This window comes from Streptomyces sp. CB02923 (assembly GCF_001905005.1).
Classification (GTDB): domain Bacteria; phylum Actinomycetota; class Actinomycetes; order Streptomycetales; family Streptomycetaceae; genus Streptomyces.
This window is the reverse complement of the sequence record NZ_LWKZ01000012.1, coordinates 111,974-226,442: the sequence shown is the minus strand read 5'-3', so window position 1 is coordinate 226,442 and position 114,469 is coordinate 111,974. Positions and strand designations below refer to the sequence as shown.

Annotated in this window: 97 protein-coding genes, 4 tRNA genes and 1 pseudogene (2 of these 102 cut by a window edge); 57 read left to right on the top strand and 45 right to left on the bottom strand. The window is 72.2% G+C overall.

The annotated features are described in order from the left end of the window. Positions 1-142, top strand: the 3' end of a protein-coding gene (locus A6A06_RS12710) for an oxaloacetate-decarboxylating malate dehydrogenase (RefSeq protein ID WP_199930850.1). It extends 1,595 nt beyond the left edge of the window; only the last 142 of its 1,737 coding nucleotides appear in the window; its start codon lies beyond the left edge, outside the window; the stop codon is at positions 140-142. Between the two features lie 538 nt (positions 143-680). Next, positions 681-1,679, top strand: coding sequence for a nitroreductase/quinone reductase family protein (locus tag A6A06_RS12705; protein WP_073761320.1), 999 nt, complete (start codon positions 681-683; stop codon positions 1,677-1,679). On the opposite strand, the gene A6A06_RS12700 is transcribed toward A6A06_RS12705, so the two are convergent. Beyond that, a complete protein-coding gene (locus A6A06_RS12700) occupies positions 1,672-2,577 on the bottom strand; it encodes a DMT family transporter (protein WP_073761319.1) in 906 nt (301 codons plus the stop codon). The two genes, A6A06_RS12705 and A6A06_RS12700, sit on opposite strands and share 8 nt — an antisense overlap. A gap of 323 nt (positions 2,578-2,900) precedes the next feature. Here A6A06_RS12700 and A6A06_RS12695 point away from each other — a divergent pair, with 323 nt between their 5' ends. The 6 genes from A6A06_RS12695 to A6A06_RS12665 all read left to right on the top strand — a co-directional run bounded on the left by A6A06_RS12695 (position 2,901) and on the right by A6A06_RS12665 (position 14,474). Beyond that, the gene (locus A6A06_RS12695; protein ID WP_073761318.1) at positions 2,901-3,851 is read left to right on the top strand and encodes a LysR family transcriptional regulator; all 951 of its coding nucleotides are present in this window, start codon (positions 2,901-2,903) and stop codon (positions 3,849-3,851) included. A gap of 210 nt (positions 3,852-4,061) precedes the next feature. Then, entirely contained in the window at positions 4,062-4,346 is a 285-nt protein-coding gene (locus tag A6A06_RS41625) for a hypothetical protein (protein WP_242440708.1), read from the top strand. 212 nt (positions 4,347-4,558) lie between these two features. Beyond that, the gene (locus tag A6A06_RS12685) at positions 4,559-5,035 is read left to right on the top strand and encodes a hypothetical protein (RefSeq protein ID WP_073761317.1); all 477 of its coding nucleotides are present in this window, start codon (positions 4,559-4,561) and stop codon (positions 5,033-5,035) included. 469 nt (positions 5,036-5,504) lie between these two features. Continuing rightward, entirely contained in the window at positions 5,505-11,624 is a 6,120-nt protein-coding gene (locus A6A06_RS43510; RefSeq protein WP_073761316.1) for a toxin glutamine deamidase domain-containing protein, read from the top strand. Between the two features lie 72 nt (positions 11,625-11,696). Further along, positions 11,697-14,039, top strand: coding sequence for an SUKH-4 family immunity protein (locus A6A06_RS12670; protein WP_199930848.1), 2,343 nt, complete (start codon positions 11,697-11,699; stop codon positions 14,037-14,039). A gap of 99 nt (positions 14,040-14,138) precedes the next feature. Then, entirely contained in the window at positions 14,139-14,474 is a 336-nt protein-coding gene (locus tag A6A06_RS12665; RefSeq protein ID WP_073761313.1) for a hypothetical protein, read from the top strand. Positions 14,475-14,581: 107 nt separating this feature from the next. Here A6A06_RS12665 and speB read toward each other — a convergent pair whose 3' ends face one another. Further along, the gene (speB, locus tag A6A06_RS12660) at positions 14,582-15,568 is read right to left on the bottom strand and encodes an agmatinase (RefSeq protein ID WP_073762105.1); all 987 of its coding nucleotides are present in this window, start codon (positions 15,566-15,568) and stop codon (positions 14,582-14,584) included. A gap of 111 nt (positions 15,569-15,679) precedes the next feature. On the opposite strand from speB, the gene A6A06_RS12655 reads away from it, so the two are divergent. After that, positions 15,680-16,492, top strand: coding sequence for a phosphatase (locus tag A6A06_RS12655; protein WP_073761312.1), 813 nt, complete (start codon positions 15,680-15,682; stop codon positions 16,490-16,492). A gap of 103 nt (positions 16,493-16,595) precedes the next feature. Here the strand turns inward: A6A06_RS12655 and A6A06_RS12650 are convergent, their stop codons facing one another. From A6A06_RS12650 to A6A06_RS12635, 4 genes are all read right to left on the bottom strand, one after another. Beyond that, complete coding sequence (locus tag A6A06_RS12650) at positions 16,596-17,684, bottom strand: cation diffusion facilitator family transporter (RefSeq protein ID WP_079193977.1); 1,089 nt, start codon at positions 17,682-17,684, stop codon at positions 16,596-16,598. 48 nt (positions 17,685-17,732) lie between these two features. Beyond that, on the bottom strand, positions 17,733-18,617 hold the full coding sequence (locus A6A06_RS12645) for an acyl-CoA thioesterase (RefSeq protein ID WP_073761311.1): 885 nt from the start codon (positions 18,615-18,617) through the stop codon (positions 17,733-17,735). Positions 18,618-18,666: 49 nt separating this feature from the next. After that, on the bottom strand, positions 18,667-19,824 hold the full coding sequence (locus A6A06_RS12640; protein WP_073761310.1) for an acyl-CoA dehydrogenase family protein: 1,158 nt from the start codon (positions 19,822-19,824) through the stop codon (positions 18,667-18,669). A 122-nt stretch (positions 19,825-19,946) separates the two neighbouring features. Beyond that, positions 19,947-20,576 carry an SACE_7040 family transcriptional regulator gene (locus A6A06_RS12635; RefSeq protein ID WP_073761309.1) on the bottom strand — a complete coding sequence of 210 codons (630 nt, stop codon included), beginning with the start codon at positions 20,574-20,576 and terminating at the stop codon, positions 19,947-19,949. A gap of 145 nt (positions 20,577-20,721) precedes the next feature. Between A6A06_RS12635 and A6A06_RS12630 the strand changes: the two genes are divergently transcribed. Genes A6A06_RS12630 through A6A06_RS12615 form a run of 4 tightly spaced genes read left to right on the top strand, consistent with a single transcriptional unit; the run spans position 20,722 to position 26,466 of the window. Continuing rightward, complete coding sequence (locus A6A06_RS12630) at positions 20,722-22,353, top strand: carboxyl transferase domain-containing protein (protein WP_199930910.1); 1,632 nt, start codon at positions 20,722-20,724, stop codon at positions 22,351-22,353. A 31-nt stretch (positions 22,354-22,384) separates the two neighbouring features. Beyond that, complete coding sequence (locus A6A06_RS12625) at positions 22,385-24,373, top strand: ATP-binding protein (RefSeq protein WP_199930847.1); 1,989 nt, start codon at positions 22,385-22,387, stop codon at positions 24,371-24,373. After that, a complete protein-coding gene (locus tag A6A06_RS12620; protein ID WP_073761308.1) occupies positions 24,370-25,308 on the top strand; it encodes a hydroxymethylglutaryl-CoA lyase in 939 nt (312 codons plus the stop codon). The genes A6A06_RS12625 and A6A06_RS12620 overlap by 4 nt, the downstream gene beginning before the upstream one ends. A 3-nt stretch (positions 25,309-25,311) precedes the next feature. Continuing rightward, positions 25,312-26,466, top strand: a complete 1,155-nt coding sequence (locus tag A6A06_RS12615) for an acyl-CoA dehydrogenase family protein (RefSeq protein ID WP_073761307.1) — start codon at positions 25,312-25,314, stop codon at positions 26,464-26,466. Between the two features lie 135 nt (positions 26,467-26,601). On the opposite strand, the gene A6A06_RS12610 is transcribed toward A6A06_RS12615, so the two are convergent. Next, on the bottom strand, positions 26,602-28,215 hold the full coding sequence (locus tag A6A06_RS12610) for a beta-N-acetylhexosaminidase (protein WP_073761306.1): 1,614 nt from the start codon (positions 28,213-28,215) through the stop codon (positions 26,602-26,604). Between the two features lie 203 nt (positions 28,216-28,418). Here A6A06_RS12610 and A6A06_RS12605 point away from each other — a divergent pair, with 203 nt between their 5' ends. Both A6A06_RS12605 and glmS read left to right on the top strand, forming a co-directional pair. Next, the gene (locus A6A06_RS12605; protein ID WP_073761305.1) at positions 28,419-28,694 is read left to right on the top strand and encodes a hypothetical protein; all 276 of its coding nucleotides are present in this window, start codon (positions 28,419-28,421) and stop codon (positions 28,692-28,694) included. A gap of 72 nt (positions 28,695-28,766) precedes the next feature. Continuing rightward, entirely contained in the window at positions 28,767-30,596 is a 1,830-nt protein-coding gene (glmS, locus tag A6A06_RS12600) for a glutamine--fructose-6-phosphate transaminase (isomerizing) (RefSeq protein ID WP_073761304.1), read from the top strand. Positions 30,597-31,146: 550 nt separating this feature from the next. Here the strand turns inward: glmS and A6A06_RS12595 are convergent. Then, the gene (locus A6A06_RS12595; RefSeq protein WP_073761303.1) at positions 31,147-31,668 is read right to left on the bottom strand and encodes a universal stress protein; all 522 of its coding nucleotides are present in this window, start codon (positions 31,666-31,668) and stop codon (positions 31,147-31,149) included. Positions 31,669-32,089: 421 nt separating this feature from the next. Here A6A06_RS12595 and A6A06_RS12590 point away from each other — a divergent pair, with 421 nt between their 5' ends. The 4 genes from A6A06_RS12590 (at position 32,090) to A6A06_RS12575 (ending at position 35,011) form a co-directional block, all read left to right on the top strand. After that, positions 32,090-32,362, top strand: a complete 273-nt coding sequence (locus A6A06_RS12590) for a hypothetical protein (RefSeq protein WP_242440707.1) — start codon at positions 32,090-32,092, stop codon at positions 32,360-32,362. Between the two features lie 348 nt (positions 32,363-32,710). After that, a complete protein-coding gene (locus A6A06_RS12585; RefSeq protein ID WP_073761301.1) occupies positions 32,711-34,213 on the top strand; it encodes a GlxA family transcriptional regulator in 1,503 nt (500 codons plus the stop codon). Between the two features lie 5 nt (positions 34,214-34,218). Further along, on the top strand, positions 34,219-34,827 hold the full coding sequence (gene orn / locus A6A06_RS12580; protein ID WP_030018887.1) for an oligoribonuclease: 609 nt from the start codon (positions 34,219-34,221) through the stop codon (positions 34,825-34,827). A 108-nt stretch (positions 34,828-34,935) separates the two neighbouring features. Then, positions 34,936-35,011, top strand: a tRNA-His gene (locus A6A06_RS12575). Between the two features lie 331 nt (positions 35,012-35,342). Here A6A06_RS12575 and A6A06_RS12570 read toward each other — a convergent pair. Continuing rightward, positions 35,343-35,993 carry an NAD(P)-dependent oxidoreductase gene (locus tag A6A06_RS12570; protein WP_073761300.1) on the bottom strand — a complete coding sequence of 217 codons (651 nt, stop codon included), beginning with the start codon at positions 35,991-35,993 and terminating at the stop codon, positions 35,343-35,345. A gap of 133 nt (positions 35,994-36,126) precedes the next feature. Between A6A06_RS12570 and A6A06_RS12565 the strand changes: the two genes are divergently transcribed. From A6A06_RS12565 to A6A06_RS12555, 3 genes are all read left to right on the top strand, one after another. After that, positions 36,127-37,128 carry an AraC family transcriptional regulator gene (locus A6A06_RS12565; protein ID WP_073761299.1) on the top strand — a complete coding sequence of 334 codons (1,002 nt, stop codon included), beginning with the start codon at positions 36,127-36,129 and terminating at the stop codon, positions 37,126-37,128. A gap of 271 nt (positions 37,129-37,399) precedes the next feature. Further along, a complete protein-coding gene (locus tag A6A06_RS12560; protein WP_242440706.1) occupies positions 37,400-38,656 on the top strand; it encodes a glycoside hydrolase family 5 protein in 1,257 nt (418 codons plus the stop codon). A gap of 7 nt (positions 38,657-38,663) precedes the next feature. Next, positions 38,664-40,100: a glycoside hydrolase family 6 protein gene (locus A6A06_RS12555; RefSeq protein ID WP_073761298.1), complete on the top strand. Its 1,437-nt coding sequence runs from the start codon at positions 38,664-38,666 to the stop codon at positions 40,098-40,100. A 222-nt stretch (positions 40,101-40,322) separates the two neighbouring features. Here A6A06_RS12555 and A6A06_RS12550 read toward each other — a convergent pair whose 3' ends face one another. Beyond that, positions 40,323-41,426 carry a LacI family DNA-binding transcriptional regulator gene (locus tag A6A06_RS12550; protein ID WP_073761297.1) on the bottom strand — a complete coding sequence of 368 codons (1,104 nt, stop codon included), beginning with the start codon at positions 41,424-41,426 and terminating at the stop codon, positions 40,323-40,325. 190 nt (positions 41,427-41,616) lie between these two features. Between A6A06_RS12550 and A6A06_RS12545 the strand changes: the two genes are divergently transcribed. The 4 genes from A6A06_RS12545 (at position 41,617) to A6A06_RS12530 (ending at position 46,426) form a co-directional block, all read left to right on the top strand. Continuing rightward, positions 41,617-42,948 carry an ABC transporter substrate-binding protein gene (locus tag A6A06_RS12545; RefSeq protein ID WP_073761296.1) on the top strand — a complete coding sequence of 444 codons (1,332 nt, stop codon included), beginning with the start codon at positions 41,617-41,619 and terminating at the stop codon, positions 42,946-42,948. Between the two features lie 3 nt (positions 42,949-42,951). Beyond that, the gene (locus A6A06_RS12540; RefSeq protein ID WP_073761295.1) at positions 42,952-43,914 is read left to right on the top strand and encodes a carbohydrate ABC transporter permease; all 963 of its coding nucleotides are present in this window, start codon (positions 42,952-42,954) and stop codon (positions 43,912-43,914) included. Positions 43,915-43,923: 9 nt separating this feature from the next. Then, positions 43,924-44,766 carry a carbohydrate ABC transporter permease gene (locus A6A06_RS12535; RefSeq protein ID WP_073761294.1) on the top strand — a complete coding sequence of 281 codons (843 nt, stop codon included), beginning with the start codon at positions 43,924-43,926 and terminating at the stop codon, positions 44,764-44,766. 208 nt (positions 44,767-44,974) lie between these two features. After that, positions 44,975-46,426 carry a GH1 family beta-glucosidase gene (locus A6A06_RS12530; protein WP_073761293.1) on the top strand — a complete coding sequence of 484 codons (1,452 nt, stop codon included), beginning with the start codon at positions 44,975-44,977 and terminating at the stop codon, positions 46,424-46,426. A gap of 85 nt (positions 46,427-46,511) precedes the next feature. On the opposite strand, the pseudogene A6A06_RS12525 reads toward A6A06_RS12530, so the two are convergent. From A6A06_RS12525 to A6A06_RS12515, 3 genes and pseudogenes are all read right to left on the bottom strand, one after another. Beyond that, positions 46,512-47,423, bottom strand: a pseudogene (locus A6A06_RS12525) (chitinase); the annotation flags it as partial. A gap of 407 nt (positions 47,424-47,830) precedes the next feature. Next, positions 47,831-49,276: a sensor histidine kinase gene (locus A6A06_RS12520; RefSeq protein ID WP_073762101.1), complete on the bottom strand. Its 1,446-nt coding sequence runs from the start codon at positions 49,274-49,276 to the stop codon at positions 47,831-47,833. Between the two features lie 133 nt (positions 49,277-49,409). After that, positions 49,410-50,102 (bottom strand): response regulator transcription factor, encoded by a 693-nt coding sequence (locus A6A06_RS12515; RefSeq protein ID WP_073761291.1) that lies wholly within the window; start codon positions 50,100-50,102, stop codon positions 49,410-49,412. A gap of 200 nt (positions 50,103-50,302) precedes the next feature. On the opposite strand from A6A06_RS12515, the gene A6A06_RS12510 reads away from it, so the two are divergent. Then, a complete protein-coding gene (locus A6A06_RS12510) occupies positions 50,303-50,905 on the top strand; it encodes a hypothetical protein (protein ID WP_073761290.1) in 603 nt (200 codons plus the stop codon). A 67-nt stretch (positions 50,906-50,972) separates the two neighbouring features. Here the strand turns inward: A6A06_RS12510 and A6A06_RS12505 are convergent, their stop codons facing one another. Continuing rightward, on the bottom strand, positions 50,973-51,839 hold the full coding sequence (locus tag A6A06_RS12505) for a spermidine synthase (protein ID WP_073761289.1): 867 nt from the start codon (positions 51,837-51,839) through the stop codon (positions 50,973-50,975). A gap of 188 nt (positions 51,840-52,027) precedes the next feature. Beyond that, the gene (locus A6A06_RS12500; protein ID WP_443333738.1) at positions 52,028-52,588 is read right to left on the bottom strand and encodes a hypothetical protein; all 561 of its coding nucleotides are present in this window, start codon (positions 52,586-52,588) and stop codon (positions 52,028-52,030) included. A 231-nt stretch (positions 52,589-52,819) separates the two neighbouring features. On the opposite strand from A6A06_RS12500, the gene A6A06_RS12495 reads away from it, so the two are divergent. After that, positions 52,820-54,532 (top strand): tetratricopeptide repeat protein, encoded by a 1,713-nt coding sequence (locus A6A06_RS12495; RefSeq protein WP_242440705.1) that lies wholly within the window; start codon positions 52,820-52,822, stop codon positions 54,530-54,532. A gap of 50 nt (positions 54,533-54,582) precedes the next feature. Here A6A06_RS12495 and A6A06_RS12490 read toward each other — a convergent pair whose 3' ends face one another. Then, positions 54,583-55,176 (bottom strand): histidine phosphatase family protein, encoded by a 594-nt coding sequence (locus A6A06_RS12490; RefSeq protein WP_073761288.1) that lies wholly within the window; start codon positions 55,174-55,176, stop codon positions 54,583-54,585. Between the two features lie 309 nt (positions 55,177-55,485). On the opposite strand from A6A06_RS12490, the gene A6A06_RS12485 reads away from it, so the two are divergent. The 12 genes from A6A06_RS12485 (at position 55,486) to A6A06_RS12430 (ending at position 65,620) form a co-directional block, all read left to right on the top strand. Next, positions 55,486-56,526, top strand: a complete 1,041-nt coding sequence (locus A6A06_RS12485) for a phosphatase PAP2 family protein (protein ID WP_073761287.1) — start codon at positions 55,486-55,488, stop codon at positions 56,524-56,526. Beyond that, complete coding sequence (locus A6A06_RS12480; protein ID WP_443333737.1) at positions 56,423-57,919, top strand: hypothetical protein; 1,497 nt, start codon at positions 56,423-56,425, stop codon at positions 57,917-57,919. Before A6A06_RS12485 ends, A6A06_RS12480 begins: the two co-directional genes overlap by 104 nt. After that, a complete protein-coding gene (locus A6A06_RS12475) occupies positions 57,910-59,463 on the top strand; it encodes a hypothetical protein (protein WP_073761286.1) in 1,554 nt (517 codons plus the stop codon). Before A6A06_RS12480 ends, A6A06_RS12475 begins: the two co-directional genes overlap by 10 nt. Then, entirely contained in the window at positions 59,460-60,848 is a 1,389-nt protein-coding gene (locus A6A06_RS12470) for an AAA domain-containing protein (protein WP_443333736.1), read from the top strand. The genes A6A06_RS12475 and A6A06_RS12470 overlap by 4 nt, the downstream gene beginning before the upstream one ends. 132 nt (positions 60,849-60,980) lie before the next feature. After that, the gene (locus A6A06_RS12465) at positions 60,981-61,190 is read left to right on the top strand and encodes a hypothetical protein (protein ID WP_073761285.1); all 210 of its coding nucleotides are present in this window, start codon (positions 60,981-60,983) and stop codon (positions 61,188-61,190) included. Next, entirely contained in the window at positions 61,174-61,698 is a 525-nt protein-coding gene (locus A6A06_RS12460; protein ID WP_073761284.1) for a DUF6879 family protein, read from the top strand. Before A6A06_RS12465 ends, A6A06_RS12460 begins: the two co-directional genes overlap by 17 nt. Then, the gene (locus tag A6A06_RS12455; protein WP_073761283.1) at positions 61,688-62,521 is read left to right on the top strand and encodes a helix-turn-helix domain-containing protein; all 834 of its coding nucleotides are present in this window, start codon (positions 61,688-61,690) and stop codon (positions 62,519-62,521) included. The genes A6A06_RS12460 and A6A06_RS12455 overlap by 11 nt, the downstream gene beginning before the upstream one ends. A gap of 181 nt (positions 62,522-62,702) precedes the next feature. Then, entirely contained in the window at positions 62,703-62,939 is a 237-nt protein-coding gene (locus tag A6A06_RS12450) for a DUF397 domain-containing protein (RefSeq protein WP_073761282.1), read from the top strand. Between the two features lie 86 nt (positions 62,940-63,025). Further along, entirely contained in the window at positions 63,026-63,511 is a 486-nt protein-coding gene (locus A6A06_RS12445; RefSeq protein WP_073761281.1) for a hypothetical protein, read from the top strand. A 348-nt stretch (positions 63,512-63,859) separates the two neighbouring features. Continuing rightward, positions 63,860-64,246 carry a hypothetical protein gene (locus A6A06_RS12440; RefSeq protein WP_073761280.1) on the top strand — a complete coding sequence of 129 codons (387 nt, stop codon included), beginning with the start codon at positions 63,860-63,862 and terminating at the stop codon, positions 64,244-64,246. Between the two features lie 389 nt (positions 64,247-64,635). Then, a complete protein-coding gene (locus tag A6A06_RS41620; RefSeq protein WP_242440704.1) occupies positions 64,636-65,478 on the top strand; it encodes a hypothetical protein in 843 nt (280 codons plus the stop codon). A gap of 68 nt (positions 65,479-65,546) precedes the next feature. Next, positions 65,547-65,620 (top strand) — tRNA-Lys (locus A6A06_RS12430). A gap of 119 nt (positions 65,621-65,739) precedes the next feature. On the opposite strand, the gene A6A06_RS12425 is transcribed toward A6A06_RS12430, so the two are convergent. Beyond that, positions 65,740-66,993 (bottom strand): M6 family metalloprotease domain-containing protein, encoded by a 1,254-nt coding sequence (locus A6A06_RS12425; RefSeq protein WP_073761279.1) that lies wholly within the window; start codon positions 66,991-66,993, stop codon positions 65,740-65,742. Between the two features lie 292 nt (positions 66,994-67,285). Between A6A06_RS12425 and A6A06_RS12420 the strand changes: the two genes are divergently transcribed. After that, the gene (locus tag A6A06_RS12420; protein ID WP_443333735.1) at positions 67,286-69,256 is read left to right on the top strand and encodes a putative bifunctional diguanylate cyclase/phosphodiesterase; all 1,971 of its coding nucleotides are present in this window, start codon (positions 67,286-67,288) and stop codon (positions 69,254-69,256) included. Between the two features lie 201 nt (positions 69,257-69,457). On the opposite strand, the gene A6A06_RS12415 is transcribed toward A6A06_RS12420, so the two are convergent. From A6A06_RS12415 to A6A06_RS12405, 3 genes are all read right to left on the bottom strand, one after another. After that, complete coding sequence (locus A6A06_RS12415) at positions 69,458-70,618, bottom strand: LLM class flavin-dependent oxidoreductase (RefSeq protein WP_443333734.1); 1,161 nt, start codon at positions 70,616-70,618, stop codon at positions 69,458-69,460. Between the two features lie 110 nt (positions 70,619-70,728). Beyond that, positions 70,729-71,469, bottom strand: a complete 741-nt coding sequence (locus tag A6A06_RS12410; RefSeq protein ID WP_073761277.1) for a maleate cis-trans isomerase family protein — start codon at positions 71,467-71,469, stop codon at positions 70,729-70,731. 164 nt (positions 71,470-71,633) lie between these two features. Next, positions 71,634-72,563, bottom strand: coding sequence for a maleate cis-trans isomerase family protein (locus tag A6A06_RS12405; protein WP_073761276.1), 930 nt, complete (start codon positions 72,561-72,563; stop codon positions 71,634-71,636). A gap of 209 nt (positions 72,564-72,772) precedes the next feature. Between A6A06_RS12405 and A6A06_RS12400 the strand changes: the two genes are divergently transcribed. Beyond that, a complete protein-coding gene (locus A6A06_RS12400; RefSeq protein WP_073761275.1) occupies positions 72,773-73,738 on the top strand; it encodes a D-2-hydroxyacid dehydrogenase in 966 nt (321 codons plus the stop codon). Positions 73,739-73,783: 45 nt separating this feature from the next. Further along, positions 73,784-75,208 carry an amidase gene (locus tag A6A06_RS12395; protein WP_073761274.1) on the top strand — a complete coding sequence of 475 codons (1,425 nt, stop codon included), beginning with the start codon at positions 73,784-73,786 and terminating at the stop codon, positions 75,206-75,208. Here A6A06_RS12395 and A6A06_RS12390 read toward each other — a convergent pair. Then, positions 75,189-75,689, bottom strand: coding sequence for a DUF3830 family protein (locus A6A06_RS12390; RefSeq protein WP_073761273.1), 501 nt, complete (start codon positions 75,687-75,689; stop codon positions 75,189-75,191). The genes A6A06_RS12395 and A6A06_RS12390 overlap by 20 nt on opposite strands. A 269-nt stretch (positions 75,690-75,958) precedes the next feature. Between A6A06_RS12390 and ehuB the strand changes: the two genes are divergently transcribed. From ehuB to A6A06_RS12360, 6 genes are all read left to right on the top strand, one after another. Beyond that, a complete protein-coding gene (gene ehuB / locus A6A06_RS12385; protein WP_073761272.1) occupies positions 75,959-76,888 on the top strand; it encodes an ectoine/hydroxyectoine ABC transporter substrate-binding protein EhuB in 930 nt (309 codons plus the stop codon). Next, positions 76,885-77,616, top strand: coding sequence for an ectoine/hydroxyectoine ABC transporter permease subunit EhuC (gene ehuC, locus A6A06_RS12380; RefSeq protein ID WP_073761271.1), 732 nt, complete (start codon positions 76,885-76,887; stop codon positions 77,614-77,616). The genes ehuB and ehuC overlap by 4 nt, the downstream gene beginning before the upstream one ends. After that, positions 77,613-78,266, top strand: coding sequence for an ectoine/hydroxyectoine ABC transporter permease subunit EhuD (gene ehuD / locus A6A06_RS12375; RefSeq protein WP_073761270.1), 654 nt, complete (start codon positions 77,613-77,615; stop codon positions 78,264-78,266). Before ehuC ends, ehuD begins: the two co-directional genes overlap by 4 nt. Then, positions 78,256-79,089 carry an ectoine/hydroxyectoine ABC transporter ATP-binding protein EhuA gene (gene ehuA / locus A6A06_RS12370; protein WP_073761269.1) on the top strand — a complete coding sequence of 278 codons (834 nt, stop codon included), beginning with the start codon at positions 78,256-78,258 and terminating at the stop codon, positions 79,087-79,089. Before ehuD ends, ehuA begins: the two co-directional genes overlap by 11 nt. A 300-nt stretch (positions 79,090-79,389) precedes the next feature. After that, the gene (locus A6A06_RS12365) at positions 79,390-80,148 is read left to right on the top strand and encodes an IclR family transcriptional regulator (protein WP_073761268.1); all 759 of its coding nucleotides are present in this window, start codon (positions 79,390-79,392) and stop codon (positions 80,146-80,148) included. 133 nt (positions 80,149-80,281) lie between these two features. Beyond that, a tRNA-Lys gene (locus tag A6A06_RS12360) sits at positions 80,282-80,355 on the top strand. Between the two features lie 84 nt (positions 80,356-80,439). On the opposite strand, the gene A6A06_RS12355 is transcribed toward A6A06_RS12360, so the two are convergent. The 6 genes from A6A06_RS12355 to A6A06_RS12330 form a co-directional block, all read right to left on the bottom strand. Next, positions 80,440-81,027, bottom strand: a complete 588-nt coding sequence (locus A6A06_RS12355) for a lytic polysaccharide monooxygenase auxiliary activity family 9 protein (protein ID WP_073761267.1) — start codon at positions 81,025-81,027, stop codon at positions 80,440-80,442. Between the two features lie 377 nt (positions 81,028-81,404). Then, complete coding sequence (locus tag A6A06_RS12350) at positions 81,405-81,998, bottom strand: lytic polysaccharide monooxygenase auxiliary activity family 9 protein (RefSeq protein ID WP_073761266.1); 594 nt, start codon at positions 81,996-81,998, stop codon at positions 81,405-81,407. A 169-nt stretch (positions 81,999-82,167) separates the two neighbouring features. Next, complete coding sequence (locus A6A06_RS12345) at positions 82,168-83,319, bottom strand: hypothetical protein (RefSeq protein ID WP_073761265.1); 1,152 nt, start codon at positions 83,317-83,319, stop codon at positions 82,168-82,170. A gap of 80 nt (positions 83,320-83,399) precedes the next feature. Further along, positions 83,400-84,362, bottom strand: coding sequence for a C40 family peptidase (locus tag A6A06_RS12340; protein ID WP_073761264.1), 963 nt, complete (start codon positions 84,360-84,362; stop codon positions 83,400-83,402). Between the two features lie 24 nt (positions 84,363-84,386). Next, positions 84,387-85,796, bottom strand: coding sequence for an SPFH domain-containing protein (locus A6A06_RS12335; protein WP_079193975.1), 1,410 nt, complete (start codon positions 85,794-85,796; stop codon positions 84,387-84,389). Positions 85,797-86,113: 317 nt separating this feature from the next. Further along, on the bottom strand, positions 86,114-87,394 hold the full coding sequence (locus A6A06_RS12330) for a peptidoglycan-binding protein (protein WP_073761263.1): 1,281 nt from the start codon (positions 87,392-87,394) through the stop codon (positions 86,114-86,116). Between the two features lie 330 nt (positions 87,395-87,724). Between A6A06_RS12330 and A6A06_RS12325 the strand changes: the two genes are divergently transcribed. From A6A06_RS12325 to A6A06_RS12310, 4 genes are all read left to right on the top strand, one after another. Continuing rightward, a tRNA-Lys gene (locus tag A6A06_RS12325) sits at positions 87,725-87,798 on the top strand. A gap of 147 nt (positions 87,799-87,945) precedes the next feature. Then, a complete protein-coding gene (locus A6A06_RS12320; protein WP_073761262.1) occupies positions 87,946-88,626 on the top strand; it encodes a FadR/GntR family transcriptional regulator in 681 nt (226 codons plus the stop codon). Between the two features lie 350 nt (positions 88,627-88,976). Then, positions 88,977-91,031, top strand: a complete 2,055-nt coding sequence (locus A6A06_RS12315; protein WP_073761261.1) for a glycosyltransferase family 2 protein — start codon at positions 88,977-88,979, stop codon at positions 91,029-91,031. Next, the gene (locus A6A06_RS12310; RefSeq protein WP_073761260.1) at positions 91,028-93,010 is read left to right on the top strand and encodes a kelch motif-containing protein; all 1,983 of its coding nucleotides are present in this window, start codon (positions 91,028-91,030) and stop codon (positions 93,008-93,010) included. Before A6A06_RS12315 ends, A6A06_RS12310 begins: the two co-directional genes overlap by 4 nt. A gap of 203 nt (positions 93,011-93,213) precedes the next feature. Here A6A06_RS12310 and A6A06_RS12305 read toward each other — a convergent pair whose 3' ends face one another. The 13 genes from A6A06_RS12305 to A6A06_RS12245 form a co-directional block, all read right to left on the bottom strand. Next, positions 93,214-94,281 carry a glycoside hydrolase family 6 protein gene (locus A6A06_RS12305; protein WP_073761259.1) on the bottom strand — a complete coding sequence of 356 codons (1,068 nt, stop codon included), beginning with the start codon at positions 94,279-94,281 and terminating at the stop codon, positions 93,214-93,216. A 398-nt stretch (positions 94,282-94,679) separates the two neighbouring features. Then, positions 94,680-95,399, bottom strand: coding sequence for a class F sortase (locus tag A6A06_RS12300; RefSeq protein ID WP_079193974.1), 720 nt, complete (start codon positions 95,397-95,399; stop codon positions 94,680-94,682). Further along, entirely contained in the window at positions 95,383-96,168 is a 786-nt protein-coding gene (locus A6A06_RS12295; protein WP_073761258.1) for a hypothetical protein, read from the bottom strand. The genes A6A06_RS12300 and A6A06_RS12295 overlap by 17 nt, the downstream gene beginning before the upstream one ends. A gap of 123 nt (positions 96,169-96,291) precedes the next feature. After that, positions 96,292-97,071: an HAD-IIA family hydrolase gene (locus A6A06_RS12290; protein WP_073761257.1), complete on the bottom strand. Its 780-nt coding sequence runs from the start codon at positions 97,069-97,071 to the stop codon at positions 96,292-96,294. A 224-nt stretch (positions 97,072-97,295) separates the two neighbouring features. Continuing rightward, complete coding sequence (locus A6A06_RS12285; RefSeq protein WP_073761256.1) at positions 97,296-98,354, bottom strand: 2-aminoethylphosphonate ABC transporter substrate-binding protein; 1,059 nt, start codon at positions 98,352-98,354, stop codon at positions 97,296-97,298. A gap of 47 nt (positions 98,355-98,401) precedes the next feature. After that, entirely contained in the window at positions 98,402-99,199 is a 798-nt protein-coding gene (locus tag A6A06_RS12280) for an ABC transporter permease (RefSeq protein ID WP_073762094.1), read from the bottom strand. Then, positions 99,186-100,139: a 2-aminoethylphosphonate ABC transporter permease subunit gene (locus tag A6A06_RS12275; RefSeq protein WP_073761255.1), complete on the bottom strand. Its 954-nt coding sequence runs from the start codon at positions 100,137-100,139 to the stop codon at positions 99,186-99,188. Before A6A06_RS12275 ends, A6A06_RS12280 begins: the two co-directional genes overlap by 14 nt. Further along, the gene (locus tag A6A06_RS12270) at positions 100,132-101,277 is read right to left on the bottom strand and encodes an ABC transporter ATP-binding protein (RefSeq protein ID WP_242440702.1); all 1,146 of its coding nucleotides are present in this window, start codon (positions 101,275-101,277) and stop codon (positions 100,132-100,134) included. The genes A6A06_RS12275 and A6A06_RS12270 overlap by 8 nt, the downstream gene beginning before the upstream one ends. Next, positions 101,274-102,014, bottom strand: coding sequence for a phosphonatase-like hydrolase (locus tag A6A06_RS12265; RefSeq protein WP_073761254.1), 741 nt, complete (start codon positions 102,012-102,014; stop codon positions 101,274-101,276). The genes A6A06_RS12270 and A6A06_RS12265 overlap by 4 nt, the downstream gene beginning before the upstream one ends. A 5-nt stretch (positions 102,015-102,019) precedes the next feature. After that, positions 102,020-103,141 (bottom strand): TIGR03364 family FAD-dependent oxidoreductase, encoded by a 1,122-nt coding sequence (locus A6A06_RS12260; RefSeq protein ID WP_073761253.1) that lies wholly within the window; start codon positions 103,139-103,141, stop codon positions 102,020-102,022. Between the two features lie 147 nt (positions 103,142-103,288). After that, positions 103,289-104,047, bottom strand: a complete 759-nt coding sequence (locus A6A06_RS12255) for a GntR family transcriptional regulator (RefSeq protein ID WP_073761252.1) — start codon at positions 104,045-104,047, stop codon at positions 103,289-103,291. A gap of 33 nt (positions 104,048-104,080) precedes the next feature. Beyond that, positions 104,081-104,482, bottom strand: a complete 402-nt coding sequence (locus A6A06_RS12250; RefSeq protein WP_073761251.1) for a hypothetical protein — start codon at positions 104,480-104,482, stop codon at positions 104,081-104,083. Positions 104,483-104,596: 114 nt separating this feature from the next. Then, a complete protein-coding gene (locus A6A06_RS12245; RefSeq protein WP_079193973.1) occupies positions 104,597-105,808 on the bottom strand; it encodes an ROK family transcriptional regulator in 1,212 nt (403 codons plus the stop codon). A gap of 56 nt (positions 105,809-105,864) precedes the next feature. Here A6A06_RS12245 and A6A06_RS12240 point away from each other — a divergent pair, with 56 nt between their 5' ends. Together A6A06_RS12240 and A6A06_RS12235 are read left to right on the top strand one after the other, a co-directional pair. Then, positions 105,865-106,962: a Gfo/Idh/MocA family oxidoreductase gene (locus tag A6A06_RS12240; protein WP_073761250.1), complete on the top strand. Its 1,098-nt coding sequence runs from the start codon at positions 105,865-105,867 to the stop codon at positions 106,960-106,962. Beyond that, on the top strand, positions 106,959-107,531 hold the full coding sequence (locus A6A06_RS12235; protein ID WP_242440701.1) for a heme-degrading domain-containing protein: 573 nt from the start codon (positions 106,959-106,961) through the stop codon (positions 107,529-107,531). The genes A6A06_RS12240 and A6A06_RS12235 overlap by 4 nt, the downstream gene beginning before the upstream one ends. Before the next feature lie 8 nt (positions 107,532-107,539). Here A6A06_RS12235 and A6A06_RS12230 read toward each other — a convergent pair whose 3' ends face one another. The 5 genes from A6A06_RS12230 to A6A06_RS12210 form a co-directional block, all read right to left on the bottom strand. Then, the gene (locus tag A6A06_RS12230; protein WP_079193972.1) at positions 107,540-109,426 is read right to left on the bottom strand and encodes a choice-of-anchor A family protein; all 1,887 of its coding nucleotides are present in this window, start codon (positions 109,424-109,426) and stop codon (positions 107,540-107,542) included. 138 nt (positions 109,427-109,564) lie between these two features. Beyond that, positions 109,565-110,422 (bottom strand): fumarylacetoacetate hydrolase family protein, encoded by an 858-nt coding sequence (locus A6A06_RS12225; RefSeq protein WP_073761248.1) that lies wholly within the window; start codon positions 110,420-110,422, stop codon positions 109,565-109,567. Between the two features lie 138 nt (positions 110,423-110,560). Further along, entirely contained in the window at positions 110,561-111,400 is an 840-nt protein-coding gene (locus A6A06_RS12220) for a YidC/Oxa1 family membrane protein insertase (RefSeq protein WP_079193971.1), read from the bottom strand. 96 nt (positions 111,401-111,496) lie between these two features. Further along, positions 111,497-111,802 carry a DUF6412 domain-containing protein gene (locus A6A06_RS12215; protein ID WP_073761247.1) on the bottom strand — a complete coding sequence of 102 codons (306 nt, stop codon included), beginning with the start codon at positions 111,800-111,802 and terminating at the stop codon, positions 111,497-111,499. Between the two features lie 246 nt (positions 111,803-112,048). Continuing rightward, positions 112,049-113,050, bottom strand: coding sequence for a PucR family transcriptional regulator (locus A6A06_RS12210; RefSeq protein ID WP_338015890.1), 1,002 nt, complete (start codon positions 113,048-113,050; stop codon positions 112,049-112,051). Between the two features lie 505 nt (positions 113,051-113,555). On the opposite strand from A6A06_RS12210, the gene A6A06_RS12205 reads away from it, so the two are divergent. Further along, positions 113,556-114,266, top strand: coding sequence for a hypothetical protein (locus tag A6A06_RS12205; protein WP_242440700.1), 711 nt, complete (start codon positions 113,556-113,558; stop codon positions 114,264-114,266). Positions 114,267-114,431: 165 nt separating this feature from the next. Then, positions 114,432-114,469, top strand: partial view of an NADH-quinone oxidoreductase subunit NuoF family protein gene (locus tag A6A06_RS12200; protein ID WP_242440699.1) — the beginning only. The gene runs 1,825 nt beyond the window's last position; only the first 38 of its 1,863 coding nucleotides appear in the window; the start codon lies at positions 114,432-114,434; its stop codon lies beyond the right edge, outside the window.

Below are 114,469 nucleotides of genomic sequence, written 5' to 3'. Positions count from 1 at the left end.
TTCGGCGGCCGTCGCGGTCGCGGTGGTACGGGCGGCCGTTGACGAAGGTGTCGCGCGGGTGGCTCCGGACGATGTCGTACAGGCGGTGCAGGACGCGATGTGGCAGCCGGAGTACGGGGTGACGTCGCGGTCGCCGTGTTGACGGGCCGCCGTCCGATGGATCTAATGGAATCGCGTGTGCGCGTGACGTCGGCCAAAGAGAAATGGGCCGGCCGGCAGTCGGGCGACACACCTTTCATCCAGGGACGACGCCATGAGTTCATACTCCACGGGCTGAGCCTGACGAGGGCCTGACAACGGCCTGACAGCAGCGCGCCGAGCGCGCGGCGGCTTATCGCACGCACTGTTCCTTCGGGGGCTGTGTTTCGACCTCCGGGCTTCGGGGCTCTGGGCTTCGGGGCTCTGGGCTTCGGTTTCTCCGGTTTCTGGTTTCGGTTCTCCGGTCCCGGTTTCCGGTCCCGGTTTCCGGTCCCGGTCTTGGCTTTCTGCGCTCTGCTTCCGCGTTCTGCTTGTGTGTTCTGCGCCTGTGCGCCTCGGTGACGGCTGCTGCGCGCTGCGGGCGCGCGCTTCCCCGCGCCTTCACCTCTTTCTTCTTTCCTCCACCGCGGTCACGGCGGCTTCTCAGGCGATGCCTTGAAGCCGCCGGCCCGTGGATCACCCTTTCGGAGAGCGACACCAGCATGTCCCAGACTTTCCATCAGTCCATCGTCGAAGAGTTCCGGGCCAACGGTGGAAAAGTCGGTGGCCCGTTCGAGGGCAGCGACCTTCTTCTGTTGACCACCAGCGGCGCCACATCCGGAAAGCCGCACACCGTGCCCCTCGGCTGTGTCCGCGACGGCGACCTGCTGCTGGTCGTCGGGTCCAATCTCGGCGCCCCGCGCCACCCCGATTGGTACCTCAATCTGCTCGCGCACCCGCAAGTTCAGGTGGAGTTCGGTACCGAGGCGTACGAGGCCATCGCGGTGCCCGCCGAGGGTGAGCGCCGCGAGCGGCTGTTCGCGCAGGTGGTGAGCGTGGCTCCCGGATACGCCGACTACCAGGCCGGGACCGCCCGCGCGCTGCCGGTCGTGGTGCTGGAACCCGCCGAGCCCGAGTACGAGGAAGCGGACGGGGCGAACCCGCGCGCGGTCCACACGCTCGCCGACAAACTCGTACAGGTCCACACGTGGCTGCGCGCGCAGTTGCGGCACGTACGCACCGAGGCGGAAGCGCACCTCGCGGCGCTGGCGGCCCACCAGGGCCCGGGTGCGGCACCGGCGCCGGGGCTCGGGCTGCAGATCCGGCAGCACTGTCTGGCGTTCTGCCAGAGCCTGGAGTTCCACCACACCGGTGAGGACGCGCACATATTTCCCACCGTCGCCCGGTACCACCCCGAACTACGGCCGGCTCTCGACCGGCTCCAGGAGGAACACCGGACGATCGCCCGCATCCAGAACGACCTGCTGGGCCTGCTCGCGGACATCGGCAACGCCGACCCGAAACGTTTCCTCACCGACCTGGAGCGCATGTCCGGGGAATTGCGCGCCCACCTCGCCTACGAAGAGGAGCAGTTGATTCCGGCCTTGGCCGATGTGCCGTGGCCGCCGCCTGCGCCGTCAGCGTCTCCCGACACGCCGGCCTCACCTGCGCCGTCGGGGTCCGGAGCGGCTGGTAGCGCTGCGGAGAGTGCCGTCAGCTGAGGCGCCGGGAGGGGCGACGCCGGGCCTGTGGACGTACGGGCGCACGGTCCGGACCGGGCGCCCCTCCCCCGCGACCCACGCCCCACACCACCAGGACGACCAGCGCACACCCTCCGAACTGGAACACCGTGGGCCGTTCCCCGACCGCCACCCCGAGGACGATCGCCATCACCGGCTGCAGAAGCAGCAGAGCGGCACCGATGTTCGGCGCCAGCCGTGGCAGCGCGGGGGTCAGCACCAGCCAGGCGAGGACCTGCCCGATGAGGGCCAGTGCGGTCAGCCAGGCCCAGGCGCGGGCATCGAGGGACAGGTCGATTCCCGTCCACGCTCCGCCGAGCAGCGCGGCGGCGCCTGCTGCGGACGCGGTGGACGTGAACACCGGGCCGACCGTATGGCCCTGTCCGCCGCCGAGCCGCATCAGGAAGAGGTACCCCGTGTAGCCGAAGCCGGCGACCAGCCCGTATGCCGCACCCGTCACGGGGTCGCTGCCTTGTGCCGGGGCACCGATGACCCCGCCGGCCAGCGCGACACCCAGCAGCATGACGGGCGCCGCGACAACGAACCGCCGTGACATGGGGGTACCGGTGAACACCCGCGCCAGCAGCGGAAAGATCACGACCTGGATATTGACGACCACGGTGGCGATGGAAGCGCCGACGCTGTGGATCGCCGCCGCCCAGAAGACGTAGTCGATGCCGAGCAGCAGACCCGCTGCCAGGTCGAGACGCCGTAGCCGCCAAGGTCGTCGCCCGGCAGCCCGCCGCTCCGCGAACGCGAGCGGCGCCAGCACGATCAGCGCGATGGCGCACCGGAAGAACGCCGCCGTCCCCGCACTCGTACCGGACAGCTTGACGAAGACGGCGGAAGCGGAGATGCAGAGACTACCCCCGAGCACCATCCATACGGGTTTGCCACTCACGCCCCTGCCACGCAGCCCGCCCCTGCCACGCGGCTCGCCTCTGCCCAGCACTCCGCCGCGCGGCTCACCTCTGCCACTCAGCACGCCGCCTCGGCTCAGCGCATCCCCGCCGTCCGGCAGGCCACCGCCATCTGGCAGGCCACCGCCGTCCGGCACGCCGCCGCCCAGCGCTTCGCCGCTCCTGTCTCCGCCACCCCGTGGACCCGTCATCTCTCCATCTTGAACCCCACCACTCATCAACAAAAGCGACGTTCTGTCACCACAACCCGGTACCTCTGCTTACCTGTTGCTAGCCTGAGACAGTGATCAACTTGGAGCGACTGCGCGCCCTGGCCGCGGTGGACACCCACGGTTCCATCGCACGTGCCGCACAGGCCCTGCACATCACGCCGTCCGGCATGAGCCAGCAGCTGAGCAAGCTGGAACGGGAGTGCGGGCACCGCCTCTTGGAGCCGGAAGGCCGCAGCGTACGGCTGACGCACGCCGGACGTGTGCTCGCGGACCACGCGGCCGCGCTCATGGCCCAACTCTCGGAAGCCGAGCACGACCTGGCCGCCCTGGGCGAAGAAGTCCTGGGCCCGCTGCGGATCGGTTCCGTGGGCAGCGCCATCCGGACCCTGCTGCCCGCCACTCTGGCCATCCTGGCCGCGCGCCATCCGCGGCTCACCCCGTCGGTGCGCGACGGCGAGGTGGGCGACCTGCTCCCCGCCCTGCTGCGCGGCGAGCTCGACCTGCTCCTCATCGAGAACTGGTCGAACCGGCCGCGGCACATCCCGGAAGGCGTCGCCGTCCACACGCTCGTCACCGAGGAGGCGCGGGTGGCGCTCCACGCGGACCACCCGCTCGGGGCCCGGCCCGTTCTGCGTCTCGCCGACCTCGGCGGCATCCCGTGGGCGGCCTGTCCCCCGGGGGCCGAACCGCGCGAAGCGCTCGTACAGGCGCTGCGTACGCACGGTGTCGAGCCGGAGATCCGCTACAGCATCAGTGACCACGCCACCCAGCTCACGCTGGTGGCGGCCGGTCTGTCCGCGGCCCTCATACCGGGCGCGGCACGGCAGCAGGTGCCGCCGGGCGTCCGGTGCGTACCGACGGATCCGCCGCTGCGCCGCCATGTGCAGGCCGCCTGGCAACCTCGTACGGAATCCCCGCCCGTACACGCCTGTCTCGATGCCCTCGCGTGCCTGCCTTCCGGGGGAGGGTTCCGCTGCCGTGACGAAAGTTGTCCCGGAGGAGAACCGAACGGGCGGGGGTGACGTGGGTTAGGTTGACCATCGCTGACGCAAACACTGGCATGATCACCGGCAGAACACGCGCTCAAGGAGGGGTAATTCATGGCAGAGTCCGACATCTCGGGCCATGTTTCCGGCCAGCCGTCCACGCCTCCCCCTCCCCCCGCACTCCCCCCTCCGCCGCCTCCCCCGTTCCCGCCGCATGCCGGGACGGCAAACGAAGGACCGCGGCCGGTGCCGTCGACCCCTCAGGAGGCGCTGGACATCGGCCGGGGATATTTCCCCGCGGTCGGTTCACCCGGCGGCCCGTCCGGCCTGTTCGTCCACGAATTCGATGTCGGCTACCTGGTACGGGCGAGCTGGCCGGCCCCGGAGGACCCGCAGGCGCCACCGGCCGAACCCGGCGGCAGCAACGTGGCCATCTCCAAGGTCAACGGCGATGTGACCCACCTGCCGAACCATCCCCCGGAGGAAGCGGTGAAGATCTATCACCGCTGGTATCGGCCCAGTACGTCCTGAGACGGCGCCGTTCGTGGCGTACGGGCGATTGCTGCGGCTGCGCCGGTTGTGCCAACGGCACTTCAGCGTCGCACCGTTGTCCACCCTCGTCCCAGGGGTTGGCAACATCTAGACTTTGGCATGAACATCTCTTTGCGTATCGCGTATCGCGTAACGAGTGAAGGCACGGACAACACGGGGGCGTTGTGGGAGCTGGCGGATTTCAGACCGAAGTGGAGTCCCTGAAGACGGAGGGCACCAACTTCGTCAAGCTGGGCGAGGACTTCCAGGGCTCGGTGAAACGGCTGATGGACGGGCTCAGTGCGCTGGGCGCGGGCCCGCCGGGGACGCCGCCTGCGGGCGGCGGCCAGAAGGAGCCCGAGAAGTCGTTCGGTGAGCAGTTCGTCAGCGGGCTGACGACGTTCGACAGCAAGGCCGGGGCGCCGCCGTGGGGTGACGACGAGATCGGCGAGAAATTCGGCGTCGTCTACGAGGGCGTACGCGACGGAATGTACGAGTCGATGGGCCACCTGTCGTCGAAGCTGCAGGAAATCGGCAAGGCGTTGGGGTCCATGTCCAAGAACTACGCGGAGGGCGAGGACTTCAGTGACTCGCTGATCAAACAACACGTACCGAACGAACAAGGGTGGTCGGACCCGCTCGCCGCCCCCAAGGTCAGTGCACGGCTGGACGGGCCTGCGCACCACTGAGGGTGGGGGCGGTCGCGGCCGCCGGGTCGATGGCCGGTGGAGCGGTGGGCCGGTGAGCGACTCGCCCGGTGGGCTCGCGGGGCGGTGAGCATGGTGGCTCAGCGCTCGTGGGGTGCTGAGTTCGTGCAGCTTCTGCCCGCTCGTCGCGTCGTGGGAGGCCGTGGGTCTGCCGGATCCGCCATGGCCACCAGGCCCGCCAGGTCCGCCATGCCCGCCAGGGCCACCAGGTGCGCCAGGTCCGTAGAGCCGTGGCCCCGTCGGCATTCCGGGGTGACGGCTTACCGCTCGGGGACGGCCCCGGAGTTACGAGTCTCCGCCCTCCGCACGGGATCAAGTCGCCGCCCCATCGCACCGACGCCAACGCCGACACCAACCTCGCCGTCACAGCCAACACCGCCGCATCGCGGCTGCCGCCGATCGCCGGCGGGCCGTACACGCACTTTCACGGGGGAGCTCCGCCTTGTCTCTCATGCTGCCGGACCCGCTGGAATGGGTCCTGGACATGCTCGGCTTCAACTGGCCGACCGCCGACGAGGACAAGCTGATCGAATGCGCCCAGGTGTGGCGACAGTTCGCGGCCGAGGTCACCACCCACCAGACGCGCGGCCACACCGCCGCGAGCAATGTGCTCGCGGCGAACGCCGGAGACGCCGTCGAGGGCTTCGGCAAGGCGTGGGAGAAGTTCGGGGCAGGATCGGGCTACTTCGACGACGCCCGCCAGGCCGCCGAGGTCATCGCCTTCACCCTGGAGGCCGCTGCCGCGCTGGTCATCGGCATGAAGGTGGCGGTCATCGCCCAGCTGGTGATCCTTGCGGCGGAGATCATCGCGGCTCAGGCGGCGGCGCCCTTCACCCTGGGCCTGTCCGAGATCGGCGCCGCGGCCGGCACGCTGGCCACCCGTGAGATCGTCCGCCGCATCCTCAAAGAAGTCGCCAAGCAACTCCTCGACGCCATCGCGGAGGCGGCCAAGGAACCGGTCATCTCCGCGCTGGAGGCCATGGCCTCCGACCTGATCGCCCAGACCGTCAACCAGAACTTCGGCGCCCAGAACGGTTACGACCTCAAGCGGACCGCCAAGGAAGGCGTTGCGGCCGGCAAGGACGCCCTGAAGAACACCGGCGAGACGCTCGGCGAGAGCCTGCGCGACGGCGCCGGACACCGTGCCGGTCACCGCGCCCGCCACGGCCTGGACTCCGCGGCCGGCCACGGCGACGGCTCCGGTGCGGGGGACGGCGGCTCGGGCGACGGCAGCGGAACGAACCGCAGCGGGGCGAACCGCAGCGGGGCGAGCGGCGGGCCCGGTGACGGGGGCAGCCGGTCCGGCACCGGGGACAGTCGCGGCGGCAACGGTTCGGGGCCAGGTGACAGCACAGGATCAGGCGCCGGTACGGGGCCGGGCGGCGAATCCGGTACGGGCGCGGGGGCCGGTTCCGACGCCGTTTCCGGCGCAGGCGGCTCCGGCAACTCCGGGGGCGAGGGCGGAGGCCGGGGCGGATCCAGCTCGTACGCAGGCGCGGGCGGGTCCGACTCCACTCACGGCGGAAGCGCTTCTCACGCCCCCCGTCCGGGCGACACGAGCAGCAGTACGGACGCGGGCACCGGCAGCGCGCCTTCCTTCGCGTCCGACAACTCCGCCCCGGGCCCGGACGGCCAGCGCGACGCCCCGCGGGCGCAGCCGCTGCCGCCTCCGGACCAGCGGTCGCCCTTCGACGCCGGCTTCCAAGGCGGCAACGATCACAATCCGTACGGCGATGCCCGCGCCGACGGTCCCGACGCGAGCACCACTCCCGCCGCCGACCACAACACGCCTCCGGCCTCCGTCAGCACCCAACCGGCACCGGACAGCACTCCGGACCACGCGCGCCCCGCTCCTGAATCCATCAGCACCCAGCCCGCTCCGGACACCACCCCGGACCACGCGCGCCCCAACCCGGAACACAACCCCAGCAACCCCAGTAACCCCAACAGTCCCGACAACCCCAACATCTCCAGCAATCCCACCAACCCCAACAACGTCACCACTCAGCCGTCCCCCGGCCCGTCCCCGGACGCGTACGCCGCCCCCCAGCAGCACGCGCCCTCTCCCGACCCGGTGGCGGGCAATCCGCCCAGCAACACCACCAGTGACGGCAGCAACAACAGCAACAGCACGTCGGACAGTTCCAGCAACGGGGGCAGTGGCCGACCGTCCGCTCCGCACGTGAGCACGCCCTCGCAGGGCGCTCCCGTTCAGCACTCGCCGTCTACGGGGCAGCCGATCCAGCACCGCGACCCGGCCCCCGGCGACCCCATGCCGACGCTGGACGGGAACGACACCTCTGTCTCCACCCAGTCGGCCGCCACCATGACCGCGCCCCCGCCGACCCAGCACAGCGCGGACCCCAACGCCGGAACCAGCACACCCACCACTCCGCAGCAACCACAGCAGAACACCGCTCAGTCCGCAGGCCCGGTCATGGGCGCGCCCACCGTTCCCCCTCAAGGCGCCACCACCACGCCGCGGACCGCCACCCCCTCCAACTCCCCCACCACTCCCACCCCCACTTCCTCCTCCGCCCCGCACTCCAACCGTCGCCCCGACGGCTCGCAGGCCATCCGCGACATCACTCAGCAGCGCGACCCCGAGCGCCCCGCCTACAACCGTCGCCTGGACGGCCCCGACCAGACCGCATCACGGCCGAACTCCCAGCCGCCCAGCGCCCCGCCCTCCAACACACCGCACGCCCAGCAGCCGACTCCCCCACAGGAACCTCAACAGCACCCCGCGCCTCACCAACCTCCTCACCAAGGACCCGCTCCTCAAAGCCCCGTTCCCCAGGACCCCAGCCGCCCGAGCATCCAGCACGTCCGCGCGGGCCTGAACCACGCGCCGAGCGGCCTGTACTCGCCGTACCCGCACGACCAGCAGGCGCTGGAGGCGAATTTCCCGCGGAACCCCGACGGCACCCCACGCCCGTTCAACGACCCGTTCCAGCCCTGGGCCCGGTACCAGAACGATGGCGGCCCCACCGTCCTCGGCCGCTCCAACAACTGCGCTGACTGCACCCGCTCCTTCATGGAGTCCTGGTACGGCAATCCGCAGGTGTCCGCGGTCCGTACGTACGACCCTGACGGCAACGGCGGCATCAACCGCGCCTCCGGTGAACGCGACGGCACCCGCAACATCGAGCAGTGGGCGGGCACCCGGTTCCGCCACTCCGGTCCGAACTCGCAGGGCGCGTACGCCAATATCGCCGACGAACTGCGCCAGGCGGGCCCCGGCGCGGCGGCAGCGGTCCTCGTCACCTGGCCCAGGAATCCCGACGGTACGGGTGGCGGCGCCCACGTCTTCAACGCGGTCAACCACGACGGTCAGGTCGTCTGGGTCGACAGCCAGACCGGTGAGATCAGCCGACAGCCCGTCAACACCGCGGCCGAAGGAGTCTGGCACCTCACCCTCGACGCCGACCGCGCACCGTACGACCCCGCCAAGGCCCAGTCCCAGACTCCCCAGCAGACACAACAGACACAACAGGCTCAGCAGGCGCAGCAGACCCAGCCCCAGACCCAGTCCCAGAATCCGGCGGAGGCGCCCGATTCCGCCGACCAGGTTCCGGGGACGCCGACACCCAGTGAACCCGGGTCCCGCGACGATCACCCCGAGAACGTCCCGGAACCCGACTCCGCCGATGGCGCTCACGCGCCCGACGACCCTTATGCCGCTGACGACGCTTACTACGCGCCGACTCTCGACGACCTCCGCGATGAACTCCGGGACGGTGAAGGCGGGCTCATCCCCCCGGATCCTCGCGATCAGCAGGCTCTGGAGGAAGCGGTTCCCCGGGAGGACGACGGCAGCTTCCAGCGGTTCCCCGACCCGTACGGTATGTGGGCCGACCTCCAGAACGACGGCGGTATCACCGAGCCGGGCCGGGACGACAACTGCGCCGATTGCAGCCGGTCCCTCCTGGAGACCTGGTACGGCAATCCGCAGGTGTCCGCGCCCCGGATGGACGACGGGGGCTTCGGGGAGAGGGACGGTGAGAGCAACGTAGAGCGCTGGCTCGGTGCGGAGTTCCAGCACGCGGGTGACGACGCCCAGGCGTACCAGCGTGTCGCCGAGGACCTCCGCAACGCCGGGCACGGCGCCGCGGCCATCGTCTGGGTCGGCTACCTCGACGAGGACGGGGAGCCCGGCTCCTCCCACCTCTTCAACGCGGTCAACTACAACGGGAACGTCGTCTGGGTGGACACCCAGTCCCGTGAGGTGATGAGCCGCCCCATCAACACCACGGACGTGGGCGAGGTCTGGCACATCCCGCTGGACGCCGACGCCCGGCCGCTGTATCCCCCGGCCGAGGCCGAGACTCCGGGCCCGGACGATCACTCCCCGTACGCAGGCCCGGCCGGGCCCCAGGATCCTTCCCCGTCCCAGGCCCCCTCCCCTTCCCCCTCCCAGGACACCTCCCCCTCCCAGGACACCTCCCCCTCCCAGGACACCTCCCCCTCCCAGGACACCTCCCCGCCCCAAGATCCCTCCCCAATCCCAGACCCGGATTCGTCCCCAACCCCAACCCCAACCCCGGAAGCAAACCCCCCTCAATCAGCAGCCGAAACCCGCCCCCGCACCGACCCCGGGGGCATCCTCGACCCCGATCCCGAGCACCAGCGCGTCCTCGAAGCGGCCGTCCCCCGTACTGCGGACGGTGTCCCGCAACCGCACCCGGATCCGAACGAGGGCAACTGGACCGACTACATCAACCAGCCCGGAGCCGATGCCCCGGGCCGTAGCAACAACTGTGTCGACGTGGCCCTGTCCACGGCCGACACCTACGCCGGCACGGCCACCGTCGCCGGTGCCCGCACTCCCGATCTCACTCCCGACGGCCTGCCCTCCGACCGGGGCGAATCGGGTGGCCGGGACCGGCTGGAGGGGGCACTCGGTGCTCGCTTCACGGACTACGGCAGCGGGCGCCGGGCTTTCGACGGCCTGGAGGACACGCTCCGGCAGTCGGGTCATGGCTCCCAGGCCGTCATCATCACGCAGAGCGCGGACGGCCGCGCGCACGCCTGGAACGTCGTCAACCACCACGGCAAGATCACGTACATCGACGCCCAGACGGGCCGCCGCAGCGATCAGTCGCTGCACAGCGGCGACAACGGCGTGTTCGCGGTCCCCCTCGACGCGAACCGCACGCCGGTCCGCGTCACACCGCAGGCCGGACACAGCGACCCCGGGGGCCGTCGCGACATTCCGGCCGGCCCCGCGGGACGGCGCCCTCCCGGAAACCCGGCAGGCACGAGCCAGACGCACTCCCCAGACGCCACAAAAGCAGGGCACACCGGAGACGCCGGAGACGCCGGACACTCCGCACCCGACGGCAGCGACCAGCCCAAGAGCAAATACCGCGAACCCGGTATGCCGGACGGGCAGTCGCCCGACCATCTCCCGGAAAATGTCCGGGTGCTGCCCGACAAGGGCCAGCAAGAGCTGCGAGAGAATCTCGATGTCTACGAGACGGACATGGACGCCGTCTACGACAGTGTCCGCGCCTGGGTGGCCGACGGCAGCGTCGAGGACCTCATCCGGCACCTGACGCCCGAACAGGGCGAGCCGACCGCCGGGCCCGACGGAACACCGGACAACGGAACATCGGATGACGGAACACCGGACGGCGGAAAGGACCCGGCGAACGAACCGCCGCGTTTCACGCTGAGTTCGGAAGAGCTCGGGAACCGGCTCGACGGCTTCGCGGACCTGGACGCCGGTCAACGAGGTGCGGCCGTCTCGATTCTCGCCCGCCTGAGTCTTTCCTTCCACGAGAGCCACGCTGTCGGCGTTTCTCCCTTCCCCGTGGACCGTCCGTACAAGTGGGAGGACGACCCGGACCGCGAAACACCGCTGCGCCGCGACAAGAAGCGGCAGAGCAACGACGCGAAATCCACGGAAGAGTCACTTTCCCGCGGCGTGAAACAGCACCGCAAGGCCACTTTCCTGGACGGCAAGGACTTCTCCCGGGACGTACGGGATCACCTGTTCGGTGTGCTCATGAATGATGGGCGGGACCGTTCCGAACTGAAGGAGGCGGCCGGCGGGGAGGGAGCCGCCAGTACCCGGCCGGACTTCACCGGACGCAACTACGCCGTCATCGAGGTGTACGACCCGGTTTCCGGGAAGACGAACTACATCGTCGACAGTTCGATTCCACCGGGCGAGAAGGGCGTGAGCACCGCACATTCCGAACCGCATCTCGTGGGCTATGTGAAACGGCTGAACGAAGCGCGGGGCGGCGATCCGGGCCAGCACATCCAGATCCACGCCATGTTCACGGAGCGCGAGCCGTGCGGAACCGTGAAGGGTGCCGGGCACGCGGAATGCTCCCCTTACTTGGTGCACCATTCCGACGGAACCACGGTGCACTACGCGACCACCTACCGAAGCGGCGCCTGGGTTCCCGATCCGGATTCCGACGAGCCGCAGAACATGAGCAAGGCGGACATCAAGAGAATGGTCGACGGGGAAATTCAGGACCATCTCAACATCGTCGGCGAAATCTGGCTCTCCCTGCGTGATGCCCAGCGGGAGAACGCGACAGATGCGGAAAGCTGATGCCCCTCCGTCAGACCATCGACATTACCGTCCCGATGCCATGACGAATTCGCAATCCAGTAGGGTGTGGCCATGACCGAAGGACATGATGAAGAAGCCCATGTCGCCGCGGCCGGCCGGGTTCTGGAAGCGCTGTCGGCATTCGGTCGCGGGAGTGGCGTGGTCCGGGTGGCCGGTCCGCCCGGTTCCGGGAAGGGCCGGGTCCTGGAGCTCGTCCGCCGGGAGGTGGCCGATGCCGTCACGATCGACTGTGCGGGGTTGCGCGCCGACGATGTGGTGCTTCGTGTGCTGGCGGCGTGCGGGGTGCAGCGTCAACACGTGGTCGGCAAGGAGGGTTTCGACGCCCTGGTGAAGCGCGTCCGTGGCCGCCACACCGTGCTGCTCGCGCATACGCAGTGGGCGGGAACGCTCCGTACCACCGACGAACCGGGGCGTATCTCGCGTGCCGTTTCCCGGCTGGGCAGGGCGCGGCGGGCCGGGGTCCGCATCGTCATGGAGACGGCCGAGCCGCGCAACGCGGCGGACGGCGGAGCATCGTCCCAGCTCGTCCGCCTGGAATCCGGTGGCGCTTCCCTTGCACCCTCGCCCCAGGAAGTACCGCCAGAAATCGCCGCCTTGGCCCTGGCCGAATACCCGGTGGTTCCCCTCGACGCGTGGAGCCTGCTCTGCGAAAGCGCAGGCATGGGTGAGGGCACCGGCACACCCGAAGCACTCGAAGCGCTGCTCCGACAGCACACCGGCACTCTGCGATGGGTGCCGGACGACCCGGTCACCGGTGCGGGTGTGGCGTTCGTCCACGAGGGCGTGGCCCGCGCGCTGCGGCCTTCCGGGCCGGAGGCTGCCGCGGCGCACGTCCGGGTGCGGGAACTGCTCGCCGCACGGCTCGCGTCGCAGCCGTATCCGGACGGCTGGTCCGGCGGCAGCCCTCTGGCCCGGTACGCCGCCCAGGCCGTGCCCGGCCATGCCGCGGCTTCCGCGAACCTGCGCGAAGTGACGGAGGACCGCGCGCTCCTCGCGTCCCTGTCCCCCGCCGCGGTGATGGAGGCCGTACGCGCCGCCTTCGGCAAGGACGTCCCGCCGGACACCGTCGCCGCGGACCTGTGCTTCGTCGAACGGTTCGCCATGGAGCCGATGAGTCAGAGCGAATGGGCCTCCTGGCTGCATCACTTCGCGACGGCCCGCGGGGACGAGGCGGGCGCGGCCGCCGTTCTGGCGTCCGGCGTCGAGATGCGGTGGCGGACCCTGTGGTGCGACCTGCGTCCGGCGGGTGTCTTCTTCGAAGAGGGGTCTTTCGGAGAGGGGTCTTTCGGAGAGGGGTCTTTCGGAGAGGGGTCTTTCGGAGAGGGCTTCTCCGAAGCGGACTTCTCCGGAAAGGGCTTCTCCGGAAAGGGCACCTCCTTGCCCCGCCCGTCCGGCATCAGCGAACTCACGGCTACGGAGCAGACGGCCCGGGCATCCAGTGACGACCTGGGAAGAGCGTGGATGTGGTCCCTGCGCGCGGGCCGGCGGCTCGATGAGCCGGCCGGCGAAGGTACGCCGGACTCGACGGCCCGGCCCATGGTCAACACCGCCCGCGGCTGGCGCCCCGCCCCGGGTGCCTCCGAGGCCGTCTTCATGCCGCGCTGCCCGCGGGACATCACGGACGGCGTACGGGTCGGGAACCTCGCGGTTCTCGGAGGACGCCGTGGGGTCTTCACCGTGGAATTTCTCGCGGCGGAGCCGGACGGCGACGGTGACATGGCCACGGAGAATCCGGGCGGCGGGGTGACGCCCTGGCACGCCGTGCCCCTCCTTGACGCCTACGCCCGTTCGGTCGCACCGCGTCCGCTGCCCGGCGTCTTCCGGGCCCCTTCCACGGCGCACCTCGCCGCGGTGTTCGGCGCGGAACACGTCCTCCGTCCGTCCGAGGCTGAGCTGCCCGCGAGCTTGCGGGATACGGACGCGGCCCGGTGGCTCACCGGACGCGGAATGCCGTTGACGGAGATGCTCACGCTGAACACGCGGCAGCTGCGCACCGAAGGGTTCCAGGAGCTCCCGGCAGATTCGGCGGACGGCTCGACAGCAAGTTCACCGGACGAGCACACGGGAACGGGACCGGAAACGGGAACGGAAGAGGGACCGTACTACCTGCTGGGCGAACTCCTCGGTGGTGACCTGCTGCTGGATGGTGCGACCGGTCAGGTTCTGTGCGCGTCCGTCAACGTGGAGGAGCAGCTGACTGCGAGTTCCCTGCCGCAGTTCGTCGCCCTGGTGTGCCTGATGCGGTGGCACCGCTTCCTGCTGTCCGCGTCGCTCACCGAGGACGGGCGCGAGGCGCGGGCGGAGCTGGAGGCGTGGCTCGCCGAGATCGATCCGGCGGCCGCCGCCGGTGAGGTCTGGGAGACGCTGCTCAACGAGCCGGGCCTCGAACCGTAGCCGGGCCTCGAACCGTAGACATCACCGGCCCCCGTCCAGCCCCCTCCTCCCCTCCCGTCCCCCCCCGGCCCCTCCCGTACAACGGAATGCGAGGAATCCATGTCCGATACCGGATCTCCCGGTGCCGCCCGACCGGTGCCGACGAACGCCGAGGAAGCTCTGGCCATCGCCCGTACGGAGTACGCCCCCGTATGGCCTGACGGCACGCCCGCCCCTCTGCGGGTGCACGAGTTCGACATCGGGTATCTCGTGTACGCGAAGCTGCCGCCCCGCCCGCGGACCACGGCGGACGGGCAGCGCCGCCCCCCGCGGAACCCCGGGGGGACGTGCGTCGTCGTGGCCAAGGACACCGGGGAGATCAGCAGCGTGCCGCTCCGGCCGCCGTCGGACGCCATCGCGCTCTACCGGAAGTTCTACCGGCCGGACACGCTGTAGCCCGCCGGTTCCAGCTCAGGTTCCGGATCCGTAACCGGATCCGGAACCTTCCGCTGCCGCACCCGGGACGCCGCAGCCTCAGCCGCGCGCCCCTCAGCCGCGCGCCCTCAGCCGCGCGACGCCGCGATCTGCCGGGACATGATCGTCGTCAGTTCGTACGCCGTGTGGGAGGCCGCCACCGACGTCATCTCGGCGTGGTCGTACGCGGGGGCCACCTCCACGAGGTCGGCAGAGACGAGGTTGCAGCCGGCCAGGCCGCGGAGGATTTCGAGGAGTTCGCGGGAGGTGAGGCCGCCGGCCTCCGGGGTGCCGGTGCCGGGGGCGTGCGCCGGGTCCAGGACGTCGATGTCGATGGAGATGTACAGGGGGCGGTCGCCGATGCGCTGGCGGAGCTGGTCGGCGACCTCGTCGACGCCGCGGCGCATGACGTCGGCGGACGTGACGATGCCGAAGCCCATCTTCTCGTCGTCGTCGAGGTCCTTCTTGCCGTAGAGGGGACCGCGGGTGCCGACGTGGGAGAGGGCGGAGGTGTCGAGGATGCCCTCCTCGACGGCGCGGCGGAACGGGGTGCCGTGGGTGTACTCGGCGCCGAAGTAGGTGTCCCAGGTGTCCAGGTGGGCGTCGAAGTGGAGCAGGGCGACCGGGCCGTGCTTCTTCGCCATGGAGCGCAGCAGGGGCAGCGCGATGGTGTGGTCGCCACCCAGCGTCATCAGGCGGGCGCCGGCGTCCAGGAGGTCGTCGGCGGCAGCCTCGATGGTCTCGACGGCCTCGTTGATGTTGAAGGGGTTGGCGGCGATGTCGCCGGCGTCCGCGACCTGTGCGAGCGCGAAGGGGGACGCGTCCTGGGCCGGGTTGTACGGGCGCAGCAGGCGCGACGCCTCGCGGATGGCGTTGCCGCCGAAGCGGGCGCCGGGGCGGTAGGAGACGCCGGTGTCGAAGGGGACGCCGACCACCGCGACGTCGGCCGTGCCGACCTGGTCGAGGCGGGGCAGCCGGGCGAAGGTCGCCGGGCCCGCGTAGCGGGGGACGCGGGAGGAGTCGACGGGGCCGACGGGTTCCTGGGAGGCGCCGGAAGCGGCGGATGCGGTGGTCATGGGGTGAGCGTAGGCAGCGGCGGGCGGGGTGCCCATGGACATTTGTGGTGATGTGGAGCCGGTCGATGGACATCACGTCCATCGGCGGGTGCTTCAAGGGACAATGACCCCATGCCGATACTGCCGCCTGCTCCCAGCCGCACCGAACTCGTCGACCACCTCGTACGGACCCGGATCGCCGGTGAGGTCGCCACTCCCCGCGAGAACAACCTCGACCACTACCGCAAGCTGGCCAACGGAGACCGTCACTACTGGCTCGGACTCGAACTCGGGGACCGCTGGACCGACGAGCAGGACGTGCTCGCGGTGATGGCCGAGCGGTGCGGTGTCGTCGACGACACCCGCCACCGGATGGGCCAGGACACCATCGATCCCGAGCTGACCGTGGACGCTCTGGACCGTGCGGCCGCCCGCCTGCGCAAGGCCGCCGCCGGGCGGGAGCGCGTGCTGTTCGCGACCGGGCACCCGGGCGGGCTGCTGGACGTGCACCGGGCCACCGCCGAGGCGCTGCGCGCGCGGGGCTGCGACATCGTCGTCGTACCGGACGGGCTGCAGGCGGACGACGGCGTGGTGTTCCAGTTCGCCGACGTGGCGATGATGGAGCGCGGCGCGACGCTGTGGCACACGCACTCCCCCGCGCCGATGACCGCCGTACTGGACGGTCTGGAGCGGGCGGGCGAGGCGCTGCCCGACCTCGTCATGGCCGATCACGGCTGGGCCGGGTGCGCGGGCCAGCGCGGTCTCGACGCCATCGGCTTCGCGGACTGCAACGACCCGGCGCTGTTCCTGGGCGAGGCGGAGGGCACGCTCCAGGTCACGATCCCGCTGGACGATCACGTGCTGAGCCCGCGGTACTACGACCTGCTGACGGCGTACCTGCTGGACGCGGCGGGCCTGACGGACGCGGCGGGCCTGGCGGACTGAAGGAGGAAGGTCTGAGCTTCGGTCCGCCCGCTGCCGCCGCCGCTGGCGCTGGCGCTGCCGCTGCCGCTGCCGCTGCCGCTGCCGACGGTGGACGGACCGGAGGTCAGCCTTCCGCACCACCCGCCCCCGGCCCCACCCCCGGCTCCGGCTCCGGCTCCGCCCCCTCCCCCGCCCCCGGCCGCTTCTGGTAAGCCCCCGGCGTCGGGTCCAGGAACACCCGGCGGATCGCCGGGAAGCGGCCCCGCAGGCGCTGTTCGGCGTCCTCGCAGGCCCATTCGATCTCCTCGGCCGTGGCCACGTCCCGGAAGTCGACCTTCGCGGCCACCAGGACCTCCCGCGGTCCCTGGACGAGCGTGACCAGTTCCAGTACGTCAACGACGTGCGGGACCGCGCACAGTTCCGCCCGTACGGCGGCCCGCATCGGTGCGGGCAGCGGGCGGCCGATCAGGAGCCGCGCGTTGCTGCGGCCGAGCACCCAGGCCACGTACACCAGCAGCAGTCCGATGCAGATCGACGCGGTGCCGTCCCAGACGCCGAAGCCGGTGAGCTGGCCGCCGAGCAGTCCGCCCGCGGCCAGCAGCAGTCCCGCCAGTGCGGCGGAGTCCTCCATGACGACGGCCTTCACGGCGGTGTCCGGTGTGTGCGCCATGTAGCGGTGCAGGGAGACGCCGAAGCGGGCCGCCTCGCCGCGCGCCTGGCGTACGCCTTTGAGGAGCGAGGTGCCCTCCAGGAGGAAGGCGAACGCGAGGATGACATACGAGAGGAGCGGGTCGCCGGGGTCCTCGCCGTGGGTGAGGGTGTGGATGCCGTCGTGGATCGCGAAGACCGCGCCGCCGACGAAGGTGGCGACGGAGGCGAGCAGCGCCCATACGTAGCGCTCGCCGCCGTGGCCGAGCGGGTGGTCCTCGTCGGCCGGTTTTTCGCTGCGCTTGAGGGCGGTCAGCAGGAGGAGTTCGGTGACGGTGTCGGCGGTGGAGTGGGCCGCCTCGGAGAGCATCGCGCTGGAGCCGCTGACGGCACCGCCCACGGCCTTCGCCACGGCGATGCCGAGATTCGCGGCGGCGGCCACGAGGACGGTGCCGGTGCTCTCGTCCGAGCCGGCCGGGGGGACGGAGCCGCTGGGGACGGAGCCGCCGGGAAGGGAGCCGCCGGGAACGGAGCTGCCGGGGACCGAGCTGCTGGAGGCGTCCATGAAGATCCAGTATGCGCACCGGACGGGCGGAAACGCCGGAACAGCGCCTCAGTCCCGCGGCACCCGGATGACCCCCTCCTGGATCACCGACACCGCCAGCTGCCCGTCCGCCGTGAAGATCCGGCCCTTGCCCAGCCCCCGCCCGCCCTGCGCGGTGGGTGACTCCTGGTCGTACAGCAGCCAGTCGTCGGCGCGCAGCGGCCGGTGGAACCACATGGCGTGGTCCAGGCTCGCGCCGACCACGTCGCCGACGGCCCAGCCGCCGCGCCCGTGGGCGAGCAGCACCGAGTCCAGCAGGGTCATGTCGGAGACGTAGGTGACCAGGCAGATGTGCAGCAGCGGCTGGTCGATGTCACCATCCAGCTTGCCGTGCGTACGGAACCAGACCTGGGAGCGCGGCTCGCGCGGCTCACCGGCGGTGCCGAACGGCGGCGCGTCCACGTAGCGCAGGTCGACGGCGGCCCGCGCCTCCAGCAGCCGCTGTGTCACTCCCGGTTCGCGGAAGCGGTCGGCGTAGCGGGGCAGCATTTCGGCGGCGGTCGGCAGGGTCAGCGGGTCCGGTGCGTGCGGCATCGGTTCCTGGTGTTCCATGCCCTCCTCGTACACCTGGAAGGAGGCGGAGAGGTGGAAGATCGGCTGGCCGTGCTGGACGGCGACGACGCGGCGGGTGGTGAAGGACCGGCCGTCGCGGATGCGGTCGACGGTGTAGACGATGGGTGCGCCGGGGTCGCCGGGGCGCAGGAAGTACGCGTGCAGGGAGTGCGGCGGGCGGTCTTCGGGAACGGTGCGCCCGGCGGCGACCAGGGCCTGGGCGGCGACCTGGCCGCCGAAGACCCGGGGCACGACGGAGGCGCGGCTGGTGCCGCGGAAGATGTCCTGCTCGATGCGCTCCAGGTCGAGCTGTTCGAGCAGGGCGGTGAGGGCGTCGTTCACGCGCGTACGGCTTTCACTCGGGCAGGGCGCGGAGGCCGGCTGCCGGGCCTCACAGCCCCATGGACTTGGCGACGATGGAGCGCATGACCTCGCTGGTGCCGCCGTAGATGCGGGTGACGCGGGTGTCGGCGTACAGGCGGGAGATCGGGTACTCCTGCATGTAGCCGTAGCCGCCGTGCAGCTGGAGGCACTTGTCGATGACGACGGCGGCGCGCTCGGTGGTGAAGAGTTTGGCGGAGGCGGCGTCGGCGGCGGTCAGTTCACCGGCGTCGTGGGCGTCGAGGGCGCGGTCGGTGACGGCCTGCATGGCGTCCACCTCGACCTTGCAGTCGGCGAGGACGAACTTGGTGTTCTGGAAGGAGGCGACGGTCTTGCCGAAGACCTCGCGGTCCTGGACGTACGCCTGGGCGAAGCGGACCGCGGCGGCGGCCTGGGCGTAGGCGCTGACGGCGATGCCGAGACGTTCCTGCGGGAGGTTCTGGCCGAGGTAGGAGAACGCCTTGCCCTCTTCGCCGAGCCGGTCCTCGACCGGCACCTCGACGTCGCTGAAGGAGAGTTCGGCGGTGTCGGAGCTCTTGAGGCCGAGCTTCTCCAGCTTGCGGCCGACCGCGTAGCCCTCGGAGGCGGTGTCGACGACCAGGAGGGTGATGCCGCCGCGGCGATCGTCGGGGGTGGGAGGAGCCGTGCGGGCGCAGACGATGACGCGGTCGGCGAGGACGCCGCCGGTGATGAAGGTCTTGGCGCCGTTGAGGACGTAGTGGGTGCCGTCCGCGGAGAGCTTCGCGGTGGTCTTCATGCCGGCCAGGTCGGAGCCGGTGCCGGGTTCGGTCATGGCGATGGCGGTCATCATGTCGCCGGAGACGAAGGGCGGCAGCCAGCGCCGCTTCTGCTCCTCGGTGGCGTACTTGAGGAAGTACGGGAGGCAGAGCCCGGTGTGTACGCCGGAGCCGCCGAAGCTGACGCCGGCCCGTGCGCACTCCTCGGTGATGACGGCGTTGAACTTGAAGCTGGTCTCGCCCGCGCCGCCGTACTCCTCCGGGACCTCGATGCCGAAGACGCCCAGTTCGCCGAGCTTCTTGTAGAAGTCGCGGGGGGCCTGTCCGGCCTGCATCCACTCGTCGTAGACGGGGACGACCTCGGCGGCGATGAAGTCGCGGATGGTCTCCCGGAACGCCTCGTGATCCTCGTTGAACACCGTACGACGCATCCGCCGCCTCCTCAGGTCCGCCGGCCGGCCTGGGCCGGCCCCTCGACTAAGCGCTTGCTCAGCCGAAAGCTACCCGCCGGTCAGTGACGCTGTCCAGAGGCGTCCGTGGGGCCGGAGGGGGCTCACGCCCCGCTCGCCGCACCGCTCACCGCACCGTCCGCCCCCACCGCGGCGAACGCCCCCCGCGCCAGCCGGTGCAGCAGCGCCGACATCTCCGTACGCCCCGGGAGCGCGCCGGGGCGACTGAGGTGCGGGGTCGAGTTGAGCAGACCGAAGACGGCGTGCACGCCGGCGCGCGCGTCCGCCTCCGCGTACGCCGGATACACCTCGCGCACCACCTGCACCCACAGCTCCACGTATTCGCGCTGGAGGCGGCGCACCCGCTTGCGGTCGGCCTCGCGCAGCCGGTCCAGTTCACGGTCGTGGACGGTGATCAGCGGCCGGTCGTCGAGCGCGAAGTCGATATGCCCCTCGATCAGGGCGTCCAGCACCGCGGCGGGGCTGTCGCCGCCGGACGCGGCGCGGATGCGGCCGCCTTCCAGCAGCCGTTCGCTGATGCCGACGAGCAGCTCGGCGAGCATCGCGTCCTTGCCCGCGAAATGCCGGTAGAGGCCGGGCCCGGAGATGCCGACGGCGGCACCGATCTCGTCCACACCGACGCCGTGGAACCCGCGCTCGGCGAAGAGCCGGGCCGCCTCCTTGAGGATCTGCTCGCGTCGGCTGGTGGCTGCCGGGACGTGTGTGCTGCTCATACAACTAATTGTAGACAGGGGGGTTAGTGGTCGTTAACCTGAGGGAAATGAAGTTAACGCCTATTAACCGCCGGGCGATCCCCGGCGCCCGCGGCAGCCGTACGAGCAAGCCGTGGTGATGGAGCCGAAGGAGGCGGGGGCACGGATGCGGATGGACCCGGCGGAACAGGCACCGGTGCTCGACAGCGCGGCCGATCCGGCCTCGGACACCTGGCGCGCCAACGAGGCCGCCCACCAGGAGCTGGCCGAGGACCTGCGCGCCCGCCTGGCCGCGGCCCGCCTGGGCGGCGGCGAGAAGGCCAGGGCCCGGCACACGGCGCGCGGCAAGCTGCTGCCCCGCGACCGGGTGGACGCGCTGCTGGACCCCGGCTCGCCCTTCCTGGAGCTGGCGCCGCTGGCGGCGGAGGGGATGTACGGCGGTGCCGCACCGGCCGCGGGCGTGATCGCGGGCGTCGGGCGGGTCTCCGGCCGCGAGACGGTGATCGTCGCCAACGACGCGACGGTCAAGGGCGGCACGTACTACCCGATGACCGTCAAGAAGCACCTGCGCGCCCAGGAGGTGGCCCTGGAGAACCGCCTGCCGTGCCTGTACCTGGTCGACTCGGGCGGCGCCTTCCTGCCGATGCAGGACGAGGTCTTCCCCGACCGCGAGCACTTCGGGCGGATCTTCTACAACCAGGCCCGGATGTCCGGCGCGGGCATCCCGCAGATCGCGGCGGTCCTCGGCTCCTGCACGGCGGGCGGCGCGTACGTACCGGCGATGAGCGACGAGGCCGTGATCGTGCGCAACCAGGGCACGATCTTCCTGGGCGGGCCGCCGCTGGTGAAGGCCGCGACCGGCGAGGTCGTCACGGCCGAGGAGCTGGGCGGCGGCGAGGTGCACTCCCGTACGTCCGGCGTCACCGACCACCTCGCCGAGGACGACGCGCACGCGCTGCGCATCGTGCGCACCATCGTCTCCACGCTCGGCGGCCGCGGTCCGCTGCCGTGGACGGTGCGGACCGCCGAGGAGCCCAAGGCCGACCCGGCCGGGCTGTACGGCGCGGTGCCCGCCGACTCCCGTACGCCCTATGACGTACGGGAAGTCATCGCGCGCGTCGTGGACGGCTCCCGCTTCGCCGAGTTCAAGTCCGAGTACGGCACGACGCTGGTGACGGGCTTCGCGCACATCCACGGCCATCCGGTCGGCATCGTCGCCAACAACGGCATCCTGTTCTCCGAGTCCGCCCAGAAGGGCGCCCACTTCATCGAGCTGTGCGACCAGCGCGGCATCCCGCTGGTCTTCCTGCAGAACATCTCCGGCTTCATGGTCGGCCGCGACTACGAGGCGGGCGGCATCGCCAAGCACGGCGCGAAGATGGTCACGGCGGTGGCGTGCACCCGCGTGCCCAAGCTGACCGTCGTCATCGGCGGCTCGTACGGCGCGGGCAACTACTCGATGTGCGGCCGGGCCTACTCGCCGCGCTTCCTGTGGATGTGGCCGAACGCGAAGATCTCGGTGATGGGCGGCGAGCAGGCCGCGTCCGTCCTCGCGACGGTCAAGCGCGACCAGCTGGAGGGCCGCGGCGAGGAGTGGAGCGCCGAGGAGGAGGCCGCCTTCAAGGCCCCGGTCCGCGAGCAGTACGAGACGCAGGGCAACGCCTACTACGCGACCGCGCGCCTGTGGGACGACGGGGTCATCGACCCGCTGGACACCCGCCGGGTGCTCGGACTGGCCCTGACGGCGTGCGGCAACGCGCCGCTGGGCGAGCCGGGCTACGGCGTCTTCCGGATGTGAGGGAGTGCGGGGAGTGAAGGAACAGATGAGCATGTTCGACACCGTCCTGGTCGCCAACCGCGGCGAGATCGCGGTCCGCGTCATCCGGACGCTGCGCGCGCTCGGCGTCCGCTCGGTCGCCGTCTTCAGCGACGCGGACGCCGACGCCCGGCATGTCCGCGAGGCCGACACGGCGGTACGGATCGGCCCGCCGCCGGCCACCGAGAGCTATCTGCACGCGGGCCGCCTGATCGAGGCCGCACGGCGCAGCGGCGCGCAGGCCGTGCACCCGGGCTACGGCTTCCTCGCCGAGAACACCGCGTTCGCGGCGGCCTGCGCCGACGCCGGGCTGGCCTTCATCGGACCGACCGCCCAGGCCATCGAGCTGATGGGCGACAAGATCCGTGCGAAGGAGACGGTGCGGGCGGCCGGAGTGCCGGTCGTCCCCGGCTCCTCGGGCAGCGGCCTGACCGACGCCCAGCTGGCCGACGCCTCGCGTGAGATCGGGATGCCGGTGCTGCTGAAGCCGTCCGCGGGCGGCGGCGGCAAGGGGATGCGGCTGGTGCGGGACGAGGCGCTGCTCGCCGACGAGATCGCCGCCGCCCGGCGCGAGGCGCGCGGTTCCTTCGGCGACGACACGCTGCTCGTGGAGCGCTGGGTGGACCGCCCGCGGCACATCGAGATCCAGGTGCTGGCCGACGGCCACGGCAACGTCGTCCACCTCGGCGAGCGCGAGTGCTCGCTCCAGCGCCGCCACCAGAAGGTGATCGAGGAGGCGCCGTCCGTCCTGCTGGACGAGGCGACGCGGGCCGCGATGGGCGAGGCCGCCGTCCAGGCCGCCCGTTCGTGCGGCTACCGGGGCGCGGGCACGGTCGAGTTCATCGTGCCGGGCGACGACCCCGCGTCGTACTTCTTCATGGAGATGAACACCCGCCTCCAGGTCGAGCACCCGGTCACCGAGTTCGTCACCGGCCTGGACCTGGTCGAGTGGCAGCTGCGGATCGCGGCCGGGGAGCCGCTGGCGTTCGGGCAGGACGGCGTCCGCCTGACCGGGCACGCCGTCGAGGCCCGGATCTGCGCCGAGACGGTGTCGGTGAAGGAGGGCGCGCGGGGCTTCCTGCCGTCCGGCGGTACGGTCCTGGCGCTCGCCGAGCCGCAGGGCGACGGGGTGCGCACGGACTCCGGCCTGGCCGAGGGCACCGAGGTCGGCAGCCTGTACGACCCGATGCTCTCGAAGGTCATCGCGTACGGCCCGGACCGCGCGACCGCGCTGCGCAAGCTGCGCGCCGCGCTCGCCGAAACGGTCGTGCTCGGCGTCCCCACCAACACCGGCTTCCTGCGCCGCCTGCTGGCCCTCCCGGCCGTCGAGGCGGGCGAGCTGGACACCGGGCTGGTCGAGCGCGAGATGGACGCGCTGGTGCCTGCCGACGTTCCCGCGGAGGTGTACGCGGCCGCCGCGGCCGTACGGAACGCGGCGCTCGAACCGGTGCCGGACGGCGGCTGGGTGGACCCGTTCTCCGTACCGGACGGCTGGCGGATCGGCGGCCGCACGGCGCCCGTCGCCCATCAGGTCAAGGTCCCGGGCCACGACCCGGTGGCCGCCACGGGCACCGGCCACGTCACCGCGGGCCGGGTCCGCGTCACCGTCGACGGTGTCGTGCACACCTTCCACCGGGCGGGCGACTGGCTCGGCCGGGACGGCGACACCTGGCACGTCGCGGACCACGACCCGGTGGCGGAGACACTGCGCGGCGCCGCCGGAGCACACGGCATGGACGCGCTGACGGCGCCGATGCCCGGCACGGTCACCGTCGTGAAGGTGGCCGTCGGCGACGAAGTGGCGGCGGGCCAGGGGCTGCTGGTCGTCGAGGCAATGAAGATGGAACACGTCATCTCCGCGCCGCACGCGGGCACGGTCAGCGAGCTGGGCGTCTCCCCCGGCAGCACCGTCGCCATGGACCAGGTGCTCGCCGTCGTCGACCCGCACGAGACGGCTCCGGGCCCGCAGCCGTCCGGACCAACCGAGGAGGCAACGGCATGACCGCTCCCGGACTCCCCATGCCCGTCCCGGCCCCCGCCCTGCCGGCCCGGGTCCGTATCCACGAGGTCGGCGCCCGCGACGGCCTGCAGAACGAGTCCGCCGTCGTCCCCACCGAGGTGAAGGCCGAGTTCGTCCGCCGCCTCGTGGACGCCGGGCTGACGACCGTGGAGGCGACCAGCTTCGTACACCCCAAGTGGGTGCCGCAGCTCGCCGACGCGGAGCGGCTCTACCCGATGCTGGCGGGCGTCGACGCGCGGCTGCCCGTGCTGGTGCCCAACGACCGCGGCCTGGACCGCGCGCTGGCCCTCGGCGCCCGCCGCATCGCGGTGTTCGGCAGCGCCACGGAGTCGTTCGCCAAGGCCAACCTGAACCGTACGGTCGAGGAATCGCTGGCCATGTTCACTCCGGTGGTCGCCCGCGCGAAGGAGGAGAAGGCGCACGTCCGCGGCTATCTCTCCATGTGCTTCGGCGACCCCTGGGAGGGCCCGGTGCCGATCGCGCAGGTCGTCCGGGTCTGCCGCGCCCTGTCCGACATGGGCTGCGACGAGCTGAGCCTGGGCGACACCATCGGCGTGGCCACCCCCGGCCACGTCCAGGCACTGCTCGCCGCGCTGAACGAGGCGGGCGTCCCCACCGACCGCCTCGGCGTGCACTTCCACGACACGTACGGCCAGGCACTGGCCAACACCCTCGCCGCGCTCCAGCACGGCGTCACCACCGTCGACGCGTCGGCGGGCGGCCTCGGCGGCTGCCCGTACGCCAAGAGCGCCACCGGCAACCTCGCCACCGAAGACCTGGTGTGGATGCTGCACGGCCTCGGTATCGAGACCGGGGTCGATCTGGGTCGGCTCACCGCCACCAGCGTGTGGATGGCCGAACAGCTGGGCCGTCCGAGCCCGTCGCGCACCGTCCGTGCCTTCTCCCACAAGGAGTGAACGATGTCCCTGGACCACCGCCTGTCCCCTGAACTCGAAGAACTGCGGCGCACGGTCGAGGCGTTCGCCCACGACGTGGTCGCCCCCAAGATCGGCGAGTACTACGAGCACCACGAGTTCCCGTACGAGATCGTGCGGGAGATGGGCCGGATGGGGCTGTTCGGCCTGCCCTTCCCCGAGGAGTACGGCGGCATGGGCGGCGACTACCTCGCCCTCGGCGTCGCCCTGGAGGAGCTGGCCCGCGTCGACTCGTCCGTGGCGATCACCCTGGAGGCGGGCGTCTCGCTCGGCGCCATGCCGATCTACCACTTCGGCACCGAGGAGCAGAAGCGGGAGTGGCTGCCCCGGATGTGCGCGGGCGAGGTGCTCGGCGCCTTCGGCCTGACCGAACCGGACGGCGGCTCGGACGCGGGCGCCACCCGCACCACGGCGGTCCGCGACGGCGACCACTGGGTGATCAACGGCAGCAAGTGCTTCATCACCAACTCCGGCACCGACATCACCGGCCTGGTCACGGTCACCGCCGTCACCGGCCGCAAGGACGACGGCAGCCCGCTGATCTCCTCGATCATCGTGCCGTCCGGCACCCCGGGCTTCAGCGTCGCCGCCCCGTACTCGAAGGTCGGCTGGAACGCCTCGGACACCCGTGAGCTGTCCTTCTCCGACGTACGGGTCCCGGTGGGCAACCTCGTCGGCACGGAAGGCCGCGGCTACGCCCAGTTCCTGCGCATCCTGGACGAGGGCCGGATCGCCATCGCGGCGCTGGCCACCGGCCTCGCGCAGGGCTGCGTGGACGAATCCGTCCGGTACGCCAAGGACCGGCACGCGTTCGGCCGGCCGATCGGCCACAACCAGGCGATCCAGTTCAAGCTGGCCGACATGGAGATGCGCGCCCACACCTCCCGGCTGGCCTGGCGCGACGCCGCGTCCCGCCTGGTGCACGGCGAGACCTTCAAGAAGGAGGCGGCCCTCGCCAAGCTGTACTCCTCCGAGATCGCGGTGGACAACGCCCGCGAGGCCACCCAGATCCACGGCGGCTACGGCTTCATGAACGAGTACCCGGTCGCCCGCATGTGGCGGGACTCCAAGATCCTGGAGATCGGCGAGGGGACGAGCGAGGTGCAGCGGCTGCTGATCGCCCGCGAGCTGGGCGTGTAGGGCGGCCGCGGCGGGCGGCCCGTACGGCTGGGCCGCGGCCGGCGGCCCGTACGGCTCTCCCGTACGGGCCGCCCGGTACGGCACAGGGCGGGACCGGAGCACCGGTCCCGCCCCGCTGTCGTCACCGCCGTCGGCTCACTTGCGCCACGGGACCTGCGGCGACCTGTAGTAGTCGAAGCCCATGGCCTCCCAGCGGGGTGCCAGGGACGCCAGCCGGTGCTTATACGTGTTCCAGTCGTGCGTGGACGCCGGCGACCAGCCCAGTTCGGCGATGCCGGGCATCCGCGGGAACGTCATGTAGTCGAGGTGCTGGTTGGTGGAGAGGGTCTCCGTCCAGATGGGGGCCTCGACGCCGAGGATCGACTTCTGCGGTGCGCCCTTGAGGTAGGTCGCGGGGTTCCAGTCGTAGGACCGCTGCACCTCGACGTACCCGGCCCAGGCCTTACCCAGCTTGGTGTCCTTGGTGTACTTCATGTCGAGGTAGGACCGGTCGGCCGGCGACAGGACGAGCCCGGCGCCCTTCTTGGCGGCCGCCACGACCTGCGCGCGCTCCTTGGCGCTGGTCTTGTCGTAGCCCCAGTACTGCACCACGGCGCCCTTGGCGGGGGTGACGGCGGTCAGCTGGTGCCACCCCATGACCTTCTTCTTGTGCTTGGTCACCAGCGGCTGGACCTTGTTCATGAAGGTCATGTAGTCGGCGTGGCTGGTGGAGTAGGCCTCGTCACCGCCGATGTGCAGGTACGGGCCGGGGGTGAGCGCCGCGACCTCGCGGAAGACGTCGTCCAGGAACTCGTACGTCACCTTCTTGGGCACGCACAGCGAGCTGAAGCCGACCTCGACGCCCGTGTAGATCGGAGGCGCAACGTTGTTGCAGTTGAGCTTCGCGTACGAGGCGAGCGCGGCCTGGGTGTGCCCAGGGGTGTCGATCTCGGGGATGACCTCCATGTACCGGCTGGCGGCGTACCGCAGGATCTCGCGGTACTGGGCCTGGGTGTAGTAGCCGCCGGGGCCGCCGCCGACCTGGGTGCTGCCGCCGTACGCGGCGAGCCGCGGCCAGGACTTGATCTGCAGCCGCCAGCCCTGGTCGTCGGTGAGGTGCAGATGCAGCTTGTTGTACTTGTACAGCGCAAGCTGATCGATGTAACGCTTCAGCTGGTCGACGGTGAAGAAGTGCCGACCGACATCGATCATCCCGCCGCGGTAGCCGTAGCGCGGGGTGTCGGTGATGGTGCCACCGGAGACCCTCCAGGGGCTGTGCTGCTCGCTGCGCTTCTCGACGGACGGCGGCAGCAGCTGCCGCAGCGTCTGTACGCCGTGGAAGAGCCCGGCGGGCCGGGCGGCGCTGATCGTCACCGCGTGCCGGGTGGAGGTGAGGCGGTAGCCCTCGGCGCCCAGCTTCGCGGTGTCCTTGCCCCCCAGCCGCAGCACGATGCCGTCCCGGCCGTCCTTGCCGGTGACCGGCAGGGGGTAGCCGGTGGACGGGCGCAGGACGTCCGCCAGATAGCCGGCCACCCGCCTGACCTCGCCGGACGCGCCGGGCACCCGGATCTGCGTCCGGTCGCCGATCGTGTAGGGGTCCTTGCCGGGCCGGACGGCGGCGGGCGCCGGGATGACCTGGTCAAGGGCTATCGGCTTGGCGTGGCGGGCGGACGGGCCGCCGCGGTCGGCCGCGGCGGACTGCGCCGCGGCCGTCGACAGGCCGGTCGCCGCAACCAGCAGCAGCGAGCAGAACAGTCTGCTTCGTCTCACGAGATTCCCTTCGGTGGGCTCATCGTGCAGGGCCGTGCGTGGACGTCGTACGTGGCATGGAGCAACCGAACGTCAACATTGAGTACCGCTCACCCTCCTAATGGTCAAGGTGGGGCCCACGTCTGGCGCCATTCGGCGTGTCGCCTGCCCGATATCGGGCAGGTTTCTTGCATAAGCCCGACTGAACCATCAGTATTCATCGGGTGCTCGATCGCCGTTCGCCCCATGAGGACCTCGTCGACCACCTGGTGCGCAGCACACCGCTACAGCGCGGTGAGGCCGCCCGGGTGGTGCTCGACGTCCTCGCGTACTTCGACGAGACGACCGAGGACTACGTCCGCAGACGCCATCGGGAACTGCAGTCGCAGGGACTGCGCAACGAGGCGATCTTCGAACGCATCGGCCAGGAGCTGCCGCACCGCGCGGTCCGCCCGCCCGACCTCTCGGCGCGCCAGCTGCGTCGCCTCGTCTACGGCTGAACCGGCCGAGCACACCGGCGCGCGCCGCATCGTGCGCCACCTGTCCAACTGCCTGACCGGGAGGGTCACTACATGTGCGGGATCGTCGGCTACATCGGTAAGCGGGACGTGGCTCCGCTGCTCCTCGAAGGACTGCAGCGTCTGGAGTACCGCGGATACGACTCCGCCGGTATCGCCATCCACGCCAAGGGCACCGGCAAGGCCGCCGGCGGCCTGAAGACCGCGAAGGCCAAGGGCCGCGTCCGCGAGCTGGAGTCCCGGCTGCCCAAGCGCTTCGCGGGCACCGCCGGCATCGCGCACACCCGCTGGGCCACCCACGGCGCCCCCACCGACGAGAACGCGCACCCGCACGTCGACACCGAGGGCAAGGTCGCCGTCGTCCACAACGGCATCATCGACAACGCCGACGAGCTGCGCGCCAAGCTCACCGCCGACGGCGTGGAGTTCGTCTCCGAGACCGACACCGAGGTGCTGGCCCACCTGATCGGCCGCTCCCAGGCGCCGACCCTGGAGGAGCAGGTCCGCGAGGCCCTGCGGGTCATCGAGGGCACGTACGGCATCGCCGTGCTGCACGCCGACTTCCCCGAGCGCATCGTCGTCGCCCGCAACGGCTCCCCGGTCGTCCTGGGCATCGGCGAGAAGGAGATGTTCGTTTCCTCCGACGTCGCCGCGCTGGTCTCGCACACCCGCCAGGTCGTCACCCTCGACGACGGCGAGATGGCCACCATCAAGGCCGACGACTACCGCACGTACACCACCGAGGGCTCGCACACCTCCGCCCAGCCGACCACCGTGGAGTGGGAGGCCGAGTCGTACGACATGGGCGGCCACGACACGTACATGCACAAGGAGATCAGCGAGCAGGCCGACGCGGTGGACCGCGTGCTGCGCGGGCGGATCGACGACCGCTTCTCCACCGTGCACCTGGGCGGCCTGAACCTGGACCCCCGCGAGGCGCGCGCCATCCGCCGCGTCAAGATCCTCGGCTGCGGCACCTCGTACCACGCGGGCCAGATCGGCGCGCAGATGATCGAGGAGCTGGCCCGCATCCCCTCGGACGCCGAGCCGGCCTCCGAATTCCGCTACCGCAACCCGGTCGTGGACCCCGACACCCTCTACATCGCGGTGTCCCAGTCCGGTGAGACCTACGACGTGCTGGCGGCCGTGCAGGAGCTCAAGCGCAAGGGCGCGCGCGTCCTGGGCGTGGTGAACGTGGTCGGCTCGGCCATCGCCCGGGAGACCCACGGCGGCGTGTACGTGCACGCGGGCCCGGAGGTCTGCGTGGTCTCCACCAAGTGCTTCACCAACACCGTGGTCGCCTTCGGGCTGCTCGCCCTGCACCTGGGCCGCATCCGCGACCTGTCCGTCGCCGACGGCAAGCGGATCATCGAGGGCCTGCGCAAGCTGCCCGCCCAGATCCAGGAAATCCTCCAGATGGAGGACGAGGTCAAGGCGCTGGCGGCCGAGTACGCGGAAGCCAGGTCGATGATGTTCATCGGCCGGGTGCGCGGCTACCCCGTCGCCCGCGAGGCCTCCCTCAAGCTCAAGGAGATCTCCTACATCCACGCCGAGGCGTACCCGGCGTCCGAGCTCAAGCACGGCCCGCTGGCGCTCATCGAGCCGGCCATGCCGACCGTGGCGATCATCCCGGACGACGACCTGCTGGAGAAAAACCGCGCCGCGATGGAGGAGATCAAGGCCCGCAGCGGCCGCATCCTGGCCGTCGCGCACCAGAAGCAGGACAAGGCCGACCACACCATCGTCGTGCCGAAGAACGAGAACGAGCTGGACCCGATCCTGATGGGCATCCCGCTCCAGCTGCTGGCCTACCACGTGGCGCTGGCCATGGGCCGGGACATCGACAAGCCGCGCAACCTGGCGAAGTCGGTCACGGTCGAGTAGCCATTCGACGTGCCGCGGGGGTCCTGTCCACCCCCGCGGTCACGGACCTTCGTCCGGGGGTCGGGCGGCCTACGGGGGGCCGCCCGGACGGACGATGCGTCTGACAAGGGGGCGGGAGGCGGGTGCCCCGCGCGTGCCACCATACGCGCGGGGCCCCGCCTCCCCTGTTGCCGGCGTCGCCCTTACGCCGGCGGTGGCCACCTTCCCGGGAACCGTCACCTCCCGGGCGGCAGCACGCTGTTGACGGGCGGAGGCCGGGCGGCGGACCACCCCGTCCGCCGGACGCCCGCGCGCCCCGGGAGCGAGAGCGGCGGCGCCCGGCCGGCCCGGCCGTTCACGCTCCGTTCGCATCCCCTTGATCGGATTTCTACCCGCCACCACCGCCCATTCCACCTCTACGGGCCAGTAGATATGCCGGATACCCAGGGACACGCCGCTGGTGACGCTCGCTCACCTCACGCCCCATGAGGTCACGGAGCGTCAGGGGCGTACGCCTTTACGGCGGTCGGGACTGCGGTCGGGCCGGGCGAGGGCCGGGGCAGGCGACCGGTCAGGGGATGACGATCACGGGCCGCTGCGCCCGACGGGCCAGCCGCCCCGCGACCGATCCGAAGATCCGGCCCACGATGCCGTGCGTCGAGCCGACCACGATCGCGTCGGCCTCGTACTCATGGCCGACCTCCTCCAGCTCGTGGCAGATGTCGCCGCCGCGCTCCACGAGGACCCACGGAATCTCCGCGAGATGGTCGGCGCAGGCGAGCTCCAGCCCCAGCACTTCCGTACGGTGGTCCGGTACGTCCACGAAGACCGGGGGCTCACAGCCCGCCCAGACCGTCGTGGGCAGCCGGTTGGCGACATGGACGATGATCAGGCCTGAGCCGGAGCGCCGCGCCATACCGATTGCATACGCCAACGCGCGCTCGCTCGACGTCGAGCCGTCGAAGCCGACCACGACGCCGTGCCGGAAGGCGGGATCGCAGGAGTGACGTGTCTGATCCGCCGCTTGGAGGTCCGCCGTCGGATCGGCGACCTGCTTGCGGTCCGCGGGTTCGGGGATTTCTTGACCGGCCATGGTGTCTCGGCGAAGGAGGTCCTTGCGGAGGGGCGGACGGGGAGCGTCGATTGACTTGATCCGGCAGTTGACTGAGCTGGCTTGATCGAGAGGTCGGCCCCTTAGTTCAAAGGGGAACAACACGACCGGGAATCATCTTCCCAATGCCTTACCCCAAGAGTACGGCGCCAGCCCCCCGCTGCCCAGAGCCCCGCGCGGGTGACGGGCCCCTGTGACGGGGGCGGACCCCCGCAGCCACAGGGGGCGGGATACCGCTCGAACATTCCCCGGAGCATGCCGGAGCGTGGCCCGGATGGCAATGCCCCGGCCTGCCCCCGTACGTACCCATCGCGGTGACTCACGGCCCCCGCAGCCGTTGTAGTACCTGCCTGCCTGGAGGGAGCACGCCGTGCCCGGTCCGTCGAACACATCAGCCGATCCGGTGAGCGATCTCGTCCGCTGGGCGGCGTTCAGCTGTGCCGTGGTACCCCTCGTCCTCGTCCTGTGCGGCGCGTCCGCCGTCGGGGCGGCCGGCACCGCCGTGGGACTGGCGACGGTGACCTGTGCGTGCCGGGCCCTGCTGCGCCAGTCCGAGCGCACCGCCGCCCGGCTGTCGCCCGACGAGATCGCCCCGCACCGCGGCCGGCACAGCCGTACCGGCACCGGAGCTCACCGCGGAGGGCGCCGCTCCGAGGGGCGTACGCCGGAGGAATGACGCGCTCGCAAGCCTGCCCAGGTTCGTTTTCGGCCAACTTCACGCTCAGGTGCATCCCTTGGCATCAGAGACCCGCAACCTGGGCCTGAGCTGGGAGGAAAGGACCGCCGGGCATGGTTGTGCCCTACGGCTCACGGGCAGAGGCGAGAGGCGTACTTCCCAGCAGGCCCGACGAGTGGAACGCTTCGTGATCGAATGCTTCGCGCCAAGTTGCCATATCGACATACGAGCGGGTGGTGAACTTGGCACTCCATCCTCACGGGACGCAGTAGATTCGATCTTGGCAATCACGGCGGGGGAACAGTGCAGGACCGAGAGGGCGAGACGACCGAGGGGGGCTTAAGTGCCATGAGCCAGGACTCCGCTGCCGTACCAGATGCCGCACGCAAGCTCGCCGCCCGACGACGCCGCGAAATAGTCGCGGTGCTCCTCTTCAGTGGCGGCCCGATTTTCGAGAGCTCCATTCCGCTCTCGGTCTTCGGCATCGACCGCCAGGACGCGGGTGTTCCGCGGTACCGACTACTTGTGTGCGCGGGCGAAGATGCGCCTTTGCGCACCACCGGGGGGCTCGAACTTTCGGCCCCCTACGGGCTGGAGGCGATAGCCCGCGCGGGCACGGTCGTCGTGCCGGCCTGGCGGTCCATCACACAGGCACCACCACCGGCCGCGCTGGACGCGCTGCGCCGGGCACACGAAGAAGGGGCCCGCATCGTCGGGCTCTGCACGGGAGCCTTCGTGCTCGCCGCCGCAGGGCTCCTCGACGGCCGCCCCGCGACCACCCACTGGATGTACGCGCCGACGCTCGCCAAGCGTTATCCGTCCGTCCATGTCGATCCCCGCGAGCTCTTCGTCGACGACGGCGACGTGCTGACCTCCGCGGGGACCGCCGCCGGCATCGACCTGTGCCTGCACATCGTCCGTACCGACCACGGGGCGGACGCGGCCAACGCGCTCGCCCGGCGGCTGGTGGTCCCGCCCCGGCGCACCGCGTCGGACCTGGGGCACCAGAGGTACCTGGACAGGTCATTACCGGAGGAGATCGGTGCGGACCCGCTCGCCGAGGTCGTGGCCTGGGCGCTGGAGCACCTCCACGAGCAGTTCGACGTGGAGACGCTGGCGGCCCGCGCCTACATGAGCCGCCGCACCTTCGACCGCCGTTTCCGGTCCCTGACCGGGAGCGCGCCGCTGCAATGGCTGATCACCCAGCGCGTCCTGCAGGCGCAGCGGCTGCTGGAGACCTCCGACTACTCCGTGGACGAGGTCGCCGGACGCTGCGGCTTCCGGTCGCCGGTCGCACTGCGCGGCCACTTCCGGCGGCAGTTGGGTGCCTCTCCCGCGGCCTACCGCGCGGCGTACCGCGCGCGCAGGCCGCAGAACGGGGTGCCCGAGCAGGTCTCCCGGGCGGACCGGCCGGAGCGCGGTGAGCGCCCCGGTGCCGGTGCGGACCGGTTCGCCGCCGCGGCGGCGGGCCACCTGCCGGGGGGCCACGGCCAGCTGCACCACGGGCAGGCGTCGCACAGCCAGGCGACGCACGCCCAAGGGGGCCTCGGTCCGGGCGGGCACACGCAGGGCCACCCCCAGAGCGGCCACGGACCGGGCGGGCACCCCCAGGGCTCGCACGGTGGTCCCGGCGGGCACAGCGGTCCGGGCGGGCACGGGTCGGGCGGCCAGCCGGGGCACAGTACGGCGGGCCACACCCAGCCGGTGCACAGCCAGGCCACGGCGCTCGCGCCGACAGAACCGGGCAAACCGGAATCCGACGCGTACTCGCCGAGGCTTCCGGAACAGTCCGCCGGGCGCCCGGCCGGGCGCCCGGTGCTGCCCAGTCAGCGGGAGCGCCCCGTAGGGTGAGACGTATGAACGATCGCATGGTGTGGATCGACTGCGAGATGACCGGGCTCTCGCTGGCGAACGACGCGCTCATCGAGGTGGCCGCCCTGGTCACCGACTCGGAGCTGAATGTCCTGGGCGACGGGGTGGACATCGTGATCCGCCCCCCGGCCGAGGCCCTGACCACCATGCCCGAGGTCGTGCGCCAGATGCACACCTCCTCCGGGCTGCTGGCCGAGCTGGACAGCGGCACGACCCTGGAGGACGCACAGGAACAGGTGCTCCAGTACCTCAAGCAGCACGTACCGGAACCCGGCCGGGCACCGCTGTGCGGCAACTCCGTCGGCACCGACCGGGGCTTCCTGCTCCGCGACATGCCGGAGCTGGAGAGCCACCTGCACTACCGGATCGTGGACGTGTCGTCCGTGAAGGAACTGGCCCGGCGCTGGTATCCGAGGGCGTACTTCAACAGTCCGGAGAAGAACGGGAACCACCGGGCACTGGCGGACATCCGTGAATCCATCGCGGAGCTCCGCTACTACCGGGAGGCGGTCTTCGTGCCGCAGCCCGGCCCGGACTCGGACACCGCGAAGGAGATCGCGGCCAGGCACGTCCTGCCCGCGGACCCGGAGTGACGCAGCTCGCTCCCGGCCTGACCCAAAGCCGGGAGCGAGCACCCCTTCAGACCCTGTACACTTTTTCTCAGCCGGTGGGGAACAAGACACCACACAGCACCGGTCATGGTGGGTATAGCTCAGCTGGTAGAGCACCTGGTTGTGGTCCAGGATGTCGCGGGTTCAAGTCCCGTTACTCACCCCAACGAGTAGGGCCCCCGGACGTGAAAGCGTCCGGGGGCCCTAGTCGTTGGGGGTGTTTGCTTGTGCTGTGGCGGGATCGGGGTCGGGTTTCCGGTGGGGCCGGGGCGGGGCCGGGGCGTCCGCTTGGGGGGCGGCGGGTGCCCGGTGGCCGTCGGGGCCGCGGGGCGGGCGCCTTCGGAGCGGGAGCGGGCCTGCGGCTCCGGGTCCCGCGGGCTCAGCGGCCCGGGGACCCGGCACCCGCAGGCCCGGCGGCTCGTGGCCCTGGCGGCCCCGGCGGCTCGCGGGGCTCGGTGCCCGGCGGCTCAGTACCCGACGGCTCAGTACCCGGCGGCTCAGTACCCGACGGTGAAGCGCTCCCCGGTGTGCTGCGGCTTCTCGGTCTCGTCCAGGAGGGCGACGGCGTAGTCCTCGGCGGAGATCCGGCTGACGCCGTCCGCGTCGGCGATCAGGTCCTCCAGGGCGGTGCGGTAGCCGCCCGTGCGCTCCCCGGGCTCGATCAGGGCGGCCGGGCTCACGTTGGTCCAGCGCACGTCCGTGACGGTGCGGTAGAAGTCCAGCGCGTCGCCGTGTGCGTGCATGATCTGGAGCAGGAACTCCGGCAGGCCCTCCTTGTCCCAGACCTGCTTGCCGTCCGGCGTACGGAGCGAGCCGGCGCCGCCGACGGTGATCAGCCGGGGAGCGGCCGCGCCGAGGGTGCGCAGCCCCGCGACCAGGGACTCCGTCGCGGGCTTGATCGTCGCGATGTGCCCCGGGCCGTCACCGCCGCCCACGGCGCTGACCAGCACGTCCTGCCCCTCGGCCACGGCCGCGACGGAGCCGGGGTCGAGGATGTCGCCGGTGGTCACGGTCAGGTTCGGGTCGGTCTTGGTGATCTTCGCGGGGTCGCGGACGACCGCGGTGACCTGGTGGCCGCGGCGCAGCGCCTCGTCGAGGACGCGGCTGCCGATGGTGCCGTTGGCTCCGAAAATGGCGATCTTGGACATGGCGGTACTCCCTGCGCCCCTTCCGGGGCCTGCTGACTCGGGTGCGGCTTACCTTTTTCCGTCATCAGCCGCGCTGACGTCTTCTACGCTAGAGGCACGAACACGACATAACGGGGTAGGCACGGGACCATCGATGGTGAAAAACCGACACGCTCAAGACGGCGGGGAGAGCATCCCGGCGGTCGCCTTCACGGCACCGGCCGGACGGCCGGCCGGGGTGGAGGTGCTGACTCTCGCCGAGCTGCGCGACCGCGCCGACGCCTGCGCCCTCGCCGTGCCGCACCGCCCGGACTTCCACCATCTCCTCGTGGTGGACAGCGGGCACCTCCGGCACACCGTGGACTTCCGAAAGTATGAGCTGGCCGCGAATGACTGGATGTGGGTGCGTCCAGGACAAGTTCACCACTTCGGCAACTTGTCCGGGGCGGAAGGACGGCTGGTGCTGTTCGAATCCGGCTTCCTCGATCCGGCGACGGCGGCAGCGGCCCGCCTGGAGGACTGGTTCGGCCCCGCGGTGCACCACCCGGAGGGGGAGGAGGCGCAGGCGGTGGACAGCGCCCTGCGCCACCTCCACCAGGAGTTCGGGGCGCTGCGCGGCCTCCCCCTGGAGATGCACATCGAGGTACTGCGCCATCTGCTGGCCGTACTGGTCCTGCGGGCCGCCCGGCTGTCCGCGCCTGCCGGGGGCACGCGCGGCGCACGCGGCGCGCGGGACGGCCGTCGCGCGCCGGACGACGGCAGCGGCGGCGGTAACGGCAGCAGCGGCGGTAGCGGTGACGGCCATGAAGGTGACGGCGTCTGCGAGGCGAGCGAGACGTTTCTTCGCTTCCGTGACGCGGTGGAGCGCGGCTTCACCCGCAGCCGCCGCGTAGCGGACTACGCACGGACGCTCGGGTACTCGCCCCGCACCCTCTCCCGCGCGAGCGCCGCCGCCACCGGCGTGGGCGCGAAGGAGTTCATCGACCGCCGCGTGGTGCTGGAGGCCAAGCGGCTGCTGGCCCACGGAGACCAGACCGCGGCCCGGATCGCCGTCCGCCTCGGCTTCGCCGACGCGGCGAACTTCGCCAAGTTCTTCCAGCACCGCACGGGCAGTACGCCGATCTCCTTCCGTACGGAGGTACGCGGCCCGGCGTGACGGGGGGGGGAGCCACGCGGCGCGGCCGTGGACTTTTCGGGGATACCAGTGGGAGCGCTCCCAAGGATTGGGGCGGGCGGGCGCTCCGTCAAGAGGGAACGGCCGTGTACGTGGCAGGGCCGGCGACCGGGCAACCGTAAGGACCGCCGGTGGCGGAATTTATACAACTGCTCTGTAAAACCTGCCGAGTTGGCACTAGCCTCCGGGCAACCAGTGGGAGCGATTCCATCCGTCGCGGGCCGCAGCGCCCGCGCGATCCGAGGAGTCGCTCATGCGCAGACCGATACGCCTGTACGCCCTTGCGGTGGCCGCGGTGCTCGCACTCCCGGGCGCGTCCCCGCCCGCCGCGGCCGCCCAGGTCGCCCCGCTCGTCCCGGCCTCCCCGTCCGCCCCATCCGCGCCCCCTCAGCTGCACGTCGAGGGCAACCGCCTCGTCGACCGTGCGGGCAACGCGCACCGCCTGCTCGGGGTGAACCGTTCCGGCGCCGAGTTCTCGTGCGTACAGGGCCGTGGCGTCTTCGACGGCCCGGCGGACGACGCGTCCGTCGCGGCCATCGCGGGCTGGGGTGCCAACGCCGTCCGCGTCCCGCTCAACGAGGAGTGCTGGCTGGGCACGCCCAACATCGACCCCCGGTACGCGGGCGCCGCCTACACCTCGGCCGTACGCGACTACGTACGGCGGCTCACGGCCCACGGCCTGACGCCGGTCCTCGAACTCCACTGGAGCCACGGCCGCTACACCGGCCCCTCGGCCGGCTGCGCCGACGAGCACGCGAGCTGCCAGAAACCCATGCCGGACCGGCGCCACTCCCCCGCCTTCTGGTCCTCCGTCGCCGACGCCTTCAAGGACGCGCCCGCGGTGGTGTTCGACCTGTACAACGAGCCGTACCCGGACCGGGCGGCCCCGGACTCCGAGCGGGCGTGGGCCTGCTGGCGGGACGGCGGGAGCTGCCCCGGCATCGGCTACGAGGTCGCCGGGATGCAGACGCTGGTGGACACCGTCCGGGCCGCCGGCGCCCGCAACCCGATCCTGGTGGGCGGCCTCGCGTACGCCAACGACCTCAGCCGGTGGACCGCGTACGCGCCGAAGGACCCGGCGGGCAACCTCGCGGCCGCCTGGCACGCGTACAACTTCAACGCCTGCGCCGACGAGAGCTGCTGGTCCCGCACGCTGGGGCCGGTCGCCGACCGCGTCCCGCTCGTCGCGGGCGAGATCGGAGAGAACACCTGCGCCCACGCCTTCACCGACCGCGTCATGCGGTGGCTGGACGCGCGCCAGGCCTCGTACCTGGGCTGGACCTGGAACACCTGGGACTGCGCCGCCGGACCGGCCCTCATCCGCGACTACGCGGGGACGCCCACCGCGTACGGCGCCGGGCTGCGCGATCACCTGCGCGCGCTGAACCCACCGCACGGCCCTCGTGCCGAAGCCGGTTCCGATGCCGGTTCCGATGCCGAGACCGATGCCGACGCCGGTGCCAACCCCGGTGCCGAAGCTCGTACCGAATCACGTACCGAGAAAGGATGACCCGCTCATGAGACGTTCCGCTGAACACCTTTCCACGCCCCGGCAGGACCACGGCGAAGGCACCCGGCGCGGTGCCGGCCGGCCCCGCGCTGCCCGGCTCCGCACCCGTACCTCCGTACTCGCGGCCAGCGCGGTGCTGGTCGCCGCCGGGGCCACCGACGCCCTGCGCGGCACCGCGCACGCGGCACCGGCCGCCCGCGTCGACAACCCGTACGCGGGCGCCGGGGTCTACGTGAACCCGGAGTGGTCGGCGAAGGCTGCTGCCGAACCGGGCGGCGGCAAGGTCGCCGGGCAGCCGACCGGTGTCTGGCTCGACCGCATCGCGGCCATCGGCGGCACCGGCGGCTCGATGGGCCTGCGCGGCCACCTGGACACCGCCTTACGGCAGGCGGCGGGACGGCCGCTCGTCGTACAGCTGGTCGTCTACAACCTGCCGGGCCGGGACTGCGCGGCGCTCGCCTCCAACGGCGAACTGGGCCCGACGGACATCGACGCCTACAAGACCCGCTACATCGACCCCGTCGCGGCCGTCCTCGCCGACCCGAAGTACGCGTCGCTGCGGATCGTGACCACCGTCGAGATCGACTCGCTGCCCAACCTCGTCACCAACACCGGCGGGCGCGCCACCGCCACCCCGCAGTGCGACGCCATGCTCGCCAACGGCAACTACGTGAAGGGCGTCGGCTACGCGCTCAACAAGCTCGGCGCGGTCCCGAACGTCTACAACTACGTGGACGCCGGGCACCACGGCTGGATCGGCTGGGACGACAACTTCGGCGCCTCCGCACGGGTGCTGCACCAGGCGGCCACGGCCGAGGGCAGCACGGTCGACAAAGTACACGGCTTCATCACCAACACCGCCAACTACAGCGCGCTGAAGGAGGAGAACTTCGCTCTGGGCGACTCCGTGGCGGGCCGGTCGGTGCGGGAGTCGAAGTGGGTGGACTGGAACCGTTACGCCGACGAGCTGTCGTTCGCCCAGGCGTTCCGGCAGGAGGCGGTGCGGGCCGGGTTCCGCCCGGACCTGGGCATGCTGATCGACACGTCGCGCAACGGCTGGGGCGGCAGCGCGCGGCCGTCCGGCCCCGGGCCCCGTACACATGTGGACGCGTATGTGGACGCGGGCCGGTACGACCGCAGGCTCCACGTCGGCAACTGGTGCAACCAGGCTGGCGCGGGGCTGGGCGAGCGCCCGCGGACGGCTCCGGCTGCGGGAATCGACGCGTACGTGTGGATGAAGCCGCCGGGTGAGTCGGACGGTTCGAGCTCGGCCATCCCGAACGACGAGGGCAAGGGCTTCGACCGCATGTGTGACCCGGCGTACGAGGGCAATCCCCGCAACAACCACCACCGTTCGGGGGCACTGCCCGGCGCGCCGCTGTCCGGGCACTGGTTCTCCGCGCAGTTCCGCGAACTGCTGAAGAACGCGCATCCGGCGGTTTAGGCCGCACGCTGAGAGGGCCGGGGGGGCGGGGGCTTCGGGCTGGGGTGGGGCGAGCGCTGGGCCTGGGCCGGGGCGGGGGCTTCGGGCCGGGGCTTCAGCTTGGGCTGGGGCGGGCGCTTCGGGCTGGGGCGGGGCGGGCGCTGGGCCGCGGGCGGTCCGGGCCGGGGGCGTGGCCGGCCACGCGAACTCCCGTCCCTGCGCCCCCGCGCCCCTGCGCCGCTCTCAGGACGACGCCCGGCGCACCAGCTCGGTCGGCAGCACCAGGTGAGTGCCGGCCGGGTCGGCCGGGTCGGCCGGGCGGGTCGGGCCGGTCGGGGCACCCGGCGCGTCCGGGTCCGGTGTGCTGCCGGCCGCTCCCCCGGTGATCTGCTCCATCAGCAGCCGCGCCATCGCCCGGCCCATCTCCTCGATGGGCTGGCGGACGCTGGTGAGCGGCGGGTCCATGTGCCGGGCGATGGCGGAGTCGTCGAAGCCGACCAGGGCCACGTCGTCGGGGATGCGGCGGCCCGCCGCGCGCAGTTCCTGGCGGGCGCCCGCGGCCATCACGTCCGAGGCGCAGAAGACGGCGTCCAGGGCGGGGCGGCGGGCGAGCAGTTCGCGCAGCGCGCGCCGTCCGCCGTCCTCGGTGAAGTCGCCGTGGGCGACGAGCCCGGTGTCCTCGGGGAGGCCGGCGGCGCGTACGGCCTGCCGGTAGCCGTCGAGGCGGCAGTGGGCCACGTACATGTCGGGGGGCCCGGCGATGGTGGCGACCTGGCGGCGCCCGCGGCCGATGAGGTGTTCCAGGGCGCTCTGTGCGCCGCCGGTGTTGTCGGAGTCCACGTACGGAACCGTTTCCCCGGCGGTGCGGCGGCCGCTGAGGACGGTCGGGATCGCCATCCGCTCCAGCAGGTCGGGCAGCGGGTCGTCGCCGTGCACGGAGACCAGCAGTACGCCGTCGACGCGGTGCGCGGCGAGATAGTCGGCGAAGCGGCGCCGCTCCTTGGACGTACGGATCAGGGTGAGCAGCAACTGCATGTCGTGGTCGGCCAGTCCGGCGCTGACGCCGCGCAGGATGCCGGAGAAGTACGGCTCGGCGAAGAGCCGGGTCTCGGCCTCCGGTACGACCAGGGCGACCGTGTCGGCACGGTTGGCCGCCAGGGCGCGGGCGGCGCGGTTGGGTACGTAGCCGAGGTCGGCGACGGCCTGCTGCACCAGGGTGCGGGTCCGCTCGCTGACCCGGGGCGATCCGTTGATCACGCGGGATACCGTGCCGCGGCCGACGCCCGCCCGTGCGGCGACCTCCTCCAGCGTGGGCCTGCCGCCCCCTCGCCGTCCGCCTGGTGTCATCGCCGCCTCCGCCTGCCGTCCTGGCCGTACATTCAACAACGAACCGCTCAACCGGCGTTGGCGCACGGCCTCTTGACACACGTACCGGGGAACGGCGACTCTTCACCTCATCACGCCTGGGAGCGCTCCCACAGTACTGGACACCCCACATCCCGCACGCACGGTCTGCAGGGCACCAGGAGGAGACGCAATGCGAACGACGATCCGCCGCACCCGTCGGCGGGCGGTGGCCCTCACAGCTGCCGCCGTGCTCGGAGCCACACTGCTCGGCGGCTGCGCCGAGGACAGCGACGCCCCCGACGCGCGGGGCCCGTCGGGAGCCGGGGCCCGCAAGACCACCCTGACGGTCGGCGTCTTCGGCGTTTTCGGCTACAAGCAGGCCGGGCTCTACGACGCGTACATGAAGCTGCACCCGGACATCACGATCAAAGAGACCTCGATCGAACGGAACGAGAACTACTACCCGCAGCTGCTCACCCACCTGAGCACCGGCAGCGGACTCGCCGACGTCCAGGCGGTCGAGGTCAACAACATCGCCGAGGTCACCGCCACCCAGGCGGGCAAGCTCGTTGACCTCTCGAAGGCGCCGGGTGTACGGAAAGCGGACTTCATCCCCTGGAAATGGGCGCAGGCGACGAACGCGAGCGGCAAGACCGTGGGCCTGGGCACCGACATCGGGCCGATGGCGGTCTGCTACCGCAAGGACCTCTTCGCCAAGGCCGGGCTGCCGACCGACCGGAACGCGGTGGCCGCGCTCTGGGCGGGCGACTGGGGCAAGTACCTCGACGTCGGCAAGCGCTACATGAGCCGGGCCCCGGCAGGCACCGCTTTCGTCGACTCCGCGTCCGGCGTCTACAACGCGGTGCTCTCCAGCAGCGCCGAACGCTATTACGACCGCGACGGCAAGCTGGTCTACAAGGACAGCCCGTCGGTGCGGCAGGCGTGGGACGCGGCGATGCGGGCCGCGACGGGCAAAATGACCGCCCGGCTCCAGCAGTTCCAGAAGTCCTGGGACCAGGCGTACGCCAACGGGCGCTTCGCGACGGTCTCCTGTCCGCCGTGGATGCTCGGGTACATCAAGGAGAAGTCCGGGGACCGGGGCCGCGACGTATGGGACGTGGCCGCCGCGCCCAAGCCGGGGAACTGGGGCGGCTCCTTCCTGGCCGTACCGGAAGCGGGCCGGAACAAGAGCGAGGCGGTCAAGCTGGCGGCCTGGCTCACCGCACCCGAACAGCAGGCGAAGCTCTTCACGAAGCAGGCCAGCTTCCCCAGCGCCCGCGCGGCGTACGGTCTGCCCGCGGTGTCGGGCGCCAGGCACCCGTACTTCGGTGACGCGCCGATCGGCAGGATCTTCGCCGCGGCGGCCGAAGGCATTCCCGACCAGGTGCTCGGGCCGAAGGACCTCACCGTCAACCAGAACATCACCGACGTGGGTGTACTCCAGGTCGACCAGCAGGGCAAGACGCCCGCGCAGGGCTGGCGGGCAGCGGTCGAGTCGATCGACAACGCGCTGGACCAGTGAGCCGTGGACGGCCGGACGGTCCACTCCTGCGACAGCCCCGCCGCCGTCCGCGCCCGGGAGCGCCGCAGCCGCCGCTACCGGCGCGACCTGCGCTGGAGTCCGTACGTCTGCATCGCCCCCTTCTTCCTCTTCTTCGCCGCCTTCGGGCTCTTCCCCCTCCTCTACACGGGGTGGGCCGCGCTGCACCGTGTGGAGCTGACCGCACCCACCGACATGGAGTGGGCGGGGCTGCGCAACTTCACCCGGCTGCTGGGCGACGACTTCTTCTGGAACGCGCTCGGGAACACGTTCGTCATCGGCGTCGTCTCGACCGTTCCGCAGCTGCTGATGGCGCTGGGCCTCGCGCATCTGCTCCACTACCGGCTGCGCGGCTCGATGTTCTTCCGGGTGGCGGTGCTCACGCCGTACGCCACCTCGGTGGCCGCCGCGACACTGGTGTTCGTGCTGCTCTTCGGGCGCGACTACGGGCTGGTCAACTGGCTGCTGGGCACGGCCGGTCTGGACGGCATCGACTGGGAGAACGGTCCGTGGAGCGCCAAGCTGGCGGTCTCCACAATCGTCATCTGGCGGTGGACGGGGTACAACGCACTGATCTACCTCGCCGCCATGCAGGCCATCCCGCACGACCTGTACGAGTCGGCGGCGCTGGACGGCGCCTCCCGGTGGCAGCAGTTCCGGTACGTCACGGTCCCGTCGCTGCGTCCGACGATCCTGTTCACCTGCGTCGTCTCGACGATCGGTGCCACGCAGTTGTTCGGCGAGCCGCTGCTGTTCAGCGGGAGCGCCGGTGCTTCGGGGGGCGCCGATCACCAGTACCAGACCCTGGGCCTGTATCTGTACGAGCAGGGGTGGGTGAACCTCCATCTCGGCCGGGCCTCGGCCATCGCCTGGACGATGTTCCTGATCCTGCTGGTGATCGCCGCGGTCAACGCGCTGGTCGCCCGCCGGCTGCGTACGAACCAGTGAGGAGGAGCCATGACAACCCGACGCGCCGGGCGGCAGCTGCACGGCGGCAAGGTGACCTATGTGGTGCTGATCCTCTTCACCGCCGGGTCGCTCTTCCCGCTGCTGTGGACCGCCGTCGCCGCCTCCCGCAGCAACACCCGGCTCGCGCAGACGCCGCCGCCGTTCTGGTTCGGCGGGAATCTGCTCAAGAACCTCGGTACGGCCTGGTCCGACGCCAACATGGGCGCGGCGCTGCTGAACACCACAGTGGTCGCCACGACGATCGCGGCGGGCACGGTGGTGTTCTCGACCGTCGCCGGGTTCGCCTTCGCCAAGCTGCGCTTCCGGGCGAAGAAGCTGCTGCTGTTGCTGGTGATCGGCACGATGATGGTGCCGCCGCAGCTCAGTGTCGTACCGCTGTTCATGACCGTCGCCGAGCTGGAGTGGACCGACCAGTTGCAGGCGGTCATCCTGCCCACCCTCGTCAGCGCCTTCGGTGTCTTCTTCATGCGGCAGTACCTGCTCCAGGCCCTGCCGACCGAGCTGATCGAGGCGGCGCGCACGGACGGCGCGAACAGCTGGCGCGTGGTGTGGCACGTCGTCTTCCCGGCCGCGCGGCCCGCGATGGCGGTGCTCGGTCTGCTGACCTTCGTCCAGGCGTGGAACGACTTCTTCTGGCCGATCATCGCGCTGACGCAGAACGGCAACCCGACCGTGCAGGTGGCGTTGACCGGTCTCGGGCGCGGCTACATCCCCGACCAGTCCGTGATCATGGCGGGCGCGCTGCTGGGCACGCTGCCGCTGCTCGTCGCGTTCGTCCTGTTCGGCAAGCAGATCGTCGGGGGGATCATGCAGGGCGCGGTCAAGGGCTGACCGGTGAGCCGCCACGCCACTCCCCGGGCTCCGGCTCCGGCTCCGGCTCCGTACGAGTCTGCCCGCGGGCCGGGCCGTCTCCGCGAACCAGTCGAACCATCCGCACCAGTCCAACCATCCGCACCAGCCGCTCCACATGCACCACTCGCGCCACGCGCTCCGCACGGCCCGTGCCGTGTGCCGCGTCCTCGTGAACGGGAGTACCGCCATGTCCAGCCCCCTTCGCTTTCCGCCCGGCTTCGTCTGGGGTGCGGCCACCGCCGCCTATCAGGTCGAGGGTGCCGCCCGGGAGGGCGGCCGCACCCCGTCGATCTGGGACACCTTCAGTCACACCCCCGGCAAGGTCGCCGGGGGCGACACCGGTGACGTCGCCGTCGACCACTTCCACCGGCGCCACGAGGACGTGGAGCTGATGTCCGCCCTGGGCCTCGGCGCCTACCGCTTCTCCGTCTCCTGGCCGCGGGTCCAGCCGACCGGCCGCGGGCCCGCCGTACAGCGCGGGCTCGACTTCTACCGCCGGCTCGTCGACGACCTCCTCGCCCACGGCATCCGGCCGGTGCTCACGCTCTACCACTGGGACCTGCCGCAGGAGCTGGAGGCCGACATCCACGGCGGCTCCGCCTCGGGAGGCGGCTGGCCGCACCGGGACACCGCGCAGCGCTTCGCCGACTACGCGGCGATCGTGGCGGAAGCCCTCGGCGACCGTGTCGAGTGGTGGACCACCCTCAACGAGCCGTGGTGCAGCGCGTTCCTCGGTTACGGGTCGGGGGTGCACGCGCCCGGCCGAACCGACCCCGCAGCCGCTCTGCGTGCCGCGCACCACCTCAACCTCGCACACGGGCTCGCCGCCCAGGCGCTGCGCGCCGCGCTGCCCGCCCGTGGCCGGATCATGATCAGCCTCAATCCGGCGGCCGTGCGGGCCCGCTCCGACGCGCCCGCGGACCTGGACGCTCAGCGGCGGATCGACGCGCTGGCGACGCGTATCTTCACCGGGCCCCTGCTGCACGGCGCATATCCCGCGGACCTCCTCGCGGACACCGCGCGTATCACCGACTGGACCTTCGTCCGCGATGGCGATCTCACCGTCATCAAGCACCCCCTCGACGCGCTGGGCATCAACTACTACACACCCACAGTGGTATCAGGCAGCACTGACAACGCCCCTCCGCCGCGGCACGACGGGCACGGCGCCGGGGCCCGTTCGCCCTGGCCGGGCGGCGACCGGGTCGCTTTCCACCAGCCGCCGGGCGACCGCACGGCGATGGGCTGGTCCGTGGACCCGACCGGCCTCTACGACCTGCTCATGCGCTGCCACCGGGAGGCCCCCGGCCTGCCTCTGTTCGTCACCGAGAACGGCGCGGCCTACGACGACCGGCCCGACGCCGAGGGCGCGGTGCACGACCCGGAGCGCATCGCCTACGTCCACGCGCACCTCGCCGCCGCGCACCGCGCGCTCACCGACGGCGCCGACCTGCGCGGCTACTTCCTGTGGTCGCTGATGGACAACTTCGAGTGGGCGTACGGCTACAGCAAGCGGTTCGGATCGGTGTACGTGGACTTCACGACGCAGGCCCGTACGCCCAAGTCGAGTGCCCACTGGTACGCGGGCGTGGCGCGCACGAACGAACTGCCCACCCTGAGCAGCGATGTGACCGCCTGATGCGACGCCTTCACCAGAGCGGCGGGACACAGCGGTGGGGGGTGGCCGCTGTGTCCCGCCCGGGGGTGTGGCTTCGTGGTGCCGGTCAGCCCTGGTAGGAGCCGAGCGCCTTGGTGAAGTCGAGCGGGTTCTGGGAGAGGGAACTGCACGTCGGCTGAGCCGAGTTCTGGGGGCCGCCGAGACACGCCTTGTCGCGCGTCGAGGACCACATCGACAGCCAGGCGAGGTGCTTGGACTGTGCGAACGTGACCAGTTCCTTGGCGTCCTCGACCGTGAATATCTCCTTCTGCACGTCGTTGACGCCGATCATCGGGGTCACGGCGACGGCCTTCCAGGCGGCCGCGTCACCGAGGCCGAGCGTCTTCTTGAGCTGCCCCTGGGTGGCGGTGGCGGCCTGGACGGCGTACGTGCCCATGTCGCCGTCGTAGGAAGCGCCGTAGTCCATCGCCATGATGTTGACGGCGGAGATCTTCACGCCGTTCTTCTTGGCGTCGGCGACCAGGTTCACGCCGTCCTGCGTCAGGCCCTCGGGCATGACCGGCAGCGTGAAGGAGACGTCCAGGCCGGGGTGCTTCTTCTGGAGCTGCGCGATGGCCTGGGCGCGCCGGGTGTTGGCCGCGGCGTCCGGCAGCGCGCCGCCCTCGATGTCGAAGTCGACCTTCTTGAGGGCGAACTTGTCGACGACCTTGCCGTACGCGGCGGCCAGCTCGGCCGCCGACTTGCACGCCAGTCCGAGTTCGGAGCCGTTGGCGCCGCCGAAGGAGACCCGTACGTCGCCGCCGGCCTTGCGCAGTGCCGGTATCTGCTTGGCCACCGCGTCGTCGCCCAGCGCGCCCGCGCCGCCCCACTTCGGTTCGCAGCCGCCGCCGGAGGTGACGAAGGCGAGGTTGAAGGTCTTCACACCGGTCTTCGAGACGGTGTCGGCCATGTCGTACGCGGGGTACAGGGACGTGTCGATGTACGGGGTGAAGGCACCGCCTGACTTGGCCGCCGTACCGGCTTCCGGTGCCTTGGTGGCCAGCGCCGAACCGGCGACGGCGAAGGCGCCGCCCGCTGCCAGCGCCGCCGCCGCGGCCGTACCGATCAGCTTGGCCTTGCGGCTCTTGCGGCGGCGGTGTGCCGTGGAACTCATGTCGTGCCTGCCTGTTCGTCGTGGGGGGGGAGAGACGGTGGTGCGGTGGTGCAGTGGTGTGGTGGTGCGTCCCGCACGCTAGCGATCAGGAAACGGGCAAAAGGCGGTTTCAGCGATGCATATGGAAGTCTTATGGCGCTCTTAAGGGACCGAAAGGGACCGGTTAAGCACGGCGGCCGAACGGGCCACCGGACGCCCCGGACCCGCCCCGGACCCGGCCCGGACCCGGCCCGGTTCCGACCGCGCCCGGTGCCGACCGCGCCCGGGGCCGCTCACCCTCCACCGGAACCGGCCTGCGTACGCCCTGCCGCCCGCCGCCCCCGCGAGCGGCCCAGGCGCCGCCCCAGCCGTCGGCGCAGGCGGTGTCCGGTGTGCCGGCGGCGTCCCGCGCGGGCCCGCCGGGCGCCGTCCAGCGCCAGCCACACCCGCACCTCGGTGCCGCCCAGCACGGACCGGCCGATGCGGACGTCCCCGCCGGTCGTCTCCGCGAGCCGCCGCACGATGTCCAGGCCGAGCCCGGTGGACCCGTCCCCGCCGTCCCCGTGGCCGCGCCGCAGGGCCGCGTCCGGGTCGTCGATGCCCGGCCCGGCGTCCGAGACCAGCACGATCACCGCGTCCTCGGCGTTGTGCACGTCCACCGCGAAGGCGGTGCCTTCGGAGGTGTGCCGGAAGACGTTGCCGAGCATCGCGTCCAGCGCCGCGGCGAGGTCGGGGCGTGCGACGGGGACGCGTACCGGCCGGTCCGCGCCCGCGACGCGCACCGTGCGCCCCTCGTCCTCCGCGAGCGCCGACCAGAAGTCCATCCGCTCCCGGATCACCTCGGCCGCGTCGCAGCCGGCCGCGAAGGCCGCCTGCCGGGCGTGCGCCTTCTGCTGCCGGGCGGTGCGGATGATCTGGTCGACCTCACGCTCCAGCTGGGCGACCGCCTCCCGGGTCTGGTCGGCGGCCGGCCCCTCGCCGAGCGAGGCGGCGTTCAGGCGCAGCACGGTCAGCGGGGTGCGCAGGCGGTGGGAAAGGTCGGCGGCCAGCTCGCGTTCGTTGGCCAGGAGCTGGACGACCTGGTCCGCCATCGCGTTGAACGCGGCGGCGGCCGAGCGCAGTTCCCTGGGGCCGTCCTCCCGTACGCGTACGCCCAGTTCGCCCCGGCCGAGGTCGTGGGCGGCGCCGGCGAGGCGTTCGGCGGGGCGCACCATACGGGTGCCGAGGCGGTCGGCGACGGCGACCGAGCCGACGATCAGCGCGAGGCCGACGCCGGCCAGCAGCACCCAGGAGGTGGTGACGCCGTTGGTGAGCGCGGCGTCCGGCACGTACACCTCGACCACCGCGATGCCGGAGGCCACGGCGGTGGGCTGGAGCAGTACCGAGCCGCCGGGCACGGGAGTGACGGAGGCACGGCCGAGTTCGACCGCGGCGTCGACGTCCCCCGGCCTGGCCCGGCGGGAGCCGATCTCGGCGGGCTCGCCGCCCTTTCCGCCCGCCGGTACGTGGACGCCGATGTAGCCTCCGGGTCCGCTCTCGGCGCTGGCGACGGCGCGTGCCAGCTGCGCGTGGTCGGTGGTGATGGCCAGGACGGGGCCGATGGTGGCCGCCTGCCGTTCGGCGTTGGAGAACGCGCGGTCCTTGGCCATCTCCTTGACGACGAGCCCGAGCGGTACGGCGAAGGCCACCACGACCATCGCGGTGACGGCCAGGCACACCTTGACCAGGGCCCATCTCACGGCGACGGCTCCGGCAGGGCCGCCGGGAGGCGTCCGGCCCGCGCGGGCGGCTCCGGCGCGTACGCCCGGCGGCACCCGGTCCGCGCGAGCGGCTCCGGCGCGTACGTCCCGCGGCACCCGGTCCGCGCAGGCGTCACCGCGGCGGTTCCAGCTTCACGCCGACCCCGCGCAGGGTGTGCAGATACCGCGGCTGGGCGGCTGTTTCGCCCAGTTTGCGGCGCAGCCAGGAGAGGTGGACGTCGATGGTCTGGTCGTCGCCGTACGACTGCTGCCAGACCTCGGCGAGCAGTTCCCTGCGGGGCACGACGACACCCGGGCGGCCGGCGAGGAAGGCGAGCAGGTCGAACTCGCGTCGGGTCAGATCGAGCGCCGTACCGTCCAGTTCGGCCTGGCGGCGCAGCGGGTCGATGCTCAGGCCGCCCACCTGGAGCACCCGGGACGGCGGTTCGCCGCCCGCGGTGGTGCCCCGGGAGCGGCGCAGCACGGCGGCCATCCGGGCGGAGAGGTGCTCCACCGAGAAGGGCTTGGTGAGGTAGTCGTCGGCTCCGTCGTTCAGGAGCCGGACGATCTCGGCCTCGTCGTCCCGCGCGGTGGCGATGATCACGGGTACGTCGGTGATCCCGCGCAGCATCTTCAGGGCCTCCGCCCCGTCCAGGTCGGGCAGGCCGAGATCCAGGATGACCACGTCGAAGCCGACGTGGGCCACCTCGCGCAGCGCCTCCAGGGCCGTACCGACGCTGCGTACCGTGTGGGACGCCTCGGTCAGATGCCGGATGAGGGCCGAGCGCACGAACTGGTCGTCCTCGACCACGAGCACACTTGCCATGGGCGGCACCGTACGCCATTCGAGTGCTCTTCTTTACCTGGGATTGACGTCGGGAGGCAGGCCATCAGCCCGCTTTTCAGCCGGTGTTGCGCATGGTATCCGTCCCGTCCCGGAACCTCCCGTGGCACCGCCTTTGTCCCGCTCGCCCCGGGACCTCCGGCCCGCTGCCCCGGCCGGGTACGTGGTGCAATATGAGCCGGATGCACAGAGGACTGGTTCACACGGCGGCCTGGACGCTGGCAACGGGCGCCGCCGTCACGCTGTCGTGGTTCGGCGTGCACACCGTGCTGGCCGGTACGGCGTACGACCCGCCGCGCGCGCTCCCGCGCTCCGACAACGCGCCGTCCCCACACGCCGGAACCGACGGCGACGCCTCACCCCGCGCCTCCTCCACGCACCGGCCCCGCCCGTCCGGACCGGCCTCCCGCCGCCCCGCACCGTCCACGAAACCGGGCGACCAGCAGCAGGAAACCGACGGCAGCGCGTCCGGCGGTGGCGTGTCCGGCGGTGGCGGAAAAGGTACGGGTACCGGCCCGCACCCTCCGCCCGGCGACGGCACCTCGCCCGCCACGGGCAGCACGGTCCAGAGCTTCTCCACCGCGGGCGGCCGGGTGGTCATCGACATGGGCACTCGGTCCGCCCAGCTGGTGTCGGCCACCCCGGACGCGGGCTGGCAGATGCAGGTGTGGCAGCAGGACCAGTGGCTCCGGGTGGACTTCCGGGGCGGCGCGGGCCACGCGTCGGTCATCTGCGCCTGGAACGGCCACCCGCCGACGGTCGAGACGGACAACCACGCGACCTGACCGGGCTCTTGACCGGCGCCCAGACGCACACCCAGGTGAACGCCCAGATGAACGCCCAGACGAACGCTCAGGTGAAGACGGCGGGCGGCGGGGACGGCGAATCCACCGCGGTCGCGTCCGTCACCGCCTGCGCCCCTCCGGTGAAGTCCAGCAGCGCGCGCCCGTGTTCGACCCGGCCTTGCTGCGGATCGGTCGCGGCGCGCCGGGTCAGCTCGGCGACCGGGAGCGGCCCGGCGGCGGCGAGCAGTACGGCGTTCCCGAAACGCTTGCCCCTCAGGACAGCCGGGTCGGCGGTCAGGCACAGCTCGGGGAAGACCGTACGGACCGTGGCGACCTGTGCCCGTACGAAGGCGAGCGGCGGGCCGTCCGCGAGGTTCGCCGCGTACCAGCCGCCGGGCCGCAGCGCCCGCGCGACCTCCCCCGCGAACTCGGCGCTGGTCAGGTGCGCCGGGGTACGGGCACCGCGGAACACGTCCGCGATCACCAGGTCCGCCCAGCCGTCCGGGATCTTGGCGAGCCCCGCACGCGCGTCCGCGCCCCGCACCCTGATCCGCCAGGCGCTGTCCAGCGGCAGCTCCCTGCGGACCAGTTGGACCAGCGGCGCGTCGATCTCCACGGCCTGCTGGGTCGAGCGCGGGCGCGTGGCCGCGACGTAGCGCGCCATGGTCAGCGCGCCGCCGCCGAGGTGCACCACCTGGAGGGGCTTGCCGGGCGGCCCGGCGAGATCGACGATGTGCCCGAGGCGGCGCTGGTACGCGAAGTCCAGGTACGCCGGGTCGTCCAGGTCCACGTGTGACTGCGGGGCGCCGTCGACGAGCAGGGTCCAGCCGCGCGGCCGGTCCCGGTCGGGACGCAGCTCGGCGACGCCGCCGTCCACGGTTTCCACCACGGCTTCGGGCCCCGTACGGGACCGGCCGCGCCTGCTCTTCGCCATGCCTCCAGTATGCCGCGTTCGCCCAGGTCAGAGTGCCCGGTGGAGCGGGAGGCCGCCGAGGCCGGGCGGTGGAACCGGAGTCCGCCGAGGTGGGACGGGCGGGGCGCGGGGCCGTCGAGGCCAGGCGTCGGGAAGCGCGGGGCCGCCGGGCGCAGCGCCGAGGCCGCAGGCCGCCGGGCCGCCGGGCCTCAGCGGCAGCGGTCGACGGCCTCGATCGTGCGGGCCGCCTCGCCGAGCGCCTCGCGCAGGACGACGGGGTCGGTGGCGGTGCCGCACGCGCCGTCCGGGGACACCAGCCAGTCGGTGCCCGTGACGGGCGGCTCGGCGGGGGCGCTGCCCGCGTCCCGCGCGCCCCCAGCGGGCGCCTCGCGCTCGTACGTCTGCGTACAGGCACTGCCCGGCAGGTCCCAGCCGTCGGCCGTGCCCGGAGGCACGAGGAAGCCGAGGGTGTCGCACGCGTCGTCGTGCAGGACCGGGCCGACACCGGCCCGCAGCCGCAGGATGTCGACCGCCTCCAGGCCCTGGCGGGCCGGCACCGTCACCAGGTCGCAGGTCCGGGGCGCCTCCGGGAGCACACTGCGCTCCGCGGAGGGCCAGCGCCGGTCCACGGCCGGCGAACCGTGCCCGCCGGACCGGCCGTTGGGGTGCGCCGCGCGGCCCGCGCGCCCGGGGCCGCCGTGCACTGCTCCGCCGGCACCCGCCTCACCGCTGACGACGGTCCTGACGTTGGCCACGCCGGTCTCCCGCACGGAAACCCCTCCTCTGCACGCGCCGCTCCCTTTACTTCCTGTTCAACGTCCGGACACGTCAACGGCTACGGCGGCAGGACGCCGCAAAGAATGGCACTTCATGGCGGATCGTGCGTGAGATATCCGGTTTGTAGCCAAACCCTGCGTGTCGGCTGGGTCACAGCTAGTACCGTCGTCCCGCCGCACCGCCAGGCCGCGGCACCGCCACGGAGACGGCACGGAGGATCTGCCATGGCGTCGCCAGCCGCGAGATCAGCGTCGTCCCACGTCCCCGCTCAGCCCAACCGCGCCTTCCGGCAGCTGCGCGGCCGCCTGTCGCCCGGCGAGTTCGCGGCGGCGGTGCGCCGCGCCGCGCGCGAGATCGGGGAACAGGTCGCCTGCGACGCCCGTTACGTGGGCCGCGTCGAGGCCGGGGAGATCCGGTGCCCGAACTACGCCTACGAACGGGTGTTCCGGCACATGTTCCCCGGGCTCACACTCGCGGACATGGGGTTCGCGGCGCGCGAGACGGTGCGCGGGCGGCGGTCCCGTACGGCGCAGGGAGGCGACGGTACGGGAACGGGGCACGACGCCGGGGCGCTTCCCGGCACGTGGACGGGCGCCGGGCAGACCGCCGGGGCCCCGGCAGGGCCCGGCCCCGGGCCCTGCCATCGCGATACGGACATCCAGACCGGCAAGGAGAGCGACGTGCTGCGTCGCGCGTTCATCACCGGCGGCCCGGCCGCCGCGCTGGGGCTCACCGCCCTGCCCCCCTTCGTCCCGGAGGCCGCCGCGGGCCCCCGCGTACCGGGCGCCGTGCCGCGTGTACCGGGCGCCGTGCCGCGCGCACCGGGCACTGTGCCGCGAGTACCGGGCCCTTCCCCTGCGGTCGGCCCCGGGCGGGCGGGCGAGTCCGAGGCTGCGGCCGTGGAGGAGGCGGTGCGCCGCATCCGGCTGCTGGACGACCGGCACGGCGGGGAGGGCCTGTACCGGCGCGCCGCGAAACCGTTGCGGACCGCGTACGAACTGCTGGACGCCGGAGTGCACCGCAGATCCGTCAGCGACCGCCTGCACGCGGGCGCGGGCGAACTGGCCATCTCCGTCGGCTGGCTGGCCCACGACTCGGGCCGCTTCGGGGACGCCCGGTCGCACTACGCCGAAGCGCTGGCCACCGCTCGTGTGGCCGGTGACGCCGCCCTTGAGGCGCACGCGTTCTGCAACACCGCCTTCCTGGCGCGCGACGCGAACCGCCCCCGGGAGGCCGTACGCGCCGCACAGGCCGCCCAACAGGCCGCGAAGTCCCTGGGATCGCCGCGTCTGCTGTCCCTCCTGGCGCTGCGCGAGGCGGGCGGCTGGGCGGGCCTGGGCGACCGCAGGAGCTGCGAGCGGGCGCTTCTGCGGGCGCAGCGGCTCTTCGCCCGGGGGCCGTCCGACGGTGATCCGGAGTGGATGTCCTTCTACGGGGAGGCCGAGTTGGCGGGGCTGGAGGCGCAGTGCTGGTCCGCGCTGGGCGAGCAGGGGCGCGCGGCGACGTACGCGCGCCGGGCAGTCGCGCTCCAGGACCCGCACTTCACACGGAACATCGCCCTGTTCACCGCGGAACTCGCGAGTGATCTCGCACTCGGCCGGGCGCCGGAGGAGGCCGCCACGGCCGGTACGCGGGCACTGGCCCTCCTGGAGGACGTCCGGTCGGCCCGCATCCGGACGATGCTGGACTCGACGGCGCGGGCACTGCGGCCGTACCGCGACGGTGCGGGCAGGAGGGGTGACGCGGTCGGCGCGTTCCTGGACCGGCACGCCGCCACCCGGCCGCCGGTGCGGACCTCGGTCGGGAGGGACGGACGGCGGACGGTGTCCGGGGCACGGCCCAGGCCGGGGCCGGGATCGAGATCAGAGCCGGGGCCGGGGTCGGGACCGGGATCGGAGCCGGGGTCAGGGCCTCAGGCGGATGCGCATACGGCATGACCGCACGGCCCTGCACACGGCATGACCGCCGTGTGCACGGCCGCCCCCGCTCAGCCCAGGTGGCCCGTGTCGTTCCAGCGCTCGATCGCCGGTTCCCCGTAGGCCCAGCCCAGCACCGACAGGGACGTCGGCTCCAGGCGGATGCGGGCGGCGAAGGAGACGTCGAGGCCGAGCCAGCGGGCTCCCAGGGAGCGCAGGATGTGGCCGTGCGCGAAGACCAGTACGTCGCGGTCGGCCGAGCGTGCCCACTCCACGACCTCGTCGGCCCGCGCCGCGACCTCGGCCAGGGTCTCGCCCTCGGGGACGCCGTCGCGCCAGATGAGCCAGTCCGGGCGCCCGGCCTTGATGTCGGCCGGCGTCAGGCCCTCGTACGCGCCGTAGTCGACCTCCATCAGCGCGTCCCAGTCCCGGGCCCGGTCGCCGAAGCCGGCCAGCTCGCAGGTCTCCTTCGCGCGTACCAGGGGGCTGGTGCGGACCTCGACGTCCGGCAGGCCGTCCCAGGGCGCGCGGTGCAGCCGCTCCCCCAGGAGCTTGGCACCGCTGCGGCCCTCCTCCAGGAGCGGAATGTCCGTACGGCCGGTGTGCTTGCCGGACAGGGACCACTCCGTCTGCCCGTGCCGGGCCAGCAGAATGCGCGGTGCCATGGGGAATACCTCTGACCGATTGCTCGGTTTTTCCGTCTTCGGGGCCCGTTCCGGGGCTCTTGCTGCTCGATCGGTGCTCGACTGATGTCCGGTTCTTGCCGCCTTTCGACGGAGACCGTCCGTTCCATCATCGCGCATCGCCCCTGTTTCCCGGGGCGGGCCCTCCCCCTGCCCGGAGCAGCGAGCCATACAGCGTACGGTGGAGGGTCGGCGTTTTCGCGCCGACGGGTGCCGCACCGCACCGCGCACCCCTCGCACCAGGCCCGCGACCGATCCGCCCCGGGCATCGCACGTTGGAGAACGATCAGGATGGACGCCGTAGCGCGCCGCCCCGCGGCAGCCGGCAGCCGGCCGCGCTGGTGGACGGAACTGCCACTGCTGGCCCTCGTGTACGTGGCCTACTCCGCGGGCCGCCTCGTGGCCCGCGGCGACGCGCACACCGCCACCGGGCACGGACAGACGATCCTCCGGTGGGAAGAGCTGCTGCGGATCGACCCGGAACGCGCGCTGAATCGTCTCTTCACCACCACGCCCGCCCTCGGCGTGCCCGCCGACTTCGCGTACGCCTCGCTGCACTACCTGGTCACACCCGCGGTCCTCATATGGCTGTGGAACCGGCGGCCCGCCCACTACCGCACGCTCCGTACGTGGCTCATGCTGGCCACCCTCGTCGGACTCGTCGGCTTCACGCTGCTGCCGACCGCGCCGCCGCGGCTGCTGGAGGCGGGCAGCGGGTTCGCGGACACCATGGCGGAGTTCTCCTCGTACGGGTGGTGGGGCGACGACGCGAGCGCGCCGCGCGGGCTCGGCGGCATGACGAACCAGTTCGCGGCGATGCCCAGCCTCCACGTGGGGTGGGCGCTGTGGTGCGGCGTGGTCCTGTGGCGGCACGGCCGGTCGCGGACGACGCGGGCCCTGGGGGTGGCGTATCCGCTGCTCATCGTGCTGGTCGTGATGGGCACCGCCAACCACTACCTGCTCGACGCGCTGGCCGGTACGGCCGTGATGGGACTGGGCCTGCTGCTGACACGCCCGGCGCTGCGGTTCGCGGACGGCGTGCGCGGACGGCTCCGGGCGGGCGGACGGCTCCGGACGGACGGGCGGCTTCGGGCAGGCTCGCGGCTCCGGGCGGACGCGCGGCTTCGGGCGGACGACGGCCTCGTCATGGGTACGGCGCCGGGCGCTCCGGCCGCCGGGGCGCCGGGTGCACACGCGAATGTCAGTGGCGGATGCCAGACTTCCGCGGGTGAACGTTTTCCGCGACAGCCGACCCGCCGCGGCCGACCGGCCGTCGGAGCAGCCGCCTCCGCTGCCGCAGCCGACGACGGGGCTGCGACAGCGGCTCGGTGAGCTGCGCGGCCCCGGCGTACGGCCGCGGCCGCTGGACGCCCGCGCGCTCGCCGCGCTGGCCGCCAACCCCGGCTGTCGCCGCCGTGCGTTGCTGGACGGCGCCGGGATCGACAAGGCGGCGCTCGCGGGCGCCCTCGGTTCGCCCGCGGCCTTCGGGCAGTCGCAGTTCGCGCTGGCCCGGGGCAACTCCTTCGAGGCCCGCGTCAAGGCGGACGGCGGCGCGGACCTGATGCAGCTGCTGTACGAGCGTATGGGCGGCGCCGCGGAAGCCCCCGCGCCCGGCCGGGTCGCCGTCCCGGACCTGTCCGCCGCCGGTCCCGAAGGGCGTGCCGCCCGTACGGCGCTGGCGCTGCGCGAGGCCACGGCCGCCGGCGGCTGGTCCCTGCTGGACCATCCCCTGATCACCCTGGACGTGGCCGGGTCGCCCGCCTACCTGGAGCCGGACGCGGTCGTGGTGCATCCGGACGGCGGCTGGACGGTCGTGGAGATCAAGTCCTTCCCGATGATCGACGGTTCCGCCGACCCCGCCAAGGTGGGCGCGGCGGCCCGCCAGGCGGCCGTGTACGTGCTGGCGCTGCGGCGGGTGGCGGCGCAGGTGCTCGCCAGTACGGGCCGGGCGGTGGCGGTGCGGGACCAGGTGCTGCTGGTCTGCCCGAAGGACTTCGCGAACCTCCCCACCGCCGAGGCCGTCGACATCCGTAAACAACTGTCGACGACCGCACGCCAGTTGCAGCGCCTCACCAAGGTCGAGGAGATCGCCGGGCAGCTCCCGCCCGCCACCACCTTCGACCTCCGGCTCGCGGACGACGGGAAGACGGCGACGCGGTCCGCCGCCGAGCTGGCCGAGGCGGTGGAGTCCGTGGACGCGGCCTACGCGCCGGAGTGCCTGGCCGCCTGCGAGCTGGCGTTCCACTGCCGGGGGCGGGCGCGCGCGGCGGGCGCCGTGGAGTCGCTCGGCCGCGGGGTGCGCGGTGAGCTGGGCGGGCTGCGTACGGTCGAGGAGGTGCTGGCGGCAGCGGTCGACGAGGCTCCGCCAGCGGCGCGTACGGAGAGCGCGGCGGACACGGACACCGCTCCTCAGGGCACGGCCGCCTGCTCCGCGGACGCGGACGTCCAGGCCGGCTCGCCGGACGCCCCCGCCACCGAAGCCCTGCGCCGAGCGGCGACCCTGCGCGCCGAGGCACTGACCGCTGCCGGGCACGGCGCCCGGGGCGGGGTGGGCCGGGACGGGAGCCGGACCGGGGACCGAGGCGAGAGCCGGACCGGAGACCGGACCCACGGTCGTTCCGACGGCCGTTCCGGCGGCCCTTCCGACAACCGTTCCGCCAGCCGTTCCCACGACCGTCCCCACGACCGCTCCGACGGCGCCGCGGAGGTGCAGGCATGTCGCTGATCGAGGTGCTCGCCAGGATGGAGGCCGTGGCGGCGGGCCGCGCCCAGCCGCTGACGACGGTCCGGCACCGGCACCTGTCCGCACACCCGCTGGTGTTCGTCCCGTTGACGACCGCGGGTGAGGCGGGCGCGCCGCTGGGCGCGCTGGTCGGCACGGACCGCGAGAAGCCGCTGCTGCTCGCCGTTCCCCAGCCGCGCGACCGTGACCTGCGGTCCACCTTCCTCGCCGAACTGGCCGAATCCGTCCTGCCGTACGTGGAGGGGTACGCGGACGCCGTCGAGCTGGAGGAGCGCAAGGAGACCGACCCCGAGACGGGCAAAAAAGTCCCGGTCGAGGTCGAGCTGTGCGCGGACGCGCCGCAGGTCGTCGTGCCGAGCGCGGCCGGCGTGGAGTACGTACGCCTGCTGGGCCGGTCCATGCGGTTCCGGCGGACCGCCGAACAGGATCCGGACACCCCGCACCCCGCCCCTCCCCATGTGCCGCTGCTGGGCCGCTGGTTCACGCATTTCGGCGAGCGGGCCCGGGTGCCGGGCGCGAGTCTGCTGCTGCCGATGACCGGGCTGCTCGCCCGCCACTGGGCGACCGGCCAGAGCAACCTGGAGGACCAGCACCTGGGTGCGCTGCTCGCCTGGACCGACCCGCCCGCGGGCGAGGACGGCGCGACGGCGGCGCAGCGCGCGGAGACGGCGCGGGACGCGGCGGGCCAGTTGCTGTGCCCGCCGGCCGGCCCGGCCACGGACCCGGCCTTCGACAACAAGCGTCTCGCCCCGGCGATGGCCCGTTACGACGCGGGGCTGCCCGGCGCCGAGGACGAGATCCGCGACCTGCTCGAAGGCCAGCTGCGCCCCACCTGGGACGCCGTATGGCAGGGCATCGACCTGCTCCGGGCCCTGCCGGAGGGCTCCCGGGTGGCCGACCGCTGGAAGCACGACCGCTGGTCCTACACCGCGCACCGCGACCGGGTACGGGCCGGTGAGCCGCCGCAGCCCAAGCGGGACGACGCGATCACGGCCGCGCGGAAGCTCTCCTCGCGGGAGACCGCCCAGGCGCAGCTGGACGCGCAGGAGGCACTGGACGACCCGCTGGTCATGGCGGGCCGACGGCTCGCCGGGGAGGCCATGGCCGGGCGGGTGACCGGGGTGGAGATGGCGTATTCGGAGGGCAAGCGGCCGATGCCGCGCCCGCTGGTGACGCTGTGGACGGACGACCGGCCGCAGCTGTCCGAGGGCGGCAAGCTGTACCGCCCGCTGCCGGAGGGGAAGGCCCAGTCCGCCGAGTTCGTCGCGTACACGACGGACGGGCCGGGCGGTCTGGTCGTCCGGCTGACCGGCGGAATGGGGCGTGGGAAGACCCCGGAGCCCGGGTCGGTGCCCGCGCCGGGCGATCAGGTGTGCTGGACCTTGTTCGAACACCAGCCGCGCGGCGGCCCGGAGCTGCCCGACCCCGAGGACACACCGTGGACGCACGGCGGGCCGCCCGCGGCCGACACCGCCGTACTGCCCGTGGACCTGCCCGATCCCGTCACCGCGGAGGACTTCCTGTGACCGAGGCCCGCCCCGCGCACCCCGACGTACCCGCCGCGCGACAGCCGGACGGCGCGGCGCCCTTCGACCCCGGCGCGGCGGCGGCCGCGGCCACCGACGCGATCGTGCACAGCACGCTGCACGGCACGCACCGCGGCGTGGTCGTCGACTCGCCGCCGGGCGCGGGCAAATCCACGCTGGTCGTACGGGCGGCCCGCGAACTGGCCGCGGCAGGGCGCCCGTTGATGATCGTCGCGCAGACCAACGCACAGGTCGACGACCTGGTGCTGCGGATCGCCGAGAAGGACCCCGAACTCCCGGTGGGCCGGCTGCACAGCAGCGAACCGGGCGCGTTCGACCCCGCGCTCGCGGAGCTGCCCGCCGTCCGCACGTCGTCGAAGGTCGCCGACCTGGCAGGCATGGACATCGTCGTCTCGACGGCCGCCAAGTGGGCGTACACCAAGGTCGACGAGCCGTGGCAGCACGCCATCGTCGACGAGGCGTACCAGATGCGCTCGGACGCGCTGCTGGCCGTCGGCGGCCTGTTCGAGCGGGCGCTGTTCGTGGGGGATCCGGGGCAGCTGGATCCGTTCAGCGTGGTCGGCGCCGAGCAGTGGGCCGGGCTCGCCTACGACCCGTCGGCCAGCGCCGTGACCACCCTCCTCGCGCACAACCCTGACCTGCCGCAGCACCGGCTGCCGGTGTCGTGGCGGCTGCCCGCCTCCGCCGCGCGGCTGGTCTCCGACGCGTTCTACCCCTTCACGCCGTTCCGCAGCGGTACGGACCACGGCGACCGGCGGCTCGCCTTCGGCGTGCCCTCCGACGGCTCGGCGGTGGACCGCGTGCTGGACGAGGCCGCCGAGGCCGGCTGGGGCCTGCTCGAACTCCCCGCCCGCCACACCCCGCGCACGGATCCGGAGGCGGTGCACGCCATCGCGCGGGTGGTACGGCGGCTGCTCGACCGGGGCGGCGCGGCGACCAGCGAGCGCGGCCCCGACCCCGCGCCGCTGACGGCCGACCGGATCGCGGTCGGCACGGCCCACCGCGACCAGGCGGCGGCGGTACGGACCGCGCTGGCCGGGCTCGGCGTCAGTGGCGTGGCCGTGGACACCGCCAACCGCCTCCAGGGAAGGGAGTTCGACGTCACGGTCTTCCTGCATCCGCTCTCCGGCCGCCCCGACGCCACCGCCTTCCACCTGGAAACGGGCCGACTGTGCGTACTGGCCTCCCGCCACCGGCACGCCTGCATCGTGGTCTGCCGCGCGGGCGTACCGGAGTTGCTGGACGAGCACCCGTCGGCGGACCCCGTACAACTGGGCGTCACGGTCAAGTTCCCGGACGGCTGGGAGGCGAACCACGCAGTACTGGCCCACCTGAACGAGCACCGGGTGACCTGGCGCCCCTGAGGGACGGTCGCGACCAGCAAGGTCATCTACCCGACAACGCGCATACCGGCGATGCGCCATAGCCGCGGCACACGCACCCGGCTTACCGTCCTCGTGGTGCCAGGAGCCGACCCGGCATCGAGGGAGGGCACGATGGCACGCGAGGAACTGACCCGCCTTACCGGCCGCGCCGGAGGACCCAACTGCGACGATGACGATTGCCCCAACGTCTACCGGACCACATGCGGTTCCTTCGTCGTGCAGGGGGACCTGACTTCCGTCTTCTCGACGCCCACCGGCGAGGGCCTGGTGGAGATCCCCGAAAACGTCCTCAGGGAGGCCGTCCGTGCTCTTGGATGGTGAAGAGTGGCGTAGGTTCTTCGACGCATTCGAGCGCGAGGCATGGCGGTTCGAGGCGCAGCCCACCTACACCATGCCCAGGGAACAGGAGAACGTAGCCCGCTTCCTACGGGGCGAGGGAAAGCCCGCCGACCACAATTCCCGCTGGCATGAACGGGTGCGTGGCTACGTCGAATCGGGAAGGCGCATCGGCCGAGTGCGCATCGTGCGTCGGCCGCTCACCGACTACCAGAGATATCAATTCACATGGAGCATTCCCGGGAACATCGCGGCCGGTGAAGACATTCGCGTCCTGGACGTGACACAGGACGACTACGGCCTGCCACTTTCAGGGCGCGACTGGTGGTTGTTCGATGAAACCCGCATCGCCTTCCTGAACTTCCGACCGGACGGTACCCAGATCAACCGCGAAGCATACGGCGGCGACCCCGCACCCTATCGGGATTGGAAGCGAATCGCCTTGGGGCACGCGGTGCCTTTCGAGGAGTACGTGAAGGGCCTTGACGTTTGATCCTGGGCAGCTGGGTCAGTCGAAGGCCGACCTGGCAGAAACACTCCGCGCAATGCGCAGGCGAGCCAGCCGTACGCAGGTGTGGCTCGCCCGGCGCTGCAACATGTCCCAGACCAAGCTCAGCAACATCGAAACCGGACGGATCACGCCGGGCCTCGTCGATGTCGAGCTGATTGTCAGAGCACTCGACGCACCAGCGGAGATCGTGGCAGAAGCAGCCGCCCTCGCACGTCTGGCCCATACGGAATGGCAGGGCAAGCGGGCATCATGGCGGAGAGGTCTGGAGAAGCGCCAGTCGGAGTTGGCGGGCCTCGAAACGGAAGCCGTGACACTCCGGTACTTCCTGCCCGCGATGGTGACAGGACTCCTGGCCACACCTGAGTACATCAGGGCGAGCCTGAGCCACTCTCCGGGGGACATTTCCAGGACGATCGCAAAGAAACTGGAGCGGCAGGCAATTCTCTACGACAGCAGAAAGCACTTCACTTTCCTGTTGACGGAGCAGGCCGCCAGGTGGGCCGTTGTCCCGCGTGCGGTGATGGCCGTGCAGATCGATCACCTTGCCTCACTGTCACACCTCCCGAATGTGCACATTGGCGTACTCCCATTGGGAAATAGCATTGGGCGCGGCCCGATGAATACATTCACGATCTATGACCAACGACTGACGACTGTTGAAACGTTCACGGGGCGCATAGTTTTCCAGGATTCCCGGGACATCGCAGAACACCTCGAAATCTTTGGCCGATACGAGCGCCACGCTTTGTTCGATGAAGAGGCCACGGCACTGTTCGCCGAGTGGGCTGCGGCCTACCGTTCATGATTTCTACCCGGCAACGCGAATAGCGCTGGAGCTCTCGGCCCGAGCGGTCGAGGATACATCCATGGAAATGGTTCCACTCCCATCCGAAGCCTCTCCACTGGCCGACGACTGCTCGCTTCGAAGCCGGATCAGTATGCGTTCCAATCCTGCCCCGTCACTGATCTCACAGGAAGGCACACCCATGCCCGGAACCGACCCAGACCTGCACAGCCTGCCCATCAACGGAGCCGAATTCTTCAAGGCATGCGGAGGCAATACACACCCGGACGGCGAGTCCTGCGCCACGCTGGCGAAGATCGGCCATGACGCGTGGGCGCTGGGCGACGACAAGCGCCCCGATATGGCCCCGCTGCGCTTCACCACCGCCGAACTGAACGCGGCCGGTATCGACCCGGCCCGCTTCGGCCTCTCGGTCTGACCGACCGGCCGCTGCCCGACTGGCGACCTCTGCTCTCCGGGGAAAGCAGAGGCCCGCCTTCGACTGTTCCGGACAAGGACGACCAGTTGCATTTCCACGGCTATCTATGGACTGGTGTCAAGCAGCGCTTTGATGAGGAAGCGCTGAGACGACCTCCCCACCCTTACTCGCCACCGGCCCCGGCCGGGGACGACGACACCGCAGGGCAGCGGCTCGTTGAACGCTATCGAGAGGTGAGGGCAGAGTTCCCCGTCGTGGACCTGCCCCCACTGGAGACCGCCTACTGGCTCACCAAGCCCGGCAGGCTGGTACGGGGCACCTGGGGCGAACCGGAGGAGGCGGCGCGATGGCTCGGGAAACAGCTCACCGCGCACGCGCCCCGGTTCGCCTCCGAGCCGGACCGCGGCACTACGCGACCGGCGATACTCGTCCGCTCCGCCGCCGAACGGCTGGGATGGGGTGGCGACGTGTCGCACGGCTTCTACCTCGAACGTCCCTCGTTCCTGTCCCTGACCCTGGTCTGCTGCTCCCCGAATCGCACCAGGCCGGAACTGGTCTGCCCGGAAAGGTAGTTGAAGCAGAGCGACAACGCCCCGGCCCCGATGGGCCGGGACGTTTGCCTTTCGCCACATCCGCCCTGGGCACCCAGGTTCGTGATCTTGTCCTTCCAGTGCTGGGAGGCGGGCCACGCGGCCGTTGGCCGGCTCTCCCGTTCAGGGGCGTGCGTCGGCCAGTGCGGCGCACTTCTACTGTTGTGCGCCGCGTACGGTCGTACGGTGGCGGTGCGGGCGCGGTACAGGGGCGCGCGATATGTGGCGCGCTGCTCCTCCGGGCGGGTGAGCCCCGTAAGGGCGCACCCCCAGGCGCACTTGCGCGGCGCGGGACAATGGAACGCGGCACACGATCCAGGAGGTACGTACATGTCCGAGCCGCAACCGGCTTCCGACCCGCGCGGGACTGCCCCCGCGCCCCGGCGCCTGAAACCGGCTCCGCTGCTCTTCGAGCCTCCGGAGGCCACGTCCGATCCCGAGCACTTCTTCGATCTGGAGTCCATCGAGGACCCCAAGGAACTGCTCGCCCGCTCCACCGAGCTGACGCTCGCGTTCCGGGCGGCGGCGGACCGGGCCACGGAGTTCCAGGCGATGGCTGCGGCCCAGCTCGCCGACCCCCGGCGCTTCGACCGGCTGCCGCTGTCCGTGATCGCGGAACGCGCCGGCTGGACCGAGGACTACGCGGCGAAGATGGTCGAGTTCGGCCGCGGCCTGCTGCGCGGCGGTGACGGCAGCCGTCTCGACGCCACGGACTGAACTGTTCGTCCGGTCGCGGATCGAACGGTTCGGCCGGTCGTGGATCGAACGGTTCGGCCGGTCATGAGCTGAATGATGCGGCTCTGGCCCTGGCCCTGGCTGCGGGTACGGCTGCGGCTCCGGACTTGCTCTGCCCCGGCCCCTGCCCGCCGCGTCCCGGCCTGCCCGCCGCGTCCCGGCCTGCCCGGCGCGCCCCGGGCCGCCCGGCGATCCGCCGACCGCGACGCCCCACCCCGCTCGTTCCGCACCCCCCCGGCCCATGATCAACTATGTTGATCATGGGCCGGGGGCATATGCGGGCGCGGAAACATACCCCACACCGCCCCGTCCTGTCCGGATTTCAGCCATTCCGCAGAAACGGAACACCACCTGCCGGTAAACCAGGGCCCATGAGCGACTGGCCCTCCGGGCACCCCCGCCGCCCCGTCTCCGCCGTCTTCCACACCGCGTCGTACGTCACGCTCGCCGGCGCCGACTGGCTCGCCTCCGCCGACCCGTACCCGGAGAGCGTGCATGCCCGGTGGGCGGCCCGTCCGGATGCCCCGAGCACGTTGCCGTGCGGCACCGTCTTCGATGTGATCAACGCGCCGGCGCTCTTCGGCCGCGACCTGGTGGACCGCTTATGGACCGCAGGGCCCGGGTCCGGCCCCGTGGCCACCCACCGCGGCCGCATCCTGCTGTTCGCCGAGCCCGGCACGGCCCGGCGGCTGCCCGCCCTGCTCGGCTGGGAGGAGTGGTCCGGTTCAGTACCGCCGCTGCTCTGCCACGGAGCCGGCGACGCGGTGACCGTCCCGCCCCTCTTCCCGCACCGGCCACCGCAACCGGAACGGCCGCGACCGGACCCGTCACAGCCGGACCCGTCACAGCAGGTCCTGCTACAGCCGGACCTGCCGCAGCAGGACCTCCCACATCCGGGCCCGCACCCGGGCCCACATCCGGACCCGCCGCACACCGGCCCCGGCGCCCCCGACCCCGCCGCCTCCCGCTGGCTGGTGGCCCCGGACGTGCGCCACCCCTGGCTCCCCGGGCCGGGCACGCTGCTCTGGGCCTGCATACGTGCCGCCCGCCGCTCCCCCGTCACCCGGACGGCACCGCCCCCCGCGACCGCGCCGGCCCCGGCCCCCGGTACGCCGGACGGCGCCGCCCTCACCCCTGTGACCAGCGCCACCACCGCCCCGACGCCCCCGGAATCCCGCCCCGTCAAGGCCGCCGCGCCCCTCACACCCCGGTGAGGGAGCGGCCCCGCGGAATCGATTTTTGCGCCGCCCGATCAGGATGCTAATGTTTTCCACGTCAGCAGGCGCCGCTAGCTCAGTTGGTTAGAGCAGCTGACTCTTAATCAGCGGGTCCGGGGTTCGAGTCCCTGGCGGCGCACCGACAGAAGAAGGCCCCCACCTCGGTGGGGGCCTTCTTCGTGCGCCGTAGGGACCGTAGGGGCCGAAGGAACCGGGAGCGCCCGGGAGGCCGCGAAAGGCCCCGACCGGGGCGTCGCCTCAGCCGCTCCGCCCCACCTTGACCGTCCAGTCCCCGGACGACGACCGCCCGTACACCTGCACCCGTACGCCGTCCTCGGCATCGTCCATGCTTTCGCCCTCGCCGAGCGGCGCATCAGCAAGCTGGGGAAATACGGAAGTCCCCCAACACGCCTCGGTACCGGGGTGGCCGTCCAGAACCTCCACCGGACCGCTCCCGGACGCGGTCTCGCTGCGCACGCGGTAGACGAGCACGCCCTCGGTGCAGACCTCGTGATCGTTGCCCACCGCGCCGCGCGCCTCGATGGCCAGCGCGCTGCGCGGGCCGGTGCGGACGACCAGGAGCCGCGCCCGCCGCCCGCCGCCCGGCTCCATGGGCGCCGACAGGGGCCGCAGGGTGTGTACGGTTCCGTGCTGATCGCGGGCGAGGGAGACGCACGTCACCTGGCGGTCGCCCAGCCAGCCGACCTTCCACTTGTGCCAGCCGAAGGGGTCGGGGGCCAGGCCGAACTGGCTGCCCATGAGGTCCCAGTCCCCCACATAGGTGTCCCAGTCCCCCTTGCCGTCCCGGGGCCGGTGGTAGAGGTCGGGCAGGTCGAAGATGTGCCCAGTCTCGTGGGCCAGCACGTTGCGGTCCGGTGGGCTCTGCTCGAAGACGGTGACGAACCGGCGCAGGTCGGCGTCGTCGGCCTGCAGCGGCTGGTCGAGGTTGACGACCTTGGTGGCGTCGGAGTCGACGCCTGCCGCGTCCGGGTCGGCGACGAGGTAGACGACGTCGTAGCGGCTGAAGTCCACCGAGCCGTCGGCGGCGGCGACGGCGTCGCGGAGGTAGGCGGCGCGGCGGTCGGCGTCCCAGTCCCGGCGTATGCCGTAGGTGCTGGACGTCTGCGGCATCCGTACCCAGCGGCGCTGGACGTCGGGGCGCAGGGTGAAGCGGCCGTAGGACGCGCGCTCGAAGAAGCGGGAGGTGGCCGGGAAGTAGTCGGCGGCCAGTTCGCCGGGGTCGGCGACCGGCTCGGAGTCCGGGAAAGACAGAAAGACCATGACGGCGCGGAGAGTACGGGCCGGACGGGGGTAGGCGCCGTTCCAGGTGTCCAGGCCCTCGGAGTGATGGGTGTCGGTACGGGCCAGGGCGCAGGGCAGCGCCCCTTCGGACGCGGTGGCGGGGCCGGCGACGACGGAGGTGGCTATGACCGCGCTGAGAGAGGTGGCCACCGCGGCCACCCGGCGCAGCACGTATCGGTCCACCTCCGGAGGTTGCTGGGCGCGTGGCACATCGACCTCCCGGTACGGATTCGGAGCACCCTCACCACCTTGTGCCGAATTGTCGAGTTACGCCCAGTTCCGGGGCCCCAGACGAGTGACCGGCCCAACTCCCCACCCCGTAACGGAAAGTCACTATCGATCGTTGACCGGATACGCATGAACACAGCCGGACGAAAATGGCCAATCTTCCGCCATGGGTGCCGATGATCACGGTTACGTCGCTGGATAGGCCCTTGCGGCAGCCTCTATGATCGCCACACTTTCCAGCGCGGATTCCCCCCTCCATCACGAGACAAGCGCCATGCGGGAGCGAGCAGTGAGCGGATACCCCGGCGGCACGGGCCGCGCGCCCGGAACGACGCTCTCCGCGGTGACGGAGCGTAATGAACCGACCAACGAATCGGCCGGAGGCCCGGACGACGCCTCCGGCCCGGCACACCCCGGCGGCCCCACCGCGGCCGACGGACGCACCCGGTCCGGCGCGAACGGCGAGCCGCATGCGGGCGCCCGCGGCGAACCAGACGCCGGGGACGGCTCCGCGGCCTCGCTGCGCGACTACCGCGCCGCCTTCCGGGCCGCCCGCGCCCCGCTGGCCGTACTGAACCGCGACGGCCTGGTCCTCGCCGCCAACCCCGCCTTCGGCGAACTGGTCGGCGCGGCGCCGGACGACCTGGTCGCGGCGACCGCCGCCGACCTGACCGAACTGGGCACCGACCCGCGCATCTGGGCCGCGTACCGCGAGGTCCTGCGCGGCCACAGCGACCGGCTGCGGTGCACCCGACGACTCAAACATCCCGACGGACAGTTCCTGTGGGCCGAGGTGACGGTCGAACCGCTGCCGGACGAGGACTGCGTCCTGCTGTCCGTCTCGGACATCAGCGACCGGCACGACCTGCTGGCCCGGCTGCGCCACCTCCAGATGCACGACCCGGTGACCCGGCTGCCCAACCGCGCGCTGTTCTTCGAACGGCTCGCGGGCGCGCTGGAGTCGGCCGCCTTCGAGCAGCACGGTACGGGCCGGGTCGGCCTGTGCTACCTCGACCTGGACGGCTTCAAGGCCGTCAACGACACCCTCGGGCACCGGATCGGCGACCGGCTGCTGAGCGCGGTGGCCCAGCGGCTGACGCACTGCGCCGAGAGCCTGGCCGATCGCGGCGCGGTACGCGGCCGCAGCGGCCACCTGGTGGCCCGGCTGGGCGGCGACGAGTTCGCGCTCCTGGTGGAGGACTCGGCCGGCACCGAGCAGCTCGCCGAACTGGCGCAGCGCGTCCTGGACGCGCTGCAGCGGCCCTTCGACCTCGCCGGGCAGCGGCTGTCGGTCTCGGCGAGCATCGGCGTCGTGGAGCGCGCGGCGACCGGCACCACCGCGACCGGCCTGATGCAGGCCGCGGACACCACGCTGTACTGGGCGAAGGAGGACGGCAAGGCCCGCTGGACGCTGTTCGACCCCGAGCGCAACGCGCACCGGATGACCCGCCAGGCGCTGTCCAGCACGCTGCGCCCCGCGGTGGACCGGGGTGAGTTCACGCTGGAGTACCAGCCGCTGGTCGGGCTCGGCGACGGACTGGCGCAGGGCGTCGAGGCGCTGGTGCGCTGGCGGCATCCGCAGTTCGGCACACTGTCGCCGAATCGGTTCATCGGATTGGCGGAGGAGAACGGCTCGATCGTCGAGCTGGGCCGCTGGGTGCTGGCCCGCGCCTGCCACCAGGCCCGCGCCTGGCAGCTGGCGCGTCCGGGCGCCGAACCGCTGTTCGTCAGCGTGAACGTCGCCGTACGGCAGGTGTGGGACTCCGACCTGGTGGCGGACGTGGCGAGCATCCTCGACGAGACCGGGCTGCCGCCGGCGCTGCTCCAGCTGGAGCTGACCGAGTCGGCCGTCATGGGGTCGGCCGGGCGTCCGCTCCAGGCGCTCCAGGCGCTGAGCGAGATGGGCGTACGGATCGCCATCGACGACTTCGGGACCGGTTACTCGAACCTGGCGTACCTGAGCCGGCTACCGGTGTCCGTACTGAAGCTGGACGGTTCCTTCGTCCGGGGCTTCCGCTCGCAGGAGCACCCGAACCCGGCGGACGAGACGATCGTGGAGGCGCTGGTGGCACTCGCGCACCGGCTGGGCCTGACGGTCACCGCGGAGTGCGTCGAGAGCGCCGAGCAGGCGGAACGGTTGCGCCGTATCGGCTGCGACACCGGGCAGGGGTGGCTGTACTCCCGCCCGGTGCCCCCGGACCGGGTCTGCGACCTGATCGGGGCGGGGCGGCAGACCGGCGCGTAACGGCAGACCGGCGCGTAACGGCGGCCGGGGGCGCGGAAGGGGCGCCAAGGGAGCACCGAGGGTGCGGGCACACCGGCGCGCTCCCCCGCCCGCTCCAGTGCACCCGCCCACTCCGATGCACCCGCCCGCTCCGGCACCCCGGCCCCCCTCCGGTGCGCCCGCCCGCTCCGCGCGCAGGGCTCCGATCCGCGCGCAGGGCTCCTACGCCGTCGGCAGCCCGTACGCGTCCGCGATCAGCTCGTACGACCGCAGCCGGGTCCCGCCGCCGTGCGCGTTGGCCGTGATCATCAGCTCGTCCGCGCCGGTGCGCTTGACGAGGTCGTCCAGGCCGGTGCGTACCGCGTCGGGCGTGCCGTAAATGATGTTGGACAGCCAGCTGTCGACGAAGTCGCGCTCCATGCCTCTGAACGCGTACGCCGCGGCCTCCTCGGGGCTGGGCACCAGCCCGGGGCGTCCGGTGCGCAGCCGGATCATGGACAGCGCGCCGGTGAGGACCTGGCGGTGCGCCTCCTTCTCGTCCTCGGCGGCCAGCGCGGCGACACCGATCAGCGCGTACGGCTTGTCCAGGACCGCGGAGGGGCGGAAGGACTCGCGGTACAGGTCCAGCGCGGGGATGGTGTTCGCCGCCGAGAAGTGGTGGGCGAAGGCGAACGGCAGGCCCAGGCGGCCCGCCAGCTGGGCGCTGAAGCCGGAGGAGCCGAGCAGCCACAGCGGCGGCCGGTGCGCCGACTGGACGCCGCCCGGGGACGTCGCCTGGACCGGACCGGGCACCGCGTGGATGCGGCTGTACGGGTGCCCGTCGGGGAAGTCGTCGTCCAGGAAGCGCGTCAGTTCCGCGAGCTGCTGGGGGAATTCGTCGGCGCCCTCGTGGAGCCGCTCGGTGCGGCGCAGCGCGGCGGCGGTGGCGCCGTCGGTGCCGGGGGCGCGGCCGAGGCCGAGGTCGACCCGGCCGGGGGCCATCGCCTCCAGGGTGCCGAACTGCTCGGCGATCACCAACGGGGCGTGGTTGGGCAACATGACGCCGCCGGAGCCGAGCCGGATGCGCTCGGTGTGCGCGGCGAGGTGCGCCAGCAGGACCGCCGGGGACGAGGAGGCCACGCCGGGCATCGAGTGGTGCTCGGCGACCCAGTAGCGGTGGAAGCCGCGGCGCTCGGCCGTGCGGGCGATGCCGACGGCGGTCCGTACGGCCTCGGAGGCGGTGTGCCCGGCGCCCACCGTCACCAGGTCGAGTACGGACAGGGGGACGGGCGCGGTGCCGGGGGCCGTGCCCCGGATGCCGTCGCCGTTCCCGATGCCGTCCCCGATGCCGTCATCGGTCCGGTTCCCGTCGTGGTCCCGGATCTCGTCGTGGTCGCCGCTCACGGTGCGGGCCCTCCTCGCGTCGCTGGTCTGCCCGGAGAATAACCGGAGTAGTTCTCCGGTTATTCCCGGGCGGGCGGGGAGAGCGGTTCGGCAGGCGGACCCCGGCGCCGCTACCGCACGGCGGACGGCACGGACGACCCGGCGAACAGGGTGCCCAGCGCCGGGCAGGCGACCGTGCGGTCCAGCAGCCGCAGCCCCTCCCAGGCGGTGACCTGGTTGGCGGTGAGCACCGGTTTGCGCAGCTCCTCCTCGATGGCGGGGAGGTAGGCGGCGGTGTGCAGGGCCGTGTCGGGGAGCAGCACCGCCTCGGCGTCGGGGTGGTCCCCCGTACGGGCGAGCAGCAGGACTTCCTCCAGGCCCCACGTGCCGACCTCGGCGGCGGTGATGATCCCGCTGCCGCACGTCGAGACGACCTCCGTACCCGCGGACTTCAGGAAGGCGCGGAAGCATTCGGCGACGTCGTCGGGGTAGGTCGCGGCGATGGCCACACGTTCGGCGCCCAGGGCCCGTACGGCGTGCGCGAAGGCGAAGGAGGTACTGGAGGCGGGCAGCCCGGCGGTGGCCGACAGCGCGCGCACCTGCTCCTGGGCGCCCTCCCAGCCAAAGACGAAGCTGGCGCTGGTGCAGGCCCAGACGACGGCTTCGGCGCCGCGGCTCCTGAGGTCGGCGACGCCGGCGGCGAGCCGCGCGGCGGAGCCCATCTCCAGCAGCGCGTCGACGCGGTGGGCGTCCTCGCCGATGTCGGTGTGGACGAGCGGCAGGCGCAGGCCGTTGCCGAGGAGGGTCTCCAGCCGGGGGTAGTCGTCCTCGGCGGAGTGGCCGGGGTAGAGGAAACCGACCGTGGATGCCATGCACGTCTCCTGACTGGGTGGAGGGATGCGGGTGGAGGGATGCGTGTGGGGGTGCGTACTACGGCGTGAGCGCCGCCCCGTGGGCACGCGCGCGGGGCGCACGGCGGGGTGCGGGACGGGGTACGGGGCGGGGGCGGCATCCGGCGGGGCGCCGCCCGTGCGCGTCAGACCGGCGCCGCCGGGCCGGGGTCCTCCGGCGGATGAAAGGGCGGTACGTCCAGTCCGTCGGCCGGATCCGCCTCGGACGACGGGACCGCCGAACCGGCGAACGCCGCCTCGGACAGCCCGTCCCGCCGCGGTATCCCGCCCCCTTCCTCCGGGCCCCAGGAGGCGGTCATGGAGGCCGGGCCGCGTCTGGCGACGGGGTCCACCAGCGCCTGGTACGGGCCGATGGCGTCGGCTCCGATGGCCCGCAGGGAGGCCCACATCGTGACCTGGTTGGCGGACAGGACCGGCATCCGCAGTTCGGCTTCCAGCTGCGGGATGACGTCGTACGTCGGCAGGTTCGTGCAGCTGATGAAGAGGGCGTCCGCGGCGCCGATGACGGCCTGCCGGGCCATGTCGACGACGTCGCGGTACGGCACTTTCCAGATGTGCCGGGTCAGGCCCAGGTAGGCGCGGCCGGTGACGGTGACGCCGGCCTCTCTCAGGTACTCCTCCAGGGAGTCGGTCACCGATTTGGTGTAGGGGGTGACGACCGCGATCCGCCACGCGCCGATCTCGCGCAGCGCTTCGAGGAGCGCGCCGGAGGTGGTGAGCGCCGGGAGCCGCTCCCCCGCCCGGGTCATGGCGGCGCACATGGCGCGCTCGCCCGCCACGCCGCCGACGAAGCTGCCCGAGGTGCAGGCGTACGAGACGACCTGCGGGGATACGGCGCACAGCGCCTGGACGGCGGCGTGCAGGGTTTCGTGTTCACTGACGAGGCGGGCCAGGTCGAGGCTCACCTCGACGGGCACGAAAGGGGTTCGGGTGAGGTGGAGGGACACATCGTCGGGGATCCAGCGCCACAGCTCGCGGTCCAGGGCGAAGTCGAAAGGAGCGACGACACCCACGCCGAGCTGAGGCTTCGGTCCCCCCAGAAATGAGACGTCCATGATGCCCCCAGAAGAGCGAAGGGCTGGTAAGGGCAAGGCCATTGCCCAGGGGTTCGTGGTGCGACCGGCACAAGCCGGGGACGTCGGGACAGAGCCGTTGTTGACACGGTAGTTACGACTTCTTAGCGTGGTCAATCCTCGCATCTCAGGCATCTGTCGGCGCCTCCTTTCATTTAAAGGGGCTCACGTTTCAGAACGGTTTCTGGCCTATGTCCGAAAGCACCGTCCTTGTTCTTGGTTCCGACCCGCCTCCGAAGCTGGACCGGCTGGCCGGCCGCGCCCGGCTGGTGTACGCCGACGACCGGACCTTCGCCGGTCAACTTCCCTCCGCTGATGTGGTGTTGGCCTGGGATTTCACCTCCGACGCCATCCGGGACGCCTGGCCCGGCGGCGGCCGCCGACCCGTTTGGGTGCACACCGCGAGCGCGGGCGTGGACCGGCTCATGTGCCCCGAGCTCGCCGCCGACGCGACCCAGGTGACCAACGCGCGCGGGGTCTTCGAGCAGCCGATCGCCGAGTACGTGGCCGGGCTGGTGATCGCCATGGCCAAGGATCTCTACGGCAGTTGGGAGCTCCAGCGGCAGCGGCGCTGGCGGCACCGGGAGACACTGCGGGTGGCGGGCAGCCGGGCCGTCGTGGTGGGTTCGGGGCCGATCGGCCGGGCCATCGGCCGGACGCTGCTGGCACTGGGTGTCAGGGTGGATCTGGTCGGACGGCGGGAGCATACGGACGATCCCGACTTCGGCCGGGTGCACGCGAGCGGCGCGCTCGACGGCCTGCTGGGCACGGCCGACTGGGTGGTGTGCGCGGCGCCGCTGACCGACGGGACGCGCGGCATGTTCGACCGGGCCGCCTTCGGCCGGATGCGGCAGCGGGCCCGCTTCATCAATGTGGCCCGCGGGCCGCTCGTCGTCGAGGACGACCTGGTGGCGGCGCTGCGGGAGTGGCGTATCGCGGCGGCGGCCCTGGACGTCTTCGCGCACGAGCCGCTGACGGCGGACAGCGCCCTGTGGGACGTGCCGCACCTGATCGTCTCTCCGCACATGAGCGGCGACACGCTGGGCTGGCGGGACGCGCTGGCCGAGCAGTTCGCGGACAACTTCGACCGGTGGGCGGCGGGCGAGCCGCTCACCAATGTGGTGGACAAACAGCTGGGCTACGTACCGGGCGCCTGATCTTCCGGGACCGTGGCAGGGGACCGTTCGTCGATGGAGGTCGGGATGGCTGAGGTGACGGATCTGGCGGACTGCTCGGCGGTGCGGCTGGTCGCCGGGTACGCGGCGGGCGAGTTCTCGCCGGTCGAAGCGGTACAGGCGGTGGTCGAACGCGCCGCGCTGGCCCAGGAGCGGGTGAACGCCTTCACCCGGATCGACGCGGAGGACGCGCTGACCGCGGCGAAGGCGTCCGAGGAACGGTGGCGGTCCGGGCGGCCCGCCGGACTGGTCGACGGAGTGCCGGCCACGGTCAAGGACCTGCTGCTGACCCGTGGGACGCCGACGCTGCGCGGCTCGCACACGGTGCGCGAGGAGGGCGCGCTCTGGGACGCGGACGCGCCGTCGGTGGCGCGGCTGCGCGAGCACGGCGCGGTGTTCGTGGGCAAGACCACCACGCCCGAGTTCGGGTGGAAGGGCGTCACGGACAGTCCGCGGCACGGGGTGACGGGCAATCCGTACGACCCGTCCCGTACGGCGGGCGGGTCCAGCGGCGGCGGCGCGGCGGCCGTCGCGCTCGGCGCCGGGCCGCTGAGCCTGGGCACGGACGGCGGCGGGTCGGTGCGCATCCCCGGGTCCTTCTGCGGGATCTTCGCGCTGAAGCCGACGTACGGGCGGGTGCCGCTGTTCCCGGCGAGTCCGTTCGGGACGCTGGCGCACGTCGGGCCGATGACCCGGGACGCGGCCGACGCGGCGCTGCTGATGGACGTGATCACCGGGGCCGACTGGCGGGACTGGTCGCAGCTCGCGCCGCCCGCCGGCTCGTTCCGGGAGGAGCTGGAGCGGCCGGTGGCCGGGCTGCGGGTGGCCTACAGCCCGTCGCTGGGGTGGGACGTGCCGGTGCAGCCGGAGGTCGCCGCCGCGGTGCGGCGGGCCGTGGACCGGCTCGCCGAGCTGGGCGCGCACGTGGAGGAGGCCGACCCGGGCATCGCGGACCCGGTGGAGGAGTTCCACACGCTGTGGTTCAGCGGCGCGGCGCGGGTGGTGCAGCACCTGAGCCACGCGCAGCGGGAGCTGCTCGATCCGGGCCTGCGGGAGATCTGCGCGGAGGGCGCGCGGCGCAGCGCGCTGGACTACCTGGCGGCGGTGGACGTACGGATGGCGCTGGGGCTGGCGATGGGCCGCTTCCACAGCACGTACGACCTGCTCGTGACGCCGACCGAGCCGATCACCGCCTTCGAGGCGGGGGCGGAGGTGCCGGCCGGGTCCGGGCACCGGCGCTGGACGGGCTGGACGCCGTTCACGTACCCGTTCAACATGACGCAGCAGCCCGCCGCGACCGTGCCGTGCGGCGTGGACGGGAGCGGGCTGCCGATCGGAGTGCAGCTGGTGGGCGCGCGGCACGCGGACGCGCTGGTCCTGCGCGCCGCGCACGCCCTCTACACGTCGGGGGCCGCGGGCCTGCCCGCCCCGCTCACGCCCGGCGGAAGCTGAGGGTCTCCCCCAGGGCGCCGGCGCGCCACAGGTCCTGGCAGGCGTCGGCCATCCGGTCCAGGCCGTCCACCACCGAGCCCCACACGATGCCCGGCACCCAGCCCGCGTCACCGTTGATCAGCAGGTTGTTGCGCTCGTAGAACAGTGCGAGGTCGACGACGGTGGCGCGGCCCTGGTGCTTGGCCTGGCTCTCGTAGCCGTACGAGGCGGTGCCCAACTGGGTCTCGGTGAAAGTGAAGTAGCACAGGTCACCGGGGATGGGCGTGATGGTCGGGTTCTCCAGAGGCGGCTCCTCCGGGGCGAACGGCGGGACGAGGGCGTAGATCTCGTTGCGGGCGTACTTGGCGTGGTAGACGTCGCCGCCGAGCGGCAGTGCGTCCCAGACGGCCTTACAGGTGACCGGCGCACGGTCGTCGAGCAGCTTGGCCGTACAGCGCACGCCCCGCTTGTCGAGGGAGACTTCGATGAAACGGTCGGTCATTCTGCCTCCTTACGGTGCTTTGCGGACCCATGGTGGACCAGCGGGCGGCCCGATGCACACGGGAACACCGGACGCGGTACCCGCCTCTTTCCCCACGGCGCGCGGTGGCTGCCGACCGTCGTCAACAAGCCACACGCGCCCCGCAGTTAACGTCCCCGAACGGGTGTCGTATGCACGCATGACCGACATGCGCCACGGCCCCGCACCGCTTACATCAAGGGCTGGAAACGATTGGCATATTTTCAACGCGTTCGGGTAACCCCGCGCCCATGGCTGCACCACAGGGGAACAGCTCAGGAAACACCGCATCAGGGTTCCGCCGCCGCTCACTGCTCGCAGGAGCGGCGGCGCTGGGTTTGACAGGTGCGCTGGGGGCGACGGCCGGTTGCTCACAGGTCGACATCACCGGAGCCACGGACGGGGGACACCTACTCGATGATCTTCGCAACAGGAACGTCGTACGGATGGGCATCGCCAGCGAGCCGCCGTACGCGTCGATCAACAGCCAGGGTGAGCTGACCGGCGAGGCACCGGCCGTCGCCAAGGCGATCTTCCAGCGGCTGGGGGTGCAGCGCTTCGAGCCGGTGCCGGTCGAGTTCGGCGCCCTCGTGCCCGGCCTGCACTCCTTCCAGTACGACGTGATCGTGGCCGGCATGTTCATCAACAAGGCCCGCTGCCAGGCCGTGCTCTTCTCCGACCCGGACTACGAGTCGAAGGACGGCTTCCTCGTGCCGAAGGGCAACCCCAAGAAGATCGCTTCATACGAGGACGTGGCCAAGGGCGGCCTGCGCATGGGCACCGGCATCGGGTACGCGGAGATCGACTACGCGGTCGGCAACGGCGTCGCGAAGGGGAAGATCCAGACGTACGGCGACCAGATCGCCGGCATGGAGGCGCTGGAGGCGGACCGTATCGACTGCTTCGCCGGCACCGCGCTGACGATGATCGAGGCGCTGAAGACCGGCAAGCACCCCAAGGTGGAGATGACCCACCCCTTCACCCCCCAGGTGGACGGCAAACCCCAGCGCGACGGCGGCGGTTACGGCTTCCGGATCGGCGAGACGAAGCTGCGGGACGCCTTCAACGGCGAGCTGCACAAGATGAAGAAGAGCGGCGAACTCCTGCGCATCGCCCGGCCCTTCGGGTTCACCGAGGAGTTCATGACCGACCTCACGGCGAAGGAGCTCTGTGCCCGGTGACCGGAGCCTTGTGGGAACTGTTCTTCAAAGGAATGTGGATCACCGTCCAGCTGATGGTCTACAGCGCCGCCCTGGCCGCCCTCGTCGCCTTCGGCATCGGCCTGGCCCGGACGTCGCACCTGTGGATCGTCCGCTTCCTGTCCGGTGTCTACGTGGAGTTCTTCCGCGGCACCTCGGCGCTGGTCCTGATGTTCTGGCTGTTCTTCGCACTGCCGCTGCTGGGTTGGCAGCTCGCCGGCCTCTGGGCGGGCACCCTGGCGCTCGGCCTGTCCTACGGGGCGTACGGCTCCGAGGTCGTACGCGGCTCCATCCAGGCGGTGGCGCCCGCCCAGCGCGAGGCGGCCATCGCGCTGAGCTTCACGCCGTGGCAGCGGCTGCGCAAGGTCCTCCTGCCGCAGGCCGTACCGGAGATGATGCCGCCGTTCAACAACCTGCTGATCGAGCTGCTCAAGGGCACCGCCCTGGCCTCGCTGCTGTCGATCGGGGAGCTGACCTTCCAGGCCAAGCTGGCCCGGCTGTCCACGGGCCAGAGCGCCCAGGTCTACGGGATCATCCTGGTCCTCTACTTCGTGATCGCGTTCGTGGTGACCCGGATCATGCGCCTCCTGGAACGCCGGGCCAAGGCGTCGATCGGCCGCGCGCCGGAGAAGTCCGGCTGGTTCTCGCGGCGGCTGCCGATCACGAAGCAGGGTCCGCAGGTGATCACTGCCCCCGGAGGTAAGCCGTGAACACCTGGTCATGGGAGTACGTCGGCGACATCCTGCCCGACCTGCTCAGCGGGCTGTGGATCACTGTGCAGGCGACGCTGCTCGGCTCGCTCGTGGCGTTCGCGCTCGGCCTGGTGTGGGCCTTGCTGCTGCGCTCCCCCAGCCGCTGGGTGACGTGGCCGGTCAGCGTCTTCGTCGAGTTCGTCCGCAACACACCGCTGCTGGTGCAGCTGTTCTTCCTCTTCTTCGTGCTGCCGGGCTGGGGCCTGACCTTCAACCCGCTGACCACCGGCGTGATCGGTCTGGGGCTGCACTACTCGACGTACACCGCCGAGGTCTACCGGGCGGGCATCGACGGCGTACCGGAAGGCCAGTGGGAGGCGGCGACGGCGCTGAGCCTGTCGCGCCGGCGCACCTGGACCTCGGTGATCCTGCCGCAGGCGTTCCGCCGGGTGATCCCGGCGCTCGGCAACTACGTCATCGCGATGTTCAAGGACACGCCGATGCTGGCCGCGATCACCGTCGCGGAGCTGCTCTTCGTGGCGAACAGCATCAGCGCGACCACCTTCGACTACATGGAGCCGATCACGGTCGTCGGCGTGCTGTTCGTCGTGATCTCGTACCCCACCTCCCTACTCCTGCGAGTTCTGGAGCGTCGCCTTGTCCGATGACAGCACCCCCACCCAGCCGGCGCAACCCGCGCAGCCCACGGTCGGAACCGAGGAGGACGGCCCCGAGCTGGTCCGCTTCGACCGGGTCACCAAGCGCTTCGGCACCCACACCGTCCTGGACTCGCTGGACATGACGGTCTACTCCGGCAAGCACGTGACGCTGATCGGCCCGTCCGGGTCCGGCAAGACCACGATCCTGCGGCTGCTGATGACGCTGCTGAAGCCGGAGGAGGGAAGGATAAAGGTCGGCGACGCGTATCTGACCCACGAGGAGAAGAACGGCAAGCTGGTACCGGCGGGCGAGAAGCACTGCCGGGAGGTGCGCAAGAACATCGGGATGGTGTTCCAGCAGTTCAACCTCTTCCCCAACATGAAGGTGCTGCGCAACATCACCGAGGCACCGGTGCACGTCCTGGGCCTGGACAAGGGCGCCGCCGAGGAGCGGGCCCGCGGGCTGCTGGACCTGGTCGGCCTGACGGAGCACATCGACAAGTACCCGTCCCAGCTGTCCGGCGGCCAGCAGCAGCGGGTCGCCATAGCGCGCGCTCTGGCCATGCGGCCGCAGGTGCTGCTGCTGGACGAGGTGACCAGCGCGCTCGACCCGGAGCTGGTGGCCGGTGTCCTGGACGTGCTGCGCGACATCGCCCACACCACCGACATCACCATGCTCTGCGTCACGCACGAGATGAACTTCGCGCGGGACATCTCCGACTGCGTGATGATGTTCGACCAGGGACGGGTGATCGAGTTCGGCTCACCGGAGAAGATCTTCAGCGAGCCGGAGAACAGCCGCACACGGGAGTTCCTGAGCGCGGTCCTCTGAGGCGCGGCAGGTCGCGGCGCGGTGCCCGGATCACGGCTTCGGCCGCGCTCCGGGCACCCGCGGGGCGGCGTATCCGCCTTCCGATCCCCCCTGAAATGACCTGGGCATATGCCTCCGGACCACACTCCAGTACAGGTGCGTGGCCGGATGCCCTTTTCGGTCAAGACCCCCTCCAGCGGGCGGCTTTGACCGCTATCGTGGTACGTGCCCCGCTGCCCGGGATCGGCCGGTAATGCTCGACGGTCGTGACCGCCAGCGACGGCAGCGACGCAAACGGTCACAACCTGCTAGGGGGACACCGTGGCGCTGAAGCCCGAGCCGACCGCGCCGTTCCACTCGGTGCAGTACGCCCTCCGCGTGCTCGAAACCATCGCCCGGCACGCCGACGGCGTGTCGGACGTCCAGATCGCGCGCGACACCGGCCTGCCGACCGGCCACCTCGCCCACATGCTGGCGATGCTGCGCCGCGAGGGCTATGTCGCGCAGGTCACCGACGGCGCGTACGTCGTCGGCGAGTCGCTCGTGCTGCTCGGCTCGGGCGGCGGCCACGAGGAGGCGCTGCACGACAAACTGCAGCGCACCCTCGTCGAGCTGCGCGACTCGGTGGGCGCGGCGGTCTACATCAGCCGTTACATCGACGGCGAGGTCAAGATCCTGCACTACGCCGACGGCCCGCGGGCCCCCAAGGTCAACGAGTGGGCGGAATTCCGCCGTACGGCACATGCCAGCGCGGTCGGCAAATGCCTGCTGGCGCAGCTCGACCACGACGGCCGGATGGACCACCTCTCCCGCCACAAGACCGCCCGCCTCACCTCCCGGACGATCACCAACGAGAAGGTGCTCTTCCACAAGCTGGACAGCCAGCCGCCGACGGTCCCGATGCTCGACCTCCAGGAGTACGCCGTCGGCACGGTCTGCGCGGCCGTACCGATCACGGCGGGCGCCACGGTCGGCTGCCTGGCCCTGTCCCTGCCGCTGGAGCACGCCCACCGGCTGCGGCAGGCCGCCGACGCGCTGAACCGGCGGGCGGCTCCGGTACTGCTGTCGCTGACGCTCTGATCCCGGGCGCCGCACGGCCTCCGGGAGGCGGCCGGCGTCACGGATGGGCTTCACGACCGGCGCCGTGGTCAGCTGCGGTCGGCCGTGGTCGGAAGCACCCCTTCGGACCAGGTAGTATTTCTTTTGTCAGCGCGCGCCGCTAGCTCAGTTGGTTAGAGCAGCTGACTCTTAATCAGCGGGTCCGGGGTTCGAGTCCCTGGCGGCGCACCTGAGAGTGGGCCTCTCGGAGCACAGCTCCGGGAGGCCCATTCGTGTTTTCTGCATGTGTTCCCTACGCCGTGCCGCGCCCGGTCAGAACTGCACGTCCGAGCAGGCGTAGAACGCGTTGCCGGTGTCGGCGATCGTCCACACGCCGACGATCAGGTGCCGCCCGGTCTTGCCGCTGGGCAGCGTGCCCGGATGGGTGTACGTGTACGGCGGGCGCTGGCCGTTGTACGGGACCTTCAGGAACGGGGTGAGTTCCAGGTCCGCCCGGGTCACGGCCCGGTTGGGGTTCCAGCCGTCCTTGGTGATGTAGTAGCGGAAGTCCGTGGTGGCGTGCGAGGCGGTGAAGCGCCAGGAGAAGGTGTACGACCCCGCGCTCACCTTGGTCGCCGGCCACTGGCCGCCGCGCGGGTCGTCCAGCTCCTTGAAGCGGCCGTTGCCGCCGGCGCAGATTTTGCCGTCGGCGGGTCCGCCGTTCGGGAAGCCCTTGGGGCCTTCGACGCTCTGCGGCTCCCACTGGATCGCGCCGCAGTTCTTCACCGTGCCGTTGGCGCACAGTTTCTGTCTGCTGATGGGGGAATCGGTGTAACCGTGACTGCTCGCGCCGCTCGTCGACAGGACGGACGCGGCGATGATTCCCAGGCCGATGACGGCCGCACTGATCCTTTTGCGCATAGTCGCTCCCGGAACATGAGGGGGTTTCCTGCGAGCCGAGTGCACTGCGGTCCAGACCAACCAGCAGAATATTCCCGCCGCTCGGCGCTGCCTAGGGGATGCGGGCCGGCGGATGGGAACGGGGCCGCGAGGGGAGCGAGCCGTGCGGGGGACGGACCGTACAGGGGGACGGCTTGCGCGAAAGGACTGTGCGAGGGGGGACGGACGTACGGGGACGGGCGGTGCGGGGGGGGGGACGGACGTATGGGGACGGGCGGTGCGGACGGGGCCTCCCCGGCAGGGTGGTATCCCCTCCGGGGAGGGCGCCGGTGCGGCGCCGCCGGAGGGGGCCTCCCCGGAGGAAGGGCGGGGAGGCCCGTCGGCAGCTCCGGCGCCGGTTACGACAGGTTGACGTCGGAGCAGGCGTAGAACGCGTTACCGGTGTCGGCGATGTTCCAGACGCCCAGGATGATGTGGTGGCCGGACTTCTGGGTGGGGACCGTGCCCTGGTGCTGCACGGTCGCGGCCGGCTGCCGCCCGCCCATCGGCACCGTCACGAACGGCTCGGGTTCGAGGTCCGCCCGGGTGAGCGGCTTGCTCGGGTCGTAGCCGTCCTTGGTGATGTAGTAGCGGAAGTCCGTGGTGGCGTGCCGGGCCGTCAGGCGCCACTGGAAGGTGTAGCCCTGGCCGCCCTTGAGGTTGGTGGCGGGCCACTTGCCGCCGCGCGGGTCGTCCAGTTCCTTGAAGCCGCTGTTGCCGCCGGAACATATCTTGCCGTCCGCGGGGCCCGCCGCCGGGAAGCCCTTGGGGCCCTCGACGCTCTGCGGCTCGTACTGGATCGAGCCGCAGTTCTTGACGGTGCCCTTGGCGCAGAGCGCCTGACGGCTGGGGGGTGCATCGCTGTAGCCGTGGCTGGAAGCGCTACCCGTGGCGAACAGGGAGACTCCGGCGATGCCGAGACCGACCACGGCAGCGCTGAGCTTCTTACGCATGTTGTGCTCCTGAAAAACGAGGGGGGTGTTCCATGAGCTGCTGACTTGCGTGCTGTGCGGTCTAGACCAAATCGAAGACTAGTGACGCCGCTTGGACATGTCCAGACCAATAACAAGGGGACAGCCGGTTGATGCTTCCGTACGGCCGTCGCAACAGCCCCCCACGAGATCAGGCCACGGCGTGCAGCCCGCCCCCGCCCGGATGCGCATCCGGGTGCGCTGCGCAGTGCACCAGACCCGCGTACGTACGCCGCAGCGCGATCAGCGATTCCTGCGCCTCGCGGTAGACGGCGGCGTCCGGGCCGCCGCGGTGCGCGAGGGTGCGTACGGGTGCGCAGTGCCGGTCCAGCGCGGTCAGCCAGGCGCGGTGCGCCACGGGCAGATACCGGCGCAGCTGGTGCCGGCCGGTGTCCCCCGCCCGGCGTCCGCCCGTGCCGAGCACCGCGTCCGCCGCCTGGAACACCGGCGGCTCCAGCGCCCCCTGCGCCGCGAGCGCGGTGAGCACCGCGCCCTGCCGCGCGGAAGCCGGGGCCGCCCGCAGGTCCGCCGCCTCGTTCCGGAGCTGGGCGCGCAGCGCGTGCTGGACACGGATCAGGCGGCGCAGCGCCGTACCGGTGGACGCGTCCCCGGGGTCGCGTCCGGCGAGCGTCCCGGCCAGCCGGAACAGCCAGCAGCCGTGCGCCTCCAACCGGGTGGTGGCCAGCATCAGCCGGTCCAGCCGGCCGAGCGGCTGCCCCTCCGGCGACCAGCGCACGACGGGGACCAGCGCCTCCGTACGGGCGAGCTGGTCGATCGGCAGACTGCGGCGCGGCTTGCGCTCGGGCGCCCAGTTCAGCAGGGCGAGCGTGGGCAGCCCCACGAACTGCTGGTGGTCGACGCGGTGCGCGACGGCCGACCACAGGTCGAGAAAGGCCGCGTCGGCGGTGCGCCGGGAGACGGGGGCGAGCGGGTCCAGGCCGCTCCAGCCGCAGGCCGCCGCGATCACCGCCACCCGCAGGGAGGCGGCGTCGGCGTGGCGCGGCGACAGGCGCGAGACGCGCTGCCGCAGCGCCATCAGTTCGCCGTCCCGCCCCGCCCGCGCGATCAGTGCGCGGGCGGAGTCCCGGTCCGGCGCGGTGGCGGCCGCTCCGGCCAGGTCGCTCAGCTGCACCCAGGTGCCGGCCATGGTCCGTACGGGCGGCCGCGCGGGCAGGAAGCCGTGCGCCCCCAGGTCGGACGCCCGTACGGGCAGGTCGGTGGCGGGGCCGGGTATGACGGGGTCGGGGCCGGCGGGGGATTCGCCGGGCGGGGCCGGAAGAGGGGAGAGTGCTGTCGGCGCCATGACGGTCGGCCTTTCTTCGGGAGCGGGCCTGCGCGGCGGGCGCGGCGGCGGCGGGTGGCCGGTCGCCCCGCCCGTACGGGTCAGCCGACCCGCCCGTACAAGGAGGGGCGGTACGCGGCGAAGGACGAGACCCGGACCGTACGGCCGGACCGCGGCGCCTCCAGGTACTGACCGCCGCCGAGGTAGATCGCCACGTGGTGGACGCCGGACGAGGAGCCGTTCGACGACCAGAAGACCAGGTCGCCGCGGCGCAGCTGGGACCGCTCGATCGGTGTCGAGGCGCGGTACTGGGCGTCGGCGACCCGGGGCAGCGAGATGCCCGCGCGCTGGTACGCCTGCTGGACCAGGCCGGAGCAGTCGAACGCGGACGGGCCGTTGCCGCCCCACGCGTAGGGCTTGCCGATCTGTGCCATCGCCCACCGGATCGCGGCCTCGGTGCCGTACCGGACGGGGGTGCCCTTGCCGCTCCCGCTGCTCTCGGAATCGGACCCGGCGCCGGAACCGGATTCGGTACCGGCGGGAGCGTCGTCGCCCGGCCCTCCCGGCCCGCCGGTACGGGCCTCGTAACGGTCCCGGTGGCTGGTCCACCACCAGCTGCCGCCCTGCTGGTACCAGTACACGCGGTCGATGGCGTCCCAGCCCGACCGGCCACGGAAGGTGGGGGCGGGGTTGTGGCCGCGCGCGCTTCTGCCCGCGGAGGAGGGCGCGGAGGACGGGGCCGCCGCGGCGGACTTCGCGCCCGGACCGCCCGCGTGCCGCGCGTACTTCTCGTAGTGGCCGGTCCACCGCCACCAGCCGGTGGCGTCCCGGTACCAGTACTTCGATCCGTCCCAGCCCGCGTGGCGGGGTGCCGGTTCGGCGCCCGCCGAACCCGCCGCCGCGCCGACGAGCGTCACCGCGCCCACGGCCGCCGCGACCGCGCCCCGCACCGTGCACCGCGCCCGTCTCCCGCCGTTGCGCGCCGCGGACTCGACCGCGGCCCCGCTGCAGAAGGCGCAACCGCAGTCGGCCCCCACGACCTCGACGAACACCGGTGTCCCCATCCCACTGCCTGCCTCTCCGCTGTGTCAGCTCTTGGCCGCGGCGCTGCCGCGCGCCGTGTAGAACGCCACGGTCAAGTCCTTGACCAGGGCTTTTCGCTCGTAGTCGTCCAGCTCGACCAGTCCTCTGCTGGTCAGCCGGTTGACGGTGTCGTCGACCGCGTCCACGACCGAGGTCAGCACGCTGTCGCGGTGCTTGGCGTCGATCACCGCGATCTGGCGGCGCTGCATGGCCGCCGCCACCTCCGGCGCGTACTCGATCCGGGTCGGCTGGACGGAGAAGACCTCGATGCCGACCGGCCGGCAGTCGGCGGACAGCGCCCGGGTGAGGGCCTCGCCGACCGCCTGCGCGTCACGCAGGGTCGGCGCCTCCTCGTGGAACGCGTCCGCCGGAAGCTGCGACAGCACCCGCGCCATCGCCGACTCCACCTGTTCCCGCAGGTAGGCGGTGTGGTCGCGGACGGTGAGCAGGGCCCGCGCGGTGTCACGCACCCGCCATACGACGAGCACCACGACCCGCAGCTGGATGCCCTCCGCGTCGACCGCCGGCATCGCCTCGCTGCGCCAGTGCCGCAGCCGTACGTCCACCCGGCGGCGCAGCGCCAGGGGGCTGATCCACACCAGGCCGGTACGGCGCACGCTGCCGCGGTAGCGCCCGAAGAGGCTGAGCACCCAGGCGCTGCCGACCCGCCCGCGGGCCAGCCCGCCGAAGGCGTACACCGCCACCACGCCGCCGAGACCGGCCAGGGCCCACTCCCACAGGTGCGGCGAGGGCCGGATGCCGATGTCCAGGCCGAGGGCCCGTACCACCGAGGGGGGCAGCATCCCCCGCCACCACAGGAACGCCACGGAACAGGTGATCGCCAGCAGACCGGCGAACAGGGCCAGCCAGCCGGAGACGGAGAAGCCGCGCCGCTCGGTCGGTCCGGTGTCCTCCGCGGGGGCGCGGCGCTCGGCCGGACCGGGGAGTTCACGGAACCACGAGGCCCGGCCGCCGGGGGCCGCGTCCCGGCCGTCGTGGGCGGCGGGGGCGCCGTCCGTACGGGACCGGCTGCCGCCGTCGACCACTCCGAGGGCGTCGTCGAGCGCGGCGCGTTCCGCGGTGTCGAGCAGGCCGGTCGCGGCGGCGATACCGGCCACGGCGGCGTCGGCGGGGGTGGTACGGGCGCTCTCCGGAGCCGGGTCCGGCGGCGGGACCGGCACCCGCGGCTGTTCGGCGGTGTCGGCCTCCGCGGACGCGGTACCGGGCGCGGTACCGGACGCGGTACCGGACGCGTCCCGCCGGCCGTCCGTGCCGGGTGGGCCGCCCGGGCCGTGGGGCGGTGCGCCGCCGTTCGAGCGGCGCGGGCCCTTGGTGAAGTCGAGCTCCGGCGCGCGGTCGTCCTCCGGCGCGCCGCCGGTACCGGTGTCCGGCTCGGCGCGGTAGAGCATGTCCATGGGGATGCTGTCGCCGTGTCCGGCGGACCGCAGACGTGCGGACCAGCGGGGCGGCCCGGAGGGTACGGCCTCTTCCGGGGCGCCGGGGGCCGGGTCGGCACCGGCCGCACCGCCATCCGGGGCCAGGTCGGAGGGATGCGCTGAGGCCAGGTCAGAAGTGGTCGGGCCAGGACGTCCTGAGGCTGCATCAGCAGCCGGAGCGGGCTTCCCCGCAGCCTCCGCCCCCGCCCCCGCCTCCGTGCCGGGCTCCGCACCCGGGTGGGGCGTCCCGTTCCCGGTGTCCGCTGTCTCGGTCTTCGTCGCCATCGTGCGCTCCGTCATCGAAAGAGTCGCCGCCATGTCTCGGGGCCGGGGTAGCCGTCGGCGTCCCGGCCGGTCCAGCCCTGGGCCCGCTGGAACGCCTCGACGTTGCGGCGGTCCGCCTCCGTCCACCGGGGCCCGGGGCCGGAGGTGTAGTGCTTGCCGAATCCTTTGCTCACCAGCCGCTTCCCGAGACTGGTGACATATCCGTTCGACTGGCCGGGCCGGAACCAGCCCGCGCCCGGGAACGCCGCGGCACCGCTGCCGCCGCCGGAGCCGGTGATGTCCCGGCCCCTGCCGTTGACCAGGTACGACCAGGTCGCCGGGCCCGGGATGCCGTCGGCCTCGGCGCCGTTCCAGCCCTGGGCGCGCTGGAACGCCTCGGTGGCCCGGCGGTCCGCCTCGCTCCAGCGCGGGCCCGGCCCGGACGTGTAGAACCGGCCGCCGCCGCGCTCCACGAGCATCCGGCCCAGCCGGGTGACGTACGCGTTGTGCGCGCCCGGCCCGAACGACCCCGCGCCGGGAAACGCCGAGGTGCCGCCCGGGTCGCCGCCCGGATCTCCGCCATCGGCCAGGCCGCGGTAGCGGTAGGCGACGTACTGCCGGGAATTGCTCCAATAGGCGTACGGCGTCGACCGTTTCACCGTATGCGGCCGGGTCTGCTCGTACGCGATGTAGCGCGTACGGGAGGAGTCGGCCCAGCCGCCGAAAATGGTGGCGTGGGACCCGGCACCCGGATTTCCCGGGTTGTGGAAGAGCAGCATGTCGCCGGGCCGCAGTTCGCTCTTCGCTATGCGGGTGCCGTACTGGGCGAGGCTTCCGGTCCACTGGCTGCGGCCGAGGTTCCAGGCCATCGAGATGAATCCGGAGCAGTCCTGGCGGTAGCCGTCCGACCAGTAGCGATTCATGTTGTACGGGACCTGGGCGCTGACCCAGCGCTGGGCCCGCGCGATGATCTGCGCCCGGGTGAGGGGGGCCGCCGCCACGGCGGCCGGCCGGGCGGTCCGTGCGAGGCCGTGGGCCGCGGCGGGGGCGAGCGCGGCCCGGTCGCGGCCGGCCTGCGCGCCCGTGCCGGCTCCGGGGGCGAGCGCCACGGCCGTCCCGGATCCGGAAACGCCGCTGCTCAGGACCGTTCCGGCGGTCGCCACGAGGACCAGCGCGCGCCGGGCGCCGTGTGCGGCGGGGTATCCGCCGTCCCGGACCGCGAGCGCGTGCTGGAGTGCGCGCCGCTCCTGGGCGCAGCCGCCGCAGGGGCACGCGCCCGCGGGGTCGAATTCCACGAATCCCGGCACTGTCATTCCCGTTCCCCTCCAGGCTCGTTCCGTTCCCGTTCGCCTTCGCACCTGCCACAGCTTCTCAACTGGTAGGAGATATCGCATGTTGACGGGGCAACTGATGATCAGTCAATACGAAAGCATACTCACAGACCAAATCGGGCATCCGGCTCGACGAAAGTCCCAAGATCGCGGGACTTTCGACCCCCTCGGCCCGGAATTCCGGCGCGGCGCCAACGCGCCCCGGACGGCGGCACGCCAGGTGACCCAGGTCACACATTCGGCGGGTCCGGGCAGTCGGGCGGCCGGTCGGGAGCACCCCTGGAGTTCGTGTAAAGTTTTCTACGTCAGCGCGCGCCGCTAGCTCAGTTGGTTAGAGCAGCTGACTCTTAATCAGCGGGTCCGGGGTTCGAGTCCCTGGCGGCGCACGTCACACCGAGGTCCCTCGCAGCTGCGAGGGACCTCGGTGCTTTTCCGGGCACCCCTTTCCCGACCACTCCCCGCCGCCGCCGTTTTCCCGGCGCCGGGCCGGTGGAGCGCTGGTCAAAACGGTGAACGGGGTGCACAGTCGCACAATGGCGCGCGACAACCAGGAGCGGATCAAGAAGCTCATCATCGACCGGCGGCTGGCCCCCGGCGCCCCGCTGCCCACCGAGACGGACCTGATGGAGCTGCTCGGGGTCAGCCGGAACTCCGTGCGGGAGGCGCTCAAGGCGTTGCAGGCGATGGGCATCGTGGAGATCCGGCACGGCTTCGGCACCTACGTCGGCCCGATGTCGATGGCCCCGATGACCGAGGGGCTGGCCTTCCGTACGGTGGCCGGCCACTACCGGGGCGAGGACAGCCTGCTCCAGCTGCTGGAGCTGCGCGAGGCGGTGGAGACCGGGCTGATCGCGCGGCTGGCGGGCCAGGTGCCGCAGACGGCCCTCGCGGAGCTGGACGCGCTGGTCGAGCGGATGGCGGAGGAGGCCGCCGGGGGCGCGGTGCGGGCCGACACCGACCGGGCCTTCCACGCCGCGCTCTACCGGGGGCTGGACAACCGTCTGCTGAGCGAGGTGCTGGACGCGTTCTGGGAGGCGTTCCACCGCGTACGGACGGACCTGGCCGGACTGGGGGCCGACCCGCGGATCACCCACCGCCAGCACGCGGAGATCCTCGCGGCGGTACGGGACGGTGACGCGCAGCGGGCGGAGCAGGCCGTACGCAGCCATTTCGACAACATCCGCCAGCGGCTGCGCAGTTCGGGCCCAAAATAATGCCCCCTCCGACCTGACCCGTCCATCAATGCACTCGCTTGTCCGGTACACCCCCCGTTTCACCCTTGCGATCAAGATATGAGGTTCGGGACCCTGACGGGATGTCGGAGCCCAACTGAGCCTGTACACGCTCATGTTGGGTGACATACCGGTTGCGATGAATGTGGGAGTGGGGACCCGCGGCACGCGACACGCGTCGAAGCGGGAGTCATGCAACCGGAAGGCGGCCGTCACACGTCTACGACGTAGGCGGCCGACACCATCTGCGCCCGGGTCGGTCGAGGGGGACCCAAGGCTCGGGCCATGAGAAGACGGGCACGCAGCCAGAAGCGTGCCGGGGGGATGGACTCATGACGTCGCCGCCTACCGGCGCCCGGCAGGAGCACCAGTACGACCCGTCCGCGACGACACGCCTGCGCGTGCCGCGCCAGCACTGGCAGCGCCGGCCGCAGCGCAAACCGCTGCCGCGCTACGACTACGAGCACTACAGCCGCCTCGCCGGGCCGCTGACCCAGCCGGACCCTGACAAACCCTACAAGGTGCGCTACCGCAGCCTGCTGGCGGACGAACCACACCGAATACGCGCGGCGTTACTGCTCGGCGCCGCTCCCCTGCTCTCGCTCGGCCTGCTCGCGTGGCTGATGCAGCCGGCCCACTGGACCGACCGGGACCACCCGGCCTACGACTTCCTGCCGGTGCTGGACATCGTCATGCTGGTCTCGATCGGACTGATCGAATTCTTCCGGTGCATGAACGTCCTGTCCAACGCCCACGCCACCCTGGTGGCCCGCGACCCCGTCCCGGTCGTCCCGGAGAACGGCACCCGCGTCGCCTTCCTCACCTCGTTCGTGCCCGGCAAAGAGCCGCTGGAGATGGTGACCAAGACACTGGAGGCGGCCGTGAAGATCCGCCACCGCGGCCTGCTGCACGTCTGGCTCCTCGACGAGGGCGACGACCCGGACGTCAAAGCGGTCTGCGAGCGCCTGGGCGTCCACCACTTCACCCGCAAGGGCATCCCGCAGTGGAACCGGAAGAAGGGCCCGCACCGCGCCAAGACGAAGCACGGCAACTACAACGCCTGGCTCCAGGCGCACGGTGACGCCTACGACTACTTCGCCTCCGTCGACACCGACCACGTGCCGCTGCCCAACTACCTGGAGCGGATGCTCGGTTTCTTCCGCGACCCGGACGTGGGCTTCGTCATCGGCCCGCAGGTGTACGGCAATTACGACACGTTCGTCACCAAGGCGGCGGAGTCGCAGCAGTTCCTCTTCCACGCGCTGATCCAGCGGGCCGGGAACCGCTACGGCGCGCCCATGTTCGTCGGCACCTCCAACGCCGTACGCATCAAGGCCCTCCAGCAGATCGGCGGCCTGTACGACTCGATCACCGAGGACATGGCGACCGGGTTCGAGATGCACCGGCACCGCAACCCGGACACCGGGAAGAAGTGGCGTTCGGTCTACACCCCGGACGTCCTGGCGGTCGGCGAAGGCCCCACCGCCTGGACGGACTTCTTCACCCAGCAGCTGCGCTGGTCGCGCGGGACGTACGAGACCATCCTCAAGCAGTTCTGGAAAGCGCCCTTCACCCTGCCGCCGGGCAAGTTCTTCAACTACACGATGATGATCATCTTTTACCCGATGTCCGCCCTGAACTGGATCCTGGCTGCCCTCAGTTGCACGCTGTTCCTGGGCCTGGGCGCGTCGGGCGTCCAGATCGACCCGGCGGTGTGGATGATGCTGTACGGCAACGCCTCCGCGCTGCAGATCGGGCTGTACGTGTGGAACCGCCGGCACAACGTCTCACCGCACGAGCCGGAGGGCTCCGGCGGGGTGGCCGGCATGGTGATGTCCGCGCTCTCCGCGCCGATCTACGCGCGCTCGCTGTTCGACGCGGCGCTGCGCCGCAAGAGCAAGTTCGTGGTGACGCCGAAGGGCGACTCCTCCAGCCCGGACACCCTCTTCGGAACGTTTCGGGTGCACCTGTTCTTCATCCTGGTCTTCGGGGGCTCGCTGGGGGCCTCGTTCTACTTCGGGCACAGCCACCCGGCGATGATCACCTGGGCCACGCTGGCGCTGCTGATCACCGCGGCGCCCGTCTTCGCCTGGCGCTGGGGCATCCGCCAGGACAGGCGCAAGAAGTCACGCGGGGACACGCCGGGGTCCGGCGGCGGGCCGCAGCAGGCACCGCATCCGCAGCGCCAGCCCAGCTGGGCGGCCGGCGACGGCACCGGCTCCGGCAGCCCCGTACCGGCGCCGGGCGCCTCGTCGCCGGGCCCCGCGGCACTCGGCTCCGGGCCGCCGGGCGGCCAGGCCGGGCACGGCGGCCCGGGTGACCGGCGCCGCCGCACGTCCACCGCCGACCGGACCACGCAGATCGCCCTTGGGGGACGTCCCACATGAAGTACCGTCCGAGCCGGCGCACCAGGCGGGTCGCGATAGGCGCGGCGGTGGTGCTCGCGCTGGCCGGGATGAACGGCCCGGCCCTGTTCGGGTTCGTCTCGGAGAAGTACCACGACTACAAGATCAACCAGCCGGAGTACAAGGCCGCCAACGGCCACTGGGACGTCGTCGACGTACCGCCCGAGTACAAGATCAACACGATTCACGCCGCGCTGCTGCACACCGGCAAGGTGCTGCTGGTCGCCGGGTCCGGGAACAACGCCGAGAACTTCGCGGCGAAGTCGTTCCGTACGGTCCTGTGGGACCCGGTGAAGAACACCTTCAAGAACATCCCCACCCCGAAGGACCTCTTCTGCGCGGGCCACACGCAGCTGCCGGACGGCAAGCTGCTGGTGGCCGGCGGCACCCAGCGCTACGAGAAGCTGGGCGGCGACGTGAAGAAGGCCGGCGGGCTCATGATCGTCTACAACGAGAACCCGGACGCGCCGAAGACGTTCCCCGCCGGGACGCTGTTCACCGGCAAGCAGAACGGCAAGACCTTCGCGTCCAAGGACCCGGTCGTCGTCCCGCGCGCCAAGAAGAAGGCGGACCCGCGGACCGGGAAGGTCACGGTCACCCACAGCGAGGCCCGGGTCTACGTGGAAGCGCTCCAGGAGGGCCGCGAGTACTCCACCGGCGCCCAGGACAACTACCGCATCCACGGCCTGGCCGGCGCCGACGCCCGCAACCTCTACGGCATCGCGCAGAAGCTGTCCTTCGACAAGAAGGACTTCCAGGGGATCAAGGACTCGTTCGAGTTCGACCCGGTGGCCGAGCGCTACATCCCGGTCGACCCGATGAACGAGGCCCGCTGGTACCCGACGCTGACCGGCCTGGAGGACGGCAAGGTGCTGTCCACCTCGGGACTCGACGAGATCGGCCAGGTCGTCCCGGGCAAGCAGGAGGTCTACGACCCGAAGACGAAGAAGTGGACCTACCTGCCCAAGCAGCGCTTCTTCCCGACCTACCCGGCGCTCTTCCTCACCGAGAAGGGACGCCTGCTCTACACCGGGTCCAACGCCGGGTACGGGCCCGACAACATCGGCCGCACGCCCGGCATCTGGGACCTGAAGACCAACAAGTTCCAGATCATTCCCGGGATGAGCGACCCGGACGTGCTGGAGACCTCGATGTCCGTCCTGCTGCCGCCCGCACAGGACCAGCGGTACATGGTGCTGGGCGGCGGCGGGGTCGGCGAGGACCCCAAGGCGACCGACAAGACCCGGCTGGTGGACCTGCACGCCGCCCAGCCGCACTTCACGGACGGCCCGCCGCTCTACGCGAAGGCGCGCTACCCGAGCAGCGTCATCCTGCCCGACGACACGGTGCTCACCACCAACGGCTCCGGCGACTACCGGGGGCGCAGCGACAGCAACATCCTCAGCGCCGAGCTGTACGACCCGAAGGCCAACACCTCGCGGGCGGTGGCCGATCCGCTGGTGGGACGCAACTACCACTCCGGCGCGCTGCTGCTGCCGGACGGCCGGGTCATGACGTTCGGGTCCGACTCGCTCTTCGCCGACAAGGACAACACCAAGCCCGGCGTCTTCCAGCAGCAGATCGACATCTGGACACCGCCCTACCGGTACCGGGACTCGCGGCCGGAGCTCACGGATCCCGGGCCGAAGACGGTGCAGCTGGGCGGCAAGGCCACGTACGCGACCAGGCACGCGTCGTCGATCAAGAAGATGCGGCTGATCCGGCCGGGTTCGTTCACGCACGTCACCAACATCGAACAGCGGTCCATCGCGCTGGACTTCACGGTGTCCCGGGGCGCCAGGGGCGGGGTCACGGTCACCCTGCCGAAGGACCCGACGCTGGTGCCGCCCGGCTGGTACATGCTCAACGCCGTGGACGACCAGGGCACGCCGTCCGAGGCGGTCTGGGTGAAGGTGCCGACGGCGTCCCCGGCCGAGCTGAAGGGGCTGGGGCTGAACTGAGGTGGTGGCGACGGGCCGATGCCGGGCCGATGCCGGGCCACGGACGACGGACGACGGTGCGGGGTGCTACGGGGTTACGGGCTTCCCGGAGCGCCCCGCACCGTCGTTCCGCCGCGGCTGCTTCGTATTGCGCGGCTGCTTCCCGTTGCGGCTGCTTCGTCTTGCGCAGCCACTTCGTCTTGCGCAGCCACTTCGTCTTGCGGCTACTTCGTATTGCGGGCCAGCTCCAGCGCGTAGTCCGGCCACCACTCGCCCGCCTTGGGGCCGCCCTTGCACGTCCCGTCGGATTCGCCGGGCCTCTTTATCCACAGGTAGGCGTCCACGAGCGGATCGCCGGTCCGGGTCGTCGGTGTCGCGCCGAGGGCGCGGCCGCGCGGGTTGCACCAGCTCTCCTCGTCGTCACCGCCGGGCGCCGGCCCGTTGCCGTTGCGGCTGGTGTCGATGACGAAGTGCTTGCCGCCCACCATCGCGGAGAGCCGCTTGCCGTACTTCCTGTTCTCCTCGGTGGTCTGGAAGTTGGAGATGTTGAGCGCGAAGCCGTCGGCCTTGTCGATGCCGGCCCGCTTCAGGGGCTCCACCATGCGGCCGGGGTCCTTGATCCAGTGCGGGTTGCCCGCGTCCAGGTAGACCTTGGTGTGCGGCAGCGCCTTGAGCTTGCCGACGGCCTCCGTCAGCAGGGCGTAGCGCTCCTCGTGGAACTCCTCGGGGGTGCACTGGTCCTCCAGGTGCGGCAGCGCGTCCGGCTCCAGGACGACCGTCGTGGGGCGGTCCCCGATGCCCTTGATGACGCCGTCCAGCCACGCGCGGTAGGCGTTGCCGTCCGAGGCGCCGCCCTTGGAATAGCTGCCGCAGTCGCGGTGCGGGATGTTGTACAGCACCAGCAGCGCCTCGCGGCCGGCCTTGGAGGCCGCTTCGGTGAAGCCGCGGGCCTGGCCCTGCGGGTCCTCGACGCCCATCCATTCGGCCACCGGCTGCGTCGATATCTTCTCGATCAGGCGCGCTTCGTCGGACTTGCCTTCCTTGGTGTACGCGGCGGCCTGGCGGGCCGCCTTGCCGTCCGGGTTGACCCAGTACGGAACCGTGGACTTGGGCTGCTGCCCAGGCGTGGAGGGGGACTTGCCGTCGCCCTCGCCGCCGTCGGACGATGAGAAACACCCGGACACCAGCAGCAGCGCCCCCAACGCCGACGCCGTGCCCAATAGGCTGCGCCGGCGCGCGGCGCGGCGCTCACCCGGGGGGCCGCCCCCGGATCCCCGAACATTGCCGTACATCCACTCCCCCCTCGGAGCACGGGACAAGACCGGTCGAATCCATCCTGGCACATGCCCCTCAACCGCAGTCCGGCCTGTGGACAACCTGTTACGCCCCGCCTCCCGGCCGAAAACGCCCTGGCGGTCCGGGCGTTGCCCGACTCCCTCTAGGCGGCGCCGTGCAGCCGCTCTACAGTGAACTCCGGTGTGAACTTTCAGTAGGCCACCTGGCCCCAGCCCCCGGCCGGGCACGTGCACGCGCCTGCGTACAGGCGCCCGCGCACCTCCCGTCGGCGGCAGGGCAACTCCCGCAGTCCTGACATACCGGCGGTCGAGGGCCGGCCGGTCGGCGGTTCAGGGGGAGCGAGCCGCCGGCCGGGAACGGTCGGCTCCGGGCCCCTGTCCCCCTGCGCTGCGGCTCAGCTCTGCTGCGCGTGCACGACCTTGGTGAGGTAGGCGTGCACGACGACGTTGGCGGTGTAGGCGTCCCGCTCGCGGTCGAAGGTCCCGGCGCAGGTGATCAGGCGCAGTTCCGCGCGGCCCGGCACGTGTGCGCCGTAGACCTTCCGCGGCACGAAGTTCCGGTGGTCGTAGATCTTGACGTCCTCGACGGTGAACCGCGCGGTGCTGCCGTCCTCCCTGCGGACGTCCACCGGGCGGCCCGGCTTGAGGCTGCCGAGGCGGTGGAAGACCGCGCGCCCGCTGGTCGTGTCGACGTGCCCGGCCAGTACCGCGGCGCCCGCCGTGCCGGGCTGCGGCCCCTGCCCGTACCAGCTGACGAGTCCGGGCGTGCGGTACGGCGGCGTGTCGACGGCGCCGGTGGCGTCCAGCCCGGTCTCCGTGACACTGGCCCGTACGCCCAGCGCGTCGACCGAGACCTCGGTGGGGCGGCCGCCCGGGGAGGTGGCCAGCGGCGCGTGGGCTGCGGGCAGGTCCTGTTCGAGCGGGCGGCCGACGGCCGCGACGTCACCGGTGGTCGGCCCCTTCGCCAGGTCGCCGCCGTCCGTCAGGTCGCGTCCCCACAGCCACAGCCCCAGCAGCAGCGCCGCCCAGGCCACCCCGGCGGCCATCCGGCCGTTGCGGTGGCCGTGCGGGGGGCGGTGGTCCGCCACCGCGTGGTCCTCAGCCGGCATCGCCATCGCCCGATCTCTTGCGCCGGCGCCGCATCCGCAGCACCTGTCCGGTGAGCGCGAGGGCCGCGCCCCCTGCCAGTACCAGTCCCACCGCGTAGACGCCGTCGCCCTCACGGCTCGCGGCCTTCCGTGCCGCTGCCATCCGTACCGCCTCCGGGCGTACCGCCGCCGGGCGTACCGCCTCCGGGCGTACGTCCGCCGTCCGGGCCGCCACGGCCCGGTGCGGCTGTGCGGCCGTCCAGCCGCCGCCTGCCCGTACCAGGGCGGAGGGAGAGGACGCCGGTCCGGCCGTGCCGGGCGCCGGGGCGGAGAGGGAGGCGGAGGCCAGGGACCCGTCGGCTCCACCGGCCGGGCCCTCGTCCCGCGCACCGGCGTCGGCGGCCGTTCCCGCGTCCGCGTCGCCACCGGCTCCCGCGGGTGCCGGGACGACTTCGAAGGTGCCCGCGGCGCGCGCGTCCTCGCCGTCGCAGTGGACGGAGACGGTGTAGGTGCCGGGGTCCGCCGAGGAGCGCACCCGCGCGTCGCCCACCAGCCCCGCGGCGACCCGCGCCAGCGGCACCGCGTCGACGAAGGCGTCCGAGGTGGCGCGCCCGTCGCGGCCCGCGCAGCCGGTGACCTGGAGGGCCGTGTCGGTGCCCGGCGCGGGGGCCGACGGCGTGACCGCGACGGTGCCGGCCGCGGCGCCCGGTGCCCGGTCCGCGGACGCGAGGGCGGGCACCGGAGACAGCACCGTGACCGCCAGGGCGGCACAGAGAGTGAATCCCGGTGAGCGCATGGTGAACCTCCGAACACTTCCGAAGGTCCGCCCGGCGGCCCGGTCCCGCATCCCGGTACGGCCGGAACTGCGCCGTCCGGGTGAGCGGCCGCCGTCCGGCGGCCGGTACCGGGCCGCGTCCGGCTACACCAGGTCGACGAGGTCGGCGATGGAGTCCACGACGCGCGACGGCCGGAACGGGTGCCGCTCGATGTCACCCTTCGCGGTGAGCCCGGTCAGCACCAGGAACGTCTCCATCCCGGCCTCCAGCCCGGCCAGCACGTCGGTGTCCATCCGGTCGCCGATCATCGCGGAGGTCTCGCTGTGCGCGCCGATGACGTTCAGGCCGTGCCGCATCATCAGCGGGTTGGGCTTGCCGACGAAGTACGGCTCCACCCCCGTCGCCTTGGTGATCAGCGCGGCGACCGAGCCGGTGGCGGGCAGCACGCCCTGCGCCGAGGGGCCGGTCTCGTCCGGGTTGGTGGCGATGAACCGGGCGCCGTCGTTGATGAGCCGGATGGCCTTGGTGAGCGCCTCGAAGCTGTAGGTACGGGTCTCGCCGAGGACGACGTAGTCGGGCTCGTGGTCGGTGAGCACGTACCCGATGTCGTGCAGGGCGGTGGTCAGGCCGGCCTCGCCGATGACGTACGCGGTGCCGGACGGCCGCTGCTCGTCCAGGAACTGGGCGGTGGCCAGCGCGGAGGTCCAGATGGACTCCCAGGGCACGTCCAGGCCGATCCGGCTCAGCCGGGCGTGCAGGTCGCGCGGGGTGTAGATGGAGTTGTTGGTCAGGACGAGGAAGGGCTTGCCCGATTCGCGCAGGCGCTTGATGAAGGCGTCGGCACCGGGCACGGGGATGCCCTCGTGCATCAGCACCCCGTCCATGTCGGTCAGCCATGACTCGATCGGCTTGCGCTCTGCCACTGCCGTTCTCCCGCCGTGCGTGTCTGCCAGGGGCGTCGGCCGTGCCCGCGTCGTCGCGGGTCCCGTACGCGCCGCGCACCCCGGCGGGTGACCGGCGTCTCGTACGTATGGCCGACGCCCCCAGCCTAAGTCAGCCGCAGCGATCTTGACCCCGCCGAGTGCTCCGGGTCCGGGGCCGTGCGCGGAAGCCGGGTCCGGGGCCGTGCGCGGGGCCGGTGCGGCGGTCAGCTGCCGGTCGCCGTCTTCCAGGCGTCGAGGTAGGTGGACAGGTTCTTGTCGATGTCGTTCCAGTCCGGGCGGAAGATGTCGACGCCGTTCATGATTTTTGCGAGTTCGGCGGCATTGCGGTCGGTGGGCCGGATGTCCGTACGGGCGGCGAATCCGCCACCGACCGCGGAGACCTGCCGCTGCACCTCGGGCGAGAGCAGGTGGTCCAGGAACTTCTTCGCCTGCGCGGCGTGCGGGGCGTTCTTGACCAGCCCGGCCGCGTACGGGAGCGCGAAGGTGGACGGCTTCGCGCCGGGCCTGGTGGCGGGGAAGAAGATGCCCTGGTTCGGCATGGACTTCATGTTGGCGTAGTTCATCTGCACGTCGCCGTTGGCGACGAGGAGTTCGCCCTTGTCGGTCTTGGGTGCGAGCTGCCCGGTGGAGGAGGACGGGCCGACGTTGTTGGCCTGGAGTTTCTTGAGGAAGTCCATGGCGGGACCCTGGCCGCCGAAGTCGTGCAGGGCCTGGACGACGACAGCCGTACCGTCCCCGGCGACGCCCGGCGTGGAGTACTGGAGCTTGTTCTTGAAACGTGTGTCCGTCAGGTCCTGCCAGGTGCGGGGCGGCTGCTTGAGCTGCTGCTTGTTGTAGATGAAGCAGAAGTAGTTGTTGACGACGGCGGTCCACTTGCCGTTCGGGTCCTTGTCCGCGGCCGCGACCTGCGCGGAGCCCTGGGGCCGGTAGGTCTCCAGCAGGCCCTTGCCGTCGGCCTGCTGGATGAACGGCGGCAGCGTCACGACGAGGTCCGCCTTGGTGTTGGCCTTCTCCCGGGCCAGCCGCTGCACGGCGGCGCCGGAGCCGCTCTCCACCAGGTTGATCTTGATGCCGGTCTTCTTCTCGTAGTCCTTGAAGACCCGGTCGTAGAAACCGTCGCCCCGCTCGCCGCGCAGGCCGTCGGCGCTGTAGACGGTGATCTCCTTGGCGTCGGCGCGGGAAGCGCCGCCGCAGCCGGTCAGGGCGGCGCCGAGGACCAGGGCGCCGCAGACGGCGGCGGTCGGCTTGAGAGGGCTGCGCATGACGTGACGTCACTCCTTGGGGGTGTGGGGCCGGTGACGGGGGCGCGTCAGCGGTACGAGGCTCTGGTACGGATACGGGAGACGGCCAGCAGGACGAGCAGCGTCGCGGCCATCAGCGCCACCGCGAGGGCGGCCCCGGCGAACAGGGAGCCCCGGTCGGTGGTGGTGAAGATCTGCACCGGCAGCGGCATCCAGTCCGGCGGGTAGATCATCATCGTGGCGCTCAGCTCCCCCATGGACAGGGCGAAGCACAGGCCCGCCGCGGCGGTCAGCGACGGCAGCAGCAGGGGCAGTTTCACCCGCCACAGGACGTAGGCGGGGCGCGCGCCGAGGCTGGCGGCGCTCTGCTCGTACGCCGGGTCCAGGCGGGCCAGCGCGGCCGTCACGGACTGGTACGCGAAGGCCGTGACCAGCACCGTGTGCGCGATGACCACGATCTGCGGGGTGCCGTTCAGCAGCAGCGGCGGCTGCGAGAAGGCGACCAGCAGCGACAGGCCCACGACGACGGACGGCACCGCGACCGGCAGCACGAACAGGCCGTCGAGCACGCGGCGGGCGCGCGGCCGCAGGCGCTGGGCGGCGAGCGCGGCCCAGGTCCCGGCGGCCAGGGCGAGCAGGCTGGCGACGACGGCCGTGACCAGGCTGGTGAGCAGCGCTTCCAGGGAGTCGCCCTGCGCGATGTCCCGGTAGTGCGCCATCGTCGGCCCGGACGGCAGCGCGCCGCTCCAGCTGCTCGCGAACGACGCCGCGACGACCACCACCAGCGGCAGCGCGAAGACCGGCAGGAACAGGACGAAGAACACGGTCCAGACGGCCCGTCGGGCCCCTTTGCTATGCACGAGCACGGCGGCCGGCACCTCCCGCTGACGGTGTACGCGCCGCGCCCGCCCGTGCGGCCACGGTCCGGTACACGGCGTAAAGGGCCACCGACAGCGCGACGTTGACGACGGCGACGACGCACGCCCCCGTGTAGTCGCCGTCGAGGATGGCCTTGGTGTAGACGAGGACGGGCAGGGTCACCACGTCCTTGGCGCCGGTGAAGAGCACGATCCCGAACTCGTTCAGCGTCAGGACGAGGACGAGCGCGCCGCCCGCCGCCAGCGAGGGCAGCGCCTCGGGCCAGATCACCTTCCGTACGATCCGGGCCGGCCGGGCGCCGAGCGAGGCCGCGGCCTCCAACTGCCCGGTCTCCACCTGAGAGAAGGCCGCGAGGAGGGGGCGCATCACGAACGGCGTGAAGTAGGTGATCTCGGCGAGCAGCACGCCCCACGGGGTGTGCAGGAAGTCGAAGGGCCCGTCGGCGGCGCCGGTGACGTCCGTCCACAGTCCGTTGGCCAGGCCCGCCGTGCCGTACACGAAGAGCAGGGCGAGGGTGATCAGGAAGGACGGGAAGGCGAGGAAGACGTCGATGAAGCGGCTCAGCGCCCTGCTGCCGGGGAACGGTACGAACGCGATCACCAGCGCGAGGACGAAACCGAGCAGCAGACAGCCCACGGTCGCGCCGACGGCGATCAGCACGGTGTTGCCGAGCGCGTCGCGGAACGACGCCTCGGCGAAGACCTGCGCGTACGGCGCGGTGGACGGCGCGCCGCCCTCCTCGCCGGTGAAGGACTGCCGTACGACCAGGGCCAGCGGGTAGAGGAAGACGAGAGCGAGCGCGGCGAGCGGCGGCAGGGCCCACAGGACCGGCGCACTCCGTACGGTCCGCCGCTTCCCGGCGGTGCGGTCCGGCGGTGCGGCACGCTCCGCCGCCCGCGGCAGCGGCAGGGTTCCCGGCCTACTCATCGGCCGTGCTTCCCGCGCCGGCCGGCAGCAGCACCGCGTCCTCGGCGGCGAAGTGCAGGACGACCTCGGCGCCCGGCTCCGGCGTGGTGCGCAGTTCCCGCACGTCGGCCATGACGCGGTGCCCGGCCACGTCCGCGTACACGCGGTGGGTCGCGCCGCGCCACTGCACCTCGGTGACCCGGCCGCGCAGCGCGTTGGGGCCTTCGCCGAGGCCGACGAGGTGCGGGCGTACGCACAGCGTGGCGGACACGCCGGGCGCCGCGCCGTCGGAGGGAGTGACGGCCAGCCGCGTACCGGCGAAGTCCGCCGTGCCGCGCGGACCGGCCGTCACCGGCAGCAGGTTGGCGTTGCCGACGAAGGAGGCCGTGAACTCGGTACGCGGGCGCCGGTAGAGGTCCTGCGGGGTGCCGCAGTCGCGCAGCCGCGCGCGGTCCATGACGGCGATACGGTCCGCGAGTGTCAGCGCCTCCACCTGGTCGTGGGTGACGTACAGGATCGACACGTCGGGCAGTTCCCGGTGCAGCCGCGCCAGTTCGGCGAGCATCCCGGAGCGCAGCCGGGCGTCGAGGGCGGACAGCGGCTCGTCCAGGAGCAGCACCCCGGGCCGGATGGCCAGCGCCCGCGCGATGGCGACCCGCTGCTGCTGCCCGCCGGACAGCTCGCGCGGATAGCGCCTGGCGTACGCGGCCATACCGGTCATCTCCAGCGCCTCGGCGACGCGCGCCGCGGTCTCGGCACGCGACGCGGTGCGCCCGCGCCGCGCCTTGAGTCCGAAGGCGACGTTGTCCTCGACGCGCAGGTGCGGGAAGAGCGCGTACTGCTGGACGACCATGCCGATACCGCGCCGGTGGGGCGGCAGCCCGGTCACGTCCCGGCCGCCGATCAGCACCCGCCCGGCGCACGGCCGCACGAATCCCGCGACCGCGCGCAGCGCGGTGGTCTTGCCCGAGCCGGACGGTCCGAGCAGGGCCATCACCTCGCCCGGTTCGACGGTCAGGTCGAAGGAGTCCAGGACGACGTTCCCGTCGTAGGCGACGGAGACGTGGTCGAAGCGGATGCCGGAGGGGGTGGCGGCGGCCGGGTCCGCCGGGGTCCGGGCTTCGGCGGGCGGGCTCTTGGAGTCGGCGGGCGCGCTCATGAAGGGCGCCCCGGCCGTGAGGCGCCGCCCGTCCGGGCGCCGTCGAGCAGGGCGGGCAGTCCGGCCACCGAGCCGAGGACGTGGGTGGCGCCCGCGCCGCGCAGCGCGTCCTCGTCGTGGGCGCCGGTCAGCACCCCGGCGACGACGGAGGCGCCCGCGCGGCGCCCGGAGAGCATGTCGTACGACGTGTCACCGGCGACCGCGACGTGCCGTACGGAGTCGGCGGCGCCGGTCCGCAGCAGCGCGGCCAGCACCATGTCCGGGTACGGCCGTCCGCGCCCGCCCGTGTCGGCCGGGCACAGGGTCAGCGCCACCAGGTCCCGCCAGCCGAGCGCGTCCAGGATGGCGTCCTGGGTGACCCGCGCGAAGCCGGTGGTCAGCACGACCGTACGGCCCGCCTCCTGGAGGGCCTCGATCGTCTCCCGCGCGCCGGGCACGGGCGCGATCCGGCCGCCGTCGACGAGCTCCCCGTACGCCTCCTCGAAGGCCGTGTTGGCGCGGCGGGCCCGCTCCTCGTCCCCGAACAGGTGCCGGAAGACGGAGATCTTGGACTCCCCCATGGTGGCGCGGACGTACGCCAGGTGCTGTGCGTGCTCGGCGCTGCCCGGTACGACTCCGAGCTGCCCGGCCGCGGCGGCGAAGGCCTCCTCGACCAGTCCGCCGTCGGCCACCGTCGTCCCCGCCATGTCGAGCACGACCAGCGAGATCCGCTCCTGCTCCGTGTTGCCGTCGGTCATCGTCCTCACCAGCCAATCTCGTTCGCGGTGTCCTCGGCCAGCGCCGGGGAGCAGGTCATGCCGCGCCCGCCCGGTCCGGTGACCAGCCAGACGCCGTCGCGCAGCCGTTGCCGGTGCACGACGCGCGAGGTGTCCGTGCACTGCGCGTACACCCCGGCCCAGCGGCGGCGTACGGCGGGCAGCGGGCGCCCGAGCAGTCCTTCGACGACTCCGGTCAGGTGCTCGTACGGGTCCTCGACGACGTCGAAGCCGAAGGGTGTGGCGTACTCGTGGGTGTCGCCGATGGTCAGGCCGCCGTCCGCGCGCTGCACCATCAGCAGCTGCATCCGGTGTTCGGCCGCGACCGGCTGCTGAGGCTGCGCCGCGGCCCACGCGTCCAGCTCGGGCCCTCCGTACGCCGGGTAGTAGCGGAAGCTGTCCGCGTCGGCGACGGAGGTGGTCAGGGCTTCGCCGAGCGGCGCGGTCTGCATCATCTGGAGCCGGACGCGGCGTACCGGCAGGTCGGGCACCAGCTCGCGCACCAGACCGCCGAGCCAGGCGCCGGTGCACAGCACGACGGCGTCGCCCTCGTGCAGGTCGCCGTGGTCGTCGCGTACGGACCGTTCGCCGACCACTTCACGTACCTCGCGGCCACCGAGGAAGGTGTAGCGGCCGGACGCCGACAGCGCCTCGCGCAGCGCGCGCTGGGCGGTACGCGGCTCCACGGCGGCATCCCGCTCGCACCGGAGCGCGCCGAGGAAGTCGCCGCGCAGGGCGGGGTTGAGGGCCCTGACGTCGTCGGCGCCGAGCAGTTCGTAGCCGCGGGAAGCGGCGTCCGGGCGGCGGGTGGCGGCTTCGGCGACGGCGTGCTCCGCCTCGTTCCGTACGACGGTGAGGGAGCCGTTGGGCCGGAAACCGAGACCGGGGACCCGCTCTCCGATGCCTTCCCACAGCTCGCGCGCCCGCAGCGCGGTCGCCAGCTCCGGGCCGCCGGCCCGCCCGCCGACCCAGACCAGCCCGAAATTGCGCACCGAGGCGCCGCGCGCCTCGGTCTCCCGCTCGATGTGCACGACCTCGTGGCCGCGCTCTACCGCTTCCCAGGCGTGCAGGGTTCCCAGCACGCCGGCTCCGACAACTATGACTCGCATGTCCCGAACGGTCGTCGGAACGGGTGACCCGGGGCGGACCGCGAGGCGACGCCGGGGTGAACGGGGACTCAAGTTTGGCCTAGACCCGTTATCATTTCGTGATCACATGTTGCGTGGCAGGAGAGGGGCCGGGGAGCGCAGGGAAGGTCAGCCGCCGAGGTGGGTCGTGAAGGAGAACCGGTCGCCCCGGTAGAGCGAACGCACCCGCTCCAGCGGCACGCCCCGGGTGTCCCGCGACAGCCGGTGAATCAGCAGCATCGGCAGCGCGCCCGGGGTGCCGATCAGCAGGGCCTCACGCGGGGTGGCCAGCACGGTCTCCAGGCGCTCGTCCGCGTCGCCGAAGCCGATGCCCAGCCGCTCGTGCAGATACGCGTAGAAGGACGAATCGGGCTCGAACTCCGCGTCCAGGCGCGGCACCCGCGCCACCGCGACGTACGTGCTCTCCAGCCCCACCCGCTCGTCGTCCGCGAGCAGCACCCGCTCCAAGTGCCACACCTCGTCGCCGACTTGCAGGCCCAGCTCCCCGGCCAGCTTCGCCTGCGCGGCGAACCGGTCCAGGCCGACCAGGTGACGGCCCGGCCGCCGCCCCTGCTTCCGTACGCCTTCGGTGTAGCTCGCCAGGGACAGCGGCTGTTCCAGTTTCGGACCCGCCACGACGGTGCCGCGGCCGAGGCGCCGCAGCCGCCCCTCCAGGTGGAGTTCGCGCAGCGCCTGGCGCAGCGTCTCGCGGGAGACCTCGAAGCGCAGGGCCAGCTCGCGCTCGGTGGGCAGCGCCTCGCCCTCGCCCAACTCGGCCAGCAGCGCCGCGATGTGCACCTTCGCCGCGTAGTACTTGGGAATACGTCCGTGCTCGGGAATGCCGGAGCGGATCGGTGCGCCAGGTTCCTGGCCGTTCGGGAAGTCCACCGGCCGATCCTCGCACCCGCGGCGCCGCGCGGGTCAGGGGGACCGGCGCCTGCGGAGGCGGCGGGCCGCCGTCACGAGGAGTGCGCCGGCGGACAGGAACACCAGGGCGGCGGCGCCGATACGGGTCACGCCGGGCGAACCGGTGTCGGCGAGGTGGGGAGGGGGGCCGGGGGTGTGGGTGGGGTGGGCGGCGGGGCGGATGTCGGGATGGGTGGCGGGGCGGGCGTCGAGGCGGGGGGCGGGGTGCGCCTCAGGCTGGTTCCCCCGGGCCGGAGCGGCCTCCGCTGCCGGAGCGGCCTCCGCTGCCGCTGGCACCGCCGCTGCGGCCGCGGCCGCTGCCGGGTGGGCCGGTGGCGCGGCGGCCAGGAGGAATCCCGGCAGCGAGGCCGCCGCGAAGGTGGCGCGTAGTAGTGCGCGGGGCGGACGCACGGACATGACCGACGCTCCTGCCGCTCGTATGACCGGTCGGCTTCGGACCTTGCCACGCGGGCCCGCCGCCGCGCCCACGACGCCCCGGTACGCCGTGCCGATCGCCCGAATGCCGCGCGTTCAGCGCAGTTCCGCCGCCGGTCCGGCCCCGAACGGCGCCCCCGGCGCCCGGAACAGCGGAGCCAGGACGAGGTGCGCCGCGCCGTCCGCCACCGCCCGCGCGCCACCCTCGGCCAGCGCCACGGGGACCGCGGACGTACGGCCGTCGCCGCGGGCGCGGGCCTGCTCGGCCAGGGCGTACGCCACGCCGCGTACGTACACGTCGGGACGCGCCAGCACCGTACGGCCGCCGAGCAGGACCCGGTCGATGTCGAGGAGTTCCACGAGGTTGGCCGCGCCGACGCCCAGGATGCGCGCCGCCTCGGCGGGCTCGCCGCGCGCCGCCCGGTCGAGGCACAGCGCCTCGACGCAGCCACGCTTGCCGCACCCGCAGCGCGGGCCGTCCAGTTGCAGCACCTGGTGGCCGAACTCCCCCGCGCCGGTCCTGGCCCCCCGGTACAGCGCGCCGCCGAGCACCAGGCCGGCGCCCAGCCCCGTACCGAGGTGCAGGTAGCCGAACGAGCCCCGCCCGTCCGGTTCGCGCTGGGCGAGTCCGAGCGCCGCGGCGTTGGTGTCCTTGTCGAGGACGACGGGCAGGCCGAGCCGTGCGGCGAGGGCGTCGCGCAACGGGAAGCCGTCCCAGTCCGGGAAGCCGGTGACCCGGCGCAGCACTCCGGCGGCGTGGTCCAGCGGGCCGGGACAGGCGGCGCCGACGCCCAGTACGCGGGACGAGCGGGCCTCGTCCGGCAGCGCCGCGAGCTGACCGGCCACCGTGTCGAGCACGGCGGACGCGCCCGCGCCGAAGTCGAGCGGGGCGGTGCGCTCCGCGACGGTCCGGCCCGCGAGGTCGGCGAGGACGGCGGTCAGCTCGTCGCGGTCCAGGTGCAGCCCGATCGCGTACCGGGCCCCGGGCACCAGGCACAGCACCGTACGCGGCTTGCCGCCGGTGGACGCGCGCTGCCCCGCCTCGGCCACCAGGCCGTCCGCGCGCAGCCGCGCGAGGATCTTGCTGACCGCCTGCGGCGTCAGGCCCGCCTGCGCGGCGAGCTCCAGCCTGCTGACGCCCGCCGGTCCCGCCGTCCGCAGCAGCCCCAGCACCAGTGCGGCGTTGTGGCCGCGCAGGGCGGGCAGGCCGGCTCCGCCGCCGGGCGGCGGGGAGGCCGGAGCGGCGGACGGCGCGGCTGGTGCGAGGGCTGCCGCGGCGACACGTTCCTCGGGGTCGTTGCTGGTCACCCGTCCATTGTCCGTATTGCTTGCACTTTGGCAACACCGTTGCTTAAGTGGGTGGCATGAACGACTCCCCCGGCACACCGCTCCGCGTCGGCCTGATCGGCTACGGCCTGGCCGGCTCGGTCTTCCACGCCCCGCTGATCGCCGCCACCGACGGCCTGGTGCTGGACACCGTCTCCACCGGCAGCCCGGACCGGCAGGCACAGGCCCGCGCCGAACACCCGCAGGTCCGTACGGTCGCCACCCCCGACGAGGTCCTCGCCCGCGCCGCCGAACTGGACCTCGTCGTCATCGCGTCCCCCAACAAGACGCACGTCGCGCTCGCCGAAGCCGCGCTGGACGCCGGGCTGCCGGTCGTCGTCGACAAGCCGCTCGCCGGGACCGCCGCCGAGGCCGAAGCGCTGGCCGGCCTCGCGGACGAGCGCGGCCTGCTGCTCTCCGTCTTCCAGAACCGCCGCTGGGACAACGACTTCCGTACGGTGCACAAGCTGGTCACCGAGGGCGCGCTCGGCGACGTACAGCGCTTCGAGTCGCGTTTCGAACGCTGGCGCCCGAAGCCGAAGGGCGGCTGGCGCGAGTCCGGCGACCCTGCGGAGATCGGCGGGCTGCTGTACGACCTCGGCAGCCACGTCGCCGACCAGGCGCTCGCCCTGTTCGGGCCGGTCACCCTGGTCTACGCCGAGTCCGACGTACGCCGCCCCGGCGCGGAGGCCGACGACGACACGTTCCTCGCCCTCACCCACGCGAACGGCGTCCGCTCGCACCTGTGGGTCAGCGCGACCACCGCCCAGCTCGGCCCGCGCTTCCGGGTGCTGGGCAGCCGCGCGGGCTACGTGAAGTACGGCCTGGACCCGCAGGAAGCGGCACTGCGCGAGGGACGGCGACCGGACGAGGACCCGGCCGGCTGGGGCGTGGAGCCGGAGTCGGCGTGGGGCCGGATCGGCGCCGGGGAGTCCCCGGCGACCGGCGGCGGAGCACCAGTACCGACCCTGTCCGGTGACTACCCCGCGTACTACGCAGCCGTCGCGCAGGCGCTGCGCACCGGAGGCGAACCGCCGGTGAGCGCCAGGGAAGCGGCGGCGGCGCTGCGCGTCCTGGAGGCGGCGAAGACATCGGCGGCCGAGGGCCGCGCGGTCCGGATCGAGGAGTCGGCATGAGCGGCACGGCGGATGTGAACGGCACGGGCGGCACGGCGAACGTGAACGGCACGGGCGGCACCGGGGCGCTGAACGGCCTGGACGAGCGCGAGGCGGCCCGCCACCAGGTCCGCGAGCTGGAGGAACAGGAACGGCGCCTGGTCCTGGACCGCTTCGGCAACGACGACGCCTGGCGGCTCGGCTGCCTGCTGACGGACCTGGCACGCGAGCGCGGCGCGGCCGTGACGGTGGACATCCGGCGCGGGGCGCAGCAGCTGTTCCACTGCGCGCTGCCGGGTACGTCGGCGGACAACGACGCGTGGATCGAGCGCAAGTGCCGCGTCGTGGAGCGGTACGCGGAGTCCTCGTACCTCGTCGGCGCCCGCTTCCGCGCCAAGGGCCGGACGTTCGAGGAATCGTCCCGTCTCGACCCGGACCGCTACGCCGCGCACGGCGGCGCCTTTCCCGTACGGCTGCGCGGTACGGGAGTCGTCGGCACGGTCGCGGTCTCCGGCCTCCCCCAGGGCGACGACCACGCGCTGGTGGTCGACGCCCTGGGGCGCTACATCGAGCAGCGGCCGGCAGGCTGACCCGGAGGTCAGCCGGAGCGGCGGCGGGTGCGGATGATCAGCACGAGCACCACACCGCTGACGACGGCGGCCACTGCCGCCCCGATGAACAGCGGGTCCTGGAAGGTGCTGCTGCCGCTGTGCGCCAGCTGGTCGCCGTCATCCGTCGGCCCGGGGCTGGGCACGGGGGTGCCGGAGGAGTCGGTGGGCGAGGGGGTCGGGGGTGAGGTCGGGGTGGGTGTGGGTTCCGGGGCGGTTTCGGTGGGCTCGGGGCCGGTTTCGGTGGGCTCGGGGCCGGGGTCGGTGGGCTCGGGGCCGGGGTCAGTGGGCTCCGGGCCGGGGTCAGTGGGCTCCGGGCCGGGGTCGGTCGGTTGCGGGGTCGGCTCGGTGGGCTGCGGAGTCGGGTCGGTGGGCTGCGGAGTCGGCTCGGTCGGTTGCGGAGTCGGCTCCGTGGGCTGCGGAGTCGGCTCGGTCGGGGTCGGGGTCGGCTCCGGGGCGGTACCGGACGGCATCGGGTCCGTGGGGGACGGGCTCGGCTCGGTGGGAGTGGGGGTCGGCGTCGGCTCCGTGGGAGACGGGCTCGGCTCCGTGGGAGACGGGCTCGGCTCCGTGGGCGTGGGCGACGGCTCGTCGGTCGGCGACGGGCTCGGGTCCGTAGGCGTGGGCGACGGCTCGTCCGTAGGTGACGGCGACGGCTCGTCGGTCGGCGACGGCGAGGGGTCCGTCGGAGACGGGCTCGGGTCGGTCGGGGTGGGCTCCGGGGCGGTCCCGGACGGCATCGGGTCCGTCGGGCTCGGCGACGGATCCGTGGGAGACGGAGTGGGTGTCGGCGTGGGTGTCGGAGTAGGCGTCGGTGTCGGGCTCGGCTCGCGGCAGTCCGGCAGGTCCCCGTTGAACGGGTAGTTGTGCATCTCCGCGCCCGACGTCGAGGTGTGCACCAGTGAACCCACCGTGAAGAAACGGCCGTTCATGCCCGGTACCGACACCGTCGTCGTGCTGCCTTGCTTGCCGACCAGCACGCTCCCCTGGAACTGCGCGCCGCCCTTGAACTCCACTGTGTTCGCGTCCGGGAAGTTCCACAGCAGCCGCTCACGGATGCCCTGCGGCTGGAGGTCGTGTCCGATGTACGTGTTGACGGTCCGGGCGTCGCCGAGCATGTTGACGAGGACGGTGGCCCCCGCCGGGATGCCGGTGAACGTGATGCCCTGGGCGCCGCCGTTGCGGCCCGCCAGATCGAAGTCGACGTTGAAGACCTGGAGGGCGGACGTGCCGTCGCCGGTGAAGACCGTCGAATAGCCCTGGTTGACGGCGGTGCCGGTCGCGGGCCGCTGCCCGTCGCCGGTCCGGGCGTAGCACCGGCTGCTCGCCGTGAGGTCGGGTACCAGCTTGCGGTACGGGTCGGCGGCGCCCGGCCGCTGGTCCGCCTGGGGGATCACGGTGCCGGTGAGCCCGCCTTCGTAGGCGACGACGCCGTGGGTGCTGCCTTCCTCGGCGAGCAGCCGCTGGCCGGGGGCGATGGTGACGTCGCCGCCCACGGTCAGGAAGTCGGAGCCGTTGGGTGGCGGCACCCGGGAGCCCACGCCGACGATGCCGACGTTGTAGACGCTGGAGCCGCCGGTCTTGTTCATGCTGAAGCCGCCGAGGGTGACGATCTTGCCCTCGGCCTCGGCGGCCGATCCGCCGACGCGGAAGTCACCGCCGACGAAGATGTTGAGGTTCTCGTCCCGCCCGGGTACCGGTCCGTTGTTCGGATCGTCGTACGAGGACGGGCACTGGCTTCCCCGGCACGGGCCGAGGCCGCCGGGCAGCGGGGCCGCGAAGCCGAACGCCGCGAACAGGCCGAGGAGCAGGGCGGCCACGGCCCCCAGCGCGGCGGCACCCACCACCCGGGTCCGTTTTGTCTTTTTTGCAGGCATATACGCACTATGTGCGCGGACCGGCCGGGCAGCCGTCCGGCCCGCGCACCCGTACGGCGAGTCCCCCTGTCCAGCCGACAGCCGGGCCCCTGCCGCCGGGCACCGACCACCCCGCCGACAGGCCGCCCTGAGGGCCCGTCAGGCGTCCTTCAGCTCCTGCCGCTGCCGCCCCAGGCCGTCGATCTCCAGCTCCACCACGTCACCGGCGCGCAGGTACGGCTTGGGCTCCGGGCAGCCCATCGCCACGCCCGCCGGGGTGCCGGTATTGATCACATCGCCCGGGTAGAGGGTCATGAACCGGCTCACGTAACGGACCACTTCGGCCACCGGGAAGATCTGCGCGGCGGTCGTGCCGTCCTGCCGCAGCGTGCCGTTGACCCACAGCCGTACGCCCAGCGCCTGCGGATCCGGCACCTCGTCCGCCGTCACCAGCCACGGGCCCAGCGGGTTGAACGTCTCGCAGTTCTTGCCCTTGTCCCACTGGCCGCCGCGTTCGATCTGGAACTCCCGTTCGGAGACGTCGTGCGCGATCGTGTACCCGGCCACGGCGGCGCGGGCCTCCTCGTCGGTCTCCAGGTAGCGCGCGGTACGGCCGATGACGACGGCCAGCTCGGCCTCCCAGTCCGTCTTCACGCTGCCGCGCGGCACCAGCACCGTGTCGTCGGGCCCGATCACCGTGTCCGGCGCCTTCATGAAGACGATCGGTTCGGCCGGGACGGCGGCGCCGGTCTCGCGCGCGTGGTCGTGATAGTTCAGCCCGATGCACACGATCTTGCCGATCCGGGCGACGGGCGGGCCGGTGCGCAGACCGGCCGGGTCCAGGTGCGGCAGCACACCGGCGGCGGCCGCCGCCCGTATGCGCGCGAGGGCCGGACTGTCCCCGAGCAGCGCCCCGTCGATGTCCGTGACCAGCGACGACAGGTCGCGCAGGACCCCTTCCTCGTCGAGCAGCGCCGGGCGTTCCGCCCCCACCAGACCGACACGCAGCAGCTTCATCGGTACAACTCCCGTGGTCGAAGGGTCGGTCCGGGAGGGCTCTCCCGGACCGGCCGATGGGGGACGGCCATCGAGCGATTCGGACGATCGTCCAAGAACGCCGTCCGCTCCGCAAGACCCGGTTCACGCACTGGACCGTTACCCGGCGGTACGGGCCGGGGCCACGGCCCCCTTCCCCGGCGTACGGGCCGGGACCACGGCCGCCTCCCCCGGCGTACGGTCCCCGAGTCCGCCCCGGTCCCGGTCCCGGTCCCGGTGCAGCAGCGCCCGCTCGCACGCCGTCCACGTCGTGGTCGTCACCAGGTAGAGCGCGGCCGCCAGCGGCAGCACCGCGACGCTGACCAGCGTGCCGAAGGACAGCAGCGGCATCATCTTCGCCATTCCGGCGAGGCCCGGCACCGTGCCGCCGTCGGCCGTGCCCGCCCGGCCGGGGGCCGCGCCCGTCACGAAGTTCTGCGCCATCGCCGTACGCGCCCGCCGGTAGTTCCAGGTGGCGACGGCGGCGACCAGCGCGAACAGCGCGAGGTAGACCCGCCCGTGCGGCCCGAACACCCCGCCGTCCGCGAGGGCCTGCGACCAGTGACCGCCGAGCGGCGCGCCCAGCAGCGTATGCCCGAGCAGGCCGCTGCCGTCGCTGGTGAACAGGTGGTACATGACGAAGAAGACGGGCAGCTGGAGCAGCGCCGGGAGGCAGCCCGCCAGGGGCGAGGACCCGGTCTCGGCGTAGAGCGCGGCCGTCTCCTCCCGCAGCCGCTGCGGGTCCTTCGCGTGCCTGCGCCGCAGCTCGGCCAGGCGCGGGGCGTGCGCGGAACGGGTCTTCTCGCCGCGGGCGGCGGCACGGGCGAGCGGGTGCAGTGCGGCGCGTACGCACAGGGTGAACAGGATGATCGCGGCGGCCGTCGCCGAAGCGCCGAAAAGCGGTTCGATGAGGTCGGCGGCCTGGGACAGGGCGCTGCCCAGGGTGGAGAAGACGGACATGAGTGAGCCCTCCACGGGTCTCGTCGTGCCGGGATGAGGAATCGGCGTGACGAGCCGCGTGGGGCCGGTGCCCCCGCACAGTGCGAGGTGGGGCGCCTACGCGGCCGTCGGGAGGGGACGGCCGGGTGCCCTGGGCCGCGGGCGGCCCGCGGCGTCGGGATCGCGCTGCGGCAGGAAGGCCGTACGGCGTTCCCGGTCGCGCAGGGCGGTACGGATGCGGCCCGGCGGTTCGGGCCGGGCGAGCGCGGCGGCCAGGAAGGCGCGGCACAGCAGCAGGAGAGCGGCGGTGGCCGCCGCGGAGGTGAGCGCGGGAGCCAGCCCGCTCTCGGCGAGGAGGAACCCGGAGAGCAGGAAGAAGAGCGCGCCCACGTACAGCCGCCAGGCGTCGGCGCAGCGCTGCATGTGCTCACCCCTTTCCCTTTCCCGTACCGCTTCCCTTACCGCCGGTTTCCGCCCCAGGGTAACGGCAGCGCCGCGGCACCGGTCCCCCGGTCCCGCGCAGGTCCCCGGGTCCAGCACAGGTCCCCGGGTCCCGCACCGGGCGGCGGGTCACCAGCCCTCGGGCCCCGCACCGGCTTCCCACCCCGGCCCACGCAGGGCGGCGGCCCCGGAGGGGAGCCCGGGGCCGCCGCGGTCATGGTGCGCTCGTCACAGTCCGTTGACCCGGGCCTCCCTGGCCATGCCCAGCGGGCGGATGGTGGAGGCGACGGCCCTGGCCCGGCGGCCGGCCCGTGAGCGGTAGCGCCGTACGTGGGCCATCAGGCGGCGGCTGCGCAGCGCCATCTCCAGCTCGAACCGGGTCCGCGGGTCGCGCAGCGCGGGCCCGAAGAGCTTCTCGATCTGCCGCAGGCGGTAGCGCACGGTCTGCGGGTGCACCTGGAGCACCTTGGCCGCCTCGGGTGCGCCGCCACCCTCCAGCCAGGCCAGCAGGGTGACCTCCAGACGTTCGCTCTGCCGGGGCGTCAGGTCGTCCAGCGGGCTCAGCCAGCGGGAGGACAGCGCCCGCGCCAGCGATTCGTCCTGGAGGAGGAGCAGCGCGGAGAGGTGGTCGTCGACGAAGGCCGGGCGGGCGTCGGGGCCGCCGCGGCCGGGCGACAGCGCGAGCAGGGCGCGGGCCCAGCGCAGCGAGGAGGCGGTATCGCCCGCCGGTACGGCGTGGCCGACCGCCGCCACCCGGCCCTTGAGCGCGGCCTCCAGCCGGGCCCGGGTCTGCGTACCGGGGTCGGGGACGAGGAGGCAGGTGTCGCCGTCGACCGTGCCGATCAGCGCGTCGCCGAGAGCGGCGGCCAGCTGGGGGGCTTCGGCGGGCGAGGCGAGGGCGATGGCCTGGACGCGTGCCGGTACGGGCCAGCCGGCGCAGCGGGCCACCTCGGCGAGGGCGACGTCGGAGACGCCCTTGGCCCCTGAGAGGGCGGCGAACAGCTCCCGGCGGGCAGGCGCCACCGGCAGCGGGGTGACGACGAGGTCCCTGGGCCGCCGGACGCGCTCCGCGCTTTCCTGGTAGCCGAGCGCCACCAGCATGGCCTGTTCCACGGCCCGGCGGGACTCTTCCGCACCCAGATCCGCGAGCAGCGCGGATAAGGCGGGAGATTCGCTCCGCAGTTCCTCGGTCACCTTCTCGGCGAGCGCCGGGAGTTCCTTTCTCAGCACGCGGGTCCATTCGCCACGGGGGCGTGACCAGATGCGGTTCAGGAGATCACACATCGCTACCTCGTTCCTGGCGTGATGCGGAGGGGGGTACGGCCCTGCTGCCCGGAAGCACCCTGCGCGCCGTGCGGAAGCGCTTCGAGCGGTGGTCGTGCTTGAGGGGGCACCATCCGGAGTTACCTGCCGTAACTTCGATGCCGGTGCAGGAATTTGTCACAGCGCGATAAACCGCAGGACGGTCCGGCGGCCTTCCGTGATGCTGCTGCACACCCCGTTCACCGCCTTTGGCACATACCATTGCGCGCCACTCGGCGGGACACGGCGCATAAACCGTGGCGAATATCCCGGCAACTGCTGCCGAACACGGCACGTGGCGTACGAAATTGACTGCGCGATCTGTCTTGAACCGGGGGCCGGGGGTCGGCGGCCGGGGGTCGGGGGGCGGCTCCCGGCGGTCAAGGTGCCACCCCGTCCCCTCCCCTTCCCGCACCCTCCCCAAGGAGGCCCGATGCCCGCATCCCGTTTGCGGACCGCTCTGCGCCCGGCCCTGCCGGCCACCGTGCTCCTCTTCCTCGCCGTGGCCACCCAGGCAGGCGCACCCCAACAAGTGCTCGCCTTCCTTGACTTCGGCGCGGGCGTCCTCGCACTGGTCTCGCTCACCGGAACCGTGCTGTGGGGCCTGGCCGCCACCGACCGGCTACTGCTGCACTCCGGCCACCGGCTGGTCGCGCAGGCCGTGCACCGCGGCACCGGCGTCGCCGGACTGGGCTTCCTCGCCCTGCACATCGGAGTGAAGATCACCCGCGGCCGGACGAGCGGTACGGCCGCCGCCGTGCCGTTCGCCGACGACGGCCGGCCACTGCTCATCGGCCTCGGCACGCTGGCCGGCTACCTCTTCCTCGCGACGGCGGTCACGGGCGCGGTACGCGGCGCGTTCACCTCGCGCCGCGGGTCGCGGTGGTGGCGGGTGCTGCACATGGGCGCGTACGTGGCCTGGTGCGCGGCGCTCGTGCACGGCCTGAAGTCGGGCCGCCCGGCCGCCGGTTGGGTGACCGCCGGATACATGCTGTGCGTCGCCGGGGTCGCGGTGGCGCTCGCCCTGCGACTGCGGGCACCGCGGCGGACCCGGATTCCGTACAGCCGACCGCCGGACACGGACTCCGGCAGGCCCCGGGCCCCCACCCGGACGGCCCGGCACTCCCGCGACGCCCATCCATGACGTACGGATACGCGCGATGACGTACGGCCACGGGCGAAGAGCGGGCCGATACGTCGACAGGTCGGCACGTCGGCATGACCGCGGTGCGCGACCGTCGCGCCTACGGGTGCAGCTTTTGTGGCCCCCCGGATACCTCAACGTCTCACGCAACGAGCGGAGTTCCCTATGACGCTTCTCGCCTCGGCCGCCTCGACCGCCTCGAC

What these genes read in the sequence shown, in the direction of transcription:
- A6A06_RS12705 (WP_073761320.1), top strand. Translation starts at nt 681, where the DNA reads ATGTCCCAGACTTTCCATCAGTCCATCGTCGAAGAGTTCCGGGCCAAC.
- A6A06_RS12700 (WP_073761319.1), bottom strand. Translation starts at nt 2,577, where the DNA reads ATGGTGCTCGGGGGTAGTCTCTGCATCTCCGCTTCCGCCGTCTTCGTC.
- A6A06_RS43510 (WP_073761316.1), top strand. Translation starts at nt 5,505, where the DNA reads ATGCTGCCGGACCCGCTGGAATGGGTCCTGGACATGCTCGGCTTCAAC.
- A6A06_RS12670 (WP_199930848.1), top strand. Translation starts at nt 11,697, where the DNA reads ATGACCGAAGGACATGATGAAGAAGCCCATGTCGCCGCGGCCGGCCGG.
- A6A06_RS12665 (WP_073761313.1), top strand. Translation starts at nt 14,139, where the DNA reads ATGTCCGATACCGGATCTCCCGGTGCCGCCCGACCGGTGCCGACGAAC.
- speB (WP_073762105.1), bottom strand. Translation starts at nt 15,568, where the DNA reads ATGACCACCGCATCCGCCGCTTCCGGCGCCTCCCAGGAACCCGTCGGC.
- A6A06_RS12655 (WP_073761312.1), top strand. Translation starts at nt 15,680, where the DNA reads ATGCCGATACTGCCGCCTGCTCCCAGCCGCACCGAACTCGTCGACCAC.
- A6A06_RS12650 (WP_079193977.1), bottom strand. Translation starts at nt 17,684, where the DNA reads ATGGACGCCTCCAGCAGCTCGGTCCCCGGCAGCTCCGTTCCCGGCGGC.
- A6A06_RS12640 (WP_073761310.1), bottom strand. Translation starts at nt 19,824, where the DNA reads ATGCGTCGTACGGTGTTCAACGAGGATCACGAGGCGTTCCGGGAGACC.
- A6A06_RS12635 (WP_073761309.1), bottom strand. Translation starts at nt 20,576, where the DNA reads ATGAGCAGCACACACGTCCCGGCAGCCACCAGCCGACGCGAGCAGATC.
- A6A06_RS12630 (WP_199930910.1), top strand. Translation starts at nt 20,722, where the DNA reads ATGCGGATGGACCCGGCGGAACAGGCACCGGTGCTCGACAGCGCGGCC.
- A6A06_RS12625 (WP_199930847.1), top strand. Translation starts at nt 22,385, where the DNA reads ATGTTCGACACCGTCCTGGTCGCCAACCGCGGCGAGATCGCGGTCCGC.
- A6A06_RS12620 (WP_073761308.1), top strand. Translation starts at nt 24,370, where the DNA reads ATGACCGCTCCCGGACTCCCCATGCCCGTCCCGGCCCCCGCCCTGCCG.
- A6A06_RS12615 (WP_073761307.1), top strand. Translation starts at nt 25,312, where the DNA reads ATGTCCCTGGACCACCGCCTGTCCCCTGAACTCGAAGAACTGCGGCGC.
- glmS (WP_073761304.1), top strand. Translation starts at nt 28,767, where the DNA reads ATGTGCGGGATCGTCGGCTACATCGGTAAGCGGGACGTGGCTCCGCTG.
- A6A06_RS12595 (WP_073761303.1), bottom strand. Translation starts at nt 31,668, where the DNA reads ATGGCCGGTCAAGAAATCCCCGAACCCGCGGACCGCAAGCAGGTCGCC.
- A6A06_RS12585 (WP_073761301.1), top strand. Translation starts at nt 32,711, where the DNA reads ATGAGCCAGGACTCCGCTGCCGTACCAGATGCCGCACGCAAGCTCGCC.
- orn (WP_030018887.1), top strand. Translation starts at nt 34,219, where the DNA reads ATGAACGATCGCATGGTGTGGATCGACTGCGAGATGACCGGGCTCTCG.
- A6A06_RS12570 (WP_073761300.1), bottom strand. Translation starts at nt 35,993, where the DNA reads ATGTCCAAGATCGCCATTTTCGGAGCCAACGGCACCATCGGCAGCCGC.
- A6A06_RS12565 (WP_073761299.1), top strand. Translation starts at nt 36,127, where the DNA reads ATGGTGAAAAACCGACACGCTCAAGACGGCGGGGAGAGCATCCCGGCG.
- A6A06_RS12560 (WP_242440706.1), top strand. Translation starts at nt 37,400, where the DNA reads ATGCGCAGACCGATACGCCTGTACGCCCTTGCGGTGGCCGCGGTGCTC.
- A6A06_RS12555 (WP_073761298.1), top strand. Translation starts at nt 38,664, where the DNA reads ATGAGACGTTCCGCTGAACACCTTTCCACGCCCCGGCAGGACCACGGC.
- A6A06_RS12550 (WP_073761297.1), bottom strand. Translation starts at nt 41,426, where the DNA reads ATGACACCAGGCGGACGGCGAGGGGGCGGCAGGCCCACGCTGGAGGAG.
- A6A06_RS12545 (WP_073761296.1), top strand. Translation starts at nt 41,617, where the DNA reads ATGCGAACGACGATCCGCCGCACCCGTCGGCGGGCGGTGGCCCTCACA.
- A6A06_RS12535 (WP_073761294.1), top strand. Translation starts at nt 43,924, where the DNA reads ATGACAACCCGACGCGCCGGGCGGCAGCTGCACGGCGGCAAGGTGACC.
- A6A06_RS12530 (WP_073761293.1), top strand. Translation starts at nt 44,975, where the DNA reads ATGTCCAGCCCCCTTCGCTTTCCGCCCGGCTTCGTCTGGGGTGCGGCC.
- A6A06_RS12515 (WP_073761291.1), bottom strand. Translation starts at nt 50,102, where the DNA reads ATGGCAAGTGTGCTCGTGGTCGAGGACGACCAGTTCGTGCGCTCGGCC.
- A6A06_RS12510 (WP_073761290.1), top strand. Translation starts at nt 50,303, where the DNA reads ATGCACAGAGGACTGGTTCACACGGCGGCCTGGACGCTGGCAACGGGC.
- A6A06_RS12505 (WP_073761289.1), bottom strand. Translation starts at nt 51,839, where the DNA reads ATGGCGAAGAGCAGGCGCGGCCGGTCCCGTACGGGGCCCGAAGCCGTG.
- A6A06_RS12495 (WP_242440705.1), top strand. Translation starts at nt 52,820, where the DNA reads ATGGCGTCGCCAGCCGCGAGATCAGCGTCGTCCCACGTCCCCGCTCAG.
- A6A06_RS12490 (WP_073761288.1), bottom strand. Translation starts at nt 55,176, where the DNA reads ATGGCACCGCGCATTCTGCTGGCCCGGCACGGGCAGACGGAGTGGTCC.
- A6A06_RS12485 (WP_073761287.1), top strand. Translation starts at nt 55,486, where the DNA reads ATGGACGCCGTAGCGCGCCGCCCCGCGGCAGCCGGCAGCCGGCCGCGC.
- A6A06_RS12475 (WP_073761286.1), top strand. Translation starts at nt 57,910, where the DNA reads ATGTCGCTGATCGAGGTGCTCGCCAGGATGGAGGCCGTGGCGGCGGGC.
- A6A06_RS12465 (WP_073761285.1), top strand. Translation starts at nt 60,981, where the DNA reads ATGGCACGCGAGGAACTGACCCGCCTTACCGGCCGCGCCGGAGGACCC.
- A6A06_RS12450 (WP_073761282.1), top strand. Translation starts at nt 62,703, where the DNA reads ATGCCCGGAACCGACCCAGACCTGCACAGCCTGCCCATCAACGGAGCC.
- A6A06_RS12440 (WP_073761280.1), top strand. Translation starts at nt 63,860, where the DNA reads ATGTCCGAGCCGCAACCGGCTTCCGACCCGCGCGGGACTGCCCCCGCG.
- A6A06_RS41620 (WP_242440704.1), top strand. Translation starts at nt 64,636, where the DNA reads ATGAGCGACTGGCCCTCCGGGCACCCCCGCCGCCCCGTCTCCGCCGTC.
- A6A06_RS12420 (WP_443333735.1), top strand. Translation starts at nt 67,286, where the DNA reads ATGCGGGAGCGAGCAGTGAGCGGATACCCCGGCGGCACGGGCCGCGCG.
- A6A06_RS12410 (WP_073761277.1), bottom strand. Translation starts at nt 71,469, where the DNA reads ATGGCATCCACGGTCGGTTTCCTCTACCCCGGCCACTCCGCCGAGGAC.
- A6A06_RS12405 (WP_073761276.1), bottom strand. Translation starts at nt 72,563, where the DNA reads ATGGACGTCTCATTTCTGGGGGGACCGAAGCCTCAGCTCGGCGTGGGT.
- A6A06_RS12400 (WP_073761275.1), top strand. Translation starts at nt 72,773, where the DNA reads ATGTCCGAAAGCACCGTCCTTGTTCTTGGTTCCGACCCGCCTCCGAAG.
- A6A06_RS12395 (WP_073761274.1), top strand. Translation starts at nt 73,784, where the DNA reads ATGGCTGAGGTGACGGATCTGGCGGACTGCTCGGCGGTGCGGCTGGTC.
- A6A06_RS12390 (WP_073761273.1), bottom strand. Translation starts at nt 75,689, where the DNA reads ATGACCGACCGTTTCATCGAAGTCTCCCTCGACAAGCGGGGCGTGCGC.
- ehuB (WP_073761272.1), top strand. Translation starts at nt 75,959, where the DNA reads ATGGCTGCACCACAGGGGAACAGCTCAGGAAACACCGCATCAGGGTTC.
- A6A06_RS12355 (WP_073761267.1), bottom strand. Translation starts at nt 81,027, where the DNA reads ATGCGCAAAAGGATCAGTGCGGCCGTCATCGGCCTGGGAATCATCGCC.
- A6A06_RS12350 (WP_073761266.1), bottom strand. Translation starts at nt 81,998, where the DNA reads ATGCGTAAGAAGCTCAGCGCTGCCGTGGTCGGTCTCGGCATCGCCGGA.
- A6A06_RS12345 (WP_073761265.1), bottom strand. Translation starts at nt 83,319, where the DNA reads ATGGCGCCGACAGCACTCTCCCCTCTTCCGGCCCCGCCCGGCGAATCC.
- A6A06_RS12340 (WP_073761264.1), bottom strand. Translation starts at nt 84,362, where the DNA reads ATGGGGACACCGGTGTTCGTCGAGGTCGTGGGGGCCGACTGCGGTTGC.
- A6A06_RS12335 (WP_079193975.1), bottom strand. Translation starts at nt 85,796, where the DNA reads ATGGACATGCTCTACCGCGCCGAGCCGGACACCGGTACCGGCGGCGCG.
- A6A06_RS12330 (WP_073761263.1), bottom strand. Translation starts at nt 87,394, where the DNA reads ATGACAGTGCCGGGATTCGTGGAATTCGACCCCGCGGGCGCGTGCCCC.
- A6A06_RS12320 (WP_073761262.1), top strand. Translation starts at nt 87,946, where the DNA reads ATGGCGCGCGACAACCAGGAGCGGATCAAGAAGCTCATCATCGACCGG.
- A6A06_RS12315 (WP_073761261.1), top strand. Translation starts at nt 88,977, where the DNA reads ATGACGTCGCCGCCTACCGGCGCCCGGCAGGAGCACCAGTACGACCCG.
- A6A06_RS12310 (WP_073761260.1), top strand. Translation starts at nt 91,028, where the DNA reads ATGAAGTACCGTCCGAGCCGGCGCACCAGGCGGGTCGCGATAGGCGCG.
- A6A06_RS12305 (WP_073761259.1), bottom strand. Translation starts at nt 94,281, where the DNA reads ATGTACGGCAATGTTCGGGGATCCGGGGGCGGCCCCCCGGGTGAGCGC.
- A6A06_RS12300 (WP_079193974.1), bottom strand. Translation starts at nt 95,399, where the DNA reads ATGGCGATGCCGGCTGAGGACCACGCGGTGGCGGACCACCGCCCCCCG.
- A6A06_RS12295 (WP_073761258.1), bottom strand. Translation starts at nt 96,168, where the DNA reads ATGCGCTCACCGGGATTCACTCTCTGTGCCGCCCTGGCGGTCACGGTG.
- A6A06_RS12285 (WP_073761256.1), bottom strand. Translation starts at nt 98,354, where the DNA reads ATGCGCAGCCCTCTCAAGCCGACCGCCGCCGTCTGCGGCGCCCTGGTC.
- A6A06_RS12275 (WP_073761255.1), bottom strand. Translation starts at nt 100,139, where the DNA reads ATGAGTAGGCCGGGAACCCTGCCGCTGCCGCGGGCGGCGGAGCGTGCC.
- A6A06_RS12270 (WP_242440702.1), bottom strand. Translation starts at nt 101,277, where the DNA reads ATGAGCGCGCCCGCCGACTCCAAGAGCCCGCCCGCCGAAGCCCGGACC.
- A6A06_RS12265 (WP_073761254.1), bottom strand. Translation starts at nt 102,014, where the DNA reads ATGACCGACGGCAACACGGAGCAGGAGCGGATCTCGCTGGTCGTGCTC.
- A6A06_RS12260 (WP_073761253.1), bottom strand. Translation starts at nt 103,141, where the DNA reads ATGCGAGTCATAGTTGTCGGAGCCGGCGTGCTGGGAACCCTGCACGCC.
- A6A06_RS12250 (WP_073761251.1), bottom strand. Translation starts at nt 104,482, where the DNA reads ATGTCCGTGCGTCCGCCCCGCGCACTACTACGCGCCACCTTCGCGGCG.
- A6A06_RS12240 (WP_073761250.1), top strand. Translation starts at nt 105,865, where the DNA reads ATGAACGACTCCCCCGGCACACCGCTCCGCGTCGGCCTGATCGGCTAC.
- A6A06_RS12235 (WP_242440701.1), top strand. Translation starts at nt 106,959, where the DNA reads ATGAGCGGCACGGCGGATGTGAACGGCACGGGCGGCACGGCGAACGTG.
- A6A06_RS12230 (WP_079193972.1), bottom strand. Translation starts at nt 109,426, where the DNA reads ATGCCTGCAAAAAAGACAAAACGGACCCGGGTGGTGGGTGCCGCCGCG.
- A6A06_RS12225 (WP_073761248.1), bottom strand. Translation starts at nt 110,422, where the DNA reads ATGAAGCTGCTGCGTGTCGGTCTGGTGGGGGCGGAACGCCCGGCGCTG.
- A6A06_RS12220 (WP_079193971.1), bottom strand. Translation starts at nt 111,400, where the DNA reads ATGTCCGTCTTCTCCACCCTGGGCAGCGCCCTGTCCCAGGCCGCCGAC.
- A6A06_RS12215 (WP_073761247.1), bottom strand. Translation starts at nt 111,802, where the DNA reads ATGCAGCGCTGCGCCGACGCCTGGCGGCTGTACGTGGGCGCGCTCTTC.
- A6A06_RS12205 (WP_242440700.1), top strand. Translation starts at nt 113,556, where the DNA reads ATGCCCGCATCCCGTTTGCGGACCGCTCTGCGCCCGGCCCTGCCGGCC.